Source organism: Georgenia sp. Z2081, from assembly GCF_055326445.1.
The window spans coordinates 1-90644 of sequence record NZ_JBUZNK010000010.1 but is presented as its reverse complement, the minus strand read 5'-3'; the positions used below and the strand labels follow the sequence as shown (position 1 = coordinate 90644).

Annotated in this window: 79 protein-coding genes, 2 tRNA genes and 3 pseudogenes; 47 read left to right on the top strand and 37 right to left on the bottom strand. The window is 72.6% G+C overall.

The window, feature by feature from the left end; all coding sequences use genetic code 11:
• Nucleotides 1-219: 219 nt before the first annotated feature.
• Both ACZLKG_RS13225 and ACZLKG_RS13220 read right to left on the bottom strand, forming a co-directional pair.
• Nucleotides 220-1332 carry a hypothetical protein gene (locus ACZLKG_RS13225; protein ID WP_463649001.1) on the bottom strand — a complete coding sequence of 371 codons (1113 nt, stop codon included), beginning with the start codon at nucleotides 1330-1332 and terminating at the stop codon, nucleotides 220-222.
• 252 nt (nucleotides 1333-1584) lie between these two features.
• Nucleotides 1585-2487 carry a sulfurtransferase gene (locus ACZLKG_RS13220; RefSeq protein WP_463649000.1) on the bottom strand — a complete coding sequence of 301 codons (903 nt, stop codon included), beginning with the start codon at nucleotides 2485-2487 and terminating at the stop codon, nucleotides 1585-1587.
• Nucleotides 2488-2825: 338 nt separating this feature from the next.
• Between ACZLKG_RS13220 and ACZLKG_RS13215 the strand changes: the two genes are divergently transcribed.
• On the top strand, nucleotides 2826-4865 hold the full coding sequence (locus ACZLKG_RS13215) for a hypothetical protein (RefSeq protein ID WP_463648999.1): 2040 nt from the start codon (nucleotides 2826-2828) through the stop codon (nucleotides 4863-4865).
• Nucleotides 4866-4931: 66 nt separating this feature from the next.
• Here the strand turns inward: ACZLKG_RS13215 and ACZLKG_RS13210 are convergent, their stop codons facing one another.
• Complete coding sequence (locus ACZLKG_RS13210; protein ID WP_425707924.1) at nucleotides 4932-5675, bottom strand: hypothetical protein; 744 nt, start codon at nucleotides 5673-5675, stop codon at nucleotides 4932-4934.
• 222 nt (nucleotides 5676-5897) lie between these two features.
• On the opposite strand from ACZLKG_RS13210, the gene ACZLKG_RS13205 reads away from it, so the two are divergent.
• Nucleotides 5898-6602 carry an SPOR domain-containing protein gene (locus tag ACZLKG_RS13205; protein WP_425707923.1) on the top strand — a complete coding sequence of 235 codons (705 nt, stop codon included), beginning with the start codon at nucleotides 5898-5900 and terminating at the stop codon, nucleotides 6600-6602.
• Nucleotides 6603-6780: 178 nt separating this feature from the next.
• On the opposite strand, the gene ACZLKG_RS13200 is transcribed toward ACZLKG_RS13205, so the two are convergent.
• The 3 genes from ACZLKG_RS13200 to ACZLKG_RS13190 form a co-directional block, all read right to left on the bottom strand.
• On the bottom strand, nucleotides 6781-7170 hold the full coding sequence (locus ACZLKG_RS13200; RefSeq protein WP_425707922.1) for a hypothetical protein: 390 nt from the start codon (nucleotides 7168-7170) through the stop codon (nucleotides 6781-6783).
• A gap of 117 nt (nucleotides 7171-7287) precedes the next feature.
• Nucleotides 7288-7376: transfer RNA gene (locus tag ACZLKG_RS13195), tRNA-Ser, on the bottom strand.
• A gap of 86 nt (nucleotides 7377-7462) precedes the next feature.
• Nucleotides 7463-7545, bottom strand: a tRNA-Ser gene (locus ACZLKG_RS13190).
• A 113-nt stretch (nucleotides 7546-7658) separates the two neighbouring features.
• Between ACZLKG_RS13190 and ACZLKG_RS13185 the strand changes: the two genes are divergently transcribed.
• Nucleotides 7659-8627: an NAD(P)H-quinone oxidoreductase gene (locus ACZLKG_RS13185; RefSeq protein WP_463648998.1), complete on the top strand. Its 969-nt coding sequence runs from the start codon at nucleotides 7659-7661 to the stop codon at nucleotides 8625-8627.
• Nucleotides 8628-8720: 93 nt separating this feature from the next.
• On the opposite strand, the gene ACZLKG_RS13180 is transcribed toward ACZLKG_RS13185, so the two are convergent.
• The 6 genes from ACZLKG_RS13180 to serS all read right to left on the bottom strand — a co-directional run bounded on the left by ACZLKG_RS13180 (nucleotide 8721) and on the right by serS (nucleotide 16925).
• Nucleotides 8721-10181 (bottom strand): ABC transporter substrate-binding protein, encoded by a 1461-nt coding sequence (locus ACZLKG_RS13180; RefSeq protein WP_425710115.1) that lies wholly within the window; start codon nucleotides 10179-10181, stop codon nucleotides 8721-8723.
• 149 nt (nucleotides 10182-10330) lie between these two features.
• Nucleotides 10331-11338: a carbohydrate ABC transporter permease gene (locus tag ACZLKG_RS13175; protein WP_425710114.1), complete on the bottom strand. Its 1008-nt coding sequence runs from the start codon at nucleotides 11336-11338 to the stop codon at nucleotides 10331-10333.
• Entirely contained in the window at nucleotides 11335-12696 is a 1362-nt protein-coding gene (locus tag ACZLKG_RS13170) for an ABC transporter permease subunit (RefSeq protein WP_425710113.1), read from the bottom strand. The genes ACZLKG_RS13175 and ACZLKG_RS13170 overlap by 4 nt, the downstream gene beginning before the upstream one ends.
• Nucleotides 12697-12700: 4 nt before the next feature.
• Nucleotides 12701-14098: an ABC transporter substrate-binding protein gene (locus ACZLKG_RS13165; protein WP_425710112.1), complete on the bottom strand. Its 1398-nt coding sequence runs from the start codon at nucleotides 14096-14098 to the stop codon at nucleotides 12701-12703.
• A gap of 230 nt (nucleotides 14099-14328) precedes the next feature.
• Nucleotides 14329-15654, bottom strand: coding sequence for an HAD hydrolase family protein (locus ACZLKG_RS13160; protein WP_425710111.1), 1326 nt, complete (start codon nucleotides 15652-15654; stop codon nucleotides 14329-14331).
• On the bottom strand, nucleotides 15651-16925 hold the full coding sequence (gene serS, locus ACZLKG_RS13155) for a serine--tRNA ligase (RefSeq protein ID WP_463648997.1): 1275 nt from the start codon (nucleotides 16923-16925) through the stop codon (nucleotides 15651-15653). Before serS ends, ACZLKG_RS13160 begins: the two co-directional genes overlap by 4 nt.
• A 137-nt stretch (nucleotides 16926-17062) precedes the next feature.
• Between serS and ACZLKG_RS13150 the strand changes: the two genes are divergently transcribed.
• Both ACZLKG_RS13150 and ACZLKG_RS13145 read left to right on the top strand, forming a co-directional pair.
• The gene (locus tag ACZLKG_RS13150) at nucleotides 17063-17377 is read left to right on the top strand and encodes a YbjQ family protein (RefSeq protein ID WP_425710109.1); all 315 of its coding nucleotides are present in this window, start codon (nucleotides 17063-17065) and stop codon (nucleotides 17375-17377) included.
• A 70-nt stretch (nucleotides 17378-17447) separates the two neighbouring features.
• On the top strand, nucleotides 17448-18713 hold the full coding sequence (locus ACZLKG_RS13145; protein ID WP_463648996.1) for a diacylglycerol/lipid kinase family protein: 1266 nt from the start codon (nucleotides 17448-17450) through the stop codon (nucleotides 18711-18713).
• Between the two features lie 24 nt (nucleotides 18714-18737).
• Here ACZLKG_RS13145 and ACZLKG_RS13140 read toward each other — a convergent pair whose 3' ends face one another.
• The gene (locus ACZLKG_RS13140; protein ID WP_425710107.1) at nucleotides 18738-19145 is read right to left on the bottom strand and encodes a TOBE domain-containing protein; all 408 of its coding nucleotides are present in this window, start codon (nucleotides 19143-19145) and stop codon (nucleotides 18738-18740) included.
• A 160-nt stretch (nucleotides 19146-19305) separates the two neighbouring features.
• Here ACZLKG_RS13140 and ACZLKG_RS13135 point away from each other — a divergent pair, with 160 nt between their 5' ends.
• Entirely contained in the window at nucleotides 19306-20127 is an 822-nt protein-coding gene (locus tag ACZLKG_RS13135; protein ID WP_463648995.1) for a ParA family protein, read from the top strand.
• Nucleotides 20128-20202: 75 nt separating this feature from the next.
• Here ACZLKG_RS13135 and pheA read toward each other — a convergent pair whose 3' ends face one another.
• Nucleotides 20203-21132 carry a prephenate dehydratase gene (pheA, locus tag ACZLKG_RS13130; protein WP_425710105.1) on the bottom strand — a complete coding sequence of 310 codons (930 nt, stop codon included), beginning with the start codon at nucleotides 21130-21132 and terminating at the stop codon, nucleotides 20203-20205.
• A gap of 119 nt (nucleotides 21133-21251) precedes the next feature.
• On the opposite strand from pheA, the gene ACZLKG_RS13125 reads away from it, so the two are divergent.
• Complete coding sequence (locus tag ACZLKG_RS13125; RefSeq protein WP_463648994.1) at nucleotides 21252-23606, top strand: hypothetical protein; 2355 nt, start codon at nucleotides 21252-21254, stop codon at nucleotides 23604-23606.
• 56 nt (nucleotides 23607-23662) lie between these two features.
• On the opposite strand, the gene ACZLKG_RS13120 is transcribed toward ACZLKG_RS13125, so the two are convergent.
• From ACZLKG_RS13120 to ACZLKG_RS13100, 5 genes are all read right to left on the bottom strand, one after another.
• The gene (locus ACZLKG_RS13120; RefSeq protein WP_463648993.1) at nucleotides 23663-24517 is read right to left on the bottom strand and encodes a sulfite exporter TauE/SafE family protein; all 855 of its coding nucleotides are present in this window, start codon (nucleotides 24515-24517) and stop codon (nucleotides 23663-23665) included.
• Nucleotides 24518-24633: 116 nt separating this feature from the next.
• A complete protein-coding gene (locus ACZLKG_RS13115) occupies nucleotides 24634-25605 on the bottom strand; it encodes a glycosyltransferase (protein WP_425710102.1) in 972 nt (323 codons plus the stop codon).
• A 159-nt stretch (nucleotides 25606-25764) separates the two neighbouring features.
• Entirely contained in the window at nucleotides 25765-26640 is an 876-nt protein-coding gene (locus tag ACZLKG_RS13110) for a DUF5926 family protein (protein WP_463648992.1), read from the bottom strand.
• Between the two features lie 56 nt (nucleotides 26641-26696).
• Nucleotides 26697-27044 (bottom strand): rhodanese-like domain-containing protein, encoded by a 348-nt coding sequence (locus ACZLKG_RS13105; RefSeq protein ID WP_425710100.1) that lies wholly within the window; start codon nucleotides 27042-27044, stop codon nucleotides 26697-26699.
• Between the two features lie 76 nt (nucleotides 27045-27120).
• The gene (locus ACZLKG_RS13100) at nucleotides 27121-27873 is read right to left on the bottom strand and encodes a helix-turn-helix transcriptional regulator (RefSeq protein WP_463648991.1); all 753 of its coding nucleotides are present in this window, start codon (nucleotides 27871-27873) and stop codon (nucleotides 27121-27123) included.
• 54 nt (nucleotides 27874-27927) lie between these two features.
• Between ACZLKG_RS13100 and ACZLKG_RS13095 the strand changes: the two genes are divergently transcribed.
• On the top strand, nucleotides 27928-29220 hold the full coding sequence (locus ACZLKG_RS13095; protein ID WP_463648990.1) for an MFS transporter: 1293 nt from the start codon (nucleotides 27928-27930) through the stop codon (nucleotides 29218-29220).
• 25 nt (nucleotides 29221-29245) lie between these two features.
• Here ACZLKG_RS13095 and ACZLKG_RS13090 read toward each other — a convergent pair whose 3' ends face one another.
• Both ACZLKG_RS13090 and ACZLKG_RS13085 read right to left on the bottom strand, forming a co-directional pair.
• The gene (locus ACZLKG_RS13090; RefSeq protein WP_463648989.1) at nucleotides 29246-29995 is read right to left on the bottom strand and encodes a hypothetical protein; all 750 of its coding nucleotides are present in this window, start codon (nucleotides 29993-29995) and stop codon (nucleotides 29246-29248) included.
• 143 nt (nucleotides 29996-30138) lie between these two features.
• Entirely contained in the window at nucleotides 30139-30621 is a 483-nt protein-coding gene (locus ACZLKG_RS13085) for a hypothetical protein (RefSeq protein ID WP_463648988.1), read from the bottom strand.
• Between the two features lie 121 nt (nucleotides 30622-30742).
• Here ACZLKG_RS13085 and pgm point away from each other — a divergent pair, with 121 nt between their 5' ends.
• The 7 genes from pgm (at nucleotide 30743) to ACZLKG_RS13050 (ending at nucleotide 37764) form a co-directional block, all read left to right on the top strand.
• Nucleotides 30743-32425, top strand: a complete 1683-nt coding sequence (pgm, locus tag ACZLKG_RS13080) for a phosphoglucomutase (alpha-D-glucose-1,6-bisphosphate-dependent) (protein ID WP_463648987.1) — start codon at nucleotides 30743-30745, stop codon at nucleotides 32423-32425.
• A gap of 117 nt (nucleotides 32426-32542) precedes the next feature.
• Nucleotides 32543-32794, top strand: a complete 252-nt coding sequence (locus ACZLKG_RS13075) for a DUF6458 family protein (protein WP_463648986.1) — start codon at nucleotides 32543-32545, stop codon at nucleotides 32792-32794.
• A gap of 97 nt (nucleotides 32795-32891) precedes the next feature.
• Nucleotides 32892-34133 (top strand): App1 family protein, encoded by a 1242-nt coding sequence (locus tag ACZLKG_RS13070; protein WP_463648985.1) that lies wholly within the window; start codon nucleotides 32892-32894, stop codon nucleotides 34131-34133.
• A gap of 65 nt (nucleotides 34134-34198) precedes the next feature.
• Nucleotides 34199-34618 (top strand): DUF1801 domain-containing protein, encoded by a 420-nt coding sequence (locus ACZLKG_RS13065; protein ID WP_463648984.1) that lies wholly within the window; start codon nucleotides 34199-34201, stop codon nucleotides 34616-34618.
• Nucleotides 34619-34622: 4 nt separating this feature from the next.
• Complete coding sequence (gene lhgO, locus ACZLKG_RS13060) at nucleotides 34623-35834, top strand: L-2-hydroxyglutarate oxidase (protein WP_463648983.1); 1212 nt, start codon at nucleotides 34623-34625, stop codon at nucleotides 35832-35834.
• A gap of 98 nt (nucleotides 35835-35932) precedes the next feature.
• Complete coding sequence (locus tag ACZLKG_RS13055; RefSeq protein ID WP_463648981.1) at nucleotides 35933-37054, top strand: S-(hydroxymethyl)mycothiol dehydrogenase; 1122 nt, start codon at nucleotides 35933-35935, stop codon at nucleotides 37052-37054.
• Nucleotides 37051-37764 (top strand): MBL fold metallo-hydrolase, encoded by a 714-nt coding sequence (locus ACZLKG_RS13050; RefSeq protein ID WP_463648979.1) that lies wholly within the window; start codon nucleotides 37051-37053, stop codon nucleotides 37762-37764. The genes ACZLKG_RS13055 and ACZLKG_RS13050 overlap by 4 nt, the downstream gene beginning before the upstream one ends.
• Nucleotides 37765-37794: 30 nt before the next feature.
• On the opposite strand, the gene ACZLKG_RS13045 is transcribed toward ACZLKG_RS13050, so the two are convergent.
• Together ACZLKG_RS13045 and ACZLKG_RS13040 are read right to left on the bottom strand one after the other, a co-directional pair.
• Complete coding sequence (locus tag ACZLKG_RS13045) at nucleotides 37795-38181, bottom strand: type II toxin-antitoxin system VapC family toxin (RefSeq protein WP_425710088.1); 387 nt, start codon at nucleotides 38179-38181, stop codon at nucleotides 37795-37797.
• Nucleotides 38178-38408 (bottom strand): FitA-like ribbon-helix-helix domain-containing protein, encoded by a 231-nt coding sequence (locus ACZLKG_RS13040; RefSeq protein WP_425710087.1) that lies wholly within the window; start codon nucleotides 38406-38408, stop codon nucleotides 38178-38180. The genes ACZLKG_RS13045 and ACZLKG_RS13040 overlap by 4 nt, the downstream gene beginning before the upstream one ends.
• Before the next feature lie 80 nt (nucleotides 38409-38488).
• Here ACZLKG_RS13040 and ACZLKG_RS13035 point away from each other — a divergent pair, with 80 nt between their 5' ends.
• Entirely contained in the window at nucleotides 38489-39322 is an 834-nt protein-coding gene (locus tag ACZLKG_RS13035) for an NAD(P)H-binding protein (protein WP_425710086.1), read from the top strand.
• 10 nt (nucleotides 39323-39332) lie between these two features.
• Nucleotides 39333-39809 (top strand): SIMPL domain-containing protein, encoded by a 477-nt coding sequence (locus ACZLKG_RS13030; protein ID WP_425710085.1) that lies wholly within the window; start codon nucleotides 39333-39335, stop codon nucleotides 39807-39809.
• A 98-nt stretch (nucleotides 39810-39907) separates the two neighbouring features.
• Here the strand turns inward: ACZLKG_RS13030 and ACZLKG_RS13025 are convergent, their stop codons facing one another.
• From ACZLKG_RS13025 to ACZLKG_RS13010, 4 genes are read right to left on the bottom strand one after another with little or no spacing between them, the layout of a single operon-like run.
• Nucleotides 39908-40306, bottom strand: a complete 399-nt coding sequence (locus ACZLKG_RS13025) for a universal stress protein (protein WP_425710084.1) — start codon at nucleotides 40304-40306, stop codon at nucleotides 39908-39910.
• A complete protein-coding gene (locus tag ACZLKG_RS13020) occupies nucleotides 40303-41922 on the bottom strand; it encodes a tripartite tricarboxylate transporter permease (RefSeq protein ID WP_463648973.1) in 1620 nt (539 codons plus the stop codon). The genes ACZLKG_RS13025 and ACZLKG_RS13020 overlap by 4 nt, the downstream gene beginning before the upstream one ends.
• The gene (locus ACZLKG_RS13015; protein ID WP_425710082.1) at nucleotides 41915-42463 is read right to left on the bottom strand and encodes a tripartite tricarboxylate transporter TctB family protein; all 549 of its coding nucleotides are present in this window, start codon (nucleotides 42461-42463) and stop codon (nucleotides 41915-41917) included. The genes ACZLKG_RS13020 and ACZLKG_RS13015 overlap by 8 nt, the downstream gene beginning before the upstream one ends.
• A 1-nt stretch (nucleotide 42464) precedes the next feature.
• Nucleotides 42465-43487 (bottom strand): Bug family tripartite tricarboxylate transporter substrate binding protein, encoded by a 1023-nt coding sequence (locus tag ACZLKG_RS13010; RefSeq protein ID WP_425710081.1) that lies wholly within the window; start codon nucleotides 43485-43487, stop codon nucleotides 42465-42467.
• Between the two features lie 165 nt (nucleotides 43488-43652).
• Here ACZLKG_RS13010 and ACZLKG_RS13005 point away from each other — a divergent pair, with 165 nt between their 5' ends.
• The 3 genes from ACZLKG_RS13005 to ACZLKG_RS12995 all read left to right on the top strand — a co-directional run bounded on the left by ACZLKG_RS13005 (nucleotide 43653) and on the right by ACZLKG_RS12995 (nucleotide 49341).
• Nucleotides 43653-45341: an ATP-binding protein gene (locus ACZLKG_RS13005; protein ID WP_425710080.1), complete on the top strand. Its 1689-nt coding sequence runs from the start codon at nucleotides 43653-43655 to the stop codon at nucleotides 45339-45341.
• Complete coding sequence (locus ACZLKG_RS13000; RefSeq protein ID WP_425710079.1) at nucleotides 45338-46039, top strand: response regulator; 702 nt, start codon at nucleotides 45338-45340, stop codon at nucleotides 46037-46039. Before ACZLKG_RS13005 ends, ACZLKG_RS13000 begins: the two co-directional genes overlap by 4 nt.
• A gap of 224 nt (nucleotides 46040-46263) precedes the next feature.
• The gene (locus tag ACZLKG_RS12995; protein WP_463648972.1) at nucleotides 46264-49341 is read left to right on the top strand and encodes a DUF3427 domain-containing protein; all 3078 of its coding nucleotides are present in this window, start codon (nucleotides 46264-46266) and stop codon (nucleotides 49339-49341) included.
• A gap of 10 nt (nucleotides 49342-49351) precedes the next feature.
• Here ACZLKG_RS12995 and ACZLKG_RS12990 read toward each other — a convergent pair whose 3' ends face one another.
• Complete coding sequence (locus ACZLKG_RS12990; protein ID WP_425710153.1) at nucleotides 49352-49729, bottom strand: PH domain-containing protein; 378 nt, start codon at nucleotides 49727-49729, stop codon at nucleotides 49352-49354.
• A 95-nt stretch (nucleotides 49730-49824) separates the two neighbouring features.
• Nucleotides 49825-50595: a DeoR/GlpR family DNA-binding transcription regulator gene (locus ACZLKG_RS12985; protein ID WP_425710154.1), complete on the bottom strand. Its 771-nt coding sequence runs from the start codon at nucleotides 50593-50595 to the stop codon at nucleotides 49825-49827.
• A 143-nt stretch (nucleotides 50596-50738) separates the two neighbouring features.
• Here ACZLKG_RS12985 and ACZLKG_RS12980 point away from each other — a divergent pair, with 143 nt between their 5' ends.
• The 4 genes from ACZLKG_RS12980 (at nucleotide 50739) to ACZLKG_RS12965 (ending at nucleotide 55400) form a co-directional block, all read left to right on the top strand.
• Complete coding sequence (locus ACZLKG_RS12980; RefSeq protein ID WP_463649036.1) at nucleotides 50739-52157, top strand: FGGY family carbohydrate kinase; 1419 nt, start codon at nucleotides 50739-50741, stop codon at nucleotides 52155-52157.
• 3 nt (nucleotides 52158-52160) lie between these two features.
• A complete protein-coding gene (locus ACZLKG_RS12975) occupies nucleotides 52161-53660 on the top strand; it encodes an FAD-dependent oxidoreductase (protein WP_463648970.1) in 1500 nt (499 codons plus the stop codon).
• The gene (locus ACZLKG_RS12970; protein ID WP_463648969.1) at nucleotides 53653-54894 is read left to right on the top strand and encodes an NAD(P)/FAD-dependent oxidoreductase; all 1242 of its coding nucleotides are present in this window, start codon (nucleotides 53653-53655) and stop codon (nucleotides 54892-54894) included. The genes ACZLKG_RS12975 and ACZLKG_RS12970 overlap by 8 nt, the downstream gene beginning before the upstream one ends.
• A 161-nt stretch (nucleotides 54895-55055) precedes the next feature.
• The gene (locus tag ACZLKG_RS12965) at nucleotides 55056-55400 is read left to right on the top strand and encodes a hypothetical protein (RefSeq protein WP_425710158.1); all 345 of its coding nucleotides are present in this window, start codon (nucleotides 55056-55058) and stop codon (nucleotides 55398-55400) included.
• Nucleotides 55401-55877: 477 nt separating this feature from the next.
• Here the strand turns inward: ACZLKG_RS12965 and ACZLKG_RS12960 are convergent, their stop codons facing one another.
• Nucleotides 55878-57023 carry a glycerate kinase family protein gene (locus tag ACZLKG_RS12960; protein ID WP_463648967.1) on the bottom strand — a complete coding sequence of 382 codons (1146 nt, stop codon included), beginning with the start codon at nucleotides 57021-57023 and terminating at the stop codon, nucleotides 55878-55880.
• A gap of 42 nt (nucleotides 57024-57065) precedes the next feature.
• Complete coding sequence (locus ACZLKG_RS12955; RefSeq protein WP_463649035.1) at nucleotides 57066-58178, bottom strand: VIT1/CCC1 transporter family protein; 1113 nt, start codon at nucleotides 58176-58178, stop codon at nucleotides 57066-57068.
• 75 nt (nucleotides 58179-58253) lie between these two features.
• On the opposite strand from ACZLKG_RS12955, the gene ACZLKG_RS12950 reads away from it, so the two are divergent.
• The 3 genes from ACZLKG_RS12950 (at nucleotide 58254) to ACZLKG_RS12940 (ending at nucleotide 60042) form a co-directional block, all read left to right on the top strand.
• Entirely contained in the window at nucleotides 58254-58688 is a 435-nt protein-coding gene (locus tag ACZLKG_RS12950; RefSeq protein ID WP_425710160.1) for an organic hydroperoxide resistance protein, read from the top strand.
• A 35-nt stretch (nucleotides 58689-58723) separates the two neighbouring features.
• A complete protein-coding gene (locus tag ACZLKG_RS12945; RefSeq protein WP_463648966.1) occupies nucleotides 58724-59335 on the top strand; it encodes an MBL fold metallo-hydrolase in 612 nt (203 codons plus the stop codon).
• Between the two features lie 134 nt (nucleotides 59336-59469).
• Complete coding sequence (locus ACZLKG_RS12940; protein WP_463648965.1) at nucleotides 59470-60042, top strand: DUF4287 domain-containing protein; 573 nt, start codon at nucleotides 59470-59472, stop codon at nucleotides 60040-60042.
• A 161-nt stretch (nucleotides 60043-60203) separates the two neighbouring features.
• Here ACZLKG_RS12940 and ACZLKG_RS12935 read toward each other — a convergent pair whose 3' ends face one another.
• The 3 genes from ACZLKG_RS12935 to ACZLKG_RS12925 form a co-directional block, all read right to left on the bottom strand.
• Nucleotides 60204-61448 (bottom strand): GNAT family N-acetyltransferase, encoded by a 1245-nt coding sequence (locus ACZLKG_RS12935; RefSeq protein WP_463648964.1) that lies wholly within the window; start codon nucleotides 61446-61448, stop codon nucleotides 60204-60206.
• Between the two features lie 116 nt (nucleotides 61449-61564).
• Nucleotides 61565-62596, bottom strand: a complete 1032-nt coding sequence (locus tag ACZLKG_RS12930) for an endonuclease/exonuclease/phosphatase family protein (RefSeq protein ID WP_463648963.1) — start codon at nucleotides 62594-62596, stop codon at nucleotides 61565-61567.
• A 184-nt stretch (nucleotides 62597-62780) separates the two neighbouring features.
• A complete protein-coding gene (locus ACZLKG_RS12925; protein WP_425710165.1) occupies nucleotides 62781-63935 on the bottom strand; it encodes an endonuclease/exonuclease/phosphatase family protein in 1155 nt (384 codons plus the stop codon).
• Nucleotides 63936-64339: 404 nt separating this feature from the next.
• Here ACZLKG_RS12925 and hrpA point away from each other — a divergent pair, with 404 nt between their 5' ends.
• The 4 genes from hrpA (at nucleotide 64340) to ACZLKG_RS12905 (ending at nucleotide 71756) form a co-directional block, all read left to right on the top strand.
• A complete protein-coding gene (gene hrpA / locus ACZLKG_RS12920) occupies nucleotides 64340-68869 on the top strand; it encodes an ATP-dependent RNA helicase HrpA (protein WP_463648961.1) in 4530 nt (1509 codons plus the stop codon).
• Nucleotides 68870-69085: 216 nt separating this feature from the next.
• Nucleotides 69086-69874, top strand: a complete 789-nt coding sequence (locus ACZLKG_RS12915; RefSeq protein WP_425710167.1) for an ICP22 family protein — start codon at nucleotides 69086-69088, stop codon at nucleotides 69872-69874.
• A gap of 124 nt (nucleotides 69875-69998) precedes the next feature.
• A complete protein-coding gene (locus tag ACZLKG_RS12910) occupies nucleotides 69999-70277 on the top strand; it encodes a GNAT family N-acetyltransferase (protein ID WP_463648960.1) in 279 nt (92 codons plus the stop codon).
• 279 nt (nucleotides 70278-70556) lie between these two features.
• Nucleotides 70557-71756 (top strand): hypothetical protein, encoded by a 1200-nt coding sequence (locus ACZLKG_RS12905; protein WP_463648959.1) that lies wholly within the window; start codon nucleotides 70557-70559, stop codon nucleotides 71754-71756.
• Nucleotides 71757-71779: 23 nt separating this feature from the next.
• Here ACZLKG_RS12905 and ACZLKG_RS12900 read toward each other — a convergent pair whose 3' ends face one another.
• Complete coding sequence (locus ACZLKG_RS12900; protein WP_425710170.1) at nucleotides 71780-73183, bottom strand: NAD(P)-binding domain-containing protein; 1404 nt, start codon at nucleotides 73181-73183, stop codon at nucleotides 71780-71782.
• A 168-nt stretch (nucleotides 73184-73351) separates the two neighbouring features.
• Between ACZLKG_RS12900 and ACZLKG_RS12895 the strand changes: the two genes are divergently transcribed.
• The 13 genes from ACZLKG_RS12895 (at nucleotide 73352) to ACZLKG_RS12835 (ending at nucleotide 85838) form a co-directional block, all read left to right on the top strand.
• Nucleotides 73352-73717, top strand: coding sequence for an energy-coupling factor transporter transmembrane component T family protein (locus tag ACZLKG_RS12895; protein ID WP_425710171.1), 366 nt, complete (start codon nucleotides 73352-73354; stop codon nucleotides 73715-73717).
• Between the two features lie 43 nt (nucleotides 73718-73760).
• Entirely contained in the window at nucleotides 73761-74177 is a 417-nt protein-coding gene (locus tag ACZLKG_RS12890; RefSeq protein WP_463648956.1) for a SprT-like domain-containing protein, read from the top strand.
• Nucleotides 74174-75190 carry a carbohydrate ABC transporter permease gene (locus tag ACZLKG_RS12885; protein WP_425710173.1) on the top strand — a complete coding sequence of 339 codons (1017 nt, stop codon included), beginning with the start codon at nucleotides 74174-74176 and terminating at the stop codon, nucleotides 75188-75190. Before ACZLKG_RS12890 ends, ACZLKG_RS12885 begins: the two co-directional genes overlap by 4 nt.
• Complete coding sequence (locus ACZLKG_RS12880) at nucleotides 75187-76125, top strand: carbohydrate ABC transporter permease (protein WP_463648955.1); 939 nt, start codon at nucleotides 75187-75189, stop codon at nucleotides 76123-76125. The genes ACZLKG_RS12885 and ACZLKG_RS12880 overlap by 4 nt, the downstream gene beginning before the upstream one ends.
• A 284-nt stretch (nucleotides 76126-76409) precedes the next feature.
• Nucleotides 76410-77756 (top strand): ABC transporter substrate-binding protein, encoded by a 1347-nt coding sequence (locus ACZLKG_RS12875; protein WP_463648953.1) that lies wholly within the window; start codon nucleotides 76410-76412, stop codon nucleotides 77754-77756.
• A 146-nt stretch (nucleotides 77757-77902) separates the two neighbouring features.
• Entirely contained in the window at nucleotides 77903-78646 is a 744-nt protein-coding gene (locus tag ACZLKG_RS12870; RefSeq protein ID WP_463648952.1) for an IclR family transcriptional regulator, read from the top strand.
• A 72-nt stretch (nucleotides 78647-78718) separates the two neighbouring features.
• Nucleotides 78719-79747, top strand: coding sequence for an ABC transporter substrate-binding protein (locus tag ACZLKG_RS12865; RefSeq protein ID WP_463648951.1), 1029 nt, complete (start codon nucleotides 78719-78721; stop codon nucleotides 79745-79747).
• 77 nt (nucleotides 79748-79824) lie between these two features.
• The gene (locus ACZLKG_RS12860; RefSeq protein WP_425710178.1) at nucleotides 79825-81039 is read left to right on the top strand and encodes an allantoate amidohydrolase; all 1215 of its coding nucleotides are present in this window, start codon (nucleotides 79825-79827) and stop codon (nucleotides 81037-81039) included.
• Nucleotides 81036-82295: a formimidoylglutamate deiminase gene (locus tag ACZLKG_RS12855; protein WP_425710179.1), complete on the top strand. Its 1260-nt coding sequence runs from the start codon at nucleotides 81036-81038 to the stop codon at nucleotides 82293-82295. The genes ACZLKG_RS12860 and ACZLKG_RS12855 overlap by 4 nt, the downstream gene beginning before the upstream one ends.
• A 50-nt stretch (nucleotides 82296-82345) precedes the next feature.
• Complete coding sequence (locus ACZLKG_RS12850) at nucleotides 82346-84049, top strand: urocanate hydratase (RefSeq protein WP_425710180.1); 1704 nt, start codon at nucleotides 82346-82348, stop codon at nucleotides 84047-84049.
• Entirely contained in the window at nucleotides 84046-85218 is a 1173-nt protein-coding gene (gene hutI / locus ACZLKG_RS12845; RefSeq protein ID WP_425710181.1) for an imidazolonepropionase, read from the top strand. Before ACZLKG_RS12850 ends, hutI begins: the two co-directional genes overlap by 4 nt.
• Nucleotides 85219-85330: 112 nt before the next feature.
• The gene (locus ACZLKG_RS12840) at nucleotides 85331-85513 is read left to right on the top strand and encodes a thiamine-binding protein (protein WP_425710182.1); all 183 of its coding nucleotides are present in this window, start codon (nucleotides 85331-85333) and stop codon (nucleotides 85511-85513) included.
• Nucleotides 85514-85526: 13 nt separating this feature from the next.
• The gene (locus ACZLKG_RS12835) at nucleotides 85527-85838 is read left to right on the top strand and encodes a thiamine-binding protein (RefSeq protein ID WP_463648950.1); all 312 of its coding nucleotides are present in this window, start codon (nucleotides 85527-85529) and stop codon (nucleotides 85836-85838) included.
• Nucleotides 85839-85946: 108 nt separating this feature from the next.
• On the opposite strand, the pseudogene ACZLKG_RS12830 reads toward ACZLKG_RS12835, so the two are convergent.
• A pseudogene (locus ACZLKG_RS12830) lies at nucleotides 85947-86462 on the bottom strand (ISL3 family transposase); the annotation flags it as partial.
• Between ACZLKG_RS12830 and ACZLKG_RS12825 the strand changes: the two are divergent.
• Nucleotides 86458-87233: pseudogene (locus ACZLKG_RS12825) on the top strand (zinc-binding dehydrogenase); the annotation flags it as partial. The pseudogenes ACZLKG_RS12830 and ACZLKG_RS12825 overlap by 5 nt on opposite strands.
• 241 nt (nucleotides 87234-87474) lie before the next feature.
• The gene (locus ACZLKG_RS12820) at nucleotides 87475-88692 is read left to right on the top strand and encodes a hypothetical protein (RefSeq protein WP_463648949.1); all 1218 of its coding nucleotides are present in this window, start codon (nucleotides 87475-87477) and stop codon (nucleotides 88690-88692) included.
• A gap of 194 nt (nucleotides 88693-88886) precedes the next feature.
• Here ACZLKG_RS12820 and ACZLKG_RS12815 read toward each other — a convergent pair.
• Nucleotides 88887-89057 (bottom strand): annotated as a pseudogene (locus tag ACZLKG_RS12815) (IS3 family transposase); the annotation flags it as partial.
• Nucleotides 89058-89330: 273 nt separating this feature from the next.
• Between ACZLKG_RS12815 and ACZLKG_RS12810 the strand changes: the two are divergent.
• Complete coding sequence (locus ACZLKG_RS12810; protein ID WP_463648948.1) at nucleotides 89331-90638, top strand: ISL3 family transposase; 1308 nt, start codon at nucleotides 89331-89333, stop codon at nucleotides 90636-90638.
• Nucleotides 90639-90644 lie beyond the last annotated feature (6 nt).

Below are 90644 nucleotides of genomic sequence, written 5' to 3'. Positions count from 1 at the left end.
CCCACCCGCCCCCCATCTCCCTCTCCTCCCCCCCCCCCCCCCCCCCCCCCCCCCCCCCCCCCACGACCGTGTCGGACCACCCGGTGCGCGACAACGCTCGGTCGCGGGAACGTCTGACCTGGCCACCGGTAGAGGCTGCGCGGGACCGGCCGAAGGAGTACGCTCCATTGACGGCTGCGTGACCTTATCGTGACCTTGACCTCCGCGGCACGTCGGTCCTCACCAGTCCGCGACGATGGCGTAGTCGATGACCTGCCAGGTGGTCCGCCCGTCGGGTGCCACGTAGGCGTGACCGATCGCGACCGGGTAGTCGTCGGAGCGGACGGCGCACACGAAGACACCGCCGGGCTCGGGGCTGCAGCCCGTCACACTGGTCGGCCACTGCGGCGGGTCGTAGAACTCCTGGAACGCGTACCAGAGCCACTGCTCGCCGTTGTCGCTGCTCAGGTGGTCGAGCAGGGGCCGGTCCCCGGCGGAGGCGGCGCGCGCGGCCCGCAGCACGACGTCCTCGATCGGGCCGGGCCGGCGCACCCCGAGGGTGTCGTCGCCGTCGCCGTCCCAGTCGCCCACCAGCACGCTGTCGCCGGCTCGCCCGTAGTCGAGGACGATCTCGGCGGCGCCCGGCGCGATCTCGTCGTCGAGGTAGTAGGTGTTGCCTCGACGCACGCCGAGCGAGTCGCGCCCGTCGCCGTCCCAGTCGCCCACGAGCACCTCGTCCCCCGAGCGGCCGTAGTCCACGACGACGTCCGCCGGACCCGAGCTCTGCGAGTTGCGCAGGAAGTAGGTGTTCCCCCGCCGCACGCCGAACGTGTCCACGCCGTCGCCGTCCCAGTCGCCCACGAGCACCACGTCGTCCGCGCGGCCGTAGTGGACCACCCGGTCGGCCACGCCGTCGGTCAGGGTGTCGCGCATCAGGTACCGGTTACCGCGGCGGACCGCGAACGTCTCGGTGCCGTTGCCGTCCCAGTCGCCCGTGTAGAGGGTGTCGAACGTGCGGCCGAACGTGAACCAGCCGTCGAACTCGGTGGGACCGAGGATGTTGACGTAGTCGATGACGTTGCCGCGCTGCCGGGCGAAGGTGTCCGTCCCGTTGCCGTCCCAGTCGCCCATGAACACCATCTCGACAGGCAGGCTGAACGGGATCTCGTGGTTGGCGGTGCCGGTCCACTCGTCGTTGAGGAAGTACATCTCCCCGAAGTCGTCGTTGCCCTCGCCCGCGGCCACGGCCGACGGCGCGCCCACCCCCAGCAGGCCCAGGGTCAGCGCGGTCGCCGCCCCGGCCCTCAGTGACCTTCTCGGCGGACTCGTCCCGGTCTCACGATGCATCCCCATGGCTCACTCCTGCGTGATCCTCGAGGCACGTCACCGGGCCCCGGTGGGCGGTCGGGCGGGCTCGTGCCGGTCCGATCTCAGGAACGTACTCCCGCGGGATCGCCCGGTACAGGCCCGGTCGGTCACGGTTGGGCGGCATCGCACGACTGCGCCCGGCCGCGGTGGTTCTCGCGGCCGGGCGCAGTCCGGGTCGGGTCGGTTCCGCCGGCGTCGCTCCGGGTCAGGCGGCGGGCGTGCCGGCGTCGCTCCGGGTCAGGAGACGGGCTCGCCCGTCTCGAGCGGGAGCGCCGGGTTGTTCGCCCACTCGGTCATGGAGCCGTCGTAGACGGCGACGTCCCCGCGTCCCGCGCGGGCGAGCTGGAACGCGACGTAGGTCGCCGCGATGCCACCGCCGCAGTAGGTGATGATCGAGGGCTCGCCGTCGATGACCTCGGCGGCGTCCCCCGCCTCGCGCACCTGGTCGACCTCGGCGGCCAGCCCGTCGGGGTCGACGAGGTCCCCGAAGAAGATGTGCTTGGAGCCGGGGATCCGGCCCGCCCGCGCGTAGGTGACGCGCTCGCCCGTGAACGTCGGGCGGTCGAGGCTGTTGACGAGCACGGTTCCCGGGTCGTCGAGGGAGGCGGCCACCGAGTCGACGTCGGCGTACAGCTCCGGGCGCGGGTGCGCGACGAACTCGCGCGGCTCGGGCGGCGGCACCGGACCCGACTCGACGTCCAGCCCGGCGGCCTCCCAGGCGGGCAGTCCGCCGTCGAGCACGTAGATGTCGTCGTGGCCGACGTATCGCAGGTTCCACCACAGGCGGGTGGCCCACATGTTCTGGCCCTGGTCGTACACGACGACGGTGGTGTCGTTGCCGACCCCGAGCGCACCGATCTTCTCGGCGAACTCCTCGGCCGCCAGCGCCGTCCAGAAGTCGGGGTTCGAACGGTCGGCGAGGTCCTCGAGGAGGTCGGCGAACACGGCGCCGGGGATGTGGCCCTGCTCGTGCACGTCGCGGCCGGTGTCGGCGCTGTAGAAGCCGTCGCCGTCGGGCTGGCGGATGATCGAGGTCGCGTCGAGGACGACGACGCCGGGCCCGTCCTTCAGCTCGGCGAGCTCGGTGGGGGAGACGAGTCGGGCGATCGAGGTCGGGTCGGTGGTGCCGGTGGTGGTCATGGGCGCTCCTGGGTGTGGGTGGGGGTGTCGGGTCGGCAGCGCTGAAGAAGCGCTGTCAGCGACATCGGCGGGAGCGGGCCTGGCCCTGGTCGAGCCAGAGCCGGCGCACGAGCACGAGTTCCACGCCGTCGACGCTAGGTGGGAACGGGGCCCTCGTGGGTCCGCCCCCGCCAGGTCCCGCCATGTGGACCACCGGGAGGCGCGGTCGGGGCCGGACCGGCGAGCGGACGTCGTCCGCGACCGTGCCGGTACGGGTCCACCTCCCCGTCGGAATCCGCTCCTCGTCCCCGACGCGCGGCCACAATGTCGGCAGCCGACCGAGTTGAGCCGTGGAGACCATGCCCAGGAAACGCCCCGCCGTCCCCGCCCTGGCGCTCGTCGGCGCCCTCGTGATGACCGCGTGCTCCGCCGCCCCCGAGGTCGCCCTCCGGCCGTCGCCCACCCGGGCGGGCCCCTCCTGGCAGGAGGCCGCACCGATGGGATCGACCGTCACCGTCGGCGGGTGGGCCGTCACCCTCGGCGAGACCGAGGACGACGCGACCAGGCAGCCCGTCGCCGGCGTCGACCTCGTCGCGGCTCCCGGCGACGACCAACGGATCGTGTCCGTGGTGGTCGACGCCGTCAACCAGGCGGACGGCCCGCTGGATCCGGGCGCCCGGTTCGGGCTCGAGCTCGTCACCGCGGCCGGCGCCTCCTACCCGGGCAGCGCCTGCGAGGGCGAGGCGACGGTGGTCGGCTCCCCCGCCGTCGCACCCGGCGAACGCCTGACCGCACGCTGGTGCACGGTCGTGCCGACCGACGGGCTCGAGGGCGCGGTGTGGGCCGTCGCCGACGGCGTCGAGGACGCCGAGGAGCGCCGCTACGTGCGCCTCGCCGCCGAGGCGCCGGGCCAGCTCGGCCCCCTGCCCGTGGTGGACCCGCTGGCCGGCCGCAGCATCGAGCTGCCGGCCGCCAGCGGCACGCCGATGCGGGTCGGGGACATCGCCGTCGCGGTCGGGCCCACCGACCTGGCGCCGGAGCTCCTGCCCGACGAGGATGGGGACGAGCCGGTCCCCCATACCGGCGACATGTTCATCGGGACGACGCTGACCGTGACCAACCTGGGGACCGAGCCGGTGCAGCCCGCGCTGGGCGGCCTGGAGTTCGTCGACTCGACCGGGCTCGCCCACCCGCAGGTCCCCGAGTGCACCCCGCTGAGCCGTCCCACTGACCCGCTCGGACCGATCCAGCCGGGCGGCACCGCGGAGATCGCCCTGTGCCAGTCCGTCCCGACCGAGATCGTGGCCGGCGGGCGGTGGCAGCTCGCCGAGGGCTCGGTGGGCTGGGAGGGCTCCTACCGCTACGTCGAGCTCGGGGTCGAGCCGACGCCGGAGCTCCTGGCCGCGTCGACAGCGCCGGAGCCGGGGAGCACCGAGGGGATCACCCGGGAGCAGCCGGCACCGGCCGGGAGCCCGCTCGAGGTGGGGCACACGACCGTGAGCATCGGCGAGGTCGAGACGGACGACGTCATCAGGTTCGGCGAGCACGGCCGGGAGAGCGAGGCTCGGGACGGGCACGTCCTCGTCCTTGCCGACATCGAGGTCGTCGAGGACGACTCGGGCGTCATCGACACCTGGAACCGGTACTCGTTCGACGTCTCCTACGTCGACCGCAACGGCCGGCTGCACCGGGCCAGCGGTGTTCCCTGCAACTACGGTTCGGACGACGAGTTCGACGTCGACGATCTCGAGAGCTCGAGCGACGACAGCCCGCGGGGGCACGCCTCGGGGGTGCTGTGCGTCGAGGTCGGCGAGGACGTCGTCGACGGCGGCGTCTGGCAGGTCACGAGCTACGGGCCGGACAGCACCGACCCGCGCCGCTACGTCGCGACCGACGCCGCGGCGACCGAGCTCGATCCCCTCGAGATCCCGGTCGTCGACCCCGAGGACGGCGTCGACGAGGACCGGCCGGCGCCCGCCGGCACGCCCGTGCGGGCGGGACTGTGGGTCGTCGAGGTCGGTCCGGCGAGCATCCGGGGGCACGCGGTCGACGACGAGGAGCCCCTGCGCAGCGGTCGGACGCGGCTCGGGGCGACCGTGATCGTCACCAACACGTCCTCGGTGCCGGCCGGCGCCTTCGACGAGGTGACCCTCGCCTGGATCCCCGACGACGGGTACCCCGCCGCGTACGGGGACTCCCACGCCCAGTGCTCCTGGGATCTCGGCACCGGGCTCGCGGTGGTCACCGCGGGGTCGGTGACCCACGACGTGTGCCTCGAGATGCGCGAGCACGAGGGCGCCGCCGGGCACTGGGAGGTCCGCACGACCGGGTGGACCCAGGACCCCGAGACGGAGGACCTGGTCGAGGAGGAGATCGTCCGCTACGTCGCCGCCGGGTGACGGCGACCCCGGCCGCGGCAGCTCGGCGCGCGGCCGTGCGGGCGCGCGTTCCGGCCGACGGAGAGGTCAGGTGCGCCGGCTGATCCACCAGATGGCGCCGATGATCGTCATCACCACGCCGAGGATGCCACCGAGGATGCCGCCGACGAGCCCGACGATCGGCGCCGCGATCTCGCCGGCGCCGATGTTGTGCCCGACGAACGCGCTCTGGTCGCAGGTGACCGAGTACGTGCCGGCCTGCGGGGTGGTGAAGCGGTGCCCGAGCTCGTACTCGTTGACCGAGATGTCGGTGCCGGTGGTCGACAGGGGCACGCTCGCGCCGTCGGGCCCGACGACCTCGCAGGACTGCGTCCGCGCCTCGGGCGATCCGCCGTCGGAGGCGTAGAGGGCCCATTCCTCGCCCGCCTCGGCCTCGATCTGTGCACCGCCGGCACCCACGGTCTCGAAGTCGGCGTCGGAGACGAGGCTGCCGATGCGCGAGATGCCGAAGACGACCCCGGCGATCGCGAGGACGATGAGCCCGATACCGATGAACGTGACGACCTTGGGACCCGTGGTGCTCTTCTGCTGCCGCCCCGGCATGACTCCATCACCCTGCGCGTAGGGGTTCCCCGGAGCCTGGCCGTAGCCTCCCTGGGGAGACCCGTAGCCTCCCTGCGGAGCGCCGTAGCCTCCCTGGGGAGCGCCGTAGCCTCGCTGGGGCTGACCGCCCTGCGGCGGGTTGCCGTACGCCCGGTTGAACTGGTCCTCGTAGCCACCGCCGGGACCTCCGCCCTGCTGGGGGCCGTACCCACCGCCGTAGCTGCTCATCTGTCCGTCCGTTCGTCCTGTTCGTGGGGCCGGCCTCGCTGGTCGCGCCGGGCGGTCGCAGGGCGAGCCCGCTCCCGGCGCGACGCTAGCAGTGCGCAGGCGCGCGCCAGGCGACCGTGTGCGGGGCCTCCGCCTCGTGATCGCCATCTCAACCCGTCCCCCCGGCCGCGCGGTGGTGGGACCATGTGGCCATCCTCTGCAGAACCCGCCCTAGGAGACCCTGTGCGTCGCCGACTCGCCGCCCTCGCCTTTCCCGCCCTTGCCGCGGCGTCGCTCGCCGCCTGCGGCGGGCCCGACATCCCGACGGCCGTCGCGCCGCAGACCCCGGAGGTCGAACGGTCCACCGAGCAGCCCCCGGCGCCGTCGTCAGAGCCCGCCCCGAGCTCCGAGCCGGCGCCGACCACCGAACCCGCCCCGACCACCGAACCGGCACCGACCACCGAACCGGCACCGACCAGCGAACCGGCACCCTCCGGCGGCGAGGGGGACGACGTCGGGGTCTCGCGCGACGCGCCCGCACCGATCGACACGGCCGTGCGCGTGGGCGACTGGGAGATCCAGGTCGGGTCGACCGTCGACGACGCGAACCAGACCATCGCCAACGAGAACATGTTCAACGACCCGCCGGACGACGGCCACAACTTCGTCGTCGTGCCGATCACGGCGACCTACCTGGGCTCGGAGTCCGGCACCGCCTGGCTCGACCTCAGCATCGAGTTCGTCGGGACGGACGCCGTGACCTACTCCGGGTACTGCGGCGTCGTGCCGAGCCCGCTCATGGATGCCGGCGAGGTCTACGAGGGCGGCACCGTGACCGGCAACTCCTGCGCCATGGTGCGGGTGGATGCGATCGAGGGCGGCGTCTGGCGCATCGAGGAGTCGTTCAACTTCGAGCAGGACACGGCGCGCTTCTTCGCGGCCGGCTGACCGGGCCGGGGCGCTCCTCTCGTCGAGAGGGCGCGAAGGTGCACGAATCGGCCTCCGTTCGTGCAGTTCGGCGCCCTCTCGACGCGCCACGCCGGGCCCGACCCCGAGCCGCGCAGCATCATCGGCACCGGTCCGGCGGCCCTCGCCACCGTGTGGTTCGCCGTCGTGAGCGCTGCCGTCATCGCCGGGATCCGAGCGGCGTCGGCGCGGCGCCCGAGTGGTACTGCGCGTAGACGCGCAGCACCCCGCCGTTCTGGCCGGCGTGCCAGGCGGGCGTCTTGTGCTGCATCGCCCTGAGCCGGTGCACGACGACCCCTGTGCGCGGGCTGACCAGGAGGAAGGCGAACGGCACGTCTCGACCACGCGAGCAGCAGGTCAGCAGCCACCCGACGGTGCCGAAGACCGAGGCGAGCTGGGACACGCAGGCCCGGATGACGTCCTCGAAGTCGGAGCCGGCCGCCATCCGCCACGACTGACCGTGTGACATGGCGTCGTCGCCCGCCGCGACCGGATCACGGTCGAACTCCACCACGAGGTCGTCGGCCGCGGCCCGCTGCTCTCCCTGCATGGCTGCACGGTAGGCGGGTTCACCCTGGACCCCGCACACACCTACCGACGAAAGAACGGCTGAACCCCCGGTCACCGGGGGCCCAGCCGTTCACGATGTCCTGGGACATCACACACGCGGAGACGGTGGGATTTGAACCCACGAACGGGTTACCCCGTTACATCCTTAGCAGGGATGCGCACTAGGCCTGACTATGCGACGTCTCCAGATGCAGCGTCCAGGGTACCCGGACACCCGCGACCGTTCCAAAGCAGAGGGCACGCCGGACGCGCGAGACTCGTCACCACCGCCGCGGAGGGTAAGGGATTCGAACCCTTGGTGGTTTCCCACAACGGTTTTCAAGACCGTCACATTCGGCCGCTCTGTCAACCCTCCTCGCCCGGCACCGCCGGGCCTGCGGCCCGCCCCCGAGCGGGCCGCGGACCATCCTACGATCCGGTCGATCCGGTTCCGCCACATCTCGTGAGCGCCTGGGGCACGATGGGCGGATGGACGCCATCACTGTCACCGACGACGGCCGGCTCGAGCTCGTCGACACCCCCGACCCGGTCCCCGGTGCGGGCGAGGTCCTCGTCGACGTCGTCGCCGCCGGCGTCAACCGCGCCGACCTCCTCCAGGTGCGGGGCGGCCACCAGCCGCCCGAGGGCGAGTCCGACGTGCTCGGCCTCGAGTGCTCGGGCACGATCAGCGTGCTCGGCGACCACGTCGAGGGCTGGCAGGTCGGGGACCGGGTGTGCGCGCTGCTCGCCGGCGGCGGCTACGGGACGAAGGCGGTCGTGCCGGTGGGGCAGCTGCTCAGGGTCCCCGACTCCGTCGACCTCGTCGACGCGGCCGCGCTGCCCGAGTCGGTGTGCACGGCCTGGACCAACATGGTCGAGCAGGGCCACCTCGCGCCGTCGCAGACCGTGCTCGTGCACGGTGGGTCGGGCGGCGTCGGCACGATCGCCATCCAGCTCGCCCACACCTACGGCTCGCGCGTCGTCACCACCGCGGGCGGGCCGGAGCGGACGGCCCGCTGCCTTGAGCTCGGCGCGGACGTCGCCGTCGACCACCGCTCCGACGACGTGGCGGACCAGATCCTGGGCGCGACCGACGGCCGCGGGGTCGATGTCGTGCTCGACGTCCTGGGTGCCGGCGGCCTCGAGCTCAACATCTCGGTCCTCGCCGAGCGCGGGCGCATCATGGTCATCGGCGTCCTCGACGGCGCGACCGGGCCCATCGACCTCGGCGCGCTGCTCGCCCGGTCCGGCACGATCAGCGCCCTCAAGCTGCGCACCCGCTCCCGCGCGTCGAAGGCGGCACTCATCGACGACGTCCGCGAGCGCGTGTGGCCATGGGTCGCCGACGGCCGGGTCGTGCCCGTGATCGCCGAGCGGATCCCGCTCGCCGAGGCCGGGCGCGCCCACGAGGTGATGGCGGCCGGCGGCGCGTTCGGGAAGATCCTGCTCACCGTCTGACCGGGAGGTAGGGCGGCGCCACGCCGCACGGGACCGGGACACGCACGGCCCGACGACGACGGACGGCGGCGTCTGGGCGCCCCCGCGCCCGCGTCAGTACCCGTAGACGTCGAGGGCCGCGTCCTCCAGCGCCTGTGCGGTGGCCTCCGGGTCGGAGGGGTCGTCGTAGAAGTCGGACAGGATCGGCCACAGCCCCTCGAGCTGGTTCGACCCGAAGTCGGGCGCCATGAGGCCGGACATGTCGAGGCGGAACACCTCGGCGTCGACGATCTGTTGGGCGAGCTCTCGCGACACGTCGTCGTCGTAGAGGTCGAGGTCTGCCTGCCGGTTCGGTGCGGGCGAACCGCCGAGCTCGATCCAGGTGTTCGCCGCCTCGGGCGAGGCGAGGTAGCGCATGAGCTCGGCCGTCCCCTGCTCCTCGTCGAACGCGACCGCACCGGCCGCGTCCCCCACGACCGACGGGGCCGAGCCTTCGATCGCGGGCCAGGGGTAGAACCGGGCGTCCTCGCCGACCACCGCGTCGGTCTGCCCGACGATCGAGTCGGCCACGATCTCCCCGCCGACCAGCGTGGCGGCGCTCGGCTCGTCGCCGAAGACGTTCTCCACGCTGTCCGGGTAGGTGCGGTCGGCGCCGCCCTCGAGCACGATCTCCTCGTCGCTCCACAGCTCGCCGAGGAGCTCGAGGGTGTCGACCACGCTCGGGTCGGTCCACGGGATCTCCCGCGCCACCAGCTGGTCGTAGGCCTCCGGGCCGGCCACCCGGAGGTACGCGTTCTCGAACCAGTCCGTCAGCGTCCAGCCGAGGTCGACGGCGACCGCCAGCCCCGCGACGCCCGTCCCGGAGACCGTTCGCAGCGCCTCGCCGAGCTCCTCCCACGTCTCGGGAGCCTCGACGCCGGCCTCGGCATAGGCGGCGGTGTCGTACCAGAACAGGGAGTTCGTCGAGGCCTCGAGCCAGACGGCGTAGACCTCGTCGTCGACGGAGCCCAGGTCGATCCACGTCTGCGCGTAGCTCTCCTCGACGCTCGCGAGCGTCTCCTCGCGCAGCGGCACGATGCTGCCGTCCTCGGCCAGCGCCTCGACGAGCCCCCGGTCGCCGACGAACGAGATGTTCGGCGGCCTGCCGTTGTCCAGGCTCTCGGTGATCGCGAGAACCGGGTTGCCGCCGAGGCCCAGCTGGTCGACGCGGGCCCCGGTGGCCTCCTCGAACGCGACGACGACCTCGTCGAAGCGGTCGCGCTCGTGGCCGGTCCAGGGGGTCGCGACCTCGACGGTCTGTCCGGACAGGTCGGCGTACCCCTCGAGCTCGGGCAGCTCGACGTCCTCGGGGACCGGCGGGCCGTCCGAGCCGGCCTCCGGCGGGCCCGACGACGGGGCCTCGGCGGGGCCCGCCGCGTCCGGCTCGTCGGCCGTGCCTGGGTCCTCCGCGGTGCCCTGCTCCTCGGAGGTGTCCTCGGCGTCGTCGGCACTCCCGCCGCACGCCGCCAGCAGCGTCGCCGCGGCCAGTCCCGCGGCGAGCGCCGCACCTCGACGTCGCCTCGTGCTCCGTGCCATCGTCCGCCCTTCCGCGCGCCCCCTCTCCCGGGAGCGCCACGCCATCGTAGGGCGAGCCGGGCACGAGGCCGACGACGCGTCCGACCGCCCCGGGGCGCGGAACGTCACGACGCGTCCGCCGCCCCCAGGGCACGGGGCCGGAGCGGCCGCTACTTCTGGGACCCCGCCATGAGCGCGCTGACGAAGTACCGCTGGAAGGCGAAGAACACGATGAGCGGCACGATCATCGACAGGAAAGCGCCCGCGGAGAGCACGTCCATGTTCGACGAGAACTGCCGCAGCTGGGACTGCAGGGCCACGGTGATGGGCTGGCTCTGCGGGGAGGCGAACAGCAGGGCGACGAGCATGTCGTTCCAGGACCACAGGAACTGGAAGATCGCGAGCGAGGCGATCGACGGCATCGCCAGCGGCAGGGCGATGCGCACGAAGATCCGCATCTCGCTCGCCCCGTCGATCCGTGCGGCCTCGAGCATCTCGTTGGGGATCTGCATGAAGAAGTTGCGCAGCAGGAACACCGCGAACGGCAGCCCGAAGGCGGTGTGGAACAGGACTACGGCCGTGACGGAGCCGAAGATCCCGATGTCGCCGAACAGGCGGGCCAGCGGGATGAACGCCACCTGCAGCGGCACCGCCATGAACGCGATGATGACGATGAGCAGCCAGTCCCGCCCCGGGAACCGCACCCACGCGAGCGCGTAGCCCGCCATCGCGCCCAGGCCCACCACGAGCAGGGTGGACGGGACCACGATGAGCACCGTGTTCCACAGGGACGACATGATCCAGTCGGCCTGGAGCAGGCCCCGGTAGTTGTCGATCGAGAACTGGGACAGGTCGAGGAACCCCGCCCACCAGCCGGACTGGGCGTTGGCCTGCGAGCTGCGCAGCGAGGAGAAGAACAGGCCCACGGTCGGCACGAGCCAGACCAGCGCCACGACGACGAGGACCACGTTGACGATGCCGCGGCCCAGGAACCGCGTGACGCGCGAGCCCCCGCCGGGACGTGATCCGGGCGGGGTGGCGGGCGGCAGCGGGGCGCCGCCGCCGCTCCCGGGGGCACCGCCGCTTCCGCCGGAACCGCTGCCGGGTCCGCCCACGTCGGCACGGTCGTCGCGGTCCGGACCGTCCACGGGCGGCGTGGTGCCGACGACGGCCGTCATGCCTGACCTCCTCGGCGGAAGTTGCGGATGTTGAGCAGGATCGCGGGCAGCACGAGCAGCAGCAGGAAGATCGCGAGCGCCGAGCCGAGCCCCTGGTTGTTGCCGCCGCCGAAGGACACGGTCCACATGCGCGTGGCGATGACGTCGGCTGCGGGTTTCGACACCCCGGGCGGGATGACGTAGACGAGGTCGAAGATCTTCAGCACGTTGATGACGAGCGTGACCATGACGACCATGAGCACCGGCGCCAGCTGCGGCACGGTGATCTTGCGGAAGACCTGCCACTCGTTGGCGCCGTCGGTGCGGGCGGCCTCGAGCAGGGAGCGGTCGACCGAGGACAGCCCGGACGCGATCATCACCATGGCGAACCCGGCCCAGATCCACACGTAGGCGAGGATCGTCACCGGCGTGATGAGGCCCGGACCGAGCCAGTCGATGCCGGCGGCGCCGGGGGCGAAGCTCGTGGCCGGGAGCGTGAGCGTGTACTCAGCCCCGGGATCGAGGCCCTCGACGACGAAGGTCCCGTCGTCCTGGGTGACCGCGGTGCCGACCTCGGCCCCGGAGGCGTCGGTGAGCACCACGTCGATGCCGCCGAGGCCCGGCTTGCCGTCGCCGACCTCGCCGTTCGTCCCGCCGCCGCCGACGATGAAGTCGAACCAGATCGTTCCGGTGACCTGGTCCGCGCCCGGGGCGGGTGCCGTCACGGCGTCGACGGCGTCGTCGGGCCGGCTCTCCTCGGAGATGCCGACAAGTGGGACCTCGACGACGGACCCCGCGGCGATCTCCTCGGTCGAGGTCATCTCACCGGTCTCCTCGAGCGCGACCGGGCCCTCGGGCCGCGGCCGCGCATCGGGGTAGGACGTGGACTCGGCGCCGACCATCTCCTGCACGGAGACGATGACGGCGTTGGCCAGGCCGATGTCCGGGTTCTGCTGGAAGACCGAGCGGAAGATGACGCCGGCGGCGAGCATGGAGATCGCCATCGGCATGAAGATGATGAGCTTGAACGCCGTCTGCCAGCGGATGCGCTCCATGAGCACCGCGAAGACGAGGCCGAGCACCGTGCACACCGCCGGCGCGACGAGCACCCAGATCGCGTTGTTGCGCAGCGCCCGGAAGGTCTGCGGGTCGGTGAACATGTCGACGTAGTTGCCCAGGCCGACGAAGGTGTCGCCGGAGGCGTCGAACAGGCCCCGGGTGATCGAGTAGACGATGGGGTAGGCGACCAGGGCCCCCAGGACGAGGACCGCCGGCCCGAGCAGGATGACAAGGACCAGCCACTGCCGGGACCCCGAACGGGGGGCGCGCCGTGCGCGCCCCCCGCGAGGTTCGGCCGCGGTGGTCTCGGCCGAGGTCACGTCGTCAGCCGCCGTACGCGGCGGCCGCTGCGTCCTCGAGGGCCTGGGCCGTGGCCTCCGGGTCCGACGGGTCGGTGTAGAACTCGATGAGGATCTGCCACATGCCCTCGCCCTCGGTACCGCCGAAGGCGGACGGCGCGAGGTCGGACAGGTCGAACCGGAACACCTCGGCGTCGACGAGGTTCTGCGCGATCTCCAGGGAGATCTCGTCCGGGTAGAGGTCGAGGTCCGCGTTCTGGTTCGGCGAGGTGAAGCCGCCGAGCTCGATCCAGATGTTCGCGGCCTCCGGGGAGGCGAGGTAGCGCATGAGCTCGGACGTGGCCTCGTTCTCGTCGAACGCGACCGCGACGTTGCCGGCGCCCATGACGGACGGGGCGGAGTCGTTCATCGTCGGCCAGGGGTAGAACAGGGCGTCCTCGCCGACGACGGCCTCGGTCTGGTCGGCGATGTTGCCGGCCACGAAGTCTCCCTCGAACACGGTGCCGGCCTCCGGCGGGTCGGAGAACACCGAGGTGACCGAGTCGGGGAACGACCGCTGGCCACCGCCCTCGAGCAGGAGCGCGTCGTTGCTCCACACCTCGGCGAGGGTCTCCAGCGCCTCGACGACGCTGGGGTCCGTCCAGGGGATCTCGTGGTCGGCGAGCTGGTCGTACATCTCCGGGCCCGCGGTGCGCAGGTAGACGTTCTCGAACCAGTCGGTCAGCGGCCAGCCGACGTCGGCGCCCACGGACAGGCCCGGCACGCCGGAGTCCGACACGAGCTGGAGGGTGGAGACGAAGTCCTCCCAGGTCTCGGGCACCTCGGCGCCCGCATCCTCGTAGACCTGCGTGTTGTACCAGATGGTCGACTTGTTGGCGGCCTTGAACCAGACGCCGTAGACCTCGCCGTCGACCGAGCCGAGGTCGATCCACGTCTCCGCGTAGTTCTCCTCGACGGCGGCGAGCGTGTCCTCCGACAGCGGCACGATGTTGCCGTCGGCAGCGAGCTGGTCCATGAGCCCGGGCTGCGGGATGAGCGCGAGGTTCGGCGGGTTGCCGCCCTCGACCCGGGTGCCGATCGTCGTCGCCACGTTGTTGCCGTAGGACTCGTAGGTGACCTCGGCGCCGGTCGCCTCCTCGAAGGCGTCCAGGACGATCTCGAAGTTCTCCTGCTCCGCGCCGGACCAGTCCGACGCCACGACGAGCGTCTCGCCGCCGAGGTCCGCGTAGCCCTCGAGCTCGGGCAGCTCGGCGCCGCCGCCGTCACCGCTGTCACCGCCGTCGGAGCCGTTCTCGGACGACCCGTCGTCGCCGGTGTCCTCCGAGTCGTCGTCCGCACCGCCACCGCAGGCCGCGAGCATCGCTGCCGCGGTCAGACCCGCGACGACCGCCATGCTGCGGCGTCGCCCCATGCCTCGTGCCATTGTTCGCCCTCCTTGGCCAACCGGTGATGCACACCATGATCCCGGTCAGCGTAGGCCTCGGGCGCTGCATCGGAGGCCATCTCGATGTCTCGAACCAGTCACGGCCCGGGGAGGTCGCGGGGAGCGCCCGAGGGGGCGCCGGCAGGTCCGAGGGACCGGAGTCAGCGGGCGGTGCGCCGGGGGCGACGGACCGAGGTCAGCGGGCGGTGCGCAGGTCCGGCGGACCGACGTCAGCGGGAGGAGCGGCGGGGTCGGGCGAGGAGGTCCAGCAGGTCGGCGAGCCCGTCGGCCTCGACCGGGCCGACCTCGGCCCGGGCGTAGGACTTGACCTCGGCGCGGGCCCCGCCCATCGCGACCCCGAGCCCGGCCCAGGAGAGCATCTCGACGTCGTTCGAACCGTCCCCCGCGCCGACCGTCGCCGTGGTCTCGACCTCGAGGAGGTCGCGGACGCGTTCGAGAGCGGTCGCCTTGGAGATGCCCTCCGGGGCGACGTCGACCCACGACGACCAGCCGATCGCGTAGGTCACCGACTGCATGCCGGCCGAGTGGACGGCCTCCTGGAACGTCTGCGCGTCGAGGTGCGCGGCCCGCACCGTGAGCCGGGTGACCTCGCGCGAGCACAGGTCCTCGAAGTCGACGAGCTCCCACTCCCCGCCGAGCTCGCCGGGTGGGAAGGGCGAGGACAGGCGAAAGCCCGTGCCGACGTCCTCGACGGCGAACACCCCGTCCGGGATCGCCCGGTGCAGGGCGCGCAGGGCCGGCTCCGGGTCGAACGTGACGACGTGGTCGAGCTCGTACCCGTCGGGCGCGTCCTCGTCGAGCCGCACCGTGACGGCGCCGTTGGAGGAGATCGCGTACCGGCTGTTGAGGCGCAGCTGGCGGGCCACGGGGACGGTCGCGAACACCGAGCGTCCGGTCGCCAGCATGACGTGGGTGCCGGTGTCCTGCAGCGCCGCGACGGACTCGGCGACGCGCGGGGACAGGGTCGTGTCGTGGTGGAGGATCGTCCCGTCGATGTCGAGCGCCACGAGGAGCTCCGGCCCCGCCTCGGGCAGCGCGGACACGGCCTCGACCAGCGGGTGGGGGCGCGGGCGTCGACGCACCACCGACCGCGCCCAGGAGGCGGCCCTGGTCAGCGCGGCCCCGACGGCGGGGGCGGTCCGACCTCCCGGACGGCGCTCACCACCGACGGCAGGATCGTCGTCGGGGGCCTCGTCGGGGACGTCGGTCCCGTTCTCGAGGTCGGGGTCCGCGGGCCCGGCCTCGTGCGCGTCGGGCTCGAGGTCGGCCTCGTCGACGTCGAGGTCCGTGCCGTCGAGGTCCTCCTCGCCGTCGACGAGGTCGGCGTCGGCCTCCTCGTCGACCACCGTGGCGCCGGCCGGCCCGAGGTCGCTCCCGCCGTCGGCCCGGGTGACGCCGTCGGCCCGGGTCTCGCCGTCGGTCCGGGTACCTCCTGCCTGGTCCTGCTCGACCGGCAGCGTGTCCGCCCCGGCGTCGAGGATCGCGTGGTCCCCGGCGGGCGTGGCGACGAGGGCCTCGTCGTCGCGGGGGGTCACGCAGCCACCGGCGTGAGGACCTCGCGACCCCCGAGGTAGGGACGCAGCGCCGCGGGCACGTGGACCGAGCCGTCGGCCTGCTGGTGGTTCTCCAGCAGAGCGACGATCCACCGGGTCGTGGCGAGGGTGCCGTTGAGGGTGGCGACCGGCGTCGTGCCCGTCTCCCCGCGCTCGCGGGTACCCAGGCGGCGGGCCTGGAAGGTCGTGCAGTTCGACGTCGACGTGACCTCCATCCAGCGCTCCTGGCTGGGCAGCCACGCCTCGCAGTCGAACTTGCGGGCAGCGGACTGCCCGAGGTCCCCGGCCGCGGTGTCGATGATCCGGTAGGGCAGCTCCACGGCGTCGAGCATCTCCCGCTCGAGCTCGAGCAGCGCGGCGTGCTCCTCGGCGGCGTCCTCGGCGTGGACGTAGGAGAACATCTCGAGCTTGTTGAACTGGTGGACCCGGATGATGCCCCGGGTGTCCTTGCCGTAGGAGCCGGCCTCCCGGCGGTAGCAGGTCGACCAGCCCGCGTACCTCAGCGGGCCCGCGGAGACGTCGACGATCTCGTCCGCGTGGTAGCCGGCCAGCGCCACCTCGGAGGTGCCCGTCAGGTACAGGTCGTCCGCGGGCAGGTGGTAGATCTCGTCGGCGTGGGCACCGAGGAATCCGGTGCCGGCCATGATCTGCGGGCCGACCAGCGTCGGCGTGGTCATGAGCGTGAAGCCGGCCTCCTCGGCGCGGTCCGCCGCGCGGGTGAGGAGCGCGAGCTCGAGGCGCGCACCGATGCCCGTGAGGTAGTAGAACCGCGCGCCGGACACCTTGGTGCCGCGACGCACGTCGATCGCGCGCAGCGACTCCCCGATGTCGAGGTGGTCGCGCACGGTCACGCCCTCGGCGGCCAGGTCCCGCGGGGTGCCCACGTGCTCGAGGACCTCGTAGTCGTCCTCGCCGCCGGCGGGCACGCCCGGCGCCACGATGTTCGGCATCTGCCACAGGAGCTCGTCCGCGGCGGCAGCGGCGGCGTCGGCGCGCTCCTGCGCGGCGGAGACCTCCTCGGCCATCTCCTTGGCGCGCGCCAGGATCGCGGGCCGCTCCTCGGGCGAGGCCTTCCCGACGCCCCGGGAGAACTCCTTGTGCTCCGCGCGCATCGACTCGAACTCACCGAGCGTGCTGCGACGCGCCTGGTCCGCCTCGAGGATCCGGTCGACGAGACCCGGATCCGCACCTCGGGACACCTGGCTGTCGCGCGCGGTCTGGGGGTCCTCGCGCAGGGCACGCACATCGATCATGCCCCGAGCCTATGCCGGACCGGGAACACCTCCCCGCCCTGGACCCTGCCGTGGTGTCGCGAGCGGTGCCAGGATGTCCGGCGGACCGCGTGCGGCCCGTCCGTCCATCCGTCCCACCGAGGCACGAGGGGTGTCCCATGATCGTCACCACCACAGCGACCATCCAGAACGCGAACATCGCGGAGTACATCCGCGTCGTCGCCGGGGAGACGGTCGTCGGCATCAACATGTTCAAGGACATCGGGGCCGGGTTCCGCAACCTCGTGGGCGGCCGCTCCGAGGGCTACGAGCGCGAGATCGGTGGCGCCCGCGAGTCCGCGCTCGGGGAGATGGTCCAGCGTGCGATCGAGCTCGGCGCGAACGGGGTCGTCGGTGTCGACATCGACTACGAGTCGGTCGGCCAGGGGATGATGATGGTGACCGCCTCCGGGACCGCCGTGCGCATCGCCTGATCCTCGTCGGGCGACGGGAGGCACGCGCCCACCGCCGCGCCGCACCGTGCGCTCCGGGCTACCGTGAGGTGTGCCCTCGGAATGGTTGATCGTCCTGGTCGTCGCGCTCGTCGTCGCGCTGCCCACCCTCCTCGTCACGGTCTCCGTCGCGCGCAGGCGCGGCGCGCTCGAGCGGGAGTCGGCCGCCGCGAACGCGGAGGCAGCTCGGCTGCTGGACGAGGAGCGGGCCGCCCGGGAGGAGGCCGCGGCGAGGGCCGGCCGCCCCGTCCCGCCGCCGGTCGCCGTCGTCGTCAACCCCTCGAAGAACGTCGATCCCGACGAGCTGCGCCGGCACTTCCAGGAGGCCGCCCGGCGCGAGGGGCGTGCCGAGCCTCTCTGGTACGAGACGACCGCCGACGACCCGGGACGCGGCCAGGCCACCGAGGCGTTGCGCGCCGGGGCGAGCACGATCGTCGCCGCAGGCGGTGACGGGACCGTCCGGGCGGTCGCGGAGATCCTCGCCGGCACCGGCACCCCGATGGGCGTGATCCCGCTCGGCACGGGCAACCTGCTCGCCCGCAACCTCGGCCTGCCGCTGGAGGACACCGACCAGCTCGTGCGGATCGCGACCTCGGAGGAGCCGCGCCCGGTCGACGTCGGCTGGCTGCGGGTCGAGGACGCAGGGCGGGACCGCTCGGGCGACGCCGAGGGGATCCTTGCAGACGAGGCGGACGCCGGCCGCGACGGCTGGCACGCGTTCACCGTCATCGCGGGGCTCGGGTTCGACGCCGACATGGTCCGCGAGACCGGCGACGAGCTGAAGTCGCGGATCGGCTGGGCCGCCTACTTCGTGGGCGGCGTGAAGAACATGGTGAAGTCGCGCCTGAAGGTCTCGGTCACGGTCGACGACGCCGCGCCCGAGGACCTCAAGGTCCGCACCGTCATGCTCGCCAACTGCGGGCTGCTGCCCGGCAACCTCGTCCTCTCCCCGGACTCGCGCTTCGACGACGGAGTGCTCGAGGTCGTGACGGTCGACACGCGCTTCGGCCTCGTCGGCTGGGCGAACCTCGGCCTGTCGGTCCTCGCCCAGCGGGCCGGCCGGCGGCGGACGGGCGACCTGCCCGGCAGCGAGCTGCTGTTCAAGCCCGCGCGTCGCATCCGGGTCGCGGCCCAGGACACCGCACACGTCCAGCTCGACGGCGACCTGCTGAGCACCTCGGGGGCGATCGAGGTGCGGGTCGAGCAGGGGGCGCTGCAGATGCGCTACCCGGTCCCGGCCGACCGCCTGCAGACGCGCGAGGGAGAGCACGTGCCGGGCGAGCCGGCCGAACGACACCCCGAGAAGCTCGACGAGTGAGCGGGTTCCTGCCCGGCTCAGGCCTCAGGTGCCCGTGCCCTCGATGGAGACGTTGGTGGCCTTGACGACCGCGGTCGCGGGGGAGCCCACCACGAGCCCGAGCTGATCGACGGCCTCGGTCGAGAGGAGGGACACGACCCGGTAGGCGCCGCACTGAAGCTCGACCTGGCTCATCACCTGGTCGGAGACGACGCGCGTGACGATGCCCGTGAGGTGGTTCCGGGACGACCGGCGGTCGATACCGTCGTCGAGGGAGTCCACGGACTTCTCGCTCGCGAGCTCCTGCGCAAGGGCGGCGACCGACGCGCCGTCGACGGAGCGCCTGCCGCCGTCGTCGACGACCTCGAGGCGACCCTGGTCGACCCAGCGACGCACGGTGTCGTCGGAGACCCCGAGAAGATCGGCCACGGCGCGGATCCGGATGTGCGGCATGAGCAGATGCTAGTTCGCGCACCTGCGGAAACTTCGGGGATCATCATCGACGAGTGATCGGACTCCTGCCCGACGACTGACCGAGATTCCTCCCCATGGGTGAGCTCCTGTCCCCCCGCCGGGGGACTCGCGCCGCCCGCGCGGTCGATAGCGTGACTCCATGACGGCGACGACGACCCCCAGGTCAGGCCGCCAGGTCCTGGCCGTGTCACACTCGGGCACGACCTCCTTCGGCGCGACGACGGCGGTCGCGCTCGCGCTCGAGGCCGCCCGCTCCGACCTCACCGTCCTCCTCGTGGACCTCTCCCCCGACGGCGAGGCCACGCGCTGGCTCCAGGCCGCCCCCTGGGAGAAGGGACAGGACGTCGGCGCGATCCTCGACGACCGCTACCCGCTCGGGTGGGCCCGCTCGCTCTCGGTCCCCACCCGCGACCACGCCGGGCTCAAGCTGCTCCCGGCGTCGTCGGGGCCCTCGAGGGAGCCCCGCGCCGGGGCCGGTCCGCAGCTGCGCCACGCCCTGACGACGGCCGACGAGTTCGACGTCGTCGTCATCGACTGCGGCCGGATCCGGTCGGGCGCGCGGTTCGTCGCGGCGCTGAACGCTGCCACGGACGTCATCGTCACGACGTCGGGCTCCCCCGGCGACCTTGCCGAGGTCGGCGACATCCTCACGAGCGTGGACAGGTACCAGACGCTCGTCGGGGACGACGCCGGACCGGACCTCGTGCGCCTGCGTGGGGTCGTGGTGGGCGCGCCGGTTCGCGGCTCCGGACCCGACGCGTCGACGGTCGCCGACCTCGCGGCCGCCACCGGCTGGTCGGAGCTCGCGCTGTCTCCCGTCGTCCCGGCGCTCCCGACCGAGGACGGGGAACCCTCGAACCGTCAGCGCCCGTTCGGTATCTGGAAGGCGGACAGCGAGCTCGCTCAGCACTACTCGCGACTGGCCGCCCAGCTGATCGACGACCGACCCCGAGCCGAGTAGACGCTCACCCGGCAGGCAGAAGTCCGCTCACTCGCCACGTCGGACAGGCAGAAGTCGGCTCACTCGCCAAATGGGTCAGAAGGCGGTGCCGTCCGCGAGGGCCGACACCCAGGCCCGCGCCTCGTGGAACTCCTGGTCCGACGTGCCGCGGGCGAGCACCGGGCGGCGCTGGTCGGCGCGCGGGTAGGAGCCGAGGAAGCGCACCACGGGGCAGACGCGGCGCAGGCCGAGCAGCGCGGCCTTGACCCGCTCGTCGGTCACGTGCCCCTCGGCGTCGATGGAGAAGGCGTACCGGCCGATGGCGTCCCGGATCGGGCGCGACTCGATGCGGGAGAGGTTGACCCCGCGCGCGGCGAACTGCTCGAGCATGGTGAGCAGGGCGCCGGCCTCGTCGTCGGGCAGGTGGACGAGCAGGGTCGTCTTGTCGGCGCCGGTCGGCGGGGGCGGCGCGACGAGGCGGGAGACGGCGATGAAGCGGGTGACGGCCTGGCGGTTGTCCCCGACGTCGTGGGCGAGCACCGGCACCTCGTACCGACGCCCGGCCAGCGGGGAGACGATGCCCGCGTCGAAACCGGGCTCGCCCTCGTCCGCGAGCATCCCCGCGGCGGCAGCCGTGGAGGTCGCGGGGACGTGCACCGCGCCGGGCAGGTGCTCGGCGACCCAGCCGCGGCACTGCGCCCACGCATGCGGGTGGGTGGCGATCCGGCGCACGTCGGCCAGCTCGGTCCCCTCGCGCGCGATCAGGTCGAACTGGATCGGCACGAGCATCTCCGCGACGACGACGAGCGGCTCCTCGCCCGCCACCAGCGAGTCGATGGTCGCGTTCACGCCGCCCTCGACGGAGTTCTCGATCGGCACGACCGCCCGGTCGAACCGGCCCTCGCGCACCGCGGTGAGCGCGCCGGGGACGTCGGTGCTCGGCTCGGCGACGTCGGCCGGGTCGAGGATCTGGTTGAGGGCCTCCTCGGTGAACGTGCCCTCGGGGCCCAGGTAGGTGTAGCGCACCGGCCGAGCCTATCCGCGACCGACCCCCGCGTGACGGGTCCCGCACCTGCCGGACGGCCGACGGCACGTACCCTCGGACGCATGTCTTCCGGCCCGATCCACCCACGGCCGGTCCTCGCGTGAGGCGCGACGACCGGAGGCGCTCCGACCGGCGCCGCACGGTCATGCTGGTGCTCGGCGTCCTCGTGATGATCGCGATGGTCAGCCCGTTCATCCTGCCTCTGCTGGCCAACGGCGCCACCGGCGCTCCGGCCGGGTCCGCGACCACGACCGCGGTCGGCGACCCCCGCACGGCGGGGCCCGACGACGACGCCCCGGTGGTCCTCCTCGGCACCGGCGGGCTCACCTGGCGGAACATCGACGCCGAGGGCACGCCGCGGATCGCCGAGCTCGTCGCCGAGGGGTACTCGGCCAACCTCGTGGTGCGCTCCGTCGGCTCGACGACGTGCCGGACCGACGGCTGGCTCGCCGTCTCTGCGGGGCAGCGGGCGTCCGGCGAGCGCGACGGCGGCGACTGCGTCCCGCCGGCCGAGGTCCCGGCCGACACCGGCCAGGACTGGTCCGTGGCCGGCTGGTCGGACTACGTCGACAACGCGCGGGCAGATCGCTTCGACGCCGTCCCCGGCACGCTGGGCGAAGCCCTCGGCGAGGCGGGCCGCAGCCCGGTCGCGATCGGCCCAGGTGCCGCGGTGGCCCTCGCCGAGCCGGACGGCTCGGTCGCCGACGCGCGCCCCGCACCCGAGGAGGACGACGCGCTCGCGGAGGAGGTGGCCGCCGCTCTCGCGGACGGTGCGGACGTCGTCGTCGTCGACCTCGACCCCGCCGAGGCGACCGGCCGCGTCCCGGACGGCGAACGCGACTACTTCGGCCTCCCCACCCCTGCGCTCGACCGCCGCGTGGGCGCCGTCGTCGACGCGATCGAGGAGAGCGGCACAGACCCGACGGTCCTGCTCGCCTCCCTCTACGACGGCACGCGCAGCTCCAGTCTCCAGGCACTGACGATCGCCGGCGCGGACGACGGCTCCGGCCTCGCCACCTCCCCGGCCACCCGGACCGACGGCATGGTCCAGGCCCCCGACCTCCTGCCGACCGTCCTGTCCCTGCTCGACGTCGAACGACCGGGCGGGCTCGTGGGCTCCCCGATCGTCACCCGCCAGGTCGAGGACGACCCGGAGGCGCGGGCGGACGGCCTGCGCGACGTGGGACTGCGGGCAGCCGCGGTCGCGCCGCTGGTCTCGCCGGCGGTGCTGTGGCTGGTCGGGCTCAACATCGCCCTGGGCGCGGCGGCCCTCGTCGGGCTCAACCGCCGGGTCCTGGCAGCGCTGGGTGGCACGGAGCGGGCGAGGCGCACGGTCCTGCGGGTCCTGCGCAGCGCGGCACTGGTCGTGGCCTCCCTTCCGTTCGCCCTCATCGCCTCCTCCGTGCTGCCGTGGTGGCGCGCCGGCGAGCCCGGCCTCGCGCTCGCGGGCGCGACCCTGGGCGGCGCCGTCCTGCTCGCCCTGATCGCCGGCGCCGGGCCGTGGCGGAGATCGATCGTGGGCCCCCTGGCGGTGGTGTCCGGGGCGACGGCGGTCGTCATCGCCGCCGACGTCATCGGCGGCTCGCACCTGTTCCTCGGGTCCGTGCTGGGGACCCAGCCACAGATCGGCGCGCGCTACTACGGCATGTCGAACCACTACTTCACCCTGTTCGCGACCGCCTCGCTCGTGCTCGCGGCGACCCTCGCGCAGGCGCTCGTCGCCCGCGGGCGGATACGGGTCGCGGCCGTCTCGGCGCTGGTGATCGGCGCGGTCGCCACGGTGATCGACGGCTGGCCGGCGATCGGCGCCGACTTCGGCGGGCCTCCCGCGATGATCCCCGCGTTCGTCGTGCTCGCGCTGCTCGTGGCGCGCGTCCGGCTGACCTGGCCGCGGATCCTGGTCATCGGTGTGGTGACGGTCGTGGTGGTCGGGGGCGTCTCGCTGCTGGACTGGCTGCGCCCCCCGGACGAGCGCTCGCACCTGGGCCGCTTCTTCGCCACCGTCCTCGACGGCGGTGCGTTCGACGTCATCTGGCGCAAGCTCGGCCGCAACCTCGAGATCCTGGTGTCCTCGCCCTTCACGGTGATGGCCGCGGTGGGGGCGATCGTCGTCGTCGTGCTCGTGGCCCGTCCGCTGCGGCGACCGGACACGGCGGCGACCTCGGACTACGGGTGGCTCGTGCGCCGCCCGGCCGAGCCCGCGGTCGGCGACCGCCCCGCGGCCGACGCGCGCGCCCTGCCGGAGGCGGCCCTCGTGCTGCGACCGGCCGCGGTGTCGCTGGTGATCCTGTGGGTGATCGGGTTCGCCGTCAACGACTCCGGGATCGTCATCCCGGCACTGGGCATCGCGCTCGTCGTGCCGCTCACGCTCGTGCTGCTCACGTCCTGGCTGCTCGAGCGGCCCCGGCACGGCCCCCTGCCCGAGGAGCCGGCCAGGGTGAGCGCCACCACCTGAGGTCCGGCCCGGGTGAGCGCCACCGCCTGAGGTCCTGCCCGGGCGGGCCGGCCGCGTCAGCCGGTGAGCAGCGCGGGCAGCGCGCGCGAGGCCGTGAGCACCGCGACCACGGCGAGCAGCGCCGCGAAGATTCCAGTGAGCACGGTGGTGGAGGCCCGGGTCGAGAGCCGGGCGCCGAGCTGGCCGGCGATCGTCGAGGCGAGGGCGAACGCGAGGACCGGCGGCCAGTCGAGCTCGATGCCCTGCGGGACGCGGGCGATCAGGCCGGCCGCCGAGTTGACGGTGATGACGAGCAGCGAGGTCCCGACGGCGTCACGCACCGGATAGCCGAGAGCGAGCACCAGGGCGGGGATCGCCGCAAAACCCCCGCCGACGCCGAAGAGCCCCGTCAGCAGGCCGACGAGCGCCGCGAGCCCGACGAGCACGAGTACTCCTCGCCGCACCCCGTCGGCCCCGGCGACCGCCCCGGCGACCGCCCCGGTGGCCAGCTCGGGAGCCGCCTCGGGGGCCGCCTCCGAGGCTTCCTCCGGGGATGCCGAACGACGCTCCGTCGTCGCGCGGCGGGCCATGAGGACGGCGACGCCGAGGAGCAGCACCGAGAACGCGGCCATGAGGACGGGGCCGTCGACGAGGTGGGCGAGCCACGCACCACCCACGGCCGCGACCGCGCCGACGGCCCCGAAGACGAGCCCGCCGCGCAGCCGCACGTGGCCGCGCCGCGCGTGCGGGACGAGCGTGACCAGGGAGGTGGCCCCGACGATGACGAGCGAGGCGGTCGCCGCCGCGTGCGGGTCGAACCCGACGAGGTAGACCAGCGCCGGGACCGTGAGCACTCCCCCGCCGGCCCCCAGCGTGCCGACGACGACGCCGACGAGCACACCGATCGCCGCCGCGAGGACGAGGGTCTCCACGGGCGTCCCCTATCGGAGCGTCGCGCGAGGCCCGCGGCCGCGACCCGCGCGGCCGCGGAGCTCGCTGCGCGACCCGCCGCACCGGACCCCGCCGCGGCAGACAACGCGGCCCGGGGTCACGCGGGCGAGTGGGCCGACCCCGCGGAGTCGGGCGACTCGGGGGTCTCCGCCGTGGGCTCGCCTGCCGGATCCTGCGCCGCCGGTCCGGTGAGCGCCGCGTCGCCGCGCTTCCCGCCGGCCTCCCGGGCGTCGACCCGCCCCGCGTCCACGGGCGTGGCGTCGTCGGGGGGCTCGTCGGGACGCCGGGGTGCCCACGCGCGGTAGGGCTCGCCGGGCTGCTGGTCGTCCGCCTCGGCGCTGCGCCGGCTCATCGGCACGTTGTGCCTCCGGGAGACGCGACCGGCGACGGCCATCGCGACGTCGCGGTACTGGCGCATGCGGTGCATGCGCCCGGCGATGTCCCGCCCGGTGGGGCGGTGGCTGACGTCGCAGGGGATCTCCTGGACGGTGAGCCCGGCGACGAGCAGGTCGATCGTCATGCCCACCTCGACGCCCCAGCCGCGCGCGAGCGGCTGCGCGGTCTCGTAGGCGCGGCGGGTGAGGCACCGCTGCCCGGACAGCGGCTGGGCGCTGACGAACCCGGTGGCGGACTCGATGGCGGCGCGCGCCATCCGCACCACGCGACCGCGGCCGCCGGAGCCTTTCTGGGGCGGCAGGACGGCGACCGCCAGGTCCGTCTCGCCGGCGAGGACGGCCTCGACGAGCGGGGACAGCCCGACGGCGGAGTCCTGCAGGTCGGCATCGACGAAGAGCAGCGCCCGGGCCGGGGCGTCGGGCAGGTCCCGCATCGACACGACCGATGCACCCGTCTCCATCGCGGACGCCTTGCCGCGGTTGACGGAGTGGCGGACCACGACGGCGCCGGCCGCGCGTGCCACGTGCTGGGTGTCGTCCGTCGACCCGTCGTCGACGACGAGGACGAGATCGACGTGCGGGATCGCCCGGCAGGCACGGATGGTGGCAGCGATGTGTGTGCCCTCGTCCTTGGCAGGGACGACCACCGCCACCCGCCTGGAGTCCTGCGCCACAGCCTTAGCCTAACCAGGTTGCACGCCACGGTCCGTGACCTGTCCGCGAACGGGCGGCCCGGCGAGCCGTGCGGGGAGGCGGGGCCCCCGCGCAAGGGGCGCCGACGGTATGTCTGCTCGTCGTGCAGGTGACCGGTCGGCGGTGTCCCCGGCGGTGCGTCAGCGCAGGGAGACCTGGCGGCTGACGAGGCCGGCCCGGGCGCGACGCGCGTCGGGGTCGAGCGGCTCCTCGATCGCGAGCGCGGCGTCGAGGCGCGCGCCGAGGTCGGCCAGCGGGCGGGCGATCTGGTCCGCCTCGGTGCCCTCGGCGAGCTCCCACACGGGCACGAGCAGCCCGCACGTGCGGAAGGCGCCGACGAACCGGGTGCCCTCCTCGATCGCGGACTCGCGCGCGGCGTGCAGGCGGGCGAGGGCGTCGAAGACGGCCTCGGGGTCCTCGGGGCGGACCCACCGGACGAACTCGCGGCCCATCCGGCACCAGTAGGCCGAGCCCGCGGAGTCGATGTGCACGGTGGGCACAATCTGCTCGGCGCTGTCCTTGACGGCCTGGGCCACGTCGGCCTCGCCGCGCTGCTCGTCGGAGAGCCAGTACGCGAAGTCCTCGTGGACGGTGACCACGGGCTCGACGCCCGGGTCGAGGATGTCCTGCAGGCGCGGGCCGGGCTCCGGCAGTCCGCCGACGGGCAGGGGCTGGCCGGGCTCGAGCTCGAGGGCCCGCAGGAGCGCGTGCGCCACGTCCCGGGAGGCGTCCCCGGAGCTGCTCGCGGTCTGCATGCCGACGAGGATCGTGCCGTCCTCGCGGCGCAGGGCCGGGGCGAGGTCCGGCAGCAGGCTGGCGATGAGGACGTCCGCCCCGCCGTGGTCGGCGGTCGTGCGGACGGGGATCGTCGCGGCGGGGACGATCTCGCGCATCGCCACGAGGTCGGTCTCCGCGGCCAGCCCCTCGAAGGGCCGCTCGACGTACTCCACCTTCGGCGGGCGCACCCGCGTCGGCCGCTCCTGCTGGCGCGCGCGGCGCCTCGATGCCTTACCCATGACAGGCAAGCCTAGTTGCGCCGCGGCCAGGGGTGCGCCCGGGCCGCGGCGCAGCGTCACATGATCTCGGGCACGGAGCCGTCGGAGGCGACGATCTCACGGCCGGCGGCGGCCCAACCGGTCATCCCGCCGTCGACGTTCCAGGCGTCGTAGCCGGACTGGTTGAGCCACTGCGCGGCGCGGGCTGAGCGTCCGCCGGTGCGGCAGATGACGAGGATGTCGTCGTCGCCGAGCTCGTCCGCCCGCTCGGTGAGCTCGCCGAGCGGGATGTGGACCGCGCCGGGGGCGTGGCCGGCCTCCCACTCGTCGTCCTCCCGGACGTCGAGGAGCGTGTAGCCCTCCGGGATGGTCTGGCCGGGAAGGTCGGCGATCGTGATGGTGCTGGGTGCGTCGGGGATGGGCATGTCTCCAGCCTTCCTGGCCCTGCGCCGTCCGTCCAGTGCTGTCCGCGCGGAGGTGAACCGGCCGGCGGGGGCGCACCTACCGGTAGACCGATCCCGGGGTGCGGCCAAGAGCGGCCCGGAAGACCGTGATGAACGCGCTCGGCGTCGCGTAGCCGCAGTCGGCCGCCACCCGGGTGACGGAGCGCCCCTGGGCGAGCAGGAGGTTCGCCCGGTGCAGGCGCACCTGGTGGCGCCAGGTCGTGAAGCTCATCCCGAGCTCGCTGCTAAAGAGCCTCGAGAGCGTGCGCTCGCCGGCACCGACCTCTCGCGCGACGTCGGACAGGCTCGGGCCCTCCGCCAGCCGCTCCTCGACGACCTGCGCGACCCGCCGGAGCCGCTCGTCGCGGAGGGCTGGGACCACGGTGGGGGCCTCCGGGGCCGGCAGGACCTGGTCCGCGAGGACGGACAGCAGCCGGCGCTCGGCCGGTGTCTCGGCGCGCCCCTGCTCCGAGCAGGCGACGAGGAGCTCGCGCACGAGCGGCGTGACGACCACGAGGGACGGGGCGGGGTCGTCGGGGTGGTTCACGGACGTCTGCGTCGGCGTCGGCATGCCGACCATCCGCACGGTGGTGGCCCCGTGGACCCGCCAGGTGTGCGCGGTCCCGCCGGGGACCAGGACGGCGCGGGTGGGCGGCGTGAACCACGTGCCCTCTGCGGTGAGCACCTCCAGCACGCCGGTGCTCGCGCTGATGAGCTGCGGGCCGTCGTGGCGGTGGAGGTCGACGCCCGCGCCGCCGGGCAGGTGCCGCACCTCGGTGGGCGCCTCCGGGTGATGGCGGATTCTCGACACAAGTTGGCACACTAGCGAAGGTGCGCAATGCCGTACGCGCCTCAGGGTGGGGGCATGACCTCCGTCGTCCCGACCCGGGCGCGCCGCTCGGCCCGCCTCCTCGCCTACTCCCACGCGACGGTCGACCTCTACCAGGGGGCCGTCGCCGCCCTGGTGCCCTTCCTCGTGCTCGAGCGCGGCTACAGCTACGCGGCGTCGGCCGGCATCGTGCTCGCCTTCTCGCTGTCCTCCTCCGTGGTGCAGCCGATCTTCGGGGCGCTGGGCGACCGGTGGCGGATGCCGTGGCTGATCCCGGTGAGCATCCTGCTGGCCGGCCTGGGCATCGGGGCCGTGTCGGTCTCGGAGTACTTCTGGGTCACGGCGACCGTGGTGGGGGTGTCCGGCGTCGGGGTGGCCGCCTTCCACCCGGCGGCTGCCGGGCGGGCCCGGGAGCTGGCGCGGGACGACCACGTGGTGATGGCGTGGTTCTCGCTCGGCGGGAACATCGGCTTCGCCGCGGGGCCGCTGGTCGTGGCTCCGACGATCGGGCTCCTCGGCCTGGCCGCGAGCCCGCTCCTGGTGGTCCCTGCGCTCACCGGCGTCGTGGCGGTCGCGCTCGCCGGGCGACGACGCGCCCGGCCGTCCGCGGTCGGCGGTGCGGCGTCCACGCGCTCCCGTGGCCGGGACGACTGGTCGGCGTTCGGACGCCTGTCGGTCGCCATCGTCTGCCGCTCGATCGTGTTCGTCGGGCTCGGCTCGTTCCTCGTGCTGTTCATGGGGCGGCACGAGGGGGTGGGTGAGGCGGCCGCGGCGGCGTCGTTGTTCGTGTTCTACGCCGGCGGTGCGTTCGGGACAGCCATCGGCGGCCACCTCGCCCGCCGGTGGCCACGCACCTCGATCCTGCGCGGGGCGTACCTCGCGGCCGTGCCCCTGCTCGCCGGGCTGCTCCTCGTGCCGGGCCCGGCAGCGTTCCTGCTCGTCCCGCTCGTGTCCGTGGCGCTGTACGTGCCGTTCTCCCTGCACGTGAGCCTCGGTCAGGACTACCTGCCCCGCCACATGGGGACGGCCAATGGGGTCACGCTCGGGCTGGCCGTGTCGATCGGCGGGCTCGCCTCCCCCGCGATCGGCGCCCTCGCGGACCGGGTCGGCCTTCAGCAGGCGCTGCTACCGATGATCGCCCTCCCGGCGATCGCCGCGCTCGCCCTCGTCAGGCTGCGGGATCCCCGGTCGGCGACGGCCGGCGACGCCGGAGGCCGGGCACCGGGAGGCGACGGGGGTCCGCCATCGGCGGACGGCACAGGCAGGTCACCGGACGACGCCGGGGCGGACACCGGGGCCCCGCCGGGACGTGCCGACGCACGCGCCTGACCCGTGCGCGGCGGCGCAGGCGCGACTACCTCTTGGTAGCCGCGCGGTACTTCATGTAGTCCGTGCTCGTGCGCTGCCACATGAAGACGAGTACGAGGATGACGAGGATCAGTCCGATGACGGTGGCCCCGGCATCGACGCCCTGGCCGAGCTGGGCGAGGCTGCCGAGGAGCGAGAGACCGAGGAGCACGGTGAGGATGATGCGGGCGACGTTGGAGCCCTTCCAGACGAACACGGTGAGAAGTGCGTAGAGCGCGGCCATGACCATGATGACGACGCCGACGGTCTGTTGGACGCCGCTGTCCTGGCTGCTCAACCCGAGCTCCGACGGCTGCATGGCCATCACCCCGATCCCGCCGAGCAGCGCGAACCCGGAGATCACCCACAGGATGATGCAGGCGGCGCTGAGCATGCCCGGTCGGCGCACGGGCCCCCCGTGCATCGGCGTCGCGCCGTAGGGCTGCGGCGCGGCGAAGGGATTGGTGTCCTGGCCCTGGTAGGCGGGCAGGCCACCCTGCTGCTGCCCGTACTGAGCGTTCTGGCCGTACTGAGCGTTCTGCCCGTACTGCGGGTCCCCTGGCTGGGCGTAGGCGCCGAACTGCGGCTCGCCGGGCTGGGCGTAGGCGCCATAGCGCGGGGCCTCGGGCACGCCCGGGTCCGCCGGGCTCTGCCCGTACGGGGTCTGCTGGCCGAAGCCGCCCTGCTGGTTCTGGCCCCAGGGGTCACCCTGCTGGGGCGCCTGGCCCCACCCGTCCTGCCCGTAGCTGTTCGACATGCGTCAAGTCTGGCAGTTTCCCGCCCGTCGGGACCGAAGTGTGACGAGCGCCCACCGGGCAGACGTGCCCCGGACGACGCCGCACGTCCGTCCCGGTCGGCCGACCGGGTCCGCCCTCGTCGTACGCGTCCCCGCGGACCGGCTCACGGCCGCAGCGCGCGGCGCATCCGGATGTACCGAGAGCTGGCCGGGAGCCACATCGCGACGACGACGAACACCGCGAGCGCGAGCCCGAGGATCGGGCTGCCCTCGGCCTCCGGGAGTCGCACGACGAGCGCGACGGCCGCGACCAGGGCGGTCGCCGTGAGCCCGATACGTGCGCCGTTGCGGCCCTGCCAGAGCAGGGCGGCAAGCACGATCGCGAGGCTCGAGACGGCCACGCAGGCAATCCCGATGATCAGCGTCTCCGTCGCGGGCCCGAGCGTACCGAACACGCGGGAACCGCCGGCGTCGAGCATCCGTCCGAGCCCGCCGATGAACGTGGCGAACAGGCCGTAGAGGAGCGGCCACGGGGCGATGACCCACACGAGGATCGAGGCTGCGACGATCCAACCCGGACGGCGCGGTGCCGGGTGGCCACCGGTGGGCGGCGACGCGTACGGGTTGCTCGGGTGGGGAACGGTCACGGGCCGATCCTGGCAGGCGGGAGACCGGACGCCCATCGGTACCTCTGCCCGTCCGTCGTCGGCGGGCGACGCTTGTGACCACCCCCTCGAAGAACGGGCCCGCTGCTGGCAGGATCAGTCCATGGACCCCCGCGCCGGCACGCCCGCCCAGCCTGACGACCTCATCGACGTCGACGAGGTGCGCGGCGCCTACTACGACCGCACGCCCGACCCCGAGGATCCGGCGCAGCGCGTAGCGTTCGGGACCTCCGGCCACCGCGGCTCGAGCCTGGACACCGCGTTCAACGAGGCGCACATCGTCGCCATCACGCAGGCGATCGTCGAGCACCGCCGGTCGGCCGGGGTCGACGGCCCGCTGTACCTCGCCAAGGACACGCACGCACTGTCCGACCCGGCGTGGACCACCGCGGTCGAGGTCCTGGCGGCGGCCGGCGTCGAGCTGCGGGTCGACGCCCGCGACGGGTACACCCCCACACCGGCGCTGTCCCACGCGATCCTGCGGGCCAACGGCGCGGGCACCACCGGCGGGCTCCGCCTCGACGGGCCCGGTCTGGCCGACGGCATCGTCATCACCCCCAGCCACAACCCGCCGCGCGACGGGGGCTTCAAGTACAACCCCCCGCACGGCGGCCCGGCGGACTCGGCGGCGACGTCGGCCATCGCGGACCGCGCCAACGAGCTGCTCGGGAGCGGGGTCGGCCAGATCGAGCGCCTCCCGGTGGAGCGGGCGCTCGCGGCCGAGTCCACCCGGCCCCACGACTTCATGTCCGCCTACGTGGACGACCTGGCCAACGTCCTCGACCTCGACGCGATCCGGGCGGCCGGCGTACGCATCGGCGCGGACCCGCTCGGCGGTGCGGCGGTCGCGTACTGGGGCGAGATCGGTGAGCGATACGGCCTCGACCTCACGGTGGTCAACCCCGACGTCGACCCGACCTGGCGGTTCATGACCCTGGACTGGGACGGCAAGATCCGGATGGACTGCTCCTCGCCGTCGGCCATGGCGTCCCTGCGCGAGGCCATGGCGACCACCGGCGGCGCCGCGGCACCCTTCGACATCGCCACCGGGAACGACGCCGACGCCGACCGGCACGGCATCGTCACCCCCGACGGCGGCCTGATGAACCCCAACCACTTCCTCGCCGTCGCGATCGACTACCTCTTCTCCCACCGCGAGAGCTGGCGGGCCGACGCGGCGATCGGAAAGACCCTCGTCTCGTCCTCGCTCATCGACCGCGTGGCCGACTCGCTGGGCCGTCGGCTCATCGAGGTGCCGGTCGGGTTCAAGCACTTCGTCCCGGGCCTGCTCGACGGCTCGGTCGGCTTCGGCGGGGAGGAGTCCGCGGGCGCCTCGTTCCTGCGCACCGACGGCACCGTGTGGACGACCGACAAGGACGGCATCCTCCTCGCGCTGCTCGCCTCGGAGATCACGGCCGTCACCGGCGCCTCGCCGAGCCGCAGGCACGCCGAGCTGGTCGAGCGGTTCGGCGCGAGCGCGTACGCGCGCATCGACGCCCCCGCGACCCCTCAGGAGAAGGACCGCCTGAAGAAGCTCGCCCCCGACGACGTCACCGCCACCGAGCTCGCGGGCGAGGCGATCACGTCCCGCCTGGTCGACGCGCCCGGCAACGGCGAGGCGATCGGCGGGCTCAAGGTGACCACCGAGAACGCCTGGTTCGCCGCGCGCCCCTCGGGCACCGAGGACGTGTACAAGATCTACGCCGAGTCCTTCCTCGGCGAGGAGCACCTCGCCCGCGTACAGGAGGAGGCGCGCGCCGTCGTCGGGAGCGCGCTCGGCGCCTAGCCTTCCGCGCGGTCCCGGTCGACGCGCGCCGCCCACCCCGCGCGCGATCACCGATGTCCTGCCATCCTGGGGCCACCGGGGCCCGACCGGCGGGCCCCCGACGAACGAGGAGGCGCGATGGCTGCCCTCGGCATCATCCTCATCGCGGTCGGTGCGATCCTGTCGTTCGCGGTCCAGGACTCGATCGCGGAGGTCGACCTCACGATGGTCGGCTACATCCTCATGGGCGTCGGCGCCGTCGCCGTCATCATCGGGATCATCCAGATCGTGTCCAAGCGCCGCACGGAGCACGTCACCCGGGTCGAGCGCACCGGTCCGCCCGACGTCGAGGTCCGCGACCCGCGCGACCCCCGGGACCCGCGCGTCTGACGACCGCAGCGCCGGCGAGCGGGCGCACACCCGGCGTCGGGGGCGCCCGCCTGCCGTCGCCCGAGACCGCGGCCGCTCGTGCGCATAGGCTGGCGGTATGTCCCTCGCGAACCTCGGCATGGCGTTCGAGGACGGCATCAACAAGCGGTCGGTCGACATGCTCAAGCGACGGGGCTGGCGCCCGCGGACCATCGGTCTGACCGGGTACGGCTCCGTGCACTCCCTGCACGTCATGGGCCGCGTCATCATGGGCGACCCCGACGCCACCCCGGAGTCCGACCCGTGGGTCGACGTGCACGGCGAGGGCCCCGGCTCGCGCCCCGCGCGGTACCCCGCGCTCAGCGACAACGCCGGTGAGTTCCTCGCCCGGACCGCGCAGGAGGCGCGCCGCGGGTGGCGGCAGTTCTTCACGGCGCAGGTCGGCCACCTCCCGGTGACGGTGCGGGTCGACGGCCGGGAGTTCGCGACCACCACGGACCGCTCCGGCTACATCGACGTCATGGTCTCCGACCACGGGCTGGCGCCGGGGTGGCACCCGGTGACGCTCGAGGCGAAGGCGGCGGAGCCGGTCGTCACGGACGCGCTCGTCGTCGCCCCTACCACGAGGGTCGGGATCGTCTCCGACATCGACGACACGGTGATGGTGACGATGCTGCCGCGCGCCGCTCTGGCCGCGTGGAACTCGTTCGTCCGGCACACGAACACGCGCAAGCCGGTGCCGGGGATGGCCGAGCTCTATGCCAAGGTCCTCGACGTCCACCCCGACGCACCGATGTTCTACCTGTCCACGGGCGCGTGGAACGTGGTGCCGACCCTCAAGCGGTTCATGCTCCGCCACGGGCTGCCGGTGGGGCCGATGCTCATGACGGACTGGGGGCCGACCCCGACCGGGCTGTTCCGCTCCGGCAAGGAGCACAAGCGGGTCCAGCTGCGGAACCTCATGATCACGTTCCCCCAGATCTCCTGGCTGCTCGTCGGCGACGACGGGCAGCACGATCCGATGATCTACGACGACGTGGCCCGTGAGCACCCCCGCAACGTGTGGGCGATCGCCATCCGCCGCCTGACCCCCACCGAGCAGGTCCTCGCGCACGGCACGATGGAGTCCGCCGAGCTGCCGATCCGGGGGCGATCGGCGGCGACCGAGCACGGCGTGCCGACCGTCCACGGCAACGACGGCTACGCGCTGGCGGACGAGCTGCCCGACGTGCTCACCTCCCAGCGCCGGCGGCGCGAGCGGCGTGAGCAGGTCGAGGCCGGCACCTCCCCGGACCAGGCTGCGGCCGGCGCGGGCACGCCCGGGTCGGGCCGGGCCACCACGTTCGGCGGGCCGGCATGAGCGGCCCGGGTCCCGACGTCGGGGCGGGCCTTTCCCCCGACGCCCGGCAGGATCTTCCACCCGACGTGGCCGACGCGATCGACGCCGCCCCGGCCCGCTTCCAGGGACTGACCGAGCGGCTGTACCGGATCCTCGAGGGGGCCATGCCGGACGGCTACGAGCGCTCGGTCGACCGCAGGTTCGTCACCTGGTCGATCCCGCTGTCGGTGTACCCAAATACGTACAACGGCGAGCCGCTCCAGTACGTCGCCCTCAAGGGCCAGAAGGGCTACGTGAGCGTCTACCTCATGGGCGTGTACTCCCAGGCCGAGGAGGCCGAGGCGTTCCGCCGGGCGTGGGCGGACTCGACCGGACACCTCGACATGGGCAAGTCGTGCCTGCGGCTGAAGAAGGACGAGCAGGTCGACGAGAGGCTGCTCGCCGAGACCGTCGCGGCCACGCCGCCGCGGACCTTCATCGAGACCTATCAGAGGATCAAGGGGTAGGACCATGCCCGACGCCGCAGGCCAGGACTCGTACGACGTCGTCGTCGTGGGAGGGGGCATCGTCGGGCTCGCGACCGCCCGCGCGCTGCTCCGTGCGCGACCCGGCTCGCGCGTGGTGGTGCTCGAGAAGGCCGACGACGTCGGCACCGGGCAGACCGGCCACAACTCCGGGGTGATCCACGCGGGCCTGTACTACCGGCCCGGGTCGCTCAAGGCGCGCCTGTGCCGCGCCGGCGAGCGGGCCACCAAGGAGTTCTGCCGCGATCACGGCATCGAGGTCAAGGAGATCGGCAAGCTGGTCGTGGCCACCGACCACGACGAGAGGGCGCGGCTGGACGCGCTGGCTGCCGGCGCGCGCGAGAACGGCATCGACGTGCGCGACATCGACGTCGCCGAGCTGCGCGAGATGGAACCGAACGTCACGGGGGTGGCGGCGCTGCACTCGCCACGCTCGGCCGTCGTCGACTTCGGGGAGGTCGCCCGGGCCTTGGCCGACGAGGTGACCGAGCTCGGCGGCGAGGTGCGCGTGCGATCCGAGGTCGACCGGATCGCCGAGTCCGAGACCGGCGTCGACGTGTCGCTCGAGCACGGGGAGCGGCTGCGGGCGCTGCGCCTCGTCGCGTGCGCGGGGCTGCAGGCGGACCGGGTCGCGGCAAGCGCGCACGTGCGGACGGACGTGAGGATCGTGCCGTTCAAGGGCGAGTACTACACGCTGCCGGGCCACCGGGAAGGGCTCGTCGAGCGGCTCATCTACCCCGTGCCCGGCGAGGGGCTGCCGTTCCTCGGCGTGCACATCACGCCGACGGTCGACGGGCGGATCCTGCTCGGCCCGAACGCCGTGCTCGCGATGTCGCGGGAGAAGAACACGCGCTTCGGGTTCGACGCCGACGACGTGCGGGACGCCGTGAGCTTCGGCGGGCTGTGGAAGCTCGGCCAGAAGCACTGGCGCACCGGCGCGAAGGAGCTGTGGAACTCGCTCGTCCCGGACGGCTACCTGTCCGAGGTGGCGAAGTACTGCCCGTCGCTGCGTTCGACCGACCTCGTGGGCTACCGGACCGGGGTGCGCGCGCAGGCGGTCCGGCCGGACGGCACGCTCGTGGACGACTTCGAGATCGTCTCGACCCCGCGCCAGGTGCACCTGCTCAACGCGCCCTCGCCCGCCGCGACGTCGGCGCTCCCGATCGGCGAGGAGCTCGTCGGCCGCGTCTGGGAGTGACGGTGGCGGGGCCCGCCGAGGCAAGACCGCGTTGCCGCCGCGGCCGTCGTGAGCCAGGCTGGTGGGGTCCCCTCGTCACCGCTGCCGGAGGTCCATCCATGCCGCACAAGGTCCAGGCCGTCGTCTCCCGCTCGAAGGACGCTCCCGTCGAGGTGGTGACGATCGTCGTGCCCGACCCGGGTCCGGGCGAGGTGGTCGTCGACGTCGCCGCCTGCGGGGTGTGCCAGACCGACCACCACTACGTGGCCGGCGGCGTGTCCGACGACTTCCCGTTCCTGCTCGGCCACGAGGCCGCCGGGACCGTCTCGCAGGTCGGCGAGGGCGTCACGCACGTGGCGGTCGGCGACTACGTGGTCCTCAACTGGCGGGCCGTGTGCGGGAACTGCCGCGCGTGCGACCGGGGCGAGCCCTGGTACTGCTTCGCCACCCACAACGCGACGACGAAGATGACGCTCGAGGACGGCACCGAGCTCACCCCGGCGCTCGGCATCGGGGCGTTCGCGGACAAGACGCTCGTGGCGCAGGGCCAGTGCACCAAGGTCGACCCGGCCGCCCGGCCCGAGGCCGCGGGGCTCGTCGGCTGCGGCGTCATGGCCGGCGCCGGCGCCGTGCTCAACACCGGGAAGCTGCGCCGCGGCGAGTCGGTCGCCGTCATCGGCTGCGGCGGCGTCGGAGCTGCCGCGGTGGCCGCCGCCAGGCTGGCGGGGGCGACGACGATCATCGCCGTCGACCTGCAGGAGAAGAAGCTGCGGTGGGCGAGCGAGCTCGGCGCGACACACACGATCGACGCCGGCAGCGAGGACGTCGTCGAGCGCATCCGCGAGCTGACCGGCGGGTTCGGCGCGGACCTCGTCGTCGACGCCGCGGGCGTGGCCGCGACCTACCGGCAGGCGTTCGAGGCCCGCGACCTGGCGGGCCGCGTGGTGCTCGTGGGCGTGCCCGACCCGGGTACGGAGATCACGCTGCCGCTGGACCAGGTGTTCGGCCGGGGCGGGTCGCTGATGTCCGCCTGGTACGGCGACTGCCTGCCGGAGCGGGACTTCCCGATGCTCATCGACCTGTACCTGCAGGGGCGGTTCGACCTCGACGCGTTCGTCACGGAGACGATCGGCATCGACGACGTCGGGGCGGCGTTCGACACGATGGCCGCCGGGGACGTCCTCCGGTCGGTGGTGGTCCTCGGCGGGGCCGGTTCGACGAACGAGGAGGTCACGGCATGAGCGAGCTGCGGATCGAGACGGTGGTGACGTCGGGGACGTTCACCCTCGACGGCGAGACGTTCGACGTCGACAACAACGTGTACGTCATCGGCGACGACGCCTCGTGCGTGATCGTCGACGCCGCGCACGACGCGGCGCCGGTGATCGCGGCGGTCGCCGGCCGGAAGGTGACGGCGATCCTGCTCACCCACGGGCACGACGACCACCTGCACGCGGTCGCCGCCCTGCGCGAGGCGACGGCGGCGCCCACCTACCTGCACCCGGCGGACCGGATGCTGTGGGACGTGACGAACCCGGACCTCCCGCCGGACGAGCAGCTCGTCGACGGCATGGAGCTGGGGGTTGGCGGGGCAGGCTCCGGCTCGGGTTCGAGCTCGGGTGCCGGCTCGGCCGGCGCCGGTGGAGCAGGTGGAGTAGGTGGCGCCGGTCACGCCCGGGTCACCGTGATCCACACGCCGGGCCACTCCCCCGGCTCGTGCTGCTTCCACGTGCCCGAGCTCGGCGTGGTGCTCACCGGGGACACCCTGTTCCAGGGCGGGCCGGGAGCGACCGGCCGCAGCTACTCCGACTTCCCCACGATCATCGACTCGATCCGGGACCGGCTGCTCACGCTGCCGGCCGAGACGCGGGTACTCACCGGGCACGGGGACTCCACGACGATCGGTGCCGAGGCGCCGCAGCTCGAGGAGTGGATCGCGCGCGGGCACTGATGGCGTGCCGCCGGTCGGGGTCGTGGCCGCTCAGACGACCTCGACGTCGACGTGCCGGCGGGCAGCCGACGCGAGCCGTCGATCCCGGGTCCAGAGCGGGCAGCCGAGCCGATCGGCGACCACGACGAACGCCGCGTCGTAGCTCGTCATGGTGTCCCGGAGCATCCAGACGCTCGCCCGCAGTCCGGGTGTGCTGGCGTGCCGCCGGATCGCCAGGTCGTCATAGTCCGTGAGCGCGTCCTGGGCGCGAGCCGCGCTGATGTGGCGGCCGAGGGCAAGTCCGCGAAGTGCACCGACGATCTCGTGGTCGATGAGGTCCGGGGCGTGGAGGACCTCGCCGGCCAGGCGCCGGCGCAGGTCAGCGAGTGGTTGCTGAACGAGGGCGTCGGCGATGACGGACGTGTCGACGACGATCATCGACGGTCGCGGTCGTCCCGGACGAGATCCACGGTCGAGACGGTGCTCGACTCCGACCTGGCGTCGACACGGGCGAGCACATCCGCGAGCTCGGGCGTCGCTGCCTCGCGCTCGATGAGGTCTCGGAGATAGGCCGACAGGCTCTGACCGCTCCGTGCAGCGCGCGCCGCCAGCTCGTCGCGCGCCCGGGGGTCGACCCCACGCACCTGAATCAGTATGGATGACATACATCCATTGTGCATCCATCCGTAGCGATGTCCAACGCCAGGCCGACCGGACGTGTCGGTGGTGCGCGGGACCATGCGGCATGGGCATCGCGAGCGACCGTCCGATCCTCGTCCTCGGCGGCACCGGCACGGTCGGTGCGCGCGTCGTCGAACAGCTGCGTGCCACGGGCGTGGTGGCGCGGCCGGTGACGCGCGGAACCGACCCGCCGTTCGACTGGGGCGACCCGGGGACGTGGGACGCGGCGCTGGACGGGGTGCACCGGCTCTACCTCCTCCTGCCCGACGACGGCGAGCTCCCCGGCGGATTCCTCGAGCGCGCGTCGGCCGCCGGCGTGCGGCGGGTGGTCCTGCACTCCGACCGCGGCGTCGACGTGATGTCCGTCGAGCGGCTGCAGCGTGCGGAGGCCGCGGTACGGGGCTCGGGCCTGGAATGGACGATCCTGCGTCCGGACTGGTTCGACCAGAACTTCGAGACGTTCCTCCGGGACGACGTGCTCGCGGGCCGGGTGGCGCTCCCGGTCGGTGACGGCCGCCAGGGCTTCGTCGACGCGGAGGACATCGCGGCGGTCGCGGTCCGCGCGCTGGTCACCGACGACCACCTCGGCGAGGTGCTCGAGCTGACCGGGCCGGAGGCGCTCTCGTTCGGCGAGGCCGCGGCGGCGATCGGGCGCGCGACCGGTCGGAACGTGACGTACGTCGGGGAGCCGGCCGAGTACCGCGAGGCGATGGCGGTGGCCGGCCTGCCGGAGCCGGTGGTCGACGGGATCGTGGCGCAGCTCGCGCCCCTGCGGGCCGCGGGGGACACGACGCCGACGGGCACGGTCGAGCGGGTGCTCGGGAGGCCGGCCCTGGCGTTCGAGGACTACGCCTCGGACGCGGCGAAGCGCGGGGTCTGGGGCGGGGTCGCCCACTAGCGTGGGCGCCGTGAGCGACGTCGAGATCACCGTGCGCGGGTCGCACCGCCGGTTCCACCCCGCCGAGCGCGGCACCGTCCACGCGCGGGCGGACCTCCAGGTGAAGTTCCGCGACTTCGACCGGCTGAGCGCCTGGCTCCGAGAGATGTCGACGGTGACGGGGTTCGTCGTCGACCGCGTGGCCTGGTCCCTCACCGAGGTGCGCAAGGCGGAGCTCGTGCGCGAGGCCCGGGTGGGGGCCGTGACGAACGCCCGGGACAAGGCGGGCGCCTACGCCGCCGCCCTCGGCCTGGCCACCGTCACGCCGCTCGAGGTCGCCGACGCGGGGATGCTCGGCGACGACCGCCGCGCCGAGAACGAGGATGCCGTACCCTTCGCCCGCGCCGCCGCGCTCGGCAGCGCGGGCGAGCCCGACCTCAGGCTCGTCCCCGAGGACATCGAGATCACCGCGAAGGTGGACGCGCGGTTCGTGGCGTCGGGCGGGTGAGCGGGTCCGTTCGGGATCGGCTCCTGTCGGTGGCCCCCAGGTCGGGGTCGGTCGGCCAACGCCCCAGGTCGGGCTCGACCGTCCGAGCCCGACCGCGCTCAGTCCGCCGCGGCCTTGACCGCGAGGACGGGGCACGGGGCGTCGTGGAGGACGGCGTGGGCCGCCGAGCCGAGCACGAGCTTGCCGACCGGGGACCGGGGGCGCAGCCCGATGACGATCATCGTGGCCTCAAGCTCAACCGCGAGCTTCACCAGGTCGTCGCCCGCGAGCCCGTCCGAGGTGCCGTGCCGCACCTCGTGCTCGACCCCGGAGCTCGCGAGCGCCTCCGTCAGGCGGGTCATGTCGGCGTCGTGCGCGTAGCGCGGGTCGGAGAGGCGGTCGCCTCGAGTGGTGTTGAGGACCACGAGGCGCTCGCCGCGCAGCCGCGCCTCCTCCAGGGCGGCGGCGAGCGCTGCCTCCCCCGGCGGCGTGGGGATGTACCCGAGCACGACGGTCATCGGTTCTCTCCTTCGGAGGGTTCGGCAACGGGTGCCGACTCGCCGGCGGCAGGAGCCGCCTGGTCGGCGGCGACCGGCGCAGTCTCGCCGGACATCGCCTCCGCCTCGACCAGCGCCTCGAGGCGCTGCTGGCGTCTCTTGAGCCAGAACGACAGCGCGAAGATCACCAGCAGCGCCACGTACACGAACAGCGCGAACCCGGACTGGACGAGCGCGACCGGGTCGCCCTGGGAGATCGACAGCGCGCGGCGCAGGTGTGCCTCGAACATCGGGCCGAGGATGAGCCCGACGACCATGGGTGCCACGGGGTAGCCGTAGCGCCGCATGAAGAACCCGAGCAGGCCGATGATGAGCAGCAGGAGCACGTCGGCGGGCGTGAAGTTCACGGCGAAGGCGCCGAGCCCGGCGAACGTGATGATCCCGGCGTACAGGTAGGGCCTGGGGATCTGCAGGATCTTCACCCACATGCCCACGAGCGGCAGGTTGAGCACGAGCAGCATGAGGTTGCCGATGTACAGCGACGCGATGAGCGTCCACACCAGAGCCGACTGGTTCTCGAACAGCAGCGGGCCGGGCTGGATCTGGTAGCGCTGGAAGGCGGCGAGGATGATGGCGGCGGTCGCCGTCGTCGGGAGCCCGAGGGTGAGCAGCGGGACGAGCACGCCCGCGGCGGCGGCGTTGTTCGCGGACTCCGGGCCGGCGACGCCCTCGATGGCGCCCGTGCCGAAGGCCTTCTTCCGCTCCCCCTTGGCCAGGCGGCGCTCGCTCGCGTAGGAGAGGAACGTCGCGACGTCGGCGCCGCCCGCGGGGATGGTCCCGATGGGGAACCCGATGGCGGTGCCCCGCAGCCAGGGCTTCCAGGATCTGCGCCAGTCGCCCCTCGACATCCAGCTGCGCCAGCCACCGGTCACGGGGATGACCTCGACCGGGCCCTTCCGCAGGCGGGAGGCCACGTGGAAGGCCTCGCCGACGGCGAAGAGCCCGACGGCGACGAGCACGACGTCGATGCCGTCGACGAGCTCGGGGATGCCGAGCGTGTACCGCTGCTGCGCGGAGATCGCGTCGACGCCGATGAGCCCGATGAACAGGCCCAGGCCGAGCGAGACCATGCCGCGCGTGACCGAGGAGCCCAGCAGCGCGCCGACGGTGAGGAAGGCGAGCACCATGAGCGCGACGTAGTCCGCGGAGGAGAGCTTGACCGCGAAGCGGGCCGCGACGGGCGCGACGAAAGTGAGGCCGACGGTGGCGACGGTTCCCGCGATGAAGGAGCCGATGGCGGCCGTCGCGAGGGCGGCGGCGCCCCGGCCGGCCCTGGCCATCTTGTGGCCCTCCAGGGCGGTGACGATCGAGGCCGACTCCCCCGGTGTGTTGAGCAGGATCGACGTGGTCGACCCGCCGTACATGCCGCCGTAGTAGATGCCGGCGAACATGATGAACGCGGCGGTCGGCTCGAGCGTGTAGGTGAGCGGGAGCAGCAGCGCGACGGTCATCGCGGGGCCGATGCCCGGCAGGACGCCGACGGCGGTCCCGACGAACACGCCGAGCAGCGCGTAGAGCAGGAAGATGGGCTGCATCGCAGCCCCGAAGCCCTCGATGAGCAGCGCGAGGTTATCCACGGAAGATCGCCACCTCCTCCAGGAGCGGGCCCGCGGGCAGCGAGATGCCCAGCCCGCCGGCCATGGCGATCTGGATGATGAGCGCCATCGCGAGGCCGGTGAGGATGGCCCGCCAGATCGGCCGGCTGCCGAGCGTGATGGCCGTGCCGGCGAACAGCATGGTCGCGGCGATCGGCCAGCCGAGCGGCGAGATGAGCAGGATGTGCACGACGACGACGGCCACGAGGATGCCGACCGTCAGCCAGTCGGTGCCGGACGTGGGGTCGATGTCCTCGCTGTCCTCGGTGTCGCCGCGCCTGCCGCGCAGGAGGGTCGCCAGGACGCCGAGGCCGGCCAGGACGAGCAGCCCGCCCACGAGGTAGGGCATGGTCCGCGGCCCCATGGCGCCCGAGGTGATCGGGACGTTGATGTTGCCGGCGTCGAGCAGGACGTACCCGCCCAGGGCCACGACCGCGACGGCGAAGACGAGCTCGCCGACGGGCGCACGCCGGGCCGCCGCCGGCTTCGTGCCGGCGGCGGCGGGTGTGGTGGGCGCCGTCATGTCAGACGAGCCCGATGTCCTCGAGCGTCTGCCGGACCGACTCGATGTCCTCCTCGAGGAAGGCGGCGAACTCGTCGCCGGCGAGGAAGGCGTCGTCCCAGTTGTTGGCCTCGAGCGCCGAGGCCCACGACTCGGAGCCGTGCATCTCGGTGACGAGCTGGGTGAGCGCCTCGGCCTGGTCGTCCTCGATGTTGCCGGGCGCGACCACGCCGCGCCAGTTGGTCAGCACGAGGTCGACGTCCTGGTCGGTGAGGGTGGGCGTGTCCGGCAGGGCGGGCGAGGGTTCCTCGCTGGAGACCGCGAGCGCCCTCAGGGTGCCGGCGTTGACCTGCTCGGCGTACTCGGCGACCCCGGAGATGCCGGCGTCGACGTTGTTGCCGAGCAGCGCCGCGAGGGACTCCCCGCCGCCGGAGTAGGGGATGTAGTTGAGCGAGCTCGCCACGTCGGCGGGGTCCATCCCAGCCTCGGTGAGCAGCTGGGCCGCGAGGATGTGGTCGACACCGCCGGCGGACCCGCCGGTCACCGACACGTCCTGGCCGTTGGCGATGATGTCGTCGGTGAGGTCCTGGATCGTCTCGTACTCGGACTCCGCCGGGACCACGACGACGAGCGGCTCCTCGGTCAACCGCGCGATCGGGGTGACGTCGTCGAGGGTGGTCTGTGACTGGTTGGTCTCGATCGCGCCGACCATGACGTAGCCCATCACCATGAGGGTGTCCGGGTTCGTGGCGGTGGCGAGCTGGGCGAGGCCGACGGTCCCGCCGGCACCGCCGACGTTGACGACCTGGGCGTCGCCGACGATGTCGTTGTCCTGCAGCTCGGACTGCATGGTGCGGCCGGTCTGGTCCCAGCCACCACCCGGGTCGGCGGGGACGATGATCTCGACGCTGTCGATCGAGACCTCCCCGTCCTCGGAGCCCTCGCTGTCCGAGCAGGCGGTGAGAACGAGCGCGGCGGCGGCGCCGACGGCCAGGGCGGTGGTCGTACGTCGCGCGGATCGACGCGCGGTGGGGCGTGCGGACATGAGGCTCCTCCTTGAGCTGATCAGGTGCCGCGAAGTTAGGACCTTGGTCCCGGGCCGGAGAAGTCTTCGGCCGTAGTGGTCGCAGAGGTCGTTGCGGTCGTTCCGGTCGTTTCGGTCACGCTCATGGCGGGGGGTGCGGCGCGGCGGGCGTGGCACGCTGGGCGCATGCGCCGGCCGATGTCGCTGCGGCGACAGCTCCTCCTGCTCCAGGCGGCGATCGTGGTGATCACGATCGGCACCGTGGGGCTGGTCGCGATGCGCATGCAGGAGTCCCAGATCCGGGACTCCTACGAGCAACGGATGGTCGGCGTGGCCCAGTCGGTCGCGACGCTGCCGTCCGTCGTCGAGGCCTACGAGGACCCGGACCCGTCGGCGGTCATCCAGCCGATCGCGGAGCTCATCCGTGAGGCGTCGGGCGTGACGTACGTGGTCGTCACCGACGCCGAGGGCATCCGGTACTCGCATCCCAACGTCGAGAACATCGGGCAGATGGTGTCCACCGACCCGAGCGAGCCTTTGTCCGGCCGCGTGTACGTGGGCACGCAGACCGGCACGATGGGCGAGTCGTGGCGGGTGAAGGTCCCGATCTGGGCCGGTGGCGAGGTCATCGGCTCGGTGTCCGTCGGCACCCTGGAGGAGACGCTGCGCGCCGAGCTCATGGACGACCTGCCGCCCCTGTTCGGCTGGCTGCTCGGCGCGGGACTCGTCGGCACGCTGGGGGCGGTCTACATCTCCCGGTTGGTGTGGCGGCGCATCTACCGGATGGAGCCCGAGGAGATCGCCTCCCTGCGCGATGTCCGCGAGGCCATGCTCCACGGCCTGGGCGAGGGCATGGTCGCGGTCGACGAGCATGACCGGATCGCGCTGGCCAACGACCAGGCGCGGCGGATGCTCGACCTGCCCGAGGACTGCATCGGGAAGCCGGCGGGCGACGTGCTCGCACCGGCGCTGACGGAGATCCTCGCCGGGCCTGACGAGGTGCGGGACACGCTCGTGCTGGTGGGCGAGCAGATCCTGTTCGTCCGGGTGGACCGCGCGGAGGTCGATGACCGGCAGGTGGGCTCGGTGCTGCTCCTGCGCGACCGGACGGAGATCTACGCGCTCGTTCGGGACCTCGACGGCGCGCGGGACCTCACGCAGGCACTGCGGGCGCAGGCCCACGAGTTCGCCAACCACATGCACGTGGTCTCCGGCCTCATCGAGCTCGGGCGCGAGGACGAGGCGGTCGAGTTCATCGCTCGGACCGGCCGCTCGGGCGTCGTCGGCATGTTCGGCTCGCTGCCCGGCGTCACGGACCCGGCGGTCGGGGCGCTCCTCCTGGCCAAGACCGCGATCGCCCACGAACGAGGGGTGAGCGTGCGGACCGATCCCGAGGCGCGGATCGAGCCGGACGGCACCACGGACGTCGTCACCATCCTCGGCAACCTCATCGACAACGCGATCGACGCCGCAGGCAGCGGCGGGACCGTCGAGGTCTCTGCACGCCGCGTGGACGGGCGGGCCGTGCTGACGGTTGGCGACGACGGGCCGGGCATCCCGGTCGAGCGACGCCAGCACGTGTTCGAGGCCGGGGTCTCGACCAAGGACGGGGCACGCTCGCGCGGTATTGGCCTCACGCTCGTGCGGCAGGTCGTCGACCGGCGCGGCGGGACGATCCAGGTGGGCGACTCCGAGACCGGGGGCGCATCTGTCGAGGTGGAGCTTCCCGCGGCGCGGTTCTCGGCCGAGGAATCGCCGGGCGTGCAGTCTGCGGAGAAGCTCCCTGGCACCAGCACGCACCTGGCCGGGGTGGCAGTCTCTGAGACGCAGTCCGCAACGATGGCGGGCCGGGCCGAGGCAGGAGCCGCCAGGTGAACGTGGAGAACGTGCGCGTGCTCGTGGTGGATGACGACTTCGCCGTCGCCGGCCTGCACCGCAGCTTCGTCGAGTCGACGCCCGGCTTCGAGGTCGCCGGCGTGGCGGCCACCGGCGCCGAGGCGCTGATGGAGGCCGAGCGGCTGGCACCCGATCTCGTGCTGCTCGACATCTACCTGCCGGACATCACCGGGCTCGAGGTGCTGCGGCGGCTGCGGGCTCAGCAGGAGGTCGACGTCGTGGTCATCACGGCGGCGCGCGAGGTCGAAACCGTGCGGTCGGCGATGTCCGGCGGGGTGCTGCACTACCTCATCAAGCCATTCACGCGGGCGGACCTCGCGGCTCGGCTCGACGACTACCTCCGCCGACGCCGCATGGTCAGCGAGCAGCCCTCGGAACCGCTGAGCCAGGAGCAGGTCGACCGGTTGCTGGGCGGGACGCGGTCCGCGCGGACGCGCGCGGGTGATCGGGCGGTCCTGCCGAAGGGCCTCGCCGCACGGACGATGGAGATGGTCACCGAGGCCCTGCGGGCGAGCGACGAGCCGCTGTCCGCCGAGGAGCTGGCCGACCGGGTCGGGATGTCCCGGGTGTCGGCGCGCAGGTACCTCGAGCACCTCGTGGCGACGGAGCAGGCCGAGGTACGACCGAGGTTCGGTGGGTCCGGGCGGCCGCAGCATCTGTATGAGGCGACGGGGTGACCAGCCACAGAATTGATGGCGTGAACTCTCAACTCAGCCACTGCTGCAACCTGTGCGGTCCATCTGCAGTCCACTTGATCATTCAGTGACCGCGGATCGATGAGGCTACACACCAGCAGGTGGAGGACCGCACGAGGCCGGTGTATGACCAACCAACCAAGATCGCACAGTCCACATCTGAGCGAACGGAACATCGCACGCACGCGGAATGTCAGACTCTTGACATGGAGGACGGACTCTACGAATCGCTCGGTACCCGTCGACTTCGCGACGAAATTGCGCACCTGGACGCAGCGCATGTCACGTGGGAGGACGTTGAGGAAGCGGAACGGCCGCAGGTACTTGCTCGACACCTCGGTGCGCTGGTCGAGCACGCCCTACGGTCTGCGAGGGGTGACGAGCGCAACAAGCTGGCCAACCGACTCATTGAGGCGATTGACCCGAGCGAAATCGTGGACGATCCTCCGCGCCAACTCCATTACCTCCAGCGGTTCCAGGCTCACACGAGTCCCGCCACCCCATCTCGCCCGACGACACCGCTCAGCGATGCCGCACTTCTCACTAATGTGCGCGGCGAGCCGAGCCTCGGCGCGGAGTTGCGAGCTGAGCTGGCTTCGGCCGATCAAGTCGACCTGCTCTGCGCATTCGTCAAATGGCACGGACTCCGCGTCATCGAGGACCACCTCCGTGAACTACGGGACCGGGGGGTGAGGTTTCGAGTCATCACAACGACCTATATGGGGGCCACCGAACGACGAGCGATCGATCGTCTCGTGGAACACTTCGGCGCCGAGGTCCGAATCCACTTTGACGAAGCAAAGACCCGGCTCCACGCGAAAGCGTGGATGTTCCATCGAAAGTCAAAGTTCGACACTGCATACGTCGGGTCGTCAAATCTATCTCGCAGCGCGCTACTCGACGGTCTGGAGTGGAACGTCCGACTTTCCAACGTTGCCACACCACACCTTCTACAGAAGTTTAGTGGCACATTCGAAACCTATTGGAACGACCCGACATTTAGACCCTACGACCCCGACGATGAATCTCAACGAGACCAACTCGATCACGCACTTGCAGTCGCAGGAGGCCGTTCCGGCTCCCGCGACCAACACATTGACCTGTCGGGCCTCGATGTCAGGCCCTACGCTTTTCAGCAACACATGCTCGACGCCCTGGCGGCCGAACGTGGACTACATAACCGGCACCGAAACCTCGTGGTCGCGGCGACGGGAACAGGCAAGACTGTAGTCGCCGCCCTCGATTATCGTCGTTTAGCCAACACGACAACACGAGAGTATCCGAGCCTTCTCTTTGTCGCCCATCGACAGGAAATCCTCGAACAGTCACGTCGCACATACCAAGAGGTGCTCTCGGATCCGAAGTTTGGAGAACTGTACGTTGCAGGAAATCGCCCCGGACGATGGAGACATGTCTTCGCGAGCGTTCAGTCACTTCGCTCGGCTGACATCCAGACGATTCCACGCGACGCATTCGACATTGTCGTCATCGACGAGTTCCACCACGCTGCAGCGAAAAGCTACACGGCACTTCTGGAACACCTCGAACCACGGGAACTCCTAGGGCTCACCGCCACACCTGAACGCGCAGACGGGTTCGACGTTCGTGCGTTCTTTGACGGTCGAACAGCAGCCGAATTGAGGCTATGGGAAGCGTTAGACGCCGGCATACTTTCGCCGTTTCATTACTTCATGTGCTTTGATGGCACCGACTTGCGCGAAGTTCCGTGGACCCGCGGCCACTACGATCAAACACAGCTCGAGAACCTGCTCACCGGCAACGACTCAAGAAGCCGGGTAATCCTGCGGGAACTCTACGACAAAATTCTCGACGTCCATTCGATGCGCGCTCTTGGGTTTTGTGTGGGCGTACACCACGCCCACTATATGGCACGAGTATTCTCCGATCAGGGGATCAATGCGGTGGCATTAGATGGCAGCACGCCCGACAACGAGCGCAAGAACGCCATAAAGGGCCTGCGTAACGGTGACTTGAACATCATCTTCACGGCCGACTTGTTCAATGAAGGCATTGACATACCGGACGTCGACACGATTCTGTTTCTTCGGCCTACGAGCAGTGCAACCATTTTCCTCCAACAGCTCGGCCGGGGGCTTCGCCAGCGACCTGAAAAGCCAGTTCTCACGGTCCTCGACTTTGTCGGCAATCAGCGCGACGAGTTCAGATTTGACCTGAAACTGCAGGCATTAACAGGCCGTTCGCAGCGTCGGCTTGAGCGAGACCTCGAGGACGGGTTCCCCTTCCTCCCTGCCGGGAGTCAAATAGTACTCGATCACCAAGCTCAGGAAATTGTGCTCCAGAGCCTTAAATCTCAGATCAATGCTCGTTGGCCACATCTCGTCGCGCAACTACGAGCGCTGGATTCAACGGTTGACCTTCCCGAATTTTTGGATCGCACTGGGTACAGCTTGGCAAGTGTTCTCCGAAAGGGGACGCGCTCGTGGACTGAACTGCGCAGAGAAGCCGGTCACCTTGAGGTAGAACCAACTGAGCACGAATCCTCGCTCGCCAGGCGAATCCGGGCATTCGCGCACATCGATGATCCGATTCGACATGATGGCTATTTGAGAATCCTCCGCGCAATAATTACCGGCGAATCGGCCCCCGTTGACGACACTCTCGCCGAGATGCTCTTCTTCTCAATATGGCCCGGTGGAGGCGGGTACTCAAGCGCTCAGAACGGGCTCCGCACGCTCGAAGCCGAGCCCGAGCTGGTCAACGAGCTAAGCACCGTAATCGAGCTCGCCTACGAAGCTGCGCGCCGTCCCGTGGAACGTGCACCTGGTGATCTAGCTACGCTTCCCCTTCACGTCCATGCTCGCTATCAACGCGAGGAAGTTCTTGTGGCGCTAGGGTACTCGTCTCTTGCACGCAAGCCTAACTCATTCCGCGAAGGCGTGCTTTACGAGCCCAACCGCAACATTGATGCGTTTTTTGTTACGCTCAACAAGACTGAAGAACGATACTCACCTACAACGATGTATCGCGATTTTCCAATTAGTCGCGAGTTGTTCCACTGGGAAAGCCAGTCGACCACGAGCGTCAATTCACCAACCGGCACCAGATACATCTCTGGCTCGAGCACTGTGCTTCTATTCGTTCGCGAGGAGGGTCAGGACGAGTTCGGAACGAGTCCATACATGTACCTGGGCCCTGCAACCTATGTTTCACATTCTGGCGACCGACCTATCGCAATAACCTGGCGCCTCGAAGTTCCTATGCCTGCGGACATGTTCGCGTCGACCACCGTGGCGGCGAGTTGACTCGTCGCCCTCACACGTGCGCGATGTACCCCGCCAGCAGCGCCTGGATGACGAACAGGTCCACCCCGCGCCCCAGCTTGCGCACGTAGGGGTCCGCCTGGCTGCTCACCCAGAACTTCAGCTCGCCGTCGAGGTCCGCCGTGCCGGCGGTCTCGAGGGAGAACTGGGTGATCGCCCGGTAGGGCACCGAGTGGTAGTCGACCTTCGAGCCCGTCACGCCCTGCACGTCGATGAGGATCACCCGGTAGTTGGTGAACATGAACCGGTCACGGATGGTCTTGTACCCGAGCTCGAACTTCTCGCCGTGGGCGAGGATCCGGCCCCAGTTCTCGTCCATCTCAGCCATGTCCATGACCGACGCGTTGTCGATGATCCGTCCGACCGCCACAGCACCCTCCCTCGTCCTCGGGCGCCGGGTGGCGGCCCTGCCTCACATCCTTGCGCGGCGCGCGTCACGAGTGGTGGACAGCCTCCGACCGCTCGTCACACCCCGGGCGCGACGACCTCACCCCCGCCGGCCCGCATCGCGGCGGCCAGCCCGTCCGGCGGCGGCTGGTCGGTGACGAGGCCGTTGACGTCGAACCACTCCCCGATCGCGTACCGGCCGACCACGCCGTGCTTGGAGGAGTCCGCCAGGATGTAGGACCGCTCGCTGTTGCGGGCCACCGTCCGCTTGACCTCCACGTCGTCGAAGTCGAAGTCCGTCGGTCCCGCCGCGGCGTCCACGCCGCCGCAGGAGATGAGCGCAAGGTCGAAGTGCATCTGCCGGATGAACGTGTGCGTCGCCGTCCCGGACAGCGACCACTCCCCGCGCCGCAGCCGCCCCGGCGCGAGCACGAGCTCCGCTCCGGTCCCGCGCGCGATCTCGTTGGCCACGAGCAGGGAGTGGGTGACGATCGTGCCCTCGAAAGACGGCGCGAGCGCCGCGGCGACCGCCTGAGCGGTCGTCCCGACGTCGAGGAACAGCGACTGTCCCGGCCGCACCAGCCCGCGCACCAGCTCCCCCACCACCCGCTTCTCCTCCTCGCGGATCGCGGAGCGCTGGTCGAACGACGGCTCGCTGCTCCGCTGCCGCGTCACCGTCACGGCGCCGCCGTACACCCGCCGGAGCAACCCCTCCCGCTCGAGGTGCACGAGGTCCCTGCGCACCGTCTCAACCGAGACCCGCAGCGCACGCGAGAGCTCGAGGGTCGACACGGACGCCTGCGACCGGAGCGCCCGCAAGATGTGCCGGTACCGCTGCTGGACGAGCACGCCCACCTCCATCCCAAACCCACAACATTCCACACCGGTTGCCCGCAGGTCCACATCGGGCGAGGCTCTCAGCAGTGCCCGCTCCCGGGCGCACGGGACGAACCGGACGGCACCGTCCGGACCGCAACGACACGAAGGGTTGCATCGTGGCAATTCTGGCCCTGGACCAGGGCACCTCAGGATCGAAGGCGATCGTCGTCGACGCCGACGGCATCCACGCCGTCGTCGAGATCCCCATCCACCCGGCCTACCTCCCCGGCGGCGCCGTCGAGCAGGACCCCGAGGAGCTCTACGCCTCGGTCGTCGAAGCCGGCAGGCAGGCCGTGGAGCAGGCCGGGAAGACCATCGACGGCGTCTCCCTGGCCAACCAGGGCGAGACCGTCCTCGCCTGGGACCCCGAGACCGGGGACCCGCTCACCACGTGCGTCGTGTGGCAGGACCGCCGCGCCGAGGTGGTCGTCGACCGCCTGCGCGAGCACGCCGAGGACATCCACGCCCGCACCGGCCTCGTGCTCGACTGCTACTTCACCGCGCCCAAGCTCACGTGGGTCCGGGAGAACCTCACCCGCGACGGCGTCGTCACCACCACCGACACGTGGATGCTCCACCGCCTGACCGGCGAGTTCGTCACCGACGTCTCCACCGCGTCGCGCTCGCTCCTCGTCGACGTCGACACCGGCGAGTGGGATCCCCACCTCGTCAATATCTTCGGCCTGACGGGCGAGCGCCTCCCCCGCATCGCCGCCTGCGACGAGATCGTCGGCACCACCACCGTCTTCGGCGGCGAGGTCCCCGTCGGCGGCCTCATCGTCGACCAGCAGGCGGCCCTGCTCGCCGAGGGCTGCCTCGAGCGCGGGCAGGCCAAGTGCACGTACGGCACCGGCGCCTTCATCCTCGTCAACATGGGCGAGACCGCGCCCCGCTTCGACAACGGGCTCACCACCTCGGTGGCCTGGCGCCTGCGCGGCCGCACCACCTACTGCTCCGACGGCCAGGTCTACACCGCCGCCTCCGCGGTGCGCTGGATGCAGGAGCTCGGCGTCATCACCGGCCCCGAGGAGATGGACGAGATCGCCGCCGACGACGCGGGCGGGGTCCTCTGCGCGCCCTCCTTCGCCGGCCTGGCCGCACCGTGGTGGAAGCCCGAGGCGGGGGCGTTCGTCGTCGGGATGACGCTGTCCACCGGGAAGCCCCAGATCGTGCGCGCCGTCCTCGACGGCATCGCCGCCCAGATCGCGGAGCTCGCCGACCTCACGCACACCGAGCTCGGTGCACCACTGACCCGGCTCCGCGTCGACGGCGGACTGACGAGGTCCGTGCGGCTCATGCAGGCGCAGGCCGACATGCTCCAGGCGCCGGTCGACACCTACCCCTCCGCGCACGCCACCGCGCTCGGCACGGCGGCCTGCATGCGGCTCGCGCTGGACCCCGACCTCGCCGTCGAGGACGCCCCGTTCGCCTGGGAGGCCGAGGCCTCCTACGTCCCGCAGCGCAGCGCCGAGGACGTCACCGAGTTCCGCGCCGCGTGGCGCACCGCCGTCGAGACCACGATGGGGCTCTGAACCGTGAGCGAGACCGTGTACGACGTCGCGGTGATCGGAGCCGGCGTCGTCGGTGCCGCGATCGCCCGCCGGCTCGCCGGCACGACCGGTTCGGTCGTGATCATCGACGCCCGTGACGACGTCGGCGAGGGCACCACCAAGGCCAACACCGCCCTGCTGCACACGGGATTCGACGCCACGCCCGGCACCCTCGAGGCCCGCCTCGTCGCCCGCGGCTACGCGCTCCTCACCGACTACTGCGCCCGGGCGAACATCGGGCTGCGGAGGACCGGCGCGGTGCTCGTGGCCTGGGACGAGGAGCAGGCCGAGTCCCTGCCCGGCCTCCAGGCGAAGGCGGAGGCCAACGGCTACCACGCCACCGAGATCATCGGCGCGGACGAGGTCTACGCCCGCATCCCGAGCCTCGGCCCGGGCGTCACCGGCGGGCTCACCGTGCCCGACGAGGCGGTCATCGACGCCTGGTCCGTCCCCCTCGCGTTCGCCACCGAGGCCCTCGCCCGCGGCGCGACGTTCCTGCGCGAGCACCGCGTGGCCTCGGTCGAGGTCGGTCCCGCCACGACGACGATCCGCACCGACCGCGGCGACGTCACCGCGCGATGGGTCGTCAACGCCGCCGGTCTCGGCGCGGACGCCGTCGACGCGATGCTCGGGCACGACCGCCTCGACGTCCACCCCCGCAAGGGCGAGCTGCTCGTCTACGACAAGCTCGCCGCGCCGCTGGTGGACACGATCGTGCTCGCGGCCCCGTCGAAGGCCGGCAAGGGCGTGCTCGTCAGCCCGACGATCTTCGGCAACGTCATGCTCGGCCCCACCGCCGAGGACATGACGGACAAGGCCGACACCTCCACCAGCGAGGACGGGTTCGAGTTCCTCCTGGACAAGGGCCGGCGGATCATGCCCGCCCTGCTCGAGGAGGAGGTCACCGCCTCCTACGCCGGCCTGCGGGCGGCGAACAACCAGTCGGACTACCTGATCGACGTCGACGCCGAGCAGCGCTACGTGATCGCCGCAGCGATCCGGTCGACCGGGCTGACCTCCGCACCGGCCGTCGCCGAGCACGTGGTCGAGCTCCTCACGGACGCGGGGGCGGACCTCGACCTCGAGGAACGGGCCGGCCTGCCGGAGCCGCCGGTGATGCCGCCGCTGGGCGAGCACCAGCTGCGCCCCTTCGCCGACGAGGAGCGGATCGCCCGCGACCCGGACTACGGCACGGTCGTCTGCTTCTGCGAGCGCGTGACCCGCGGCGAGATCCGCGACGCCATGACGTCCGGCGTCCCGCCGTGCAGCCTCCAGGGGCTGCGCCGGCGCACGCGGGCGATGAACGGGCGCTGCCAGGGCTTCTACTGCGGCGCCGAGGTCCAGCGACTGTTCGACACCCACCATGCGTGCGGCACCGACCGCGGGAGCGGCACCGACCACGCGTGCGGCACCGACCGGGGGGCCCGGGGCGACCATCCGTGCGAGACCCGGTCAGAGCACCACACGGAGGCCGACGATGCCTGAGCTCCTCACCCCGACGGTCGCCGTGATCGGCGGCGGCCCGGGCGGCCTCTCCGCGGCCGCCCGGCTGGCCCCCGAGCTCGACCAGGTCCTCGTCCTGGAACGCGAGCAGCAGGCCGGCGGCATCCCCCGCCACTCCGACCACCCCGGCTACGGCATCCGCGACCGGAAGCGGTTCATGTCCGGCCCGGCGTACGCCCGGGCGCTCGAGGCCGACGCCCGCGCGGCCGGCGCCCAGATCCTCACCGGCTGGACCGTCACGGGCTGGGCGGACGAGGACACCCTCGCGGTCACCACCCCCCGCGGCCTCGTCCACGTGCGTCCCGACGCGTTCTGTTTCGCCACCGGCGCCCGCGAGCGCCCCCGCACGGCGCGGCTCGTCCCGGGCACGCGGCCCGCCGGCGTGCTGACGACCGGTCAGCTGCAGAACCTCGTCCACGTCCACCACCAGGAAGTGGGCCGGCGGGCCGTCGTCGTCGGTGCCGAGCTCGTCAGCTGGTCGGCAGTGATGACCCTCGCCGAGGCCGGCTGCGCGACCGAGGCGCTGGTCTCCGAGCACCCCGTCGGCGAGTCGTACGCCCTGTTCCGCGTCCCGGGGAAGGCCCTGTTCCGCACCCGGGTCGAGACGACGTCGAGGGTCGTGGCCATCCACGGGCGGACGCGCGTGACGGGTGTCGAGATCGAGGACACCCGCACCGGGAACCGCCGGACGATCGACTGCGACACGGTCGTGTTCACCGGCGACTGGATCCCGGACCACGAGCTCCTCCGGTCGGCCGGCGTCGAGATCGACCCGGCCAGCGGAGCGCCGGTGGTGGACGCGGCGATGCGCACCTCCAAGGAGCGCGTGTTCGCCGTCGGGAACCTCAACCACCCCGTCGACACCGCCGACGTCGTCGCGCTCGCCGGCACCCACGCGGGCGAACGGATCCTCGAGCACCTGGCCGGGCGGCCGGCGCCCGAGGCGAGCGTCCGCCTCATGGCGGAGGACCCGATCCGGTGGGTCTCGCCGTCGAGGTGGGCACCCGGCGGGCCGGCCCCCGCCCGGAACCGGCTCGTGTGCTGGATGGACCGGCTCGTCACGCGGCCCGTGGTCACCGTGCGGCAGGGCGGACGGGTGCTCGCGCGTCGGCGGCTCCCGTGGCCGGCGGCGCCCGGGCGGACGTTCCGGATCCCCTCGGGCGTGCTCGACGGCGTCACCGCCAACGGCGGGGAGGTCCGGCTCTCGGTCGACTGAGACGGAGGACGGCGCGGCCGCGTGGGACCGGACGACGGCGGACGGGCTGGACGACGAGGCGCGGCAATGGAGGGGACGTAGGCCCGGAACCCGCCCGGCGTGGCCGCCGACACCCGGGACTCCCGTCGACCGATGTCGGCGAGCGTGCGCATGATGGACCCGTGCACGAACCCGGTTCCTCCCCCACGCCCCCCGACCGCGAGCCCCCCGCCGACATCAACACCTGGACGGTCGACCCCGACGCCATGGCGCTGTACCAGGCGACCGTCGAGGCGCGGGCGATCACCTTCGGCAGCGGCCAGCACTTCTCGGGCTCGCTCGCCGCGGTCCACCTCACCCCGCCCGTGATCGTCCTCGTCGACGACCCGCTCGCCCAGGCCGCCGAGGTCCTCGACCGCGCGGCGCTCATGGCGGCGGAGTGGGACGACGATGACGAGGACGACGAGGAGTGGGAGGTCGTCGTCATCGAGGAGTGGGACTGGGACGACGACGACCTCGACGAGTGAGCGGCTATCCGTCCGACGAGTGAGGGGATTCTTGCTCACTGGTGAGGACGGTTTGGCCTCGCGTACACGCGCGAACCGGCCCGGCACCGCGGAAGAGTTTCCTCCCGGGAGAGACCTGACGATCACACCGATATTTGCAGCTCTGTTACCGATCACACCGATATCGACAGCCCTGCGCAGAAACGAACAACCCTCTCCCCTGCGGCCGGGCCGCATCGAGAGCCTCCGTCACGAGCAGCCGGCACGAGCGGATGGGCCGGTCGCGTCGAGACTGCGTTCCAAGCGGAGCGGCCACCACCCCAGGCACGACCTCGGCATGCGTGCCACGCACGAGAGCGCCCACCACTACGGCACGATCCCGACGTCGGGCACCCCGGTGTCGACGCGCCAGCGCCCTCCCACCGGCGGACCAGCTGGAGTCCGCTCGCTCGTCGGGGAAAAGTCCCCTCACTCGTCGGGGAAAAGTCCCCTCACTCGTCAGAAGGAGGCGCTCCCGGAGCGGCCAGCCGCGAAGATCCGCGTCACCGTCGACGCGGCCCGCCGGAGGTTCGCGCCGCCCTCGGCGAGCGCCGTGGGCAGGTCCGTCACGCCGGGCACGATCGGCACGAGCGCGGTGACCCCGTGGTCGAGCAGCACGGCGGCGTCGTCGGCGACCCGCCCGGCGAGCACCACGCACGGCACCCCCGCCCGCGCGGCGACGGCCGCCACCCCGGCGGGCGTCTTGCCGGACAGCGTCTGCGCGTCGACCGAGCCCTCGCCGGTGAGGACGAGGTCGGCCCCCGCCACTGCCTCCTCGAGCCCGACCGTCTCGACCACCAGCTCCACCCCGGGCCGCATCCGCGCCCCGAGGAACCCGATGAGCGCGTAGCCCAGGCCGCCCGCGGCCCCGGCGCCGGGCACGTGCGCGGCCCCGCCCTCGCCGGCGTGCCCGGCGACCTCGGCCACGCGGGCCAGGATCTCGTCCAGCTCCGTGACGAGCTCCGGCGTCGCGCCCTTCTGCGGACCGAACACCGCGCTCGCGCCGGACTCCCCCAGCAGCGGGTTCGACACGTCGCAGGCCGCCTGGACCTCGACGCCGGCGAGGCGCGGATCGAGCCCGGACACGTCGATCTCGGCCAGGTGGGCGAGCTCGCGGGGCGTCGTGCCGATCTCTTTCCCGGAGGCGTCGAGGAACCGCGCGCCGAGGACGCGGAGCATGCCGGCGCCGGCGTCGTTGGTCGCGGACCCGCCGAGCCCCACGACGATCTCGTCCGCGCCCTCGTCGAGGGCCGCCCGGATCAGCTCGCCGACGCCGGTGGAGTCGGCGCCCATGACGTCCCGCTCGTCGGAGGCGATCATGCCGAGCCCGACGGCGGAGGCCACCTCGAGCACGGCCCGCCGCCCGGCGACGGCGACCTGCCCGGTGGCCTCGCGACCGAGGGCGTCACGGACGGGGACCTCGAGCGTGCGGGCGCCGAGCGCGACGGCGACGGACTCCGTGAAGCCCTCCCCGCCGTCGGACACGGGGAGCTCGCGCACCTCGGCGTCGGGCACGGCGTCCCGGACGCCGGCGGCCATGGCGGCTGCTGCATCGGCGGCGTCAATCGACTCCTTGAACGAGTCGGGGGCGAGGATCACGAGCATGCACGAACTCCTTCGTCCTGGCCGGGCGCCTCCCGACCGGGGTCAGCCTACGGCGCCGCCGAACAGCAGACCGAGGACGTACGTCACCGCGGCCGCGCCGTAACCGATCGCCAGCTGGCGCAGCGCGCGCGGCAGCGGCGCAGAGCCGGACAGCACGCCGACGACGGCGCCCGTCATCAGCAGCGCGATGCCGACGAGCGCGGCGGCCACGGCCACGGCGGCGAGGCCGGTGAGGCCGAAGAGGTAGGGCAGCACGGGGATGATCGCGCCCGAGGCGAAGAACAGGAAGCTCGACGACGCCGCCTGCCAGGCGGTCCCGATCTCCTCGTACGCGGCCTCGTCCGCGCGGGGCGTCTCCTCGCCGCCGGCGACCCGTTCCCCCGCGTGGGCGTGGGCCGCGATGACGGCGCGGGCGTGCGCGTCGGCGTCCTCGGCGGACATGCCGCGCGCCCGGTAGAGCAGGGAGAGCTCGTTGGCGTCGACGTCCAGGGCCGGGACCACGTGCGCGCTGCGCGTGCTCGGGGTGGAGGACTCGAGCAGCTCGCGCTGGCTGCGCACCGAGACGTACTCGCCGGCGCCCATCGACAGGGCGCCCGCGAGCAGGCCGGAGATGCCGGTGGCGAGCACGACCGACGTGCCGACGCCGGTCGCACCGATCCCCAGGACGAGCGCGAGGTTGGAGACCAGTCCGTCGTTCGCGCCGAACACGGCGGCCCGGAAGGTCCCGGACATGCGGGCGCGTCCGCGAGCGGCGAGCGCCCGCACCACCTCGCCGTGGACGCGCTCGTCGGCCGCCATCTGCTCGGTGGCGTCGGCGTCGTCGTCGTAGTTCGCCCGCAGCTCGGCGCGCTGGGCGAGCGCGAGGACGAACACCGACCCGAAGCTGCGGGCGAGCCACGCCATGAGGCGGCTGCGCAGCGTGGCCCGGCCGGGCCGCTCGGCATGGGGACCGAGCAGGTCGATCCAGTGCTGCTCGTGGCGCTTCTCCGCCTCGGCGAGACCGAGGAGGATCTCGCGCTCCTCGCCCGACTTGCGCTGGGCGAGGTTCCGGTAGACCGCGCCCTCCGCACGCTCCTCGGCGAGGTTGCGGCGCCAGCGGCGGATCCGTGCGGGATCCGGCGCCCGCGCGGGCACGTCGGGACGGGACATGGTCATCACGATTACCCATTGTGCTCCCGACGCGCCGGACACCTGTTGCGGGTCCGCACGAAGGGTGATGGGCTGGCTCACATGGCCAACACACCTGACAAGATCGTGTACACCGCCACCGCCACCAGCACCGGGGGCCGCACGGGTTCCGGCGTCTCCGAGGACCCCCACCTCGAGCTCACGTTCACCTCCCCGAAGGACATGGGAGGTTCCGGCGAGGGCACCAACCCCGAGCAGCTCTTCGCCCTCGGCTACGGCGCCTGCTTCACGGGCGCCCTCGGCCTGGCCGGCAAGGAGAAGGACGTCGACGTCTCCGAGGCCACCGTCCGCACCAAGGTCGGCTTCGGCCCCGAGGGCGAGTCGTTCGCCCTCACGGTCGAGCACGAGGTCCACATCCCGGGCCTGGGCATCGACGAGGCCCAGACCATCGTGGACCGCACCCACGAGCTGTGCCCCTACTCGAAGGCCACGCGCGGCAACGTGCCCGTGACGGTCACCGCCGTCGACTCGCTCTGAGCCGACCACCAGCTGAGGGAGGGACCGCCGTGCCGGTGACCGTCGAGCGTCACGAGATCGTCGGACGGGCGCCGGACGGCGGGCCCTTCCCCAACAACACCTACCTGGTGGGCGACGAGCGAGAGGTCCTCGTCGTCGACCCGGCGCACGACGCCGACGCCGTGCGCTCCTGCGTGGCCGGGCGCACCGTGGTGGGCCTGGTCCTCACGCACGGGCACTGGGACCACGTCGGTCCCGCCGCCGAGCTTGCCGCGGGGTGGGGTGTCGTCCCGCTGCTGCACCCCGCCGACCGGTTCCTGTGGGAGCAGACGCACCTCGGCGTCCCCACCGGAGATCTCGCCGACGGCCAGGTCATCGAGGTGGCCGGCGCCGAGGTGACCGTGGCGCACACGCCCGGGCACACCCCCGGCGCCTGCTCGTTCCTCGTCCCGGACGCCGCCACGGTGCTCACGGGCGACACCCTGTTCCCGGGCGGCCCCGGCGCCACCCGCTGGGACTACAGCGACTTCGACCAGGTCATCTCCTCGATCCGCGAGCGCCTCGTGACCCTCGACCCGGCCTGGACGGTCGGGCCGGGTCACGGTGACCCGACCACGGTGGGCACCGAGGCCCCCGAGGTCGACGCGTGGGAGTCCCGCGGCTGGTAGCGGGCAGAGCGCCCGTCGCCCGCAACATCGGCGGTCCTCCGCGTCCGGCGGACACGGGGCTCCGGCACCGAGCAGGGGTTCCGACGTCGGGCGGGGGTTCTCCGCCGTCGTGCCCCGGTTGTAGGTTGGCTCACATGTCCTCGGGAGCGCGGTCCATCGACAGCTCGGTCAGCGACGAGAAGGTGCGCGAGGCGACGGGTCGCGCGCGCGAGGAGTGGTTCGCCCTCCTCGACGACGCCGGCGCCACCGACTGGGACCACACCCGCACCGCGACCTGGCTGCGCGAGGAGCACGGCGTCGACGGCTGGTGGGCGCAGGGCGTGACCGTCGCCTACGAGCAGGCCCGCGGTCTGCGGGAGCCCGGCCAGCGGCGCGACGGTGGCTGGGAGGCCTCGGCGTCGAAGACCCTCTACGTGACGGCGCAGAACCTGTGGCCGTACCTGGCCGAGCGGTCGCACCGGTCGGACTGGATCGGTAAGCGCCTCGACGTCACCGGGCAGACCGAACCGACCTCGGTGCGGCTGCGCGACGGCGACGAGCGCATCACGCTGCGCATCGACCCGCTCGAGCCCGGCGCCGACGGCCGGCACAAGGTGCGCCTCGCCGTCCAGCACACCGGGCTGTCCTCCGGGGAGCGGGTCCCCGAGCTCAAGGCGTCGTGGAAGAAGGCGTTCGCGACGCTCGCCGACCTGCTCTCCGAGAGCTGACCCGAGGGCCGGTCCGATCACCGGTCAGCGACCGGCGAGGGAGCTGCCCGGAGGGCCGGACAGGGACCCGACCGGAGGGCCGGACAGGGACCTGACGTGAGGCGCGGCCGGGACCCGGCCCGTGGGCGAGGTCCCGGCCGCGACCGGGGCGGCGCGCTCCGTCAGCGCAGCGGCCCCTGCCAGGCGCCGGAGAGCGACGCCAGCTCGAACCCGACGGCATGGTTGACGTCGAGCATGTGCCGGTTCTCGGCCGCGTTCCACGTGTGGATCCGCTCCACGTCGGGGAAGCGCTCGAGCAGGGCGAGCTGGTTGACGAGCTTGACGACCGTGCCGAGCCGGCGGCCGCGGTGCTCCTTCATCACGAGCGTCTCGTCCTGCCAGGCGGCGGGGCGACCGAGCGGGACCGTCAGCTTGGAGAACGCGACGAGCGCCCTGGTGGTGGTGTCCCGCACCGCCGAGACGAGGTAGGTGCGGTGGCCGGACGCCAGGCGGGCGGCCTCGGTGGTCCGGACGCGCTCCGCGTCCCAGGCCTCCTCCTCCCAGTCCAGGCCGCCGAGCGGCACGTCGGTGCTCATCCGGCGCATGAGCTCGGCGATGTGGGCGAGCTCGGCCTCCGGCGTCGCGCCCACCCAGGTGACGATCTCGTCCGTACGCGCCGTCCAGCCGCGGGCCTGGTCCAGCGCGCCGCGCCACGCGCGCTCCCGACCGGCAACGTGGAGGACCGAGTGCCGTTCGACCTGCTCGAGGACGAGGCCCCGGTCGGTGCAGAACCGGGCGGCGGCGTCTCGCGCGATCGCCCCCTCGCTCCGGGTGGGCCGGATCGGCTCCGCGTCCCCGGCGGGCGGCTCGTGGTCGACCCAGGCCTGGACCACGCTGCGCCCCTCCGCGCGGGCGACGTCCGTGGCCGCGCGCCACAGCGCGTCGCCGATGCCCTGCCCGCGGTGCGCGACCCGGGTGAACAGCTCGACCCCGCAGGTCCGGGTGTTGTCGCGCAGCTCGAGGTCCATCGCGAGGTACCCGAGGACGTCGTGCGCCTCGGGGCCGGGGTCGTCCGCGCCGGAGGCGACCGCGGCCGGCGCCGCGGTCCCGCCCGCGGCCAGCCGCTCGGCGACCGGCCCGGTGGCGGCGACGATCACCACCCGGCGCACCGAGGACTGGTCGGCATAGGCGCCCAGCCGGGTGGCGGGGTCGCCGAGCAGGTCGGTGTCGCCGAGCCGCTCGAGCAGGTACTCGGCGTCGATGTCGGTCAGGGCCCGGAAGGCGGCCGACGGCGTGGCCCCGGCGGCGATCTCCTCGGCCGCGGGCGCGACGAGGTGGAGCAGGTGGACGCCGGCAGGCAGCCCGTCCGGGCGCACCGTCGGCGCCGTCGTGGCGGGACGGGTCGTCCCCTCGTCGGTGGTCGTCATGCGGGCAAGCGTGGCAGCGCACCGGCTGCGGCGCACCGGCTTTTCCGACGTTCCCCCGCCGGGGAGGCGGGTGCGGCGCGGGTGCCGCTTGCCGGTGCGGCGTGGGAGTGACCGGCTCAGCCGACAGGCTCGACCCGGACGACCAGCGCGCGGTGCGTGGCCCGTCCGACGTCGAAGACCGCGCCCTCGGCCACCCGGTAGCTGGCCTCGTCGACGAGGATGCGGTCGATCGGCGAGCCGAAGAACCAGGGGATGTCCGCGGGCCACGTGGCGACACCGCCGAGGCCGGCCTCGGTCGCGCCGTCGACGCAGCGGCCGAGGTCGCGCGCGGGCGCGTGGTCGACGGTGGCGTTGAGGCCGCCCGCGACCACGACCGGTCCCGAGCCCGTGCGGCACCACGTGAGCGCCTCCCCGACCTCGCGGCGCCAGACGTCCATCGCGTCGGGCCTCGGCGCCGTGGGGTGCACGGCGACGATCGTCGGCCCCACGCCGGAGACGGGTCGCAGGGCGAACGCCTCGGCGGTGGGCTCGGCGTCGACCGGCACGTAGCCGCCGAGGGAGTCGGCGAGGAGCACCGCCGTCGCCCCACGGTCCTCGGTGGCGGAGCCCGCGCCGTAGGCCGTGAACGGGTGGCCGGACCCGGTGAGCTCGGTCGCGAGCGCCGTCGCGTCCGCCTCGAGCATCTCGGGCAGGACGACGACGTCGACGCCCTGCTCGACGATCGGTGTGGCGAGATCGGACCCCGCGACGTCGCCCTCCTCCATGTTGACGGTGAGGATCGTCAGCGCGGCGTCGGGCGCCGCGGCCGTGTCGTCGGTGCGGCTGATCGAGGTCGCGGCCGACGTGCCGCGGTCGAACATGATGGCGAGGTGACCGACCGCCACGAGCAGGAAGACGCCGCCGAGCACCATGATCGCCGCGCCGGCCCGGATGAGCTGCCGGCGGACGAGGCCGATGACGAGGAAGACGATGCCGAGCACGGCGAGGGTGAGCACGAGCCAGCCCTTGAGGGCCACGACCTGAGCCACCGGCGTGACGCCGGAGATCCCGTCCAGGGGCGGGACGATCGCACCCGGGAGCTCGGGATCGAGCGTGAGGGCGGCGAGCAGCCCCACGACGGCGACGACGACCCAGATGACGATGCGCACGGATCCAGTGTCCCGCACGTGCGTCGGCGGGCCCGCAGGCCGGGGGTCTCGAACCGGTCACGCCCCCGGTCGGCGAGAGTGCGGCTCCCGGTCGTCGAGAGTGCGGCTCCCGGTCGTCGAGTGTGCGGGTCCCGGTCGGCGAGAGTGCGGGTCCCGGTCGTCGAGAGCGACGGTCGACCGTCGGTCAGTCGCTCGGTGCGGTGAGCCGGAGCTCGACGGCCACGGCGCGGTGGTCGGAGCCCCCGACCTCCTCGACCTGCCCGGACGTCCCCCGCAGGCCGCCGGCGACGAGGACGTGGTCGATCGTGGCGCCCGCCCACACCGGCCACGAGGCGGGCCACGTGGCCAGGCCGCCGATGCCGGCGTCGACGCCCGCGTCGTGGCACCGCCCGCCCGCGGCCGCGACGCCGGTCAGCGAGGCGTGGTCGAGCGTCATGTTGAGGTCGCCGGCGATGACGGTGGGCCGCATCGCGCGCTCGCACGTGCCCATGATCGCGCGGTTCTCCGCCCGCCAGGCCGCCATGTTCCCGGCGACCGGGGGGATCGGGTGCGCGGCGACGAGCACGGGCTGGTCCGGGTCGTCGCCGGTCGGCCGGAGGTGCACGCGGCCGAAGCCGCCGGTCACCGCGTCGGTGCGCTGCTCATAGGGGCCGAGGGCGTCGGCCACGACCATCGAGGTCGCCCCGACCGCGCCCGTGCCCTCGGTGTAGCCGGTGAAGCCCTGACCGGTGCGTTCCTCGAGCACCCGGACGATCTGCTCGGCGAGGTCGGCGGAGGTCTCGGGCAGGGCGAGGACGTCGGCCCCGACGCTCACGGCATGGTCGACGACGTCCGTCGGCGTCGCCGCACCACCGAGGGTGTTGAGCGTGAGAACGGTGAACCTCTCCGGCGTGGGCGGCTCGTCCGAGGCGGTGACGCCCTCGCCCGAGACGCCGCGATCGAGCAGCTCGACGCCGTGCGCCACCCCGGCGAGCGCCGCGACGACTCCCCCGGCCAGCACGACCACGGCGGGCGCTCCGCCCCGCACCGGGCGAGCCGGGGCGCGGCTCCTGTCCGCGCGCGAGTCCCTGCTTCCCTCCCGCTCGACCGGGTCGTCGGCCCGGTGATCGCCCGGGCCTCCCACACGGGCCCGTCGCTGCCGGGCGAGGAGCACGAGGCGACCGGCGAACACGAGGAGCAGGCCGAGGACCAGGAGCGTCGCCGCGAGCGTGCCCTTGAGGGCGAGGACCTGCGCCACCGGCATCCGCTCGCTGAACCACAGGGGACGCAGCGTGTAGAGGCTCGCGAGGGCAAGGAGCACCGCCGCCACGGCGCCCGCCACCCCCGCTCCCCTGCGCATACGCTCCATCGTCGGCCACGTCACCGACGTCGGGCCACCCCACGGTGGGGAGTCCGACCCAGGTCAGCGCTCCCCACAATGGGTGCACGCCTGGTGCGGGGTTCCCTGCCGAGAGCGCGAGGTGTCGCCGAGAGCGCGGTTTCCGACCGAGGGCGCGGTCAAGACGCCGAGTGGATGGCCGCCGGGGGTCCACTCGACACGGAACCCGCGGCCTCGACACAGAACCCGCGCCCTCGACACAGAACCCGCGCTCTCGGCACGGCGCGCGCACCGCCGACACCCGACCCGCGCCGCCGACGCACACGAACACGGCCGTCGACGCACATCTCGCTTCCTCCAGGGACGCGTGCGCCCCGAATCTCCCGATTCCCGGTGCATCCTGGGGCGGACATGCCGAACAATGGATGCCCGTGACCTCCGCCGACCACGATCCGCGCCGCCCCGACCAGGGTGAGCCGCGTCGGCGCGCGAACCGACGCCCCACCGGTGGTCACGGCAACGGGGCCGGCATCCCCAACGACGGTGCCGGCACGGACACGACGGCGAGTCGTCGTGGGGGACGCCGCAGGGGTCGTGGCGCGGCGCGCGGCGCGGACCGGGTGGCGCGCGGACCTCGCCCCCCGACGCCGGAGCAGGTCGAGGCCCGCCGTGCCGCGGTCCCCGTCATCAGCTACCCCGAGGAGCTCCCGGTCGCCGAGCGGCGCTTCGAGATCGCGGCGGCGATCGCGAGCCACCAGGTCGTCGTCGTCGCGGGCGAGACCGGGTCCGGCAAGACCACCCAGCTGCCGAAGATCTGCCTCGACCTCGGCCGCGGCGTCGAGGGCATGATCGGGCACACCCAGCCGCGTCGCCTCGCCGCCCGGTCCGTCGCCGAGCGCATCGCCTCCGAGCTGGACGTCGACCTCGGCAAACAGGTCGGCTACCAGGTCAGGTTCACCGACGAGGTGTCCGCCACCACGCTGGTCAAGCTGATGACCGACGGCATCCTCCTCGCGGAGATCCAGCGCGACCCGCTGCTGCGGCGCTACGACACGATCATCGTCGACGAGGCCCACGAGCGGTCCCTGAACATCGACTTCCTGCTCGGGTACCTCGCCCAGCTGCTCCCGCGCCGTCCCGACCTCAAGCTCGTCATCACGTCCGCCACGATCGACTCCGAGCGCTTCGCCGAGCACTTCGGGAAGGCCGCAGGGATGGACGGCCCGGCCCCGGTCGTCCAGGTCACGGGCCGCACCTACCCGGTCGACGTCCGCTACCGTCCGCTCGTCCCCGACGTCGACGACGAGACCGACGAGGACGAGTCCCCCGACGACGACGGACGCACCCGCACCGCGGCCTCCGCCCGGCGCGCCGACGGCCCGGGGAGCGGCCCGGCGGGCGGCTCACCCGCCGACCCCGAGGAGCCGATCGACCAGGTCACCGGCATCCTCCGGGCCTACGACGAGCTCGCCGCCGAGGGGCCCGGCGACATCCTCGTGTTCCTCTCGGGCGAGCGCGAGATCCGCGACACCCACGTGGCGTTCGCCGAGCACCTGGGCGAGCGGTACCTGGCGCCCGGGGGCCGGTCGACGGTGCCGGGCGCCGTCGAGATCCTCCCCCTGTACGCGCGGCTCACCGCCGCCGAGCAGCACCGGGTCTTCGCCCCGCACAGCACCCGTCGCGTCGTGCTGGCCACGAACGTCGCCGAGACGTCCCTGACCGTGCCCGGCATCCATTACGTCATCGACCCGGGCACGGCCCGCATCTCGCGGTACTCCACGCGGACCAAGGTGCAGCGGCTGCCGATCGAGCCGGTCTCGCGGGCGAGCGCCGCCCAGCGGTCGGGGCGCTCGGGCCGCGTCGCCGACGGGGTCGCCATCCGGCTCTACTCGCGCCGGGACTTCGACAACCGTCCGGAGTTCACCGAGCCCGAGATCCTGCGGACCTCCCTCGCCTCGGTCATCCTGCAGATGGCCTCGCTCGGGCTCGGCGACATCGCGCAGTTCCCGTTCGTCGACCCCCCGGACACGCGGGCCGTGCGCGACGGCGTCCAGCAGCTCGAGGAGATCGGTGCCCTCGAGCCCGGGTCGACCGAGCTGACCCGCGTGGGCCGGGACCTGGCCCGCCTGCCCGTGGACCCGCGCCTGGGACGGATGCTGCTGGAGGCCGAGCGGCTCGGGTGCGCGGCCGAGGTGATGGTCGTCGTCGCGGCCCTGTCCGTGCAGGACGTGCGCGAGCGGCCCGTGGAGAAGCAGACCCAGGCCGACCAGAAGCACCGCCGGTTCGTCGACGAGACCTCGGACTTCCTCGCCTACCTCAACCTGTGGCGCTACCTGCGCACGCTCCAGCGGGACCTGTCCGGCTCCGCGTTCCGCCGCACCGTGCGCGGGGAGTACCTCAACTACCTGCGCATCCGGGAGTGGCAGGACGTCGTCACCCAGCTCCGCCAGCTGGCCAAGCCCCTCGGCCTGCACCTGCGCCCCCTCGCCCTGCCGCCGGCGGCCGAGGTGGACACGCCGGACACCGACCTCGTGGCCTCCACCGTGGTCGCGCTCGGACGCGGGTCGGACGCCGCGTCCGCGGACTCCGTCCACCAGGCCCTGCTCACCGGCCTGCTGTCCAACCTGGGGAGCTACGACGAGCGCAAGCGCGACTACGCGGGCGCCCGCGGGACCCGGTTCGTCATCTGGCCCGGCTCGGGGCTCTCGCGGAAGACGTACCCGTGGGTGATGGCGGCCGAGCTCGTCGAGACCTCGCGACTGTTCGCCCGCACGGTCGCGCGGGTGAACCCGGACTGGGTGGAGCGGGCCGCCGGGCACCTCCTGCGCCGCACGTACTCCGAGCCCTACTGGTCCACCCGCAACGGCGCCGCCATGGTCAAGGAGCGCGTCCTGCTGTACGGCATGACGCTGGCTGCCGACCGTCCCGTACTGCTGGGTCGCCTCGGCGACCAGCCGATCGGCGACGCCACGGCCGCCGAGCTCGCGCGGGAGATGTTCGTCCGCCACGCGCTCGTGGAGGGCCAGTGGCGCACGCACCACCGGTTCGTGAAGGACAACGCGGCGGTGCTCGAGGAGGCCAGAGAGGTCGAGGCACGGCTGCGGCGCCACGGCGTCGTCGGGGACGAGGACACGCTGTTCGCCTTCTACGACGAACGCGTCGGCGCCGAGGCCGTCTCCGCCCGCCACTTCGACACGTGGTGGAAGAAGGCCCGGCGCGAGACCCCGGACCTGCTCACCCTCACGCTCGAGGAGCTCGTGCCGGAGAACCCGGTGTCCGAGGCGGACCAGCCCTCGACCTGGCAGCAGGGCGACCTCACCCTCCCCCTGTCCTACGACTTCACACCCGGCGCGTGGGCGGACGGCATCACCGCGACGGTCCCGGTGGAGGTCCTCGGCCGGCTGCGTCCCGAGGGGTTCGACTGGCTCGTGCCCAGCTACGTCGACGAGCTCGCCGTCGCGACGATCCGCGCGCTGCCCAAGCGGGTGCGGCGCGAGCTCGTGCCCGCCCCGGACGTCGCGCGCGCCGTCGTGGCGGCCATGCCCGACTGGCACGACGCCGTCGCCGCCGCCCCCGGGGACGCGGGCCGGCAGGGCGGCCGGGTCGACCCCGCAGACGTGCCCGCCTGGCAGGACGCCTTCGCCGCCGCCGTGCGCGAGGTGCGCGGGGTGGAGATCGACGAGGCCGCCTGGGGCGAGTCCGCCGAGCTGCCCGGGCACCTGCGGATGAAGTTCCGGGTCGTCTCCGCCAAGGGCGCGGTGCTCGGCGAGGGCGACTCGCTGCTCGCCCTGCAGCGCGAGCTGGCGCCGGCCGTCGAGAGCGCGGTCGCCTCGGCGGTGCGCGGCGCCGTCGCGGTGGCCATGGCCGAGGCGCGGTCCGCCGCCGGGGAGGGGGCCGGGGGCGCCCGTGGGTCCGGTGCCGCCAAGTCCGGTGCCGGTGCGCGCGGGGGCCGCTCCTCCGGCGGCCGCGGCGCGGGCGGGAGCGAGGCCGCTGTGGAAGCCTCCGACCCCGCGGCCGGCGGGACCGCTCCCGGGGCCGCGACCGCCGTCGAGCAGGAGGGCCTGACCACCTGGCCGGACGTGCCGGGCGGGGCGATCCCGGCCAGCGTGGAGACGATCGGGCCGGCCGGGCTGGTCGTGCGCGGCTATCCCGCGCTCGTCGAGGAGGCCACCTCGGTGGCCCTGCGGGTCCTGCCCGACGCCGGTTCCCAGGTCCGCGCGCACCGTCTCGGCGTGCGTCGGCTGGCGCTGGCCGCCACCGCGCTGCCCGAGCAGCGGGTGAGCACCCGGTGGGGCGGGCAGGACGCGCTCGCGCTGGCCTCCTCGCCCTACCCGAGCACGGGCGCGCTCGTGTCCGACCTCCAGCTGGCCGCGGTCACCGAGATCGTCGACGACTGGTGCGCCGAGCACGTGAGCGGCGGAGCCGGGATGCTGCGGGACAAGGAACGGTTCGAGGAGCTCGTCGCGCACGTGCGCACCCGGCTCGAGGACCGGGTCTTCGAGCTGGCCGGCACGGTGGTCAACGTGATGAACGCCTGGCGCGAGCTGCAGGCCACGGTCAAGGCCTCCAGCTCAATCCACCTGCTCGGAGCGGTCACCGACGTGCGCGCCGCGGTCGGTGACCTGGTCTTCGACGGGTTCGTGGCCGTGACCGGCCCGGACCACCTCGTCCACCTGCCGCGCTACCTCAAGGCGGCCCAGCGCCGCCTCGAGCGGGCCGCGCAGAACGTGCACGCCGACGACGCGGCCGCCTGGCAGGTGCAGGAGATGGTCGACGCCCTCGAGGCGGCCCGGGCCCGCGCCGGGGACGACCCCGACGCCCAGGCCCGGCTCCGCGAGGTGCGCTGGCTGATCGAGGAGCTGCGGGTCTCGTTGTTCGCCCAGCAGCTCGGCACGCCGGTCAAGGTCTCGACCACGCGGGTGCGCAAGGCCATCGCGGCGGCGCTCGGGGGCTAGGGCCCCGCGACCGACAGGGTCGCCGGCCGTCGGGCGGGCCGGGCCTGCCTGGGTCCAACTACCCAGGTCACGGGCCTGCAGGACCGTCCCGGGCGCTCGTAGCGTCGAGGGTGCACGACGGGGAGGGCTTCGGATCTCCCCCACCGTCCGGTCGGCACCGACGAGGGTCGACCGGGTCCGCGACGGGCCTGCCACCGGCCCCGAGAGGAGGACGACATGTCCACCATCCGCCGATACGCAGCATCCACGACCGCGGTCCTGCTCCTGGCAGGCGGAGCGGTCGCCTGCAGCTCCGACGACGAGGCGTCGCCCCAGGGTGACGGCGACGCCAACATCGAGCCGCCGGCCACCGACGGCGAGCAGGACGGCGGGGCCGAGGCTCCGAGCGACGACCGGCCCCCGGCCGACGAGGATCCCGCCACCGTGCCGTCCGACGACGGCAGCGTCGACGACTCCGTCGTACCGGGTGACGAGGAGCCTGGCGCTGAGGACCCCGGCGCCGGGGAGCCTCCCGTCGAGGACCCGGGCGCAGAGGATCCGGCTGCCGAGGACCCGAACGCCTCGGTCCCCCCGCGCGCCGAGGCCGGCTTCGTGTCGTTCGAGCTGCCCGAGAACGCCGTGGAGGATCGCCAGGAGCCCGGACTGTGGCAGTGGTCCCTCCCGGCCACGCCGGAGTCCGACCCTCAGCCGGCCGAGCTGCTCGTCGTCCAGGGCCCGGAGAACCACCAGATGACCGGCACCTTCGACGAGGAGATCGCGGCCTTCGAGCAGATGATGGTCGAGGGCCTCCCGGAGGACGTGAACTGGGAGGACGGCGAGGTCGATGCGGCCGAGGGTCTGCGCGTCTACCGCTTCGAGACGCTCGGCCTGGAGCCGGGCGAGGTCCACTGGATCGTGGAGAACGCCTCGACCGGCGAGCTCATGCAGCTCACCGTCACCGTGAACGGAGACAGCACCGAGATGGTCGACGCGATCGACGCGACGCTGCAGCCGTCCGCCAGCTAACCCGCGTGGCCGGCCGACCCGGGCGGCCGGCTGACCCGCGTGGCCAGCTGAGCCGCACCGCCAACCCCGACCGCGTACCACGGCCCCCGAGCGCTCCGGCGCCGGGGGCCGTAGCGTCGTGCCCATGAGCACCGAGTTCACGCACGAGCCCGCCAGGAGCCGCTACGTCGCCACGGTCGACGGTGTCGAGGCCGGCGAGGCCACCTACGTCCTCGAGGGCGACATGCACGTCTTCGACCACACGTTCACCGATCCGAAGCAGCGCGGGCAGGGGCTCGCGGGCCGGCTCGTCGAGTTCGCGCTGACCGACGTGCGCGAGCGCGGCGGGATGGTCCGGCCGGTGTGCCCGTTCGTCGTCGACTACATGGACGCCCACCCGGAGTTCGCCGACATCCGCGCCTGACGGCTGCGGGGCCGGTCGACGGGTCCGGCTCGCCGACCCACTCCGCCGAGCTGGACCGAAGCCGCCCGACCAGGACCTCAGCACGGTCCACCTCGGCACTCGAAGGTCCAGCTCGCGGACCCGCGCGACCACACGCTGCGCCCTGCCGACGACGCGTCGGGGGGGGCGCGACTGCGCAGTCGCGGCAGGGGCTTGTGCCGTCGGTCCGGTCCGGCCAGGATCGTCGCAGGCGCACGGACGCGCCGACGCAGGGGGACCTGGACCTGGAAGGCCGCGCCGATGTCAGCTCCCGCTCACCGACGCCCGCCGCTCGACCGTGCCGACGACCCCCGCGCGGCCGACACCAGGCCCACCGACACCGGGCCCGAGAGAACCAGGCCCACCAGTACCGGGCCCGACGGCAGCCAACCCGCGGCCGGTCCGATCGAGACCTCCCCCGCCCGCCCCGCGGCGGGCGCCGCGCTCATCGCGCTCCTCCTGGCTCTCACCGCCTGCGGAGGCTCCGACGACGAGGGGACGACCGAGCACGAGGTCCACGTCGAGGTCGACGACGCCGCGGACGGGACGCCCGAGCTCGCCCCCGTCGAGTCCGGCTCGGACGACGCCGTGGAGGTCGACGCCGACCAGACCGGCGCCGAGACCCTGTCCGACGGCGCCGCGGGCGGGGGTTACGGCGTCGTCGGGGAAGAGGTCGGGGAGGAGGCCCAGGAGGCGGGCCCGACCATCCGCGACGTCGACCTGTCGACCCTCCCGTGGCGGCAGGCGCTCACGGGGGAATCCGTCGTCCCCGTCGAGGGCGACGAGTACGGGCGGATCTACACGGTGGGCGAGCAGATCGAGTTCGCGGACGTCGACAGGGACGGCCACGAGGACGCCCTCGCCGTGCTCGAGGTGGTCGACGGTAACGCCGTGGAGGAGACCTGGTACATCTGGACGTGGGACCCGGAGGCCGAGGCTGCCGTGCAGGTCGAGAGCCCGGTGGCGCGGACCGCCCGCTGCGGGGACACCGTGCACGAGGTCGCCGCGGTCGACGGGGCGTTCGCCGTGACCGAGGCGCTGCGCTACCAGGACGACACCTCCGGCGACTGCGCGACCGACGGCCCGATCGTGCACACCCGCCACGTCACGTTGGAGTCCGGGTGGCCCGTGCTCACCGGCGGCCTGAGCGGTGAGGGCGGGATCTGCCCGCAGTTCCAGTACGCCACCGACGACATGTGGCCGGTCGGCGACGTCGAGCTGCACGCCGCACCGGTCGACGGCAGCGCGCCGCTCGGCGAGCCACGGCCGGACTGGTGGCTCGAGGTCGACGTCTCCCGGCACGACTTCCTGTGGCGGCCGAACTGGATCCTCGTGCACCAGGTCTACGACGCGCAGCCCGAGGCGCTCGCGAGCTCCAACGGCTACCGGCCCTGCGCGTGGGCGTACCTCGCGGACGATCAGCGCCCGCTCCCCCACGGCCCCTACGTCGACGACCTGTGACGCGGTGCGGCGGTGAGCCGCCCTCACCCCAGCAGGTCGATGATCGCCGCCACCGCGCGCCGCCCCGCCCGGGTCGCCCCCACCGTCGAGGCGCCCGCGCCGTACCCCACGAGGTGCAGGCGCGGCTCGTCGACGACCTCCGTCCCGCGCACGAGCACCCCACCGTCGCGGGTGCGGATCCGCATGGGCTTGAGGTGCCGCAGCTCGTGCCGGAACCCGGTGGCCCAGAGGATCGTGTCGACCGGCGTGAGCGTGCCGTCGGCCTCCCGCACAGAGTGCTCGGTCATCTCCGTGAACATGGGACGCCGGGCGAGGACGCCGGCGTCCATGGCGCGTCTCGTGGCCGGCCCGAGGAACAGCCCGGTCTCGGCGACCACCGGCAGCGGCCGCAGCCCCTGCTCGACCCGTGCGGTCACCCGTTCCTCGACGCCGCGCCCGGCCTCGTGGTCGAACCGTCCGGTCGACCACCGCGGCGGTGTGCGGGTGTACCAGAGCGCCTCCGCCGCGTGCGAGAGCTCGAGCACGTGCCCTACGCCGGAGATCCCGCCGCCGACGACCGCCACGCGATCACCCTCGTGCTCCTCCGGGCCGGCGTAGTCGTGGGTGTGGAGCTGCCGGCCGCGGAACCGGTCGACGCCCGGGACGGTCGGCCAGAACGGTCGGGACCACGTGCCGGTCGCGGAGACGACGGCGCGCGCCGCCCAGCTCCCCTGGTCGGTGTGGACGAGGAGCCGACCGCGCGGGTCGTCGTCGGCGCGCTCGACGGCCATGACCACGACCGGCCGCAGCACCGGCAGGTCGAACATGTCCTCGTACGTCGTGAAGTACCTCGGCAGCGCGGTGGACGCGGGCTCGACCGGGTCCGGCTCCGGGAACCCCGCGCCGGGCAGGTCGTGGATCCCGTTGACCGTCGCCATCGTCAGCGTGTGCCACCTGTGCCGCCAGGCGCCGCCGGGCCCGTCCTCGGCGTCGAGCACGACGAAGTCCGGCACGTGCCCGCGGTGCCGCGTCGCCCCGGTCTGCTCCACCGGGTCGCCCGCGTACCCGACGAGTCCGCGCCGCTGCAGCCGGTATGCGGTGGCGAGTCCGGCCTGGCCGGCTCCGACGACGACGACATCCACCTCACGTGCGCCCGCGCCCCGGTCCACGGGGGCGTCGCCGGCCCGAGCGGCGGTCGAGTCCCCGGGCAGGCGGCGGGGGCGCACGGTGAGCCGTTCGCCGTCGGGGTCACCGCTGGGCGAGAGCACCGGGACCCACCCGGTCGGGCCCGGCACCGGTCGTCGGGTCTCGACGTACTCGCCCCAGGGCTCGCCGCCGTCGTCGCGCAGCTCGGCGTCGGTGTCGGTATCGATGTCGTCGTGCCCGGCAGCCTCTCGGGTCCGTCGGGGCGACGCACGGCGGTCGGGGCCGGTCGCCGCGCTGTCCATGCCGCGACGGTACCCGGCCGGACCCGGGCCCACCTGGTCACTCACGCTCGCCCCCGGCCACCACGTGCGGCCCGCCACGGTACCCACAGGCGGCCGTGCCACGTGGTGATCCACACGCCGTCGGCCGGGTGCGGGACCCCCGACGCCGCGGGAACGTACCGTGGCCCGGTGACCATGGACGACTCGCCGGAGCGCGACGGCGCACGCCGGCACGGGCGCCCCTCCGACGACGGTCCGCGGCCCTTCGAGCCCGTCCGTCTCGGGCGCTCCCCGCTGCACCGGATCCCCACGGTGTCGGTGCTGGCGTTCGCGGTCCTCATCGTCATCGTCGCGTCCACCACCCGCGGTCCCGTCCGGTGGCTCATGCTCGCCGTGGTCCTCGTGGCCGCCCTCAGCGCGTGGCGCTCCGCCCGCATCCGCGCCCGCTCGAGCAGGGACGACGCCGCCGACGTCAGAACCACCGACGCCGACGGCAACGCCGACCCCGGCACCGACACCGGCCCCTGCCCCGGCCGCGACGGGAACCGGGCGTAGCACCGTGGACGGACCCGGCGCGCTGCGCCTTGCACGATCCCTCGTGGCCGAGCACGGGCTGCGCGGGTGGACGGTCGCGCTCGACCGGGCCGTCCGTCGCGCCGGCGCGACGCACTTCCACGACCGCCGCATCACCGTGTCCCGCCACCTCGTCGAGCTCTACACGGAGGACGAGGTGCGCGACGTCGTCCTGCACGAGATCGCCCACGCCCTGGTCGGACCGCGGGTCGGTCACGGCCCGCGGTGGCGTGCCGCCGTCGTGCGCATCGGGGGCTCCCCCCGCCGCACGACCGCTCCCGACAGCCCGAGCGTCCCCGCCCCGTGGTCCGGGCGCTGCCCGGCCGGCCACCTCCACCAGCGCTACCAGCGCCCGCGCGCGACCTACCTGTGCCGCCGGTGCCCGCCCGCCCTGCGCCGGAGCGCCGTCATCGAGTGGACCCACGTCCGGGGTGCGGCATGAGGCGAGAGGCACCGACCGGCACGCCACCGCCGCCGGGCGCCGCGGTACCCGGCACCCCGGCGGGTCCCGGCGACACGCCACCGCCCTCCGGACCACCCCGCGGTTCCGGTCGCGAGGGCGTCCCGGCGTCGGCCCGCGCCCGCCGACGCCGCGAGACCGCCGCGGCCTACGCGCTGCTCGCACCCTCGCTCGTCGGGCTGATCCTCTTCCTCGGGCTGCCGGTGCTCCTCGTGCTCGGCATGAGCCTCACGCACTACGACCTGCTCGGGGATCCGACCTGGGCGGGCCTGACGAACTACACCGACCTCGCCGGCGACCGCCAGTTCCGCGGCGCCCTGCTCGTCACCGCCGGGTACGTGCTCATGGCGATCCCGCTGACGGTCGGCGCCGGGCTCCTCCTCGCCGTCCTGCTCAACCGCCACCTGCCCGGCTCCGGGATCCTGCGCGTGATCTACGTGCTCCCGTGGGTGTGCTCGCCGCTCGCGCTGGGCGTCGTCTGGCAGTGGATGCTCGCCCCCAGCAACGGGGCGATCAACGCAATCCTCGGCCAGCGCGTCGAGTGGATGAGCGACCCCACGCTCGCGCTGCCCGCCGTCGCGCTCGTGTCCGCATGGTCCTCGATCGGCTACGTCTCGCTGTTCTTCCTCGCGGGCCTCCAGCAGATCCCGCCGAGCATCTACGAGGCGGCCCGGCTCGACGGCGCCGGCCCCTTCCGGATGCTCACCTCGATGACGATCCCGCTGCTGCGACCGACGATGTTCTTCGTCCTCGTCACCACCGTCATCTCCAGCTTCCAGGTCTACGACCTCGTGTACGGGCTCACGGGCGGCAGCCCCGGCTACCCGTCGGGCAGCACCGACGTCATCGCCGCCCGGATCTACCAGGAGGCGTTCGTCGCTCTCGACCTCGGCAGCGCGTCGGCGATGGCGGTCGTGCTGTTCGTCGTCCTCGTCGCGATCACGCTCGTCCAGCAGCGGTACTTCGCGTCCCGCACGACCTACGACATGTCATGAGCACCAACCAGCCGGACACCCAGCTCTCGGCGGCGGGCCCACCACCGCCGCCGACGGACGCCCCCGACGACGACGCACCCCGCCTCCGCAGGCGCCGCCGCCCGGTGTCGGTCGGCCGCGGGTCCGCCCACGCGCTGACCTACCTGCTGCTCCTGGCGGGCGCGGTGGTCACGCTCGCCCCGCTCCTGCTGCCGGTGATGACCGCGCTGAAGACGAACCGCCAGTTCGCCACCGAGAGCCCGCTCGCCCTGCCCGACCCCCTGACGCTGGAGAACTTCCGCGCCCTGTTCGGCGACGGCGCGAACTTCTGGGTACCGATCGCGGTGACGGTGCAGATGGTGGCGGTCCTCGTCGCCGGCCAGCTCGTGGCCTCGATCCTGGCCGCGTACGCGTTCGCCACGCTGGAGTTCCGGGGGCGCGAGACGCTCTTCTGGTGCTACCTGGCCACGCTCATGGTGCCGGCGGTCGTGACGATCATCCCGCTCTACACGATGATGACGCTCGCCGACCTCAAGAACACGTTCGCCGGGCTCGTCGTCCCGTTCGTGCTCGGCTCGCCCTACGCCGTCTTCCTGCTGCGGCAGAACTTCCGCTCCATGCCGCGCGAGCTCCTCGACGCCGCCACCCTGGACGGCGCAGGCGTGCTCCGGCGGCTGTGGTCGGTGGTGCTGCCGATGAACCGGCCGATCGTCGTCACGCTGCTGCTCATCACCGTGGTCACCCAGTGGAACAGCTTCCTGTGGCCCTCGATCATCGCACCGCGCCCGGAGTGGCACGTGCTCACCACCGCGACGTCGGCGATGCAGACCCAGTACGACGACCGCGTCGTGCTCGTCATGGCCGCCGCGGTCGTGGCCATGTCCCCGCTCATCGTCCTGTTCCTCATCTTCCAGCGGCACATCACGCGCGCGATCGGCGTGGGCGCGAGCCGCTGAGGTCGCGTCCCGTCGAGCACTCGCGCCCACCTGCGCCAGCTCTCGCCCGCCTCCGCCCACTCCTGCCGACCTGGACCCTGCGCCGTCGAACCTGACCTCAGCAAGGTCCAGCTCGGCGGACACAGGTCCAGCTCGGCGCGGAGCGCACACGGCAAGGTCCAGCTCGATGCGCACGGCGCGCGGCATGGGCCGGCCCGCTGTCCGGCCACCGGATGACCGAACGCCGAGCACGCGACTCATGTAATCTTCAACTTTCCGCGCCCGGAGACCCGATGGAGGATCCGATGATCCGTGCTCGCCGCCCGCTGACCACCGCCGCACTGCTCGCGGCGACGGCCCTGACCCTGGCGGCGTGCTCCCCCGCGGCCGACGACCCGGGCGGCGAGTCCGGGACCGACGGTGACGGCACGACCGTCACGTTCCGCCTGTGGGACGAGGTCGCCGCCGAGGCGTACGAGACCTCCTTCGAGGAGTTCACCGCGCAGCACCCCGACATCACGGTCGAGGTCGAGGTCATCCCGTGGGGCGACTACTGGACCCAGCTCCCGCTCGACGTCCAGTCCGGCGACATGGCGGACATCTTCTGGACGAACACCTCCAACTTCGGCACCTACGCCGACAACGGGACACTGCTCGACATCGACGAGACCCTCGGCGAGGACCACGACGAGTGGGAGCAGTCCGTCGTCGACCTCTACACGCGGGACGGCGTCAACTACGGGGTGCCACAGCTGTGGGACTCGATCGCCCTGTTCTACAACGCGGACCTCGTCGAGGAGGCGGGCATCGACGTCGCCGACCTCCAGTGGCGTCCGGACGCCGCCGACGGTGACACCCTCCTCGAGGCCGCCACCGCCCTGACCACCGACGCCGAGGGCCGCCACCCCGGGGACGACGGCTTCGACGCCGACGCCCGCGAGACGTACGGCTTCAACAGCCAGGCCGACCTGCAGGCGATCTACGTCGACTTCCTCGCGCAGAACGGCGCGCAGTTCCAGGACCCCGAGACCGACGGCTTCGCGTTCGACTCCCCCGAGGGCGTCGAGGCGTTCCAGTACCTCGTGGACCTCGTCAACACGCACCAGGTGGCGCCGTCGGCGGCCGACACCAACGTCAACGGCGACTTCTCACGCGACCTGTTCGTCCAGGGCGACCTCGGCCTGTTCCAGTCCGGCCCGTACTCGCTCCCGCACGTCGCGGAGAACGCGGAGTTCGAGTGGGGCCTCGCGCCCATGGTCGCCGGACCCGAGGGGCGCATCGGCGTGGTGCACGGCGTCGCCGCGGTCGGCAACGCGGAGTCCGAGAACCTCGAGGCGACCACCGAGGTGCTGCGCTGGATCGGCTCGGCCGAGGGGCAGGCGCCGCTCGGTGAGACCGGCGCGGCGTTCCCCGGCGCCGTCGACGCCCAGCAGTCCTACATCGACTACTGGTCCGAGCAGGGGGTGGACGTTTCGGTCTTCGTCGACGCCGCCCAGGAGCCGACCGCGCCGTCCCCGGTCGGGGCGCAGATCAACGCCGGCGCCAATGTCATCACGCCGATCTTCCAGGACATGTTCCTCGGTGCCATCCCGGTCGAGGAGGCGCTCGCCCAGGCGCAGGAGGACGGCAACGCGGAGATGGGCATCGAGTAGCCCGTCGGCGCGGCCACCACAGCTCCACTCGCCGGCCCCCCGCCACCCACCACCTGGTGAAAACGCTCCTTCACGCAGTGGTGCGCTCGCTCGTAGCGTGACCCGCACCTCGCCGCGACGACGCGGCATCACTGCGAGGAGGGGCCATGGGCGTCGCACCGTCGGGCGGAGCGCGCAGCGCCGAGCGCGTGCTCGCTCTCTACGAGCACCTGTGCCGCTCCTCGCGCGCCACCGTCTCGGGCGCGGCGTCGGCCTGCGACCTGCCCGTCTCCACCGCGCTGCGCCACCTGCGCACGCTGGAGTCGACCGGGCTCGCGTACCGATCCGCCGACGGGCTGTGGGCACCGGGCGCGAAGGCCATCGAGCTCGCTGCCCGCGTCCTGTCCGGCGATCCGCTCGTCGCGCTCGCGCGTCCCACGATGGAGCGCCTCGGTGAGCAGGTCGGCGAGTCCGTCTACCTCGCGGTCCGCGGCAGGTCCGGCACCGCTCAGTACCTCGACGCCGTCCGCGGCCCGCACCTGCTCCAGTACTCGGGCTGGGTGGGGCAGACGATCCCGCTGGCCACGAGCGCCGCGGGCCGTGCGCTCACCGGCCGCGGCCTGACCGGCGGATACGCGGTCGTCGACGCCGGCGTGGAGGGCGACGTCACCGCGATCGCCGCTCCCGTGCGCGCCGGCGGCCGGTCCATCGCGTCGATGAGCATCGTCGCGCCCAGCGCACGCCTCGACGACGCAGCGGTCCGCCGTGCCGGCCGGCAGCTCGTCAGCGCCACCGGCGAGCTCTCCGCCACCCTGTCCTCCGGCCGGGCCCCCGGGCCCGCCTCCCAGACCCCCGGGCCCGACGACGCAACCCCCGCGCCTCCCTCCGCGCCCCCCGGTCCGGACGCCTGACCGGCGCACCTCCACCGACAACCAGCTCGCCCACCGCACCCCCGCCCCATCGACCAGCAAAGGACCCATCACATGCGCACCACAGCAGCCTCCCGCCGGCACATCGGCGTCGCCGGCGTCGCCTCGCTCGCTCTCCTCCTGTCGGCCTGCGGCTCGTCGGACGACCCGGACGACACCGGCGGCGAGTCCGGATCGAACGGGTCCGGCGGTGCCGACGGCGGCTCCGAAGGCGAGCTCGACCAGATCACCGTCGGCATGATCCCGATCGCCGACGTGGTCCCCCTCAACATGGCCGTCGAGGAGGGCATCTTCGAGGAGCACGGCCTCGACGTCGAGCTCGTCGCCGCCCAGGGCGGCGCGGCCATCATCCCGGCCGTCATCTCCGGCGAGTTCCAGTTCGGCTACTCCAACGTGGCGTCGCTGCTCATCGCGCACGACACCGGGATCGGCATCGAGGTCGTGTCCAACGGCTCGACGTCGACGAACGAGCCCGGCAACGACGTCACCGAGGTGGCGTCGCTGGACGAGTCGCTGCAGTCGATCGAGGACCTCGAGGGCAGCACCGTCGCCGTCAACGCGCTCAACAACTTCGCCGACATCACGATCCGCGCCTCGATGGAGGCGGCGGGAGCCGATCCCGACACGGTGGAGTTCGTCGAGCTGCCCTACCCGAGCATGCCGGCGGCCCTGGAGGCCGGCGACGTCGACGCCGCGTGGACCACGGAACCGTTCCGCACGGAGATCCTCCAGAACGGCGGCCACATCGTCGCCAGCCCGATGACCGACATGTCCGAGAACTTCGACTCGGCGTTCTACTTCGCCTCCACCGAGCTCGCCGCGGAGGACCCAGACCTGGTCGAGCGGTTCGTCGCCGCGATGCACGAGGCGTTCGAGCTGGCGATGGAGGACGAGGACGCCACCCGTGACGCCATCGTCGAGTTCACCGGCATGGACCCGGACGTCGCGGCGGAGATCGCCATGCCGCAGTTCCTGCCGGAGATCAACAGGGACGGCGTCGAGGCGCTCGCCGAGGCCGCCGTGAGCTACGGCGCGATGTCCGACACGCCCGACTGGGACGCCTTCTACGGCAGCTCCCGCTGACGGACAGGCCGACGCACCCCGGTCCGCATCGCCCGCACCCGCACCTCGGCCCCCGCCCCACCACCGAAGGAGATCCCATGACGTCCGTGGCCCGCCTGCTCGGCGACATCGCCGAGATCGGTCGTGACCCGTCCCGCGGCGGCTACTCGCGACCGGTCTACTCCACCGCGGAGCGCGACCTGCGGTCATGGTTCGTCGGCGAGGCGAGTGCGCGCGGGCTCGACGTGAGCACGGACCGCAACGGGATCATCTGGGCGTGGTGGGGCGAGCCGCGGGACGGGGCGATCGTCACCGGGTCCCACCTCGACTCGGTCCCCGGAGGGGGAGCGTTCGACGGGCCGCTCGGCGTCGCCTCGGCGCTCGCGGCGATCGACGAGCTGCGACGACGCGGTCACACCCCGGGCCGGGGCCTCGCCGTCGCCGTGTTTCCCGAGGAAGAAGGCTCCCGTTTCGGCGTGGCCTGCCTCGGCTCGCGGCTCCTCACCGGGGCGATCGAGCCGGACCGGGCGCGCGGACTCACCGACGCCGACGGGATCTCCTTCGCCGAGGCGAGCGCCGCCGCCGGCATCGACCCGGACCACCTGGGTCCCGACCCGGAGGCGCTGGCCCGGATCGGCACGTTCGTCGAGCTGCACGTCGAGCAGGGCCGCGGGCTGGGCGACGACCCGCTCGGACCTGCGATCGCGGTCGCGACGTCGATCCTCGGGCACGGCCGCTGGCGGCTGTCGATCGCCGGCCAGGGCAACCACGCGGGCACCACGCTCATGGCCGACCGGCACGACCCCATGGTCGCCGCGGCGCGCGTCGTGCTCGCCGCCCGCGAGGCAGCCGCCGCACGCCCTGACGCCCGCGCCACGATCGGTCGCGTCGTCCCGGTACCCGGCGGCACGAACGTCATCGCGTCGCGCGTCGACATGTGGCTCGACGTGCGGCACCCCGACGACGCCATCACCGCCGAGGTCGTCGCCGCGATCTCAGCGGCCGCGCACGCCGCGGCGGCCGAGGAGGGGTGCACCGTCGACGTCGTCGAGGAGTCCCTCAGCGCGACGGTCGACCTGGACCCCGCCCTGGGGCGCGAGCTGGCGGGGCTCCTGCCGGGCGCGGCACGGCTCGCGACCGGCGCGGGTCACGACGCGGGCGTGCTGGCCGCGCACGTCCCGTCCGGGATGCTGTTCGTGCGCAATCCGTCCGGGATCTCGCACGCTCCGCAGGAGCACGCCTCCGACGACGACGCCGAGCGCGGCGGCCTGGCCCTCGCCGACGTCCTGGTCGGCCTGGAGCCGGGAGCGTGACCGTCCCCGCCCCCGGCGAGGCTTCCGTCGTCGCCCCCGGCCTCGTCCGCCTGCCCGGTCCCGTCAACGCCCACAGCCACGCCTTCCACCGCGTGCTCCGCGGCCGGACGCACGCGGGATCGGGCAGCTTCTGGACCTGGCGCGAGCAGATGTACGCCGCGGCGGCCGCCCTGACCCCCACGCGCTACGAACGCCTGGCCACCGCCGTGTTCGCCGAGATGGCCGCTGCCGGCTGGACCGCGGTCGGGGAGTTCCACTATGTCCACCACGCACCGGACGGCACCCCCTACGACGACCACGCGATGGAGCGGGCCCTCGCCCGCGCCGCGCAGGCCGTCGGCATCCGACTCGTCCTCCTGGACACGCTCTACCTCGCCGGCGGCATCGGCCAGCCGCTCGCCCCGGAGCAGACGCGGTTCGGCGACGGCGACGCCCGCCGCTGGCTCGACCGGCTGGACGCCCTGCGACGAGCCCTGGCCGACGAGTCCGACGACCTGGTCACCGTCGGCGGCGCGGTGCACTCGGTGCGCGCCGTGCCCGTGGACGAGCTCGCCGTCGTCGCCGACGGGCTGGACCCCGACCTCCCGCTGCACATCCACCTGTCCGAGCAGCCCGCCGAGAACGCAGACTGTCTCGCCGCCCACGGCCTGACCCCGACCGGGCTGCTCGACTCCCTCGGCCTGCTCGGCCCGCGCCTGTCCGCCGTGCACGCCACGCACCTGAGCGACGACGACATCGCGCTCCTGGGCGGCGCGGGCTCCACGGTCGTCATGTGCCCGACGACGGAGGCCGACCTGGGTGACGGCATCGGTCCCGCCCGGGCACTGGCCGACGCCGGGGCGCACCTCGCGCTCGGTTCGGACCAGCACGCCGTCGTCGACCCCTTCCTCGAGATGCGCGCCCTCGAGCACGGCGAGCGACTCGCGTCCGTCTCCCGAGGCCGCTTCTCCCCCGCGGAGCTGCTGGCCGCCGCCACCGACGGGGGGCGCCGCAGCCTCGCACTGCCGATCGGCGCGGGCTCCCACCGGGGTCGGGAGGGCACCGGGCACCGGAACCACGACGAGGACCACGTCCTCGTCCGCACGACCACCGCCCGCACCGCGGGCTCCCTGCCCGAGCAGCTCCCCCTGACGGCGAGCGCCGCCGACGTGGCGAGCGTCGTCGTCGGGGGGCGTGAGATCGCCCGCGACGGTGCCCACACCACGCTTGGCGACCCCGGCGAGCTCCTCACGGCGTACCTGCACGACCAGGGCTGACCGCCCACCCCGACCTACCAGCCACCCACGGCTCCGCGAAAGGACCACCAGTGACCACCACCGACCGGCCGGCGTTCACCCGGCACGACCCCTCCCGGCAGGTCCGCGCCCCCCGCGGGACCGAGCTGACCGCGCGGAGCTGGCAGACCGAGGCCCCGCTGCGAATGCTGATGAACAACCTCGACCCGGAGGTCGCCGAGCGTCCCGAGGACCTCGTCGTCTACGGCGGCACCGGCCGCGCGGCCCGCTCCTGGGAGGCCTACGACGCGATCGTCGCCGCCCTGACCGACCTCGCCGACGACGAGACGCTGCTCGTCCAGTCCGGCAAGCCCGTCGGCATCTTCCGCACCAACCGGTGGGCGCCGCGCGTCCTGCTCGCCAACTCCAACCTCGTGGGCGACTGGGCGGACTGGGAGACGTTCCGCGAGCTCGAGGCCGAGGGCCTGATGATGTACGGGCAGATGACCGCGGGGTCGTGGATCTACATCGCCACCCAGGGCATCCTTCAGGGCACGTACGAGACCTTCGCGGCGGTCGCGAACAAGCGCTTCGGCGGCACCCTCACCGGCACGCTCACCCTCACCGGCGGCTGCGGCGGCATGGGCGGCGCGCAGCCCCTGTCCGTCACGCTCAACGGAGGGGCGGTGCTCATCGTCGACGTCGACACCACGCGCCTCGAGCGCCGCCGCGCGAAGCGGTACCTCGACGAGGTGGAGACCGACCTCGACGTCGCGCTCGCGAAGGTGGTCGCTGCCAAGGAGGAGCGCCGCGCCCTGTCCGTCGGCCTCGTCGGGAACGCCGCGGACGTGTTCCCCGAGATCCTCCGCCGCCATGTCGCCGGCGAGCTGACGGTCGATGTCGTCACCGACCAGACCTCGGCGCACGACCCGCTGAGCTACCTCCCGCGCGAGGTCGACGTCGAGACGTGGACCGCGGAGGCCGAGGCCGACCCTGCCGGATTCACCAAGAAGTCACGCGAGTCGATGGCCGCGCAGGTCGAGGCGATGGTGGGGTTCCAGGACGCCGGCGCCGAGGTCTTCGACTACGGCAACTCGATCCGCGACGAGGCGCGCAAGGCCGGGTACGAGCGGGCCTTCGAGTTCCCGGGCTTCGTGCCCGCCTACATCCGCCCGCTGTTCTGCGAGGGGCTCGGGCCGTTCCGGTGGGTGGCGCTGTCAGGGGACCCGGCCGACATCGCCGTGACCGACGCCGCGATCAAGGAGCTCTTCCCCGACAACGAGCACCTGCACCGCTGGATCGACGCCGCCGGCGAGTACGTGGAGTTCGAGGGGCTGCCGGCCCGGATCTGCTGGCTCGGGTACGGCGAGCGGCAGCAGGCCGGCCTGCTGTTCAACCGGCTCGTCGCCGAGGGCGCGGTGTCCGCGCCCATCGTCATCGGCCGCGACCACCTCGACTCCGGTTCGGTCGCCTCCCCCTACCGGGAGACCGAGTCCATGCTCGACGGCTCGGACGCCGTCGCCGACTGGCCGCTGCTCAACGCGCTGACGGCGACGAGCTCCGGCGCCACCTGGGTGTCCATCCACCACGGCGGCGGGGTCGGCATCGGCCGCTCGATCCACGCCGGTCAGGTCGGCGTGGCCGACGGGACCGAGCTGGCCGCGGAGAAGCTCGAGCGGCTGCTGACCAACGACCCCGGCATGGGTGTCATCCGGCACGTCGACGCGGGCTACGAGCGCGCCGCCGACGTCGCCCGGGAGCGCGGGGTCCGCATCCCCATGGCGGACCACCCGTGAGCGAGCTCATCACCGGGATCTCCGAGCTGACGACCGTCGATCCGGCGCTCGGCACGATCCGGGACGCGGCGGTCGTCGTCGAGCACGGCCGGTTCGCCTGGGTCGGGCCCGCCTCGGGTGCGCCGGCTGCGGACCGGAGCACCGACGTCGGGGGCCGAGCCGCGCTACCCGGCTGGGTCGACTCCCACACGCACCTCGTGTTCGACGGCGACCGCTCGGCGGAGTTCCAGGCCCGGATGGCCGGCGAGAGCTACGCCGCGGGCGGCATCCAGGTGACGACCGACGCCACCCGGTCCGCCGACGACGAACGCCTCGCCACGCTGGTCGCGCACCGGGTCGCCGAGGCGGTGGCCGGCGGGACCACGACGATCGAGACGAAGACCGGCTACGGCCTCACCGTCGACGACGAGGAGCGGTCGGCGCGGGTGGCCTCCGCCCTCGTGGACGAGGTCACCTTCCTCGGCGCGCACCTCGTGCCGTCGGGGTGGGCGGCCGAGGACTACGTCGACCTCGTCGTCGGCGACATGCTCGACGCCGTGGCGCCCCACGTGCGGTGGGCCGACGTCTTCTGCGAGACGGGGGCGTTCGACGCCGAGCAGTCGCGGCGCGTGCTCGAGGCCTGCCAGGAGCGAGGTCTCGGCCTGCGTGTCCACGGCAACCAGCTCGGCCACGGCCCCGGCGTGCAGCTCGCGGTCGAGCTCGGGGCGGCGAGCGTCGACCACTGCGCCTTCCTCGACGACGACGACCTCGAGGCGCTCGGCTCCTCGGACACCGTGGCGACCGTGCTGCCCGCCTGCGACCTGTCCACCCGCATGCCGCTGGCACCGGCGCGCGAGATCCTCGACGCCGGAGCCACGCTGGCCATCGCCTCGAACTGCAACCCGGGGACGAGCTACACCTCGTCGATGGCGTTCTGCGTGAGCACCGCCGTGCTGCAGATGGGGCTGTCCATCGAGGAGGCGGTGCGGGCGGCGACGTGGGGCGGAGCGCGGGCGCTGCGCCGCGAGACCGGCGAGGGGCCGGACGGGATCGGCCCGGTCGGCTCGATCGCCGTCGGGCACCGTGCCGACCTGCACGTCCTCACCCACCCGGCGGCGATCCACCTGGCCTACCGCCCCGGCATGCCCGCGACGCACGCGGTCTGGCGGGCAGGGGTCCGGACGGGCTGAGCGGTCCGCGCGAGCTGAGCGGTCCGGCGCAGCCCTCGGGCGCCGGTGCGGCACGGGTCCTGCTCCTGTGCCGTTCCAGCACCGCCTCAGGGCACCTCCTAGCATGGCCGACATGCTCTTCGCCTTCTCCGTGGCTCCCACGGTGTCCGACGCCCCGGACGGCTCCGTCGGCGAGGCCGTGGCACGCGCCGTCGGCATCGTCCGCGACTCGGGTCTGCCCAACGAGACCAGTGCCATGTTCACAAGGATCGTCGATCTAGGACATGGGTCTTTCATCAGGCCCGCAGGAATCTGAGGAGGGAACCGCCATGTTGCTTGCATTCTCCGTTGCCCCGTCCGGAACTGGCCGCGAAGATGGATCAGTCCACGATGCTGTCGCTGCCGCAGTGAAGGTCGTCCGCGACTCCGGTTTGCCCAATAGGACGTCGAGCATGTTCACCGAGGTTGAAGGTACCTGGGACGAGGTCTTCGGCGTGCTGAAGCGTGCTACAGAAGCCGTTGAGCCATTCGGCTCGCGGGTCTCTCTCGTCATCAAGGCTGACATTCGTCCGGGCTACGAGGGCGAGCTGGACGCCAAGGTCGAACGGCTCGAACAGGCGATCTCGGAGTCGGATGAGTAGTAACCGCGCCCGCAGCCGTCCGAGACGGTGATCCTCAACTGGACGTGCTCTCGATGCGATGGGCCTCCTCGTCCCTCATGACGAGGAGGCCCCCGCCTTTCCGGCTCTTCAGAGCTGAGTGTGGGGTGAGGCATCCAGGCCTCCAGCGATGAGCAGCATGCGGAGTCGATGGTGCTCGAAGTTGCGGAACCCGCGGGCGATGCGGCGGCCAAGTTCGATGATCCCGTTGATGGTCTCGGTGCCACCGTTGCTGGCACCACCGGTATCGAAGTACGCCAAGATCGTCTTCTGCCACTTCCGCAGCGTCCTGCCCAGCCGGGCGATCTCCGGGATCGGGCACGTCGGCAAGGCCTCGATCACCCGGGCGGCGAGCCGCTTCCCCCGGGCGAGAGAGTCTCGGAGGAACATGTCACGCACGTCTTGGGCGCGTTGGTAGGCGACCTCGACACTGATGTGATCCTCGTGCGCGACGAACGCCAACTGCAGACGGGCCGGCTGTCTCTCGGTGGGGCGTTCCCGTCTGGCCCGCAGCAGGTTGCGGATGCCGGAGAGCGGATCACCCTCCCGACCCCGATGTCCGGGTGTCTGCTGCTGGATACGCCGACGGACGTCATCGACAGCACTGGTGGCGTATGGGTTCGCCGATATGGGCGGCTGGGTCGGAGGTCAAGCTGAGTACCTGCGGGTGCCCTGGGGTGATTTCCAGCGCCTGCGGCTCCCCGAGGATGCCCGTGAGAAGTAGAACGACTACGTGATGCTCTCCGATGTCTTCCCCACAGGTTGGCACGCCGTGGAGATGTCAGGCCTCACGCCCGGAGAGAGCGTCCTCATCTATGGAGCCGGCCCGGTGGGGCTGATGGCGGCTCTCTCGGCGACCGTCAAGGGAGCCCGGAAGGTGATGGTCGTTGATCGTCATCCTGATCGGCTGCGCCTGGCCGAACAGATCGGGGCCACCGAGATCGATGACTCCAAGGGTGACCCTGTCGTACAGGTGATGGAGCACACCAAGGGTGTGGGGGCTGACCGAGGGGCTGAGTGTGTCGGCTACCGGGCCCACGATGTCCAGGGCAATGAGGATAACGCGGCGACCTTGAATGCCCTGGTCTCCTCCGTGCGGTTCACAGGAGGAATCGGCACCGTCGGGGTGTTTATCCCGGAGGCTCCAGGAGCCCCAGATGAGCTTGCTCAGGAGGGGAAAGCGCGGTTCGACTTCGGCAATTTCTGGTTCAAAGGCCAGCAGATGGGATGTGGACAGGCCCCGGTCAAGCGTTATAACCGGCACCTTCGCGATCTCATCGCCGCCGATAAGGTCACGCCCTCGTGGATCGTGTCCCACAATCTCCCGCCCCGGACTTCTACGCACACTTCGACGCCCGCGAGGACGGGTGGACCTAAGTGGTGCTCAACCCCACCTCCTCCTATAGACTGACGCGGGACGTGGAAGCTTGAGTGTCCACTCGAGGAGTGGGACAGCAAGAGAACTTCAAGGCCGCCGGTCGACGTGTGCTCTCGCCTGACATGAACCGGGGTCGCTTCCCTGGTGCCTGAAATCAGCTGAAGCACTCTGGGGTGAGGAATCGAGACTCTGAGAAGCCGGTAGGAGCACGCGAACTGACAACGCAGAAGGAGTCGACTTTTGATGACTCACAAGAGTGAACCCATCGGGGCGACGCAAAGCCCGACGGGGGAGATAGTGGTCGGGGTGGTGGCCGATCCGGTCGCCACCACCCTGACAGTCGCGAAGCATCTCGAACGGGAACTGCCTGGCCTACTCGCCGAGCAGCTCTCTGACGGTCACTGGAGAGTGGAGGTGCACCGAGAGAGGTTGCCTCCCAGTGACGAGAAGCGGTTCGAGATGATGGACCTGGCAGTCGAGCGTAAGCGGGAACATGGCTGGGACCTCGCGGTATGCGTGACCGACCTCCCACTGATGATCGACCGGCGCCCCGTCGTCGCTGACGCCGACCACAGTCGGAACGTGGCGGTGGTTTCACTGCCGGCCTTCGGGGCCATGAGCCTACGAAGGCGAGTTTCAGAGGTGGTGACACAGCTCATTGGGGACATGCGCGGCGGGACCACTCCGAAGGACGGGTCCCAGGCGCATCGGCGGTCACGGGTCCCGGCTCTGGGCGGCGCCTTCGAGCGGACGACCCCAGACCAAGACGGGGTCGACGTCCGTATCTTCGCGAACCGCGGGCGTCTGCGGCTGCTCGTGGGAATGGTCCGGGATAATCGTCCGTGGCGGCTGGTCTCCGGTCTCCGAGGGGCGTTGGTGGGAGCGTTCGCGTTCAGCGCGTTCTATCTGTTGAACACCACGCTGTGGGAACTCGCACTCACCATGGCAGCGTGGCAGCTGGTCGCCGTCGTCGTTGCCTCGATTACGGCGATGATCACTTGGCTCATCGTCTATCACCGCCTCTGGGAACGAGCCAAAGATCTGCCGCCGCAGGAACGTGAGCGAACGGTGCTGTTCAACGCGTCGACTGTCTTGACCCTCGCTATTGGGCTGACGTGCGGCTATGCGGGGCTGTTCGTCCTGAACCTGACTGCCGCGCTGATCGTTTTCACTCCGGAGGTGTTCAGCCAGTACGCCGGAGACGAATACGGACTGGGCGAGTATCTACTGGTGACCCTGTTCGCGACCGCCGCTGCGACGATCGCGGGTGCGATTGGGTCTGGCTTCGAAAGTGAAGAGTCGGTGCACGAGGCCGCCTATAGCTACCGGGAGCGCGCACGGCGCGAGGCGCTGCGCCGCTCACGCAGCGCAGAGAACAACGACAGCGCGGTCCACGACGCGGCGCAGAACGACGACACATCTCGTGCAGAGGACTCCGATGCAGGCCCGGACCACTGAGGAGCCAATAGGTCGTTGGCGGATGGTGGGGCTCAAGTTCTTGGCGTACGTAAGCCCTGCCCGAATGAATTCCCGCTGAGGGATCCCTCAACGAGCTACTACTTTCGTTTTTGGTACGACATAGAAGCGATCACCATAGCCATACCCGCAACGCTGATAAGGGACTGCCGCACGGATAGGCGACAGTTGGGGTGTCAGGCCGCGAGGGCGGCCGGGTTCATGATGGTTTCGTATTCGATGGGGGTCAATCGGCTCAGGCGGGCCTGTCGGCGGCGTCGGTGGTAGGTCCTCTCGATCCAGGTGATGATGGCGGTCCGGAGCTCTTCTCGGGTCCGCCAGTGCTTGCGATCCAGGAAGCTTTCCTGGCTCTTCCCAGATGAGGGTGTAGGTCGGCCGGGCGCGTCGGTCCGCAGGTAGACGTCGAGGTCTCCCGACGATGGAGGTTCCTACGCCATCCATCCGAAAGACCTCGACGTGACCGACGCTACCCCGCCGGCCGGTTTCGGGGCTCTTCCGGATTGAGGGTGTAGACGGCCTGGCGCGGTGGTGAGCGAGGTGCCGGCGTGTCAGCGTCCAGATAGGGGTCGAGGTCTTCCGATGATGGGGGTTCTCACGCCACCCACCGGGAAGACCTCGACGTGCCTGACGCTACCTTCGCCCGCCCTGATCTGACCACGTTCGCTCGTCTGGACGAGCTCGGCTTGGAGGTCGTCGGCCAGCGCATCGAGCCTGGTCGGGCGGTCCTGGCCTGCCGGGTCGTCGAACCGGACAGCTGGTGCCGGCGGTGCGGGTGCGAGGGCGTCGCGCGGGACACCGTCACGCGCGAGCTCGCTCACGAGCCGCTGGGGTGGCGTCCCACGACGCTGGAGGTGAGGGTGCGTCGGTACCGGTGCACGGGCTGCGGGCACGTGTGGCGTCAGGACACGACCGCCGCGGCCGAGCCGCGCGCGCGGCTCTCCCGCCGCGGGTTGCGGTGGGCGCTGGAAGGGATCGTGTGCCAGCACTTGAGTGTCGCTCGTGTCGCCGAGGGGCTGGGGGTCTCGTGGAACACCGCCAACGCCGCGGTCCTGACCGAAGGACGCCGCGTCCTCATCGATGATCCGACCCGGTTCGACGGCGTCAGCGCCATCGGTGTCGACGAGCATGTCTGGCGCCACACCCGCCGCGGCGACAGGTTCGTGACCGTGATCATCGACCTCACCGCTGTTCGCGAGGGGACCGGCCCGTCCCGGCTGCTGGACATGGTCCAGGGCCGCTCGAAACACGCCTTCAAGCAGTGGCTCGCGGGCCGGCCGCAGGACTGGCGCGACGGGGTCGAGATCGTCGCGATGGACGGCTTCACCGGGTTCAAGACCGCCGCCGCCGAAGAGCTGCCCGACGCGGTCGCCATCATGGATCCTTTTCACCTGGTCCGCCTCGCTGGCGACGCGCTCGATGACTGCCGGCGCCGTGTCCAGCAGGACACCTGCGGGCACCGGGGCCGCAAGGGCGATCCGCTCTACGCCGCCCGCCGGACCCTGCACACCGGCGCCGACCTGCTCACCGAGAAGCAGTCCCAGCGCCTGGAGGGCCTGTTCGACGGCGACACCCACGTAGCGGTCGAGGCCGCCTGGGCCGTCTACCAGCGCATGATCGCCGCCTACCGCGTCCCCGACCGCGCACATGGTCGCCAGCTCATGGCCCAGCTCATCGACTCCGTCAGCTCCACCGTGCCAGCCGCCCTGACCGAGCTGCGCAAGCTGGGCAGGACCCTGAAGCGCCGCGCCGCCGACGTGCTCGCCTACTTCGACCGGCCCGGCACGTCCAACGGCCCCACCGAGGCCATGAACGGCAGGCTCGAGCACCTGCGCGGCTCGGCCCTCGGCTTCCGCAACCTGACCAACTACATCGCCCGATCACTACTCGAGACGGGCGGATTCCGACCCCAACTACACCCTCGAATGTGAAGAGCC

Excerpts from the sequence above, each read along its gene's own strand:
- ACZLKG_RS13225 (WP_463649001.1), bottom strand. The coding sequence starts at position 1,332 with ATGGGGATGCATCGTGAGACCGGGACGAGTCCGCCGAGAAGGTCACTG.
- ACZLKG_RS13220 (WP_463649000.1), bottom strand. The coding sequence starts at position 2,487 with ATGACCACCACCGGCACCACCGACCCGACCTCGATCGCCCGACTCGTC.
- ACZLKG_RS13215 (WP_463648999.1), top strand. The coding sequence starts at position 2,826 with ATGCCCAGGAAACGCCCCGCCGTCCCCGCCCTGGCGCTCGTCGGCGCC.
- ACZLKG_RS13210 (WP_425707924.1), bottom strand. The coding sequence starts at position 5,675 with ATGAGCAGCTACGGCGGTGGGTACGGCCCCCAGCAGGGCGGAGGTCCC.
- ACZLKG_RS13200 (WP_425707922.1), bottom strand. The coding sequence starts at position 7,170 with ATGCAGGGAGAGCAGCGGGCCGCGGCCGACGACCTCGTGGTGGAGTTC.
- ACZLKG_RS13185 (WP_463648998.1), top strand. The coding sequence starts at position 7,659 with ATGGACGCCATCACTGTCACCGACGACGGCCGGCTCGAGCTCGTCGAC.
- ACZLKG_RS13180 (WP_425710115.1), bottom strand. The coding sequence starts at position 10,181 with ATGGCACGGAGCACGAGGCGACGTCGAGGTGCGGCGCTCGCCGCGGGA.
- ACZLKG_RS13175 (WP_425710114.1), bottom strand. The coding sequence starts at position 11,338 with ATGACGGCCGTCGTCGGCACCACGCCGCCCGTGGACGGTCCGGACCGC.
- ACZLKG_RS13165 (WP_425710112.1), bottom strand. The coding sequence starts at position 14,098 with ATGGCACGAGGCATGGGGCGACGCCGCAGCATGGCGGTCGTCGCGGGT.
- serS (WP_463648997.1), bottom strand. The coding sequence starts at position 16,925 with ATGATCGATGTGCGTGCCCTGCGCGAGGACCCCCAGACCGCGCGCGAC.
- ACZLKG_RS13150 (WP_425710109.1), top strand. The coding sequence starts at position 17,063 with ATGATCGTCACCACCACAGCGACCATCCAGAACGCGAACATCGCGGAG.
- ACZLKG_RS13140 (WP_425710107.1), bottom strand. The coding sequence starts at position 19,145 with ATGCCGCACATCCGGATCCGCGCCGTGGCCGATCTTCTCGGGGTCTCC.
- ACZLKG_RS13135 (WP_463648995.1), top strand. The coding sequence starts at position 19,306 with ATGACGGCGACGACGACCCCCAGGTCAGGCCGCCAGGTCCTGGCCGTG.
- ACZLKG_RS13110 (WP_463648992.1), bottom strand. The coding sequence starts at position 26,640 with ATGGGTAAGGCATCGAGGCGCCGCGCGCGCCAGCAGGAGCGGCCGACG.
- ACZLKG_RS13105 (WP_425710100.1), bottom strand. The coding sequence starts at position 27,044 with ATGCCCATCCCCGACGCACCCAGCACCATCACGATCGCCGACCTTCCC.
- ACZLKG_RS13095 (WP_463648990.1), top strand. The coding sequence starts at position 27,928 with ATGACCTCCGTCGTCCCGACCCGGGCGCGCCGCTCGGCCCGCCTCCTC.
- ACZLKG_RS13090 (WP_463648989.1), bottom strand. The coding sequence starts at position 29,995 with ATGTCGAACAGCTACGGGCAGGACGGGTGGGGCCAGGCGCCCCAGCAG.
- pgm (WP_463648987.1), top strand. The coding sequence starts at position 30,743 with ATGGACCCCCGCGCCGGCACGCCCGCCCAGCCTGACGACCTCATCGAC.
- ACZLKG_RS13075 (WP_463648986.1), top strand. The coding sequence starts at position 32,543 with ATGGCTGCCCTCGGCATCATCCTCATCGCGGTCGGTGCGATCCTGTCG.
- ACZLKG_RS13070 (WP_463648985.1), top strand. The coding sequence starts at position 32,892 with ATGTCCCTCGCGAACCTCGGCATGGCGTTCGAGGACGGCATCAACAAG.
- lhgO (WP_463648983.1), top strand. The coding sequence starts at position 34,623 with ATGCCCGACGCCGCAGGCCAGGACTCGTACGACGTCGTCGTCGTGGGA.
- ACZLKG_RS13055 (WP_463648981.1), top strand. The coding sequence starts at position 35,933 with ATGCCGCACAAGGTCCAGGCCGTCGTCTCCCGCTCGAAGGACGCTCCC.
- ACZLKG_RS13050 (WP_463648979.1), top strand. The coding sequence starts at position 37,051 with ATGAGCGAGCTGCGGATCGAGACGGTGGTGACGTCGGGGACGTTCACC.
- ACZLKG_RS13045 (WP_425710088.1), bottom strand. The coding sequence starts at position 38,181 with ATGATCGTCGTCGACACGTCCGTCATCGCCGACGCCCTCGTTCAGCAA.
- ACZLKG_RS13040 (WP_425710087.1), bottom strand. The coding sequence starts at position 38,408 with ATGTCATCCATACTGATTCAGGTGCGTGGGGTCGACCCCCGGGCGCGC.
- ACZLKG_RS13035 (WP_425710086.1), top strand. The coding sequence starts at position 38,489 with ATGGGCATCGCGAGCGACCGTCCGATCCTCGTCCTCGGCGGCACCGGC.
- ACZLKG_RS13025 (WP_425710084.1), bottom strand. The coding sequence starts at position 40,306 with ATGACCGTCGTGCTCGGGTACATCCCCACGCCGCCGGGGGAGGCAGCG.
- ACZLKG_RS13015 (WP_425710082.1), bottom strand. The coding sequence starts at position 42,463 with ATGACGGCGCCCACCACACCCGCCGCCGCCGGCACGAAGCCGGCGGCG.
- ACZLKG_RS13010 (WP_425710081.1), bottom strand. The coding sequence starts at position 43,487 with ATGTCCGCACGCCCCACCGCGCGTCGATCCGCGCGACGTACGACCACC.
- ACZLKG_RS13005 (WP_425710080.1), top strand. The coding sequence starts at position 43,653 with ATGCGCCGGCCGATGTCGCTGCGGCGACAGCTCCTCCTGCTCCAGGCG.
- ACZLKG_RS12995 (WP_463648972.1), top strand. The coding sequence starts at position 46,264 with ATGGAGGACGGACTCTACGAATCGCTCGGTACCCGTCGACTTCGCGAC.
- ACZLKG_RS12970 (WP_463648969.1), top strand. The coding sequence starts at position 53,653 with ATGCCTGAGCTCCTCACCCCGACGGTCGCCGTGATCGGCGGCGGCCCG.
- ACZLKG_RS12960 (WP_463648967.1), bottom strand. The coding sequence starts at position 57,023 with ATGCTCGTGATCCTCGCCCCCGACTCGTTCAAGGAGTCGATTGACGCC.
- ACZLKG_RS12955 (WP_463649035.1), bottom strand. The coding sequence starts at position 58,178 with ATGACCATGTCCCGTCCCGACGTGCCCGCGCGGGCGCCGGATCCCGCA.
- ACZLKG_RS12950 (WP_425710160.1), top strand. The coding sequence starts at position 58,254 with ATGGCCAACACACCTGACAAGATCGTGTACACCGCCACCGCCACCAGC.
- ACZLKG_RS12940 (WP_463648965.1), top strand. The coding sequence starts at position 59,470 with ATGTCCTCGGGAGCGCGGTCCATCGACAGCTCGGTCAGCGACGAGAAG.
- ACZLKG_RS12935 (WP_463648964.1), bottom strand. The coding sequence starts at position 61,448 with ATGACGACCACCGACGAGGGGACGACCCGTCCCGCCACGACGGCGCCG.
- ACZLKG_RS12925 (WP_425710165.1), bottom strand. The coding sequence starts at position 63,935 with ATGCGCAGGGGAGCGGGGGTGGCGGGCGCCGTGGCGGCGGTGCTCCTT.
- hrpA (WP_463648961.1), top strand. The coding sequence starts at position 64,340 with ATGCCCGTGACCTCCGCCGACCACGATCCGCGCCGCCCCGACCAGGGT.
- ACZLKG_RS12915 (WP_425710167.1), top strand. The coding sequence starts at position 69,086 with ATGTCCACCATCCGCCGATACGCAGCATCCACGACCGCGGTCCTGCTC.
- ACZLKG_RS12910 (WP_463648960.1), top strand. The coding sequence starts at position 69,999 with ATGAGCACCGAGTTCACGCACGAGCCCGCCAGGAGCCGCTACGTCGCC.
- ACZLKG_RS12905 (WP_463648959.1), top strand. The coding sequence starts at position 70,557 with ATGTCAGCTCCCGCTCACCGACGCCCGCCGCTCGACCGTGCCGACGAC.
- ACZLKG_RS12900 (WP_425710170.1), bottom strand. The coding sequence starts at position 73,183 with ATGGACAGCGCGGCGACCGGCCCCGACCGCCGTGCGTCGCCCCGACGG.
- ACZLKG_RS12885 (WP_425710173.1), top strand. The coding sequence starts at position 74,174 with ATGAGGCGAGAGGCACCGACCGGCACGCCACCGCCGCCGGGCGCCGCG.
- ACZLKG_RS12880 (WP_463648955.1), top strand. The coding sequence starts at position 75,187 with ATGAGCACCAACCAGCCGGACACCCAGCTCTCGGCGGCGGGCCCACCA.
- ACZLKG_RS12875 (WP_463648953.1), top strand. The coding sequence starts at position 76,410 with ATGATCCGTGCTCGCCGCCCGCTGACCACCGCCGCACTGCTCGCGGCG.
- ACZLKG_RS12870 (WP_463648952.1), top strand. The coding sequence starts at position 77,903 with ATGGGCGTCGCACCGTCGGGCGGAGCGCGCAGCGCCGAGCGCGTGCTC.
- ACZLKG_RS12865 (WP_463648951.1), top strand. The coding sequence starts at position 78,719 with ATGCGCACCACAGCAGCCTCCCGCCGGCACATCGGCGTCGCCGGCGTC.
- ACZLKG_RS12860 (WP_425710178.1), top strand. The coding sequence starts at position 79,825 with ATGACGTCCGTGGCCCGCCTGCTCGGCGACATCGCCGAGATCGGTCGT.
- ACZLKG_RS12840 (WP_425710182.1), top strand. The coding sequence starts at position 85,331 with ATGCTCTTCGCCTTCTCCGTGGCTCCCACGGTGTCCGACGCCCCGGAC.
- ACZLKG_RS12835 (WP_463648950.1), top strand. The coding sequence starts at position 85,527 with ATGTTGCTTGCATTCTCCGTTGCCCCGTCCGGAACTGGCCGCGAAGAT.